Here is an 89,931-nt window from a genome sequence, read left to right on the forward strand (position 1 = left end):
GGCGTTGGAGGAAATAAGAGAGCGTCTGGAATGGGCTGCCGTTTACTTGGCGAAAAATGCCCGTCGAACCAAGCAGCGAAAATCGATACAGAACAGGACCTTAGAAGGAATTTCAAATGAAGTGTTTTCTTAAGGTCCTGTACATGACTGACTGCTAATCATGGGTAATCAGGTAATATTTTGCTCGCGTGGTAGCCAATATGAACGAATTTCTGAAAGTGCTGTTGAATATCCGTAGCCTGCGTGCAGCTTGCCGCGATTTGACGCTGGAACAACTGGAAGAAGGCTTGGAAAAGCTCTCCGCCATCGTCGATGAACGTCGGCAAGATGAATCCGCCGAACGCCAGGCCCGTGAAGAGCATCAAAAGAAAATTGCCGAATATGCCGAAATGCTGAAGGCCGCAGGGATCGATCCCGCCGAATTGGTCAACACCGTGGTGCCCGAGAATACCAAGGTCAGCAAACGTGCGCCCCGCCCCGCCAAATATCGTTATCTGGACAATGGCGTGGAAAAAACATGGACCGGTCAGGGCCGCATGCCCTCGGTCATTGCCAAGGCCGTTGCTGAAGGCAAATCCGTGGAAGCCTTTGCCATCTGACAGCAATATCAGGCCCCTTTCCACAGCAATAAAAAACCTCGCAAGGCGAGGTTTTTTATTGCCGCTTCGAGCGTTGGTCAACCTCTGTCAGCCGCCTTGACCCAGAGGATCTCCGGGGTACCCGACGATACCAGCAGGTATCGGGCGATGGTGAAAAACCAGTCGCTCAGCCGGTTGAGGTAGGGCAAAACGGCCGGATTCACCCGCTCTACGCGGCTCAACCCAAGCAGCAGGCGCTCGCAGCGACGGGTCAGGGTACGCACCACATGTGCCTGGGCCGCCGCCCGCGAACCGCTCGGCAAAATAAAATTGCGAAGCACCGGCAACCCGGCACTGTAGGCATCGATCTGTTGCTCGAGCCTGTTTGTCCAAGCCTCGTTCACCTGCCACAGCGTATCCGTTTGTGATTCACTGGAAAATGCCAGCTCCCCGCCCAGATCAAACAGCTCCTGCTGCAACAATATGAGATCGGCCAGGAGAGTCGTCTCCCCGGCGGGTATTTCAGCCATCAACAAGCCTATTTGGGAATTCAGCTCGTCGATGGCGCCATAGGTCTCGACACGTTTATCGTCTTTGGCCAGGGAAGTGCCATCGGCCAGTCGCGTGAGCCCCTTGTCCCCTTGCCTTGTATATATTCTCATTCCGACATCCTGTTAATAATGGGAATAATCATGGACTCGAGTCCATTGAGCTTTATCTCGTAGGCCAGTGCCAGAGATTGGCCCAGGGTACCGGCCGGAAAACCGCTTCGCGCCATCCATACCAGATAGGGCTCGGGAATATCGATGATGCGCCGCCCCTTGTATTTCCCGTAAGGCATCTTGCTGGCCAGCGTCAGCAAGATGCGCTCATCGCTGAGTCCATCCATATCAATCGATATTCAGGTATTTATGGGTCTGGATGGAGAGTCGCCAGTTACGGGCGATGCAGGTCGCCATGGCCAGCTCCGTGGCCCTGGCTTTCTGGCTGATGGGTTGCAGCGCAATCATCACATCGGGGCGCAGCCGGGCGGTGGCCAGCAGGGCATCCAGCTCCTCGATATGGTGCTCGGTGGCCACCGGGTGCTTGATCTCGTTGGCCCGCTCGAGGGCAGAGACCAGCACCGGCAACCCACCCTTCATGCCGATCTTGGGGGAAACAGTCACCCAGGTCTGCTCATGGGTCAGCACCTCGCTGGTCCCGCTGGTTTCGATCTGCACCTGATAACCCGATGCCACCAGGGCCGAAGAGAGCTCGCGCAAGTCGTAGAGGCAGGGCTCACCACCGGTCAACACCACGTGACGGGCCCGGTAACCGAGCCGGGTAAAGCTGGCCAGGATATCTTCCGTGCTCATCTTGCTCCAGCCGTCGGACTCATTGGAACGATCGAGTACCTCGCCAGGGGCCACCTCACGCTCGGGGTCCACCACCCAGGTGTGGCGGGTATCGCACCAGGGGCAGCCCACCGGGCAGCCTTGCAGGCGAACGAAGATGGCGGGCAGGCCGGTAAATACCCCCTCCCCCTGGATGGTCTGGAAGATCTCGTTGATTGGGTAGTGCATCTTGGTCACGACTGGCTGCAAAAGGGGCGGATTATACCCAAAACCCGGGCTAGGCACAGGCTCAGGATCCGCTTTTCTCGCCCAGTCCGCTCTTCTCGTACAGTCTGGCACGGATGCCGCTCTTGTCAGCCAGATAGTGATCCAGGCCACGGCGACGCAGCTCGCAGGCCGGACAGGCCCCGCAACCATCTCCCTGGACACCGTTGTAGCAGGTGAGCGTCTGGTGACGCACGGTATCGAGGTGACCGTAATGATCCGCCAGCGCCCAGGTTTCGGCCTTGTCGAGCCACATCAGGGGGGTTTCGAAGCGGATGGGGCGATCCAGCCCCAGGGAGACCGCCTGATTGAGCGCCTTGACGAAGTCGTCGCGGCAATCGGGATAACCGGAAAAGTCGGTCTCGCACACCCCGGTGATCACCGCTTCGGCGCCCACCTGATAGGCATAGATGGCCGCCAGGGTCAGGAACAGGATGTTGCGTCCCGGTACGAAGGTGTTGGGCAGGCCGTTCTCCTGAAGCTCGAAGCTCACCGGTATGTCGTCCCGGGTCAGCGCAGAGATGGCCAGCTCTCCGAGCATGGTCACATCCATTACCTTGTGGGCGGCAATCCCGAGCGCCGTCGCCAGATGGCGGGCGGTGTCAATCTCCGCCCGGTGGCGCTGGCCGTAATCGAAGGTGATGGCATGCACTTCGTCATAGCGGGCCTGTGCCTGCACCAGACAGGTGGTGCTGTCCTGCCCGCCACTGAAGACCACGACGGCTTTTTTCATCTTTTTCACTCCTCTGGGCAACTCAACGGCGGCGGCCTTGTGCAAAGTCATGCCACTGCCGGTTCAAATGGGTAAACAGGGTCATCAGCGGGGCGAAGCGCTCAGGCTCTCCTTCCCACCGGGACAACAGATGGTAGCCCGCCTCCAGGGTGGACAATGCCTCCTCAAAGGGCTTCTTGCGAATGGAATATTGCCCGGCAATGGCGCCGAGGGTGATCCGCGGCAACCCGAGCAGTGCAGGCGAGCTGTGCAACATGCGATAGGCTTTGCGCCAGGTGCCATCGAGGAGGATGAAGTGGGCTCGCACGGTGCGTCCACGCCTCAGGAGATGCTCCCTTGCCTCTATCAGGGTCAGGGCCTCCTCACCGGGCCACAGCACGTAGCACTGCACAGCGGGGTCAGCAAGCAAGGCATTGAGCCCTTCGTCGTCGGAAAAGTCCTCCCCCACATGGATGCGCACATCGGTCAGGGACGCCGCCAGCAACGCCGCCGTCCCCTTGGGGTGACCTACTTCGGCAGGGTGTTGCAGGATATGGAGCGCAGCCAGGTTCGGCACCCGCTGAATATAATCGCACAGGCACGCTTTGAGGGCCCGGGTACAGCGTGTACAGTATCGGCTCTCTTTGTCGTTGGGCTGCTTCATGTTGTCAGGAAAATCGGGTCTGCTCTGGGTCATCGCGCTTTCGCTCGTCACTGCCTTGCTCTTTTTCACCGTGCCAAATCATCAGCTCGCCTTCGATCGCGACCTGATCGCCCAGGGCGAAGGGTGGCGCATCATAACAGGCAATCTGGCACACACCAATGGATGGCATCTGCTGCTCAACCTGAGCGGTCTGGCCGTGCTCTACAGCCTGTTTCAGGAGTACCTGACGGGATGGCGCCTGCCCGTGCTGTTGCTGCTGCTGGGAACGGCGGTCGGACTCGGCATCTGGTGGGGCTGCCCGCAAACCCAGTGGTACATGGGACTCTCCGGCCTGCTGCACGGCTTGTTCGTATGGGGTGCCATGCAGGACATCCGCTTTCGCCGTCACTCCGGCTGGCTGATGCTGGCGGGCGTCGCCATCAAGCTCGGTGTGGACTTCTACAGTGCGGGAGAGAGTCCGGTGTCCGCCCTCATCGGCGCCAGGGTACACATCGAGTCACACTTCATCGGCGCTCTCGCCGGCCTGCTCCTCGGCCTCTTCCCCATTCGTCTGGACGCCCAGACCGTCCACTCCTGAGCTCCCCATAGGCAAGGCCAGCCCACGGCCAAAATGCAGCAGGCCGGATCTGGGATCCGGCCTGCGCTCATTCGCCCATTACGCAGTTACCGGCAAAGCTCGGCATTGATCGCCCCAAGCACGGCGGCGGGATCCGAGGACTGGGTGATAGGACGCCCGATCACCAGATAATCCGCCCCCGCCTCCACCGCTGCCAGCGGCGTCATGACGCGGCGCTGATCACCGGCAGCCGATCCGCTCGGACGAATGCCCGGCGTCACCAGCTTGAATTCGGCTCCCAGCAGCCCCTTCAGCACACTCGCCTCTTCCGCGGAGCAGACCACACCATCCAGCCCGGCCGTCTTGGCAAGGGTGGCCAGGCGGATCACCTGTTCTGCCGGCGTCACATCCAGACCCAGGGGCGCCATGTCGGACTGCTCCATGCTGGTCAGCACGGTTACCCCGATGAGCAGGGGCGCCTTGTCGCCGTATGGCAGCAACGCCTCTCTGGCGGCACGCATCATGCGTTCGCCACCGCTGGCATGGACATTCACCATCCAGACGCCCAGTTCCGCACTGGCCGCCACCGCCTTGGCGACGGTGTTGGGAATGTCGTGAAATTTCAGATCCAGGAAGACGTCGAACCCCTTGGCCACCAGTTGACGAACGAACTGGGGACCAAACAGGGTAAACATCTCCTTGCCTACTTTGAGGCGGCACTGGGCCGGTGAGATCTGCTCAATGAAGGCAAAGGCGTCGGCTTCGTGCTGATAATCCAGCGCGACCAGTACTTTGGGGTCTTGCATGTCACTTCCTATGGATTGTTATGCCACAGCCAGGCGCAGCAGAGCAGGGGCCCGGTTGCACGCTGGCATCTGAAATTCTTGGGTATCCGTGCTCGCCCGGGCGTGTTGGCCTCGCTGGCGTTTACTCCCCATCCAGCCCTCGGATCGGCTTGATGGTGCCCCACTGCCGGCAGGAAGGGCATTGCCAGAACAGCGAATGGGTGGCAAAGCCGCACTGACGGCACTTGTGGGTCGACTTGATCTTGATCTGCTCACCGACCAGCTGTTGCAGCAGCTCCAGGCTCTCCTTGGCAGGCCCCTCCTCGGCACTGGCCAACTGGAAACCGACCAGCTGATAGAAGCCCTTCATGGAGGGGTGGCGACGCAGTTGGCGCAGCACCAGGGCCCGGGCCTGGCTCAACCCATCGCGGGCCTCCACCAGATTGGCCAGGGCCAGGGTCACGCTGACCCCCGCATGATCCTCTACCGCTTTTTCAAGCAGCGGGATCAGCTCCTGGCTGCGACCAAGCTGGCGATAGCATTCGAGCAGTTTTGGCATGGCTTCGGAGGCAAAGTCGATATCCTGCTCGAACACCCGCAGGAGCTCCTTGGCCGCATCCTCGAACCTGCCCTCCTCCATCGCCAGATCGGCCAGCCGCAAGCTGGCGCGGGCACAGGCCGGGTGCGCACCGAGCGCACGCTTGAGCTTGGCGATGCCCGCAGGCTTGTCGCCATCGCGCAAGGCACTCTCCGCCTGTTCGCAATAGAAGTGGGATATGGGCTCGGCCAGCTTCTTGCCCTGGAATTTCTGCAGACGCACCGCCACGGCGATGGCATTGTCCCAGTCACGCAACTGCTGATGAATGATCAGGAGCTGTGCCAGAGCCGTCTCTTCGAAATCGCTGTCATCACACAGCTCTTTCCAGAGTGCTTCGGCCCGATCGAGCAAGCCGGCAGCCAGAAAGTCACGGGCCAGCTCCTGCAAGGCAAGCTGACGCTGCTCACGGGTCAGCTGACGGGCGACCAGGTTCTGGTGGATCTTGATGGCACGATCGACCTCGCCCCGTTGACGGAACAGGTTGCCGAGGGAGAGGTGGGTTTCGATGGTTTCGCTGTCGACTTCCAGCAGCTGGATAAAGAGATCCACCGCCTTGTCCGACTCGTCAGAGAGCAAATAGTTGAGGCCCGCCACGTACTGGCGGGAAAACTGGTTACTCTGTTGCTGGGTGTCCTGGCGAACACTCCTGCGGCCCATGTACCAGCCATAACCGGCGGCGATGGGCAACAGCAGGAAAAGCAGTTCAAGCATCGAGGGACATTATTCCTTGGTTGTCGACCGGGCAAGCTCCAACTCGCGAGATTGACGACGCATGGTTCGGTTCAGGGTGCGATTTTGCAGCTTGAGACGCAGGAACAGCAGACCAAATACCAGCCAGCCCAGCAGAAAACCGCCGGCGAAGAAGAACCCCAGCAACATGGAGAGCGAGAACTCCCCCTGGGCAATCAGGTAGTTGAACTGCACCAGCTGACCATTTTGAGAACCGATGGCAAGGGTCAGGACAAACACCAGCACCAGTGGAATGAGGGCCAAGATACGCTTCATGGGAGCTCCCTGTCTGTAGCGAATGAGTGGCTGATTATCCTTAAAATCACAGGCAGACTCTAGCGCGAATGGGAAAAGAGTGTGAGAAACCCGACAACGGGCAGACTCCAGGCCATAAAAATGAAAAAGGCATACTCAGGTATGCCGTTTTCTGCATTATTCGATGATGTTGACGCGTTCGCGCAACTCTTTGCCAGGTTTGAAGTGCGGGACATATTTCCCGGTCAGTTCAACCTTGTCCCCGGTCTTGGGGTTGCGACCCACACGGGGCGCACGATAGTGCAGCGAGAAACTGCCAAATCCTCGGATTTCAATCCGGTCGCCGTTTTGCAAGGTCGATGCCATCTGCTCAAGGATCTCCTTGATTGCGGCTTCGACATCCTTGGCCGGCATATGCATGCGGCTGGCTGCCAGTTGTTCGATGAGATCTGATTTGGTCATAAGGTTAAATCTCCTTCCCCGATCACATGCAATAATCATTTTGCCAAGATAAAAAAGGGCGGCGCAATGCCGCCCTTTTCTTGCATCAAGGATTACTCACCCTTGGCGGCTTTGAACGCTTCCATCATGGCATTGCTGAACACAACTTCTTCTTGTTGGTTCAGGCTGTCGATGGCAACACGCTCGTCAGCCTCGTCCTTGGCACGGACAGACAGGCTTACGGTACGGTTCTTGCGATCAACGCCCATGAATTTGGCTTCAACTTCGTCACCAACAGACAGCACCAGAGTGGCGTCTTCTACGCGGTCACGAGCAGCGTCGGAGGCACGCAGGTAGCCTTCTACGCCGTCAGCCAGTTCGATCACGGCACCCTTGGCATCAACCTCGGTAACCTTGCCCTTCACAATAGCACCTTTCTTGTTGTCAGACAGGTACTTATTGAACGGGTCTTCTTCGATCTGCTTGACGCCCAGGGAGATGCGCTCACGCTCCGGGTCCACTTGCAGAACAACGGCTTCGATTTCGTCGCCCTTCTTGAATTCACGCACGGCTTCTTCGCCCTGGTTGTTCCAGGAGATGTCAGACAGGTGAACCAGGCCGTCGATGCCGCCATCCAGACCGATGAAGATACCGAAGTCAGTGATGGACTTGATCTTGCCGGAAACACGGTCGCCCTTGGCGTGAGTTTCGGCAAACAGCTGCCACGGGTTGGATTTGCACTGCTTCAGACCCAGGGAGATACGACGGCGCTCTTCGTCGATGTCCAGAACCATCACGTCAACCACGTCGCCAACGTTGACAACCTTGGACGGGTGGATGTTCTTGTTGGTCCAATCCATCTCGGATACGTGTACCAGGCCTTCCACGCCTTCTTCGATTTCAACGAAGCAGCCGTAGTCGGTCAGGTTGGTCACGCGGCCAGACAGACGGGTGGTTTCCGGGTAACGCTTGGCGATAGCAACCCAGGGATCTTCGCCCAGCTGCTTCAGGCCCAGGGATACACGGGTACGCTCGCGGTCGAACTTCAGAACCTTGACAGCGATCTCGTCGCCAACGTTGACGATTTCGGAAGGATGCTTAACGCGCTTCCACGCCATGTCGGTGATGTGCAGCAGGCCGTCAACACCGCCCAGATCTACGAATGCACCGTAGTCGGTCAGGTTCTTGACGATACCCTTAACTTCTTGACCTTCTTGCAGGTTGGCCAGCAGGCTTTCACGCTCGGAGGTGTTCTCGGTCTCGATCACGGCACGACGGGAAACCACAACGTTGTTGCGCTTCTGGTCCAGCTTGATGACTTTGAACTCGAGTTCTTTGTTTTCCAGGTGAGCGGTGTCACGGATCGGACGCACGTCAACCAGAGAACCCGGCAGGAAGGCACGGATGCCGTTCAGCTCAACGGTGAAACCACCCTTGACCTTGCCGTTGATGATACCGATAACGGTAGCTTGCTCTTCGTAAGCTTTTTCAAGCTGCAGCCAGGCTTCGTGGCGCTTGGCTTTTTCGCGGGACAGCTTGGTTTCGCCGAAACCATCTTCGATAGAGTCCAGAGCCACGTCAACGGAGTCACCTACGTTGATTTCCAGCTCGCCCATGGCGTTCTTGAATTCTTCAGCCGGGATAGCAGACTCGGATTTCAGACCGGCATCAACCAGTACGAAACCGTTCTCGATAGCAACGACAGTGCCCTTGACGATGGAACCTTGACGGGTTTCAACGGCGTTCAGGGACTCTTCAAAGAGTTGAGCAAAAGATTCGATCATTGTTTATGTCACAAATGAAACATCCACTTGCAATCCGGCACAAGCGGGGTTGTTTTAAATTATCTGCGCCATCCTTGGTGCAGACGACTGACATCAGTTTGCGCTGACATCACCAAGTTGTTGCTCTGCATAGGCAAGCACCGTTGCCAGCACTTCATCTATGGTCATGGACGTTGAGTCTACAACAAGAGCATCTTCCGCGGGTTTCAGGGGAGCGACGGCGCGATTTCTGTCGCGATCGTCACGTTCCCGAATCTCGGTTAAAAGACGCTCAAAGTTAACATCAAAGCCCTTATCTTGCAACTGCTTATAGCGGCGCTGGGCCCGCTCCTCGGCGCTCGCGTCGAGGAAAATCTTCACATCCGCCTCGGGGAAAACCACGGTACCCATGTCGCGACCGTCGGCGATGAGACCGGGGGCTTGGCGAAATGCACGCTGACGACGCAGCAGGGCTTCACGTACCCGGGGAAACGCCGCGATTTTGCTGGCCGCGTTGCCCACTTCTTCAGTACGAATGGTGCGGGAAACATCCTCCCCTTCGAGGATCACCTTGACCAGCTCCCCTTCTACCTGGAATTGCACATCCAGATTGGCGGCCAGGGGAACCAATGCGGCTTCGGAATCGAGCTCCACATCGTGATGCAGGGCTGCCAGGGAGAGCACCCGGTAGATGGCACCGGAATCGAGCAGGTGCCAGCCCAGTTTTTCAGCCAGCAACTGGCACAAGGTGCCTTTTCCTGCTCCACTTGGGCCATCAATAGTCATCACGGGGGCCATCTGAGCCATAACGTTTCTCCTGCGCACTCGGCATCTTGACTGGTTGCACACATCCCTGTCGGGATGGGTTAATGGGCGCCGATTATACCCGAATGCGCCGTCGCTGGCAGTTGTCAGGGCACACAATTGCGCAAAAGTCGTCGTGATTGCACCTATTCTGACCAATCGGGTTAACCCACTTCTCACGCAAGGTTTTGTTCTTATGGTTGTTCCGGACAATGCGCGCTAAACTGGCCGCCCTTTTTTAAGCAGCTGTAGTCAGGAGCAACCATATGAGCAGCGTTACCCTCGTGGCCAAATCCAAGTTGCCGACCCCCTGGGGCACTTTCACGCTGGTTGGTTTTCAGGAAACCGGCACGGGCAAGGATCATGCCGCGCTGGTGATGGGCGATATCGCAGACGGCGAACCCGTGCTGGGACGCATTCATTCCGAGTGTCTGACCGGGGATGCCCTGTTCAGTCTGCGTTGTGACTGCGGCTTCCAATTGCAGGCCGCGCTGGAAAACATCGCCAAGGCGGGCCGCGGCGTCCTGCTGTATGTCCGTCAGGAAGGGCGAGGCATCGGCTTGCTCAACAAGATCCGGGCCTATCATCTGCAGGATCAGGGGGCCGATACCGTGGAGGCCAACGTGGCGCTTGGCTTTGCCGCCGACATGCGCGACTACACCATCTGCGCCGACATGCTCAAGGCGCTCGAGGTCAGGTCCCTGCGCCTGATGACCAACAACCCGCGCAAGTTGAAGGCGATGGAATCCTTTGGCATCCCGGTGGCGGAGCGCGTGCCCCTTCAGGAGGGTCGCAATCCCCACAACGAGTTTTATCTCTCCACCAAGGCAAACAAGCTGGATCACCTGTTCAAGAAATAAGGTTGCATCCACCTTGTCAGCATACGCCTCCAGATTGGAGGCGTTTTTATTGGTGATACAACTGAATCATTCAGTATCTGTAGCGCAATGGTGAGAAACATCCCCTTGCGCCAGCAAAAAATCCCGCAACGCTCGGTTCGCCATGGAGAGCGGATCCCCCCGTCGCCAGGCTACGCAGAGATCCAGGAAGATAGGGGGTGAAAAAGGGATGCCGGTGAGGGCCGGCTCCTCTTCCAGCGCCATGCGCAGGAAGGTGGTCACGGCGAATCCCTGACGCACCACCGCCTTGAGTAGCGGGATGAGATTGCTTTCGAACGCGATGTCAGGCTCTACCCCCAGCCCCTGCGCCAACACCTCCATGTGTTCCCTGTGGTAGAAGCCTCGCCGGAACATGGCGAGCTCCTGGCCGAAGAACTGTGGCAGCGAGACCGACTCAGCGCCGCGCAGGGGGTGCTCCTCCCCCACCACCATCAGCATCTCTTCCCGCAGCAGTTGCGCCCCCTCGAGGGCCGGTGGCAGATCGCTGGTAATGAGGATGGCGAGATCCAGACTGCCATCCACCATGCGGCTTAACAGCTCCCGGGTGCCCGCCTCCTCCACCCGGATCTTCAAACCGGGGTAGCGATGCTTGAACGCCATCAGGATTGGCGGGAAGTAATAGGAGCCCATCATGTAGGGGATGCCGATGCGCACCTCCCCCCGCTCCAGCCCCTTGAGTTCGGCCATCTCGGCCTCGGCCTGATGCATCTGGCGCAGCAGCCGTTCGGCATGGCGGCAGAGCACCTCCCCCTCCGGCGTGAGCCGCACGCTGCGATCCTGCCGGTCGAACAGCCGCAGATCGAGCTGCTGCTCCAGCTTGGCGATGGCCATGCTGACGGCAGGCTGGGCCACGTTCAGCCCCTGGGCCGCCCTGGTGAAGGAGCCGGCATCGCGCACCGCCAGCAGGTATCCGAGCTGTTTCAGATCCATATCAATTTCATTTATCAGGGTGATAACTTAAATATATTATATTTATACGTTTCGTCGCACTACCCTGCACAAAAGTCGTCGGGACAACTCCATATGATCGAAGTAGGCAGTCGCGAATGGATACACGCCACCCTGGCCCTCAGCCTGGGCTCCTTACTGGTATTTCTCAATCTCTACCAGACCCATCCCCTGCTGCCGCTCCTGGCAGAGGTTTTCTCGGTCAGCGCCCTGTCCGCCAGCTGGACGCTGGCAGGCTGCACCGCAGGGCTTGCGGGCTCCCTGCTCGTCTGTGCCCGTCTGGCTGATCGGTTCGGACGGCGGCGGATCATGCTGTGGACCCTGGCGGCCGCCATCCTGCTCTCCCTGTGCATCCCCTGGGTCACCCACTTTGATGTGCTGGTGAGCCTGCGCATCCTGCAAGGCGTCCTGCTGGCAGGGCTGCCCGCCACCGCCATTGCCTACATGGGGGAAGAGTTCAGCAAACGTGCCCTCATCGTAGCCGTCGGCGTCTATATCGCCGCCAACTCCCTGGGGGGCATCGCGGGCCGGGTGGTCGGCGGTCTGCTGGCTGGCTGGTTTGGTGACTGGCAGCACACCTTCCTCGGTATCGGGATCATCAGCCTCGCCCTGCTGCCACTGGTCATCTGGCTGCTGCCCGCCCAGCGCTGCTTCGTGGCCGTGGAGGCAGCGCCTGGGCAACTGCACCACGCCATCCAGAGTCACCTTGGCAACCCCTTGCTGGTGGGGGCCTATCTCATCGGCGGCCTCAACTTCATGGTCTTCCTGAACCAGTACAGCTATCTCACCTTCCTGCTGGCCAAGGCCCCCTTCTCCCTGCCGACCCAGTGGCTCGGTATGCTGTTTCTGACCTACCTCACCGGCACCGTCGCCTCTTCACTGAGCGGCCGCGGGGCCCATCGCTGGGGAGCACATCGTCTGCTGCTGGCGGGAATAACCTTGATGGCACTCGGCAGCCTGGCCCTGTTGCAGGGGAGCCTTGTCGCCATCATCGGGGGATTGCTTGTCTCGAGCTTTGGCTTCTTCCTCGCCCACGCCTGTGCCAGCGCCTGGGTCGGCCAGCACGTGGAGCACAACCGGGCGCTCGCCTCATCGCTCTATCTGGTGGGGTATTACCTGGGAGCCAGTCTGGGTGGGCTTTATCTGCACCCCTTCTGGGAGCAAGGGGGGCTCTGGGGTCTGGTGCTCGGCATCGAGCTGGTGTTGATGATCACCGCGGGGTTGAGCCTCTGGCTCGGTCACTTGAAAGGACGTGTGGCGCCAGCTTGTGCGTTGACGCCACAGGGTCAGGCTCCCGTCAACGGGCCCTCCCCTCACAGACCGTCATAATAGTCCGCCGGTACCGGCACCACGGCGCCGGTGCAGAGCTCTTCGTCGATCACCTCATCAAGCGGGCGCAGATGAAACTTGATCTGCCCAGAGGGCAGCATCAATCCTATATCCGGATTGCGTCCGTCATCGATGTTGCCGCTCTTGAAGGGGACATCGGGATGCGTCGCCACCAAGGCCGTGAGCGAGGGCACCACCAGCTCGATATGTTCGAGCCCGGCCTGATGGCTTCTACCCGCCTTGGGGGCGGCCAGTTCGATGCAGGGGACGGTCACCTGCTCCCAGCAGACAGGCTGGTGCAAGCGATAGGTGGCGATGGGACGACCGCCTATCATCCCCTCCACCAGCAAGACTCCGTGGGCGGCCAGCACCGCTTTCAACTCCAGATATTCCGGCAGGGTGGCGGCGCGGTAGCAGAGGTGATCCACCACGGGGGAGTCATTGACTCCCATGACGGCATGCATTTCCGTGAGCAGTTGGCAAACAAATGGGGCCATGGGCCCCAGTGTGGAATCCAGGGGATGTGACATGATCACCATTTCTTCTTCGGTTGGAACAGGACGTCCAGTTCGTCCGTCTCTTTGTCCTTGATGTTTTGCAGCTCCTTCTCGCTGTGCTGCTGCAGGTGTTCTTCCAGCTGGCGCATCCCCTGACGCATGTCCTCTTCCCGCGCCAGCAGGTAGGGATCCTTGTCGGTGACATTGGCCAGCACCCCCAGTCCCTTGGTGTAGAGCTGGCGGCAGGTGCCGTACTGCCCCTGGATCTGAGCATCCATGGCCCGCTTGAGCAGGTTGGCGATGTTGATCTTGAGCTGCATCAGCTCGAGGCGGCGATCCTCCTGGGCAAAGCCCTGAGGATCTATCTTGCCCTTGTTGTGCTCGACCCGCAGCACGGCCCGCATCTTCTTGGCCAGTTGCAGCATCTGGATGGCCTGGCGGTCGGACTCCGGCGTCTTGAAATGTCCCTCGTCCTGGCTGCTGTAGTTCTCCTGCACGTTCTTGATCTGGAGCTGGACATCGGCGATGCGCTGCTTGACCTGTGCATTGGGCATCACCAGCGCGATGGCGCGGTAGGCATCCAGGATCCGGTGTTGCAACAGCAGCACCATGTTTTTGGAAAAGGGCACCAGGTTGACGTTCAGCAACACCTCTTCGGTCTCGTCTGCCACCGCCTTGTGACGGGCAATGGCCTGGCGCTTGTCCGATTCGGCCTTCTGCTTGTATTGCTGCACCACGTTATAGGCGATGACCAGAAACAGGAGTGCGCCGATTGACAGCAATATCAGGGTTAAAATCATAGGGTGTTCACACTCCAGTCCCAATCCAATTGCGAGATCCTACAACAGCTTAGCCTCATAGGGTAGCGCCCAGATCCCGTATTGCCTCACAAGAACGCTCCCAGGCGGTGACCGCATCCGGTGCGTCTTGCTCCATATCGCCCGCCGCCCCCATTACTTGAGGCAAAAACCCTTCGACTGCAGGAATCCCAGCATGAAGGGCCTCGCCTCCTTGCCCAGGATCCCCCTGATCTGCCCGCTCCAGGTCTGATCCTTGTTGTTGCTGCTGCGGGCCTGGTAGTAGTCGTGGATCTGCCCGTCGTACCGGGCAAGCAGGGCGCGGTCCAGGGTGGCAGGATAGCGGTTCTCGTGCACCACCAGCGCCCGGGGCAGCCGCGGTTTTTGCTCCGGCCGCTGGGCGGGATGGCCCAGGCAGAGGCCAAACAGCGGGATCACCTGATGGGGCAGACCCAGCACCTCGCTCACCTCGGCCGGATTGTTGCGAATGCCGCCGATATAGACCCCGCCCAGCCCAAGTGACTGGGCCGCCAGCAAGGCATTTTGCGCCATCAGGGCGCCGTCGATGGCCCCGATCATGAGCTGTTCCACAAAGCCGGTGCGGGCCTCCGGCACTATCTGGCTGTGACGGTGGTAGTCGGCGCAAAACACCAGAAACTCCGCCGCCTCAACCACATAGGCCTGATGACCGGCCAGCTCCGCCAGGGTGGCCCGCAGCCCCTTGTCGGTGACCCGGATGATGCTGTTGGCCTGGAGGAAGCTGGAGCTCGCGGCGCTCTGGGCGGCGCTCAGGATCTGATCCAGCTGCTCTGCGCTGACGGGCTCTGGGGTGAACTGGCGAATGGAGCGATGGGAAAGAATGAGATCGATGGTCGGGTTCATGGTACCTCCGGGATGAAGGTCACATTCTACCCAAAAAAAGCGGGGGGCCCAAGGCCCCCCATCACCCTCAAGGGGCAGGATAGACATAGGGGGCCTGTAGCCCAAGCGGGAACCCCAGCGCCCAGTAGAGCAGCAGGAAGCCCGTCCAGCTCACCAGGAAGGCCAGGGAGTAAGGCAGCATCATGGAGACCAGGGTGCCGATGCCTGTGCTCTTCACATACTGTTGGCAATAGACCACCACCAGGGGGAAGAAGACCATCAGCGGGGTGATGATGTTGGAGGCGGAATCCCCCACCCGATACGCGGCCTGAGTCAGCTCGGGCGAGATGCCCACCGCCATCAGCATGGGCACCAGGATGGGGCTGATGAGGGCCCACTTGGCGGAGGCCGAGCCCACCACCAGGTTGACGGTGGCCGTCAGCAGTATGATGCCGACGATGGTCACCTCTCCCGGCAGCGCCAGGGCGTGAAGCACCTCGGCACCGGAGAGCGCCAGCAGGGTACCGAGGTTGGAATCCCCGAACGCCTTGATGAAGAGGGCGCAGAAGAAGGCCATCACCATGTAGGAGCCCATCTTGTTCATGGTGGCCGACATGGCGTCGATCACATCCTTGCCGCTCTTGAAGCTGCCGGCGACAAAGCCGTAGACGATCCCGGGCAGGATGAAGAGCAGGAAAATGAGGGGCACGATGGACTTCATCACCGGTGCGGCGAAGGTGGTGAGGGAACCGTCCGGTGCCCGCATCGGCGAGTCGCCGGGGGCCAGCGCCAGCCCCAGCAGCACCACGGCCGCCAGCATGGCGAACCCGGCCCAGTTGAAGGCCCGGCTCTCCTGCGCGCTGTAACGACCCATCTCGTCGGCGCTCTCCAGATCCTCGTTGAGGGGCACTTGCTTGAGGCGCGGCTCGACAATCTTCTCGGTGACAAACCAGCCCACGCAGATGATCAGCAAGGAAGAAGCGCCGGTGAAGATGATATTGCACAGGGTGTTGACCATGTAGTCAGGGTCGAATAACTGGGCTGCAGACTGGGTGAACCCCTGAAGCAGCGCATCCCCGCCGGAGGGCAGGAAGTTGGCGGCAAACCCGCCGGAAACCCCGGCAAAGGCCGCGGCAATCCCCGCCAGCGGGTGACGACCCGCCGCATGGAAGATGATGCCGCCAATGGGGATCACCAGCACATAGCCCGCATCGGCGGCGGTATGGCTGACGATGGCCACCAGGATCAGCATGGGGGTCAGAAAGCGCGCCGGCGTCACCTTGAGCAGCTTCTTGAGCCCGGTGTTGATGAAACCGGACTGTTCAGCCACCCCTACCCCCAGCATGGCCACCAGCACGATGCCAAGGGGAGCAAACCCGGTGAACGTGGTGACCATGCTGGCGAGAAAGTCCGCCAGCCCTGCCCCGGTCAACAGGTTGTTGATGACCACGGCCTCTCCGGTGCGGGGATTGACCAGATCGAAGGAGAACTGGGAGCCTATCCAGGAGCCGACCCAGACGATCAGCAAGGCATAGAGGAAGAGCATGGCGGGATCCGGCAGCTTGTTGCCCGCCTTCTCCACCCCGTTCAGAAAGCGGTTCAACCAGCCGTTGGGAGGGGCCGGACGCTTGTTCACTGCAGCTTGACTCATTATGGTGATACTCCATTACCAAGGAATGAGCGCGCATACTAGCGATAACGTCTAATGGATCCCATGATATGAGACAAAAATTCGATTAATTATGTTTAATTTGGCATCTCGCACTTCATAAATGGGAGATGCCGCACATTTATCGACAACTTTCTCAATGGTTTGCGAGGGGATAGCGGCCCAGCCGGCACTGTACTGCGAACCCCGCCGCCGCCACCTCTTCCGGTGTCATGGGACGGCTGAACAGAAATCCCTGGAAGACATGGCAACCCTGGGTCTGCAGGGCCGCGAGCTCGTGCTCCTCCTCCACCCCTTCCGCCAGGATCCCGAGCCCCAGACTGGTGGCCATGGCCACCGTCGCCCGGATCACCGGCAGGTTGAGCCCCACCACGAAGGAGCGGTCCAGCTTGATGGTGTCGATGGGCAACCGGTTGAGGTAGGCCAGGGAGGAGTAGCCCGTCCCGAAGTCGTCGATGGCGATCTTGATCCCCTGCTCGCTCAGGGCGTCGAGGATCTCGATGCACCCCTTCATGTCCAGCATCAGCACCGTCTCGGTCAGCTCCAGGGTCAGCAGTGCCGCCTCCACCGAGAATGCCTCGAGCAGTTGGGCCACCAGCTCCGGCAAACTGGCAGAGAGCTGAAAGCCCGAGAGATTGACCGACACCGGCACCCTCACCCCGTCCTGTCGCTGCCACTCCCCCATCTGGGCCAATGCGGTGGAAAGCACCCAGCTTCCGATTTCCCGGATGAGCCCCATCTCTTCGGCCAGCGGAATGAACTCCGCCGGCGACACATGGCCAAGCACGGGATTGTACCAGCGTACCAAGGCCTCGAAACCGATGACCCGACCTTGCGCCACATCCACCTGGGGCTGATAGCGCAGGCTGAGCTCCCCCCGACCGACGGCCTTGGCCAGAAACTGCTTGAGGGTCAGCTTGCGATGCAGGCTTTGCTGCATGCTGGGGGTGAAGCGCTGCCAGCGAAGCCGCCCCATCTGCTTGGCCTGGTACATGGCCATGTCGGCACGGGTGATGAGATTGTCGCCATCATCCGCGTCGTCCGGGTAGATGGCGATGCCGATGCTGCCGCCGATGGTGACCTCGGGGACACCACTCAGCTGCAGTGGCTTGCTCATCTGGGAGAGCATGAGATCCGCCACCTCCTGGGCCCGATCGCTCGCCTGGTTGAGGGGCACCAGGGCGGTGAACTCATCCCCGCCAAGGCGCGCCAGCTCCACGTCCCGCGGGCAGATCTGCTTGAGCCGTCCGGCGACCCGCTCCAGCAGGCGATCCCCGGCCTTGTGGCCGTAGTTGTCATTGACCAGCTTGAAGTTGTCCAGATCCATGAACACCAGGGCAAAGCGCCCCCCGAGGCCGCAATAGGCTTCCAGGGATTTCATCAGGCCGTAGCGGTTGAGCAGCCCAGTGAGGGAGTCGTGCCAGGCCAGGTGGCGATGCTCCAGCTCTTCGAGCTTGCGATCCGTGATGTCCCGCATGGTCAGCAGGATCCGTGCCCCCTGCTGGATATGGCGAAACTGGTACTGGAACCAGCGCATCCCCTTCTGGGTGCGACACTCCCCTTCAGCCACCACTTCGTCCAGACGGGAGAGGCGACGATAGAAGGCCTCGTCCGCACCGGAGAAGATCTGGGGCAGCGTCAGAATGCCGGTGCCAAAGCACATGTCGAAGTGATGGTTGCCGCTCTCGAGGCGCCCCTCGTTGTCAAAGAGACAGGCCAGGGTGTCGCCAGTGGCGAGGGAGGACTCCTGATAGAGGGTGTCGGCATCGATGACCGCTTCCGCCATCATCATCTGCCGTCCGGCAAGCTGGATCCCGGAAAGACGCAAATAGACCTGCTTCTTGACCCCCTTGGGTGAGAGGGTCCACCACTCGTTGTAACTGCGCTCCTGCTGGAAATCGCCGAGATAGCGCTGCAGCAGCAGATCGATGGCGGCGGCCATGTCGGCGGAGAAATCCCGGGACTTCAGCTCGGCCAGGGAGCTCGCCTCCCAGAGCCCGAGGGCAGCATCGTTGGCCCAGTAAATATGATGACGCTGGATGTCATAGACCCAGACCGGCGTGTGGAGGACATCCATCACGGTGAGCAGGCGTTCGTCTAGCGTATTCATGTTGAGTGATGATTCATGCTGAAAGCTCATGGTCGAACCAGTCGCTTGCGCCCCCTGACAGGAGCATTCGCGCTGGTACAAAATCCGTTCCGGCCCATAATCGGATAACAAACGGATGAAAAAAGGCCGAAATCATATGAAAACGCTACATGTGATCCCCATGGTAAGAAGAAATGGACTCACACTGGTATTGTTGGGCATGGTGATAACCATTGCTATGATTTTTATACTTTTTTTTCTTCGTGAACAACTACTAATCCCCGCCATTTTCCTCCTCCTGGCGGGCCTGATGACAATTCTTGTCGGGGCTTGGAAACTGGGTGAGCCTCATTTTAGTCTCTCTTTGTGTCAGGACTGCCTGCAATACCATCACAAGTACGGCGGCTGGATCCTAAAATGGAGAAATATTCAGCGAATTGACCAACCACGTATCCATTTGGGGTGGGATCTGGTGGAGCTGCCCTACATCGGTTTGAAAATAAAGGATTACGACGCTTTTTTGACGCTGATCACACCCCGGCTCGCCGTCCGTCTGCTCACCGAGCAGCGCGCCGTGCTGATGCAGGCCATGCGAAGCGAGCGCTCCGACTGCCCGACCGGAGGGTGCGGCAGTGGGCTCCTGGGAGAGGGACTGCTGGAGGAGAGCCGCTTCTGCTCACCCGCCGGCCAGCGCTATGAGGGGGTGATCGCCATGCTCGGCAACCGCATGGCACGGCTGCGGGATCTGCTAGGGTACGATCTGCTGGTGCCCGACAACAGCCTGGACAGATCCCCGGAAGATTTCGTCCATCTGCTCCAGCAATACCAGCGCGAGTCGAATCTAATCCAGATCAATTAAACGCCGGATTGCGCTTGCCAAGCCCGGTGACTCTTCATAAGGTCACTGGCTTGTTACAGCCAGAACACCTCCTAAAACCGCTTATGAAGTACATCGAAGAGTTCTATCTGTTCGTCAAGGTGGTGCAAGAGGGCGGTTTCTCCCACGCCGCCGCTGTGCTGGGCATGCCGACAGGCACCATCAGTCGACGTATCTCCCAACTGGAAGAGCAGCTCGGATGCAGCCTGCTGCACAGATCCACCCGCAAGCTGCGTCTCACCGACGAAGGGCTGCGCTATTACGAGCGCCTCTGTACCCCCCTTGCGGAAATAGAGCAGGCCACCGGCGAAATCCGGGGTGAGGAGACGGACATCAGCGGCCTCATCCGCCTGGCGGCCCCCATCGCCCTCTCCAACACCATCCTGGTCGACATGCTGGTGGACTTCGGCCTGCGCTATCCCGGGGTACAGTTCGACATCCGCCAGTCCAACGATCATGCCCTCCAGGCGGATCAGGACAGGGACCTGGTCTTTTTCAACGGCGAGCTTCCCCAGACCCTGCCCAACGCCCTCTGTCTGGGTCACATCCAGTACGGTCTGTTCGCCTCCCCCCTCTATCTGGAGAAGATGGGTGTGCCCTCCCACCCGACCCAGCTGGAAGAGCACGATCTCATCTACTGCTGGCCCCATCAGCACTGGCAACTGAACGGGCGGGACGAACAGACGGTCTGCATCAAGCGCACACCTCGCCTTTGCATCGACCAGACCCAGGCCGCCGTACGAGCAGCCCAGCGCCACCTCGGCATCGTCAACGCCCCGCAGCACTATGTGCACCCCTTCCTGCAAGATGGTCAGCTCGTCCCCGTCCTGCCTGACTGGCAGTCGGGAAAACGTCCCTTCTACATGCTCCATTGTCAGCCCCGGTTCACCCCGTTGCGTGTTAAGATGTTCGCCGATTTCGTCGAGAAGCACTCCGAGCGCTATCGTACCCGCCAGCAGAACGATCAATTTTCACCGGCGCAGCCGCTGCCCGTTGCATCTGACGGCTGATGACCCACACTTAGCGCAATCCTCGTTGCACAGGTCGGCTAACACTATGAATGTATTGATATGTGATGACTCCGGGTTCGCGCGCAAACAGCTGGTGCGCGCCCTGCCCGCCGATTGGGGTGTCACCTTGCACCAGGCCGCGGACGGATTGGAAGGGGTCGAGCAGATCCTGATGGGGCACGGGGACCTGATCTTTCTCGATCTCACCATGCCGGAGATGGACGGTTATGGCGTGCTCGAGACCCTCAAGCGAGAGGGGGTGCGCAGCAAGGTGATCGTGGTCTCCGGCGACATCCAGCCGGAAGCCCATGAGCGTGTCATGGCTCTTGGCGCGCTCGATTTCATCAAGAAACCGGCCTCCCCGGACACCCTCCTTGCCCTGCTCAAGCGCCACGGTCTGTGGCAATCGGCCACCCAGGTGACGGCCATCCAGCCCCAGCCCGTCGCCAGCCACCAGGCTGCCCAGAGCAGCATCCAGTTCACCCCCGAGCTGCGGGATGTCTATCAGGAGCTGGCCAACGTCGCCATGGGCCAGGGGGCGGATCTGCTGGCCCGCCTGCTCGGCGCCTTCGTGCTGCTCCCCATCCCCAACGTCAACGTGCTGGAGGTCTCCGAGCTGCACATGGCGCTTTCGGCCGCCGCCGAGTCGGAGACTCTCTCCGCGGTCTGTCAGGGCTTCATCGGGGCCGGGATCGCCGGGGAGGCCCTGCTGCTGTTCCACGATGCCAGCTTCCAGGACCTGGCCCGCCTGATGAACCATCAGGGGGAGCTGGATCACGGCGCCGAGCTGGAACTGCTGATGGACACCGCCAACGTGCTGATCGGTGCCTTCCTGCGCGGCTACGCCAACCAGCTCGACACCCCTTTTAGCCAGGGTCACCCCGTGGTGCTGGGCCAGCACAGGCCTATTCAGGATCTCATTCGGACCAACCAGAGCCGCTGGCGCCGCACTCTGGCCATCGAGATCAACTATCGGGTGCAGGGCTATGCGGTGCAGTGCGATCTCTTGCTGCTGTTTACCGAAGATTCCATCGCCACCATGAACAACAAGATCATGCACATGCTGTGACCGCACCGCGGCAGCAACCACCAGGAGTGACCATGGACATTCGGGAATTTCATTGGCTGATGAACATCGTCCAGAATCTGGACGTGGGGCTGGTCGTGCTCGACAGGGAGTACCGGATCCAGGTGTGGAACGGCTTCATGGAGAGTCACAGCGGCCGGCTGGCAGGCGAGGTGCGCGATCAAGGGCTGTTCTCGCTCTTCCCCGATGTGGACAAGGCCTGGTTCGAGCGCAAGGCCAACATGGTGTTCAAGCTCAACAACCGTGCCTTCAGCACCTGGGAGCAGCGCCCCTACCTGTTGCGCTTCTCCAACTACCGCCCCATCACGGGATCGGCCCCCTACATGTACCAGAACCTGGCCCTGGTGCCGCTGGCCGACTTCGCCGGAGAGGTCACCCACCTGGCCATCATGATCTATGACGCCACCGACGAGGCCATGCTGATCACCGGCCAGCGCCAGGGATGACCGACCCTGCCATGACAACAAGGGCGCCCGATGGCGCCCTTGTTGTTGCGATGGGGAATGGCGTCAGCCACTCAGGTACTCGGTGAAGGCGTCGATCACCTCGTCGATGTCATCGTCGGTGATCTGCAGGTGGGTCACCAGCCTGAGCTCCCCGTAGCCGGAGAAGAGAATACCGCGCTCCTTCATGAAACCCAGCAAGGTGGCGGGATCTCCCTGGGTCAGGCGCAGGAATACCATGTTGGTCTGCACCTCCCCCAAGTTGAGTGCGATGCCTGGCAAGGCGGCCAGCCCCTCTGCCAGACGCCTAGCGCGGCGATGATCATCCGCCAGCCGGGCAACGTGCTGATCCAGCGCGAACAGGGCGGCCTGGGCCAGGATCCCTCCCTGGCGCATGCCGCCCCCCAGCATCTTGCGCAGCCGTCTGGCGCGGGCGATGAACGCAGCCGATCCCACCAGCAGGGAACCCACCGGTGCTCCCAGTCCCTTGGAGAGGCAGACGGAGATGCTGTCAAAAGGCGCCGCGATGGCGGCCACCGGTTCCCCGCTCGCCACCACCGCATTGAAGAGGCGAGCCCCGTCCAGGTGCAGCTTCAGCCCCTTCTCGTCGACGAATTCGCGCATGGCGCGCAGGTAGGTCAATGGCAGCACCTTGCCGTTATGGGTATTTTCCAGGCAGACGAGGCGCGTCTGGACGAAATGGGGATCATCGGGAGCGATGGCCCCCCGCACATCCTCGATGGCCAGGGTGCCGTCCGCCTGCATGGGGACGGATTGCAGGGCCACCGAGCCCAGCACGGCAGAGCCCTGGGCCTCGTAGCGATAGATGTGGGAGGCCGCCCCCAGCACGGCCCCTTCCCCACGCTGACAGTGACTCATCATGGCCAGCAGGTTGGACATGGTGCCGGAGGGCACGAACAGGGCCGCCTCCTTGCCAAGCAGTTCGGCGCCGCGGCGCTCCAGCGCATTGATGCTGGGATCTTCCCCATAGACATCGTCTCCCACCTCGGCATGCAGCATGCTCTGGCGCATGGCTTCCGTGGGTTGGGTCACGGTATCACTTCGTAAATCGATATAGCGCATGTCATCCTCCTGATGCAGGACGATGACATTAACCAGCCGACACCCGGCTGGCAAGAAACGGCAAGCGGGAATGTGAGCCCGGCGGCTCACCAGGGCAGCGACTGACCCTGCAGATCCACGAAACGGCCCGAGTGCGCCGGCGTCAGTGTGGCCATCAGATCCAGCAGGCGGACGGCGACCTCGGCGGGGTCCTGCAGCAAAGCGGGATCCGTCTCCTGAAGAAAAGGTTGCTGCATGGGGGTATTCATGAGGCCGGGATGCACGGTGATGACACCGGCGCCGGGAAAACGTCCTGCCCACTCACCCGCCAGGATCCGGGATCCCATGTTGAGGGCGGCCTTGCTCATGCGGTAGCTGTAGTGGCACATGGCCTCCTGGCCCCCCTCCTCCAGGCTTCCCGCCCGATCCGAGAGAGTGCAGAGCCAGAGCGTGCTCTGGGACATCATGCGCCGGCTGAGGTTGGCACCAAGGGCTAGGTGGGGCCAGGCATTGGCCAGCAGACTCTCTTCGAGCCATTGGGGGGTCACCTCCTCCACCCGCCGCTCCGGCATGTGGGCAAGATCATGGAGCAGGCCTATGGTGTTGATCACCACCGTCGGTAGGGTGGTGCTGTCATAGAGGGTAAAGAGGGCCTCAAAGGAGAGCGAGTCCACCTCCTGCAGCGGAAAGTAGCAGGCGGGATCCAGCCCCCTGGGCAGTTGCCTGCCCGCCAGCAACCACTCTTCGCCCCGTCTGGCCAGCTCCCGTGCCAGCGCACTGCCCAACCCGCCACTGCCCAGGATCAGATAGCTCATCTGCGTGTCCTTGGATTTGATCACTGCTTAGAGGGTATCAGAAGAATGGCGGACTGCCGGGGGCACCCGTCAGGCTCAGGCCTCGGCCAGATGGCGCCCAAACTCCCGCGCTCGGGCCAGGTCCAGAAAACCGTCCGCCTGCTTGTGGCTGCGCAGGAACTGGTAATAGGCGAGCAGGGTCACCAGTTGCTCCTCGTCCGGCATGGGCTTTCCCGGACGGATCTCCTGCACCAGCGCCCCCGCCGCCGCCAGCGCGTCCCTGTCCACCACCTCGGCCTGACGATAGAGATACCCGCAACCGGTGGCGAGCCACTCCAGCGAGCAGTTGGCCCCCATGGCAATCTGGTTCGCCTTGCCAAGGCCGGGCTCGGCCCCTTTCAGATATTTGCGGATCAAGGCTTCACTCAACCCCACCTTGCGGGCAAAAGCGCTCACGCTCCCCTCCCCGATCAGGCTTTGCAGCCTGGCGGCAAATCCTTCCATCACCCCTTCTCCTCTCACTGACACCGGGATCTTGACCCGTCGGAGTCAGAACCATAGTTCGAATTCGCGAAGGGGGCATTATTGCCTTGTCCGCCGGAAGAGACCAAGATGCTGGCACATGATTTTGCCCCTTTCTTTTCGCATTTTTATCTCCAGAGGAGTCACCATGTCCGTATCCCGTCTGGCCCTGCATGAGCAAGGCCCCACCTTCTCCCGCCTCATCATGGGCTACTGGCGCCTGATGGAGTGGCAGCTTTCCCCCGCCGCCCTGCTGGACCTGATGAAATATCACCTTGATCTCGGGGTCACCACCATCGATCACGCCGACATCTACGGTGGCTACCAGTGCGAGGAGGCCTTCGGCCATGCCCTGCGCCTGGAGCCCTCCCTGCGCGATCGCATGGAGATCGTCAGCAAGTGCGGCATCGCCCTCACCGCCAATCCGGCCCACGCCCTGAATCACTACAACACCGGCAAGGGACACATCGTCGCCAGTGCCGAAGCCTCCTTGCAAAAGCTCGGCACCGATCATCTGGATCTGTTGCTGATCCATCGCCCCGACCCCCTGATGAACGCCGACGAGGTGGCCGACGCCTTCATCACCCTCAAGCAGGCAGGCAAGATAAAGCACGCCGGGGTCTCCAACTTCACGCCCCACCAGTTCGCCCTGCTGCAATCCCGCCTGCCCTTCCCCCTGGTCACCAACCAGCTGGAGATCTCCCCGCTCCATCAGGAGGGGACGCTGGATGGTGCCCTGGATCAATGCCAGCAACTGCGCATCAAGCCCATGGCCTGGTCCTGCCTTGGCGGCGGGCGGCTGTTCCATGCCCCCGACTATGCCCCGCTGCGGGCGGAACTCGAGCAGATCCGCCAGGAGGTGGGCGCCGACTGTCTGGAGCAGGTGGTCTACGCCTGGGTGATGATGCTGCCGAGTCAGCCGCTGCCCCTCATCGGCTCCGGCAAACGGGAGCGGATCGCCGCCGCCGTGGCAGCCGAGTCCATTGAGCTCACTCGCCAGCAGTGGTTCCGCATCCGCAAGGCCGCTCTGGGTTATGACGTTCCCTGAGTCTGCACCAGACCCTGAAAACAAAAACGGCATGGAGGATTCCATGCCGTTTTCCGTTATCGAGACGATTCAACGATGGCGCTGGGGGCGACCACGGGGTGCATCCGTCTTCGGTTTGGCCTGATTGACCGTGATGGTGCGGCCGCCGACCTCGGTGCCGTGCAACTCGGCGATGGCCTTCTCGGCCTCACCATTGACCGGCATTTCAATGAAACCAAACCCCTTGGACTGACCGGTATCGCGGTCGATGATGATATCGACCTTGTCTACCTGCCCAAATTGGCTGAACACGGTTGTCAGTTCGTCGGCCGTCATCCGGTACGACAGATTACCTACGTAAATCTTCATGCCATCCACTCTCGATTCAAGGTGCCTTATCTATGCATCCACCGACCTGGGAGTAAGGGCACAACCCCCCTGCCGGACCAGCCACGGCATCATGCCATGGCACTTCCAGCTTCGTATCCCAAGTCCTTGATCTCTTGGGTTATCAGAGCAGGAAAGATCAAATCGAATCAGAGGCAGTATCTGAGCATTGGGATGAATTGTCGAGAAAATAGTCAGAGTGGGTGCAGTTCGGCCAGCAATGTGCCGAGGGCACGACGCCCATGCCAGGCACGTTTGAACCCGAATCGATAGACCCCGGGGGCCACTTCGTGAGTCCCTTCCCGGGACAACCCGAGCAGGCTGGTGGCCGTCGCCAGGGTCACCTCATCCAGCCCGAGATCCAGGCTGAAATCGAGCCACTGGCCATCGTGTCCCACCTTGCGATCCCGCTCCATGCCCACCAGCACGGCCCTGGGCAGCGCCAACGCCCGGTCTTCGCCACCATTGAGCAGATAGAGATGGCGTTCATCCCAGGCAAGCTCCGCCAGACGCCAGCGCTGCCAGTTGCGCGGCAACACCATCATCACCAGCACGATACCGCCAAAGACCACCCCGACCCAGGGCAGCAGGCCCATGTCGGGATATCCCAGCCAGAGGGCGGCCACCACAGTGGCGAGACTCGCCAGCAACAGGCAGATCATCACCCCGTAAAACCGCCGGGCCGGGGGCATCAGCCAGCGCACGTTCTCTTGCGCTGCCAGCTCACTGACTCTCATCTTCTCTTCTCCTTCTGTGATGCGAACGGCCTTGCCGTCGCTGCGTTGCCGCGCATTGTGCGCGAGCGACGCGCCGCGATGCAACCGCCACCGCGACACGGATGACGGCCAGCCGCCACTCTTGGTATGCTTGGGGCTGTCTGAGCCCGCACTGGGCGCCATCCCGGGAGTCCCATGTTCGCCACCGCCCTGCTCTTGTCCGCGAGCACACTCTATGCCGAGGCCATCGGCGGCTACTCCGCCGGCTGCCTGAAAAATGCCGTGGCCCTGCCCCTCGAAGGTCCTGGTTATCAGGTGATCCGCACCAAACGGCTGCGCTATTACGGTCACCCCGACCTCATCCATTACCTGCAGCATCTGGCCAACCAGACCAGACTGGCCGGCATGCCGGATCTCTATATCGCAGACCTCGCCATGATGCACGGGGGACCCTTTACCTCAGGTCATCGCAGCCACCAAACCGGCCTGGATGCCGACATATGGTTCAGGATGGCTGACAGGCCCATCAGCCGCTGGGAGCAGGATGCCCCCAGGGAGTGGGCGCTGATCGACGAACCCAGCTACCGGATACTGCCCGGCCGATTCGGCCCCAGGCAACTCAATCTGCTGCGCCTTGCGGCTGATCGCCCCGAGGTGGCGCGCATCTTCGTCAACCCCGTCATCAAGGCCGAGGTGTGCAAACAGGCACCCGGTGAAGCCTGGGTCGGCAAGCTGCGCCCCTGGGTCGGCCACTTCAGCCACTTTCACGTGCGCCTGCGCTGCCCGGCAAACAGTCCGGACTGCCAGCCCCAGGCTCCCATTCCCCCTGGCAATGGCTGTGGGGAGGAGCTGGCCTCCTGGCTCAAGGACAAACCCCAGCTGCCCAAGGTGTCGATGAGCTACCGCGCCCCCCTGTTACCCAGGCGTTGTGAGGGCTGACCACAAGCTGTTATGGTGAACCTATTTCCGAGAGAAATATCAATGGAGAACAACAAGATGGCCACTTCACTCTGGCAGCGTGGTACCCGTGCCCTGCTGACCCTGACCCTGCTGCTGGGCTTGACCGGCTGCGGCATGAACACCATTCCGACCCTGGATGAGCAGGTCAAGGCGAGCTGGGGACAGGTCGAGAACCAGTACCAGCGCAGGGCCGATCTCATTCCCAACCTGGTGGCCACCGTCAAGGGGTACGCCAGCCACGAGCAGGAGACGCTCAAGGCGGTCACCGATGCCCGTGCCCGAGTCGGCAGCGTGCAGGTAAGTGACCCCTCCCAGCTCAAGGCGTTCGAGGCGGCGCAGGAGCAGCTCTCCAGCGCCCTCTCCCGGCTGATGGTGGTAGTCGAGCGCTACCCGGATCTGAAGGCCGATCAGCAGTTCCTGACCCTGCAGGCCCAGCTGGAAGGCACCGAGAATCGCATCGCGGTGGCCAGACGGGATTACATCGAAGCAGTACGCCAGTTCAATACCGAGATCCGTACCTTCCCCGGGGTCATCTGGTCCAAGCTGCTCTACTCCGATCTGGAAGCCAAACCCACCTTCAGCGCCAAACCCGGTGCCGATGAGGCGCCCAAGGTCAGCTTCCAATGAACGTGATGAGACGCTGGCTGGCGCTCTGTCTGCTGCTCTGTGCCACGGCGCTGCATGCCGCCCCCGATTTCCCGGCCCTGACAGGGCGAGTGGTGGACGAGGCCAATCTGATGTCCCGCAAGCAGGCTCACCAGCTCGCACAGCAACTGGCCGTCTTCGAGAAGCGCAGCGGCGTCCAGCTGGTGGTGGTCTCCATCGACACGCTGGCGGGGGATACCATCGAAGAGTACGGCTACCAGCTCGGTCGCCACTGGGGCATCGGCCAAAAAGGCAAGAACAACGGCGTTCTGCTGATCATCGCCCAGGACGAGCGCAAGGTGCGCATCGAGGTGGGTTATGGCCTGGAAGGTGCCCTGCCCGACGCCATCGCCGCCAATATCATCCAGACCCGGATCCTGCCCGCCTTCAAGCGCGGTGACATGGTGGCCGGCATCCTCGCCGGCAGCCAGGGCATCATGCAGGCCCTGGCCGGGGAGTATCAGCCCGTGGACAACACCAGCAAGGCCGACAAGCAGGGCGGTCCCTGGCTCTTCATCCTGGTGGTGATTGCGATGATCGTGCTGCACAACCTGCGCGGCGGCGGCGGTGGGCCGGGAGGACGTCGCCAGGCCGCCTACATGGCCGGTGGATTCGGTGCCGGCTCCTTTGGCGGCCGCACTGGCGGTGGTGGTGGCGGTTTCAGTGGTGGCGGCGGCAGCTTTGGCGGCGGCGGTGCATCTGGCGGTTGGTAATCAGGGAAAAAGAGACAACAAGATGATTTCGAAACAGTTTTTCCACACCTTGCAGGCCAGGGTTCGACAGGCCGAGCAGGCCACGGATGCCGAACTGGTCACCGTGCTGGCCCCGGCCAGCGATGGCTATCGCTATATCCCGACCCTGTGGGCCGCCCTGCTGGCCATGCTCACCCCCCTGCTGGTCTTCCAGCTCGGCTTCTGGCTTGGCTGGTACGAGATCCTGCTGGTGCAGTGGTCGGTCTGGTTGCTGCTGAGCCTGCTGTTCCACTGGACGCCCATCAAGATGCGACTCATTCCCAACAAGGTACGCCGTCACCGGGCCGCCCTGATGGCCCGCCTGCAGTTTGTCGAGCAGGGACTTCACCGCACCCGGGACCGGCTCGGGGTGCTCATCTTCGTCTCGGTAGCGGAGCACTATGTGGAGATCCTGGTAGACGACGGGATCGCCCAGCACATCGACAACACCCAGTGGCAGCAGATCATCGACGACTTCGTGGTTCGGGTACGCAACAAGGAGGTCGAGCAGGGGTTCCTGGAGTGCGTGGAGCGCACCAGCGCCATTCTGACCGACGCCTTCCCCGCCACCCGGGATCAGAACGAGTTGCCTGACAGCCTGATCATTCTCGACAAGCCTTGAACGGGCTTAAAAAATCGGCATTCTGTTCAAGGGATAGGCACTCGATAAAGATTATGAAAAATAAGGGGAAAAGTGGTTGACCCAGGCAGCCCTTTCCCCTAAATTACGCTCCGTTCCAGCGCAACGGCGCAGAGTGCACGTGTTGGCTGAACACGTTAAATCACAGACCAGAATTTGGTGAGGTATCCGAGAGGCTGCCCACCGACGAAGTCGGCAAGATGCACGCGCAGCGTGCTCCGAAAGCCACTTCAAGCAGTAAAAATTTGGTGAGGTGTCCGAGTGGCTGAAGGAGCACGCCTGGAAAGTGTGTATACGGCAACGTATCGAGGGTTCGAATCCCTCCCTCACCGCCAAATTGTAAAAACCGACCTCAGGGTCGGTTTTTTGCATCTGGTGACATGGCAACATCCGATGCCGATGGAGAGAAGGTGAGAAGCCTCGTCGGGTTCGAGCAGAGCAGCTTGCTGCGATGAACGGCCGCAGGTCGCACCGAAGGGGTGAATCATCCCTCCCTCACCGCCAGATAAAGTAAAAGGCCCCGTCGCAAGACGGGGCCTTTTACTTTATCTGGCGGTGGGCGGCTCGGTTCGACCCCTGTTGACAGGCGGGCAGGATAGCCCGACTGGACGGCCAGGGGCGAGCGCCAGGGATGACGCGAGTCAATCCCGACCCAGCGTACAGCTTGAAGAACTGACCTCAGGATCGGTTTTTGCTTCAAGGTGTCTGCCAACCCCCTGGCAGGAGAAACCCGTCATCGGCGGGGCCAGAAAAAACGGTTTGCCGCGATACCTGGCCGAGTGCCGCCCAGCCAATCCCATCCCTTCCGCCTCTCTGATCTCTGCCGACAGGGGAGATGCCCCGAGGGCAGCCAGCCCTTTCTCGTTGACAGCTTATCACGCCAAGCAAAGAGAAAATGACGATATAAATAACCAACATACTCTCACGAATAGCACAGTATATTGTGATATCACCTGGATAACTGCCTCGTCCTGCCATACCAGCGCCGTCAACCTGCTCTGCTGACCAGGCGGCACAGGCCGATGCCACCGGACACTACCGGGTCTGCGCAACCTCTCGGATATTGCTCACCGATTGGATATCGTTTTGAAAAACTGATAGTTAAATGGCTACACTAGCCTCACACATCGCATAGGGATATGGACAAATGAGTCTTATTGGCTTGCTGCTGGCCCTGGCAGCCATTCTGGGTGGCAACATGATAGAAGGGGGGCACCCCAGCGCCCTGCTCGATCTGCCCGCCTTTCTCATCGTGATCGGCGGTACCGTCGGTGCCGCACTGACCCAGTTTCCCTTCTCCGTGGTTGGTAAAACCCTCAAGCGCTTCAAGTGGCTCATCACTCCCCTGCGCCTCGACATGCTGGAGCAGGCCCAACTGCTTGAAACCCTGGCGGGCAATGCACGGCGCAGCGGCATGCTGGCACTGGAGGGCATGATCGACGACATCAAGGATCCCTTCCTGCAAAAAGGGGTACAGATGATGGTCGATGGCTACGAGAAGACCAAAATCCACGAGGTACTGGAAAACGAGATCGAGTTCGAGCAGGAAGATATCGAACAGACCGTCAAATTCTACGAGGCCATGGGGGGCTACTGCCCGACCATGGGGATCGTCGGGGCCGTATTTGGCCTCATTCACGCCATGGGCCTGCTGGATGCCCCCGACAAGCTGGGGGGCGCCATCGCGGTGGCCTTTATCGCCACCATCTACGGGGTGTCGGCCGCCAACCTCATCTTCCTGCCCTTCGGCAACCGCTACAAGTCGTTTGCCCACCAGATCCGCCACTACAAGGAGATGACCCTCACCGGCATCCTCTGCATCGTGGACGGCGAGTCACAGCAACGGCTGCAAGTGACCCTTGAGCCTTACCTCGGAGGCCACAGTGGCGAAAAAGAAAAAGGCTGAGGCGCCGGAGAACCACGAACGCTGGCTGGTCTCCTACGCCGACTTCATGACACTGCTGTTCGCCCTGTTCGTGGTGCTCTACTCCTTCGCCATGGCCAAGCAGTCGGAGACTCGCGTGCTCATTCAGGGCTTTATCGAATCTCTTGGCAAGATAGGGCTGGTTTCCCTTCCCGCCGGCTCCCCCGTGATGCAGGGGGGCACAGGCATACTGGAACCCGAGTCCAAGACCACCCCCAATACCTCCCAGAAAGAGCAGGTGCTGGATACCCAGACGCCCGCAGCAGCGGCCGACCCTTTCAACGAGACCATCGGCTCCTCGGAGAAACCTGCGGCCACGGAGTCCTGGCCCCACAAGACCAAGGAGCAGGATTGGGTCACGGTCACCAAGCAGAAGCTGGATCAGCAGCTCAAGAGCCAAATCGAGTCCAAAGAGATCGAGGTGGAGCAGCTTGGCAGCCAACTGGTCATCCGCATCGGCGAAAAGACCTTGTTTCCGGCCGACTCCGCCTTCTTGCAGCCCCAGTTCATTCCGCTGGTCAACAAGGTCTCGGACGTGCTGGCGGACATCCCCGGCATGGTGGTGGTCACCGGTCACACCGACAACTCCCAGGCGCCGGTGGAGCTCTATCGCAACAACTGGGAGCTGTCGGTGCTGCGGGCGGCCACCATCACCCACACCCTGCTGACCAACCCCAAGCTGGATTCACGACGGCTGATCGCCCAAGGGGTGGCGGATACCCAACCCCGTTATCCAAACGATACCCCGGCTCACCGCCAAGCCAACCGCCGGGTGGAGATCGTGCTCTCCCAGGGCAAGGCGGCAGAGCAGAGCCTCCCCGTTCTCCAACCCTGAAACAGACCCCGCCATGCGGGGTCTTTTGTTTCCTGCCATCCCCCTGATTTTCAAACTATCCGGTTTTTTTCTGCTACATAAAAACGATTGAAAACAATTCTCAAACGAGAAAGTTGACCCCGCTAGCAAAACACGATTTTCATCCCGTTGATTAATAATTAATCCTTTGAAATGACATGTAAATCAGTACGAAAGTGGCATACTACGTAACATCATTGTTAAGTCACATGATTAATTTGGTTAGGGAAAAACCTATATGTTTGCTGATATTGCCGTCCAGCACTGGGCTTTTGCTGTCTATGTCATTGGCGCCATCTGTATCTGCTTGACCATGATAGGCCTGGCGGCCTTGCTGGGGGGACGCGCCTATGGCCGTGCCAAGAACAAACCCTTCGAATCCGGTGTGGATTCCGTCGGCAACGCCCGCCTGCGCTTCTCCGCCAAGTTCTACCTAGTCGCCATGTTCTTCGTCATCTTCGATGTCGAAGCCCTCTATCTCTTTGCCTGGTCCGTCTCCGTTCGGGAGAGCGGCTGGGTCGGCTTCATCGAAGCCACCATCTTCATCACCCTGCTGCTGGTAGGCCTCCTCTACCTGTGGCGCATTGGTGCCCTCGACTGGGCCCCGAAAAAGCGTGTCCTGACTGACAAGAAACCAGACTGAACTACCGATTATCTCTTTGAGGTTGCACCATGAAGTACACCCTGACCCGGATTGACCCGGATGCGCCCGTTGAGCGCTACCCCCAGGAACAGCGCCAGACCGTCGATGATCCACTGGCGCAGCAAGCGACCCGCGGCATCATGATCGGGCGCCTCGAAGAGGTGCTGCAAGACACCGTCAACTGGGGCCGCAAGAACTCCCTCTGGCCCTACAACTTCGGCATCTCCTGCTGCTACGTGGAGATGTGTACCGCCTTCACCTCTCCCCACGACGTGGCTCGCTTCGGCGCTGAGGTCATACGAGCCTCCCCCCGTCAGGCCGACTTCATGGTGATTGCCGGCACCCCTTTCATCAAGATGGCCCCTGTCATCCAGCGGCTCTATGAGCAGTTGCTCGAACCCAAGTGGGTCATCTCCATGGGGGCCTGCGCCAACTCCGGCGGCATGTATGACATCTACTCCGTGGTACAGGGGGTGGACAAGTTCCTGCCGGTCGATGTCTACATTCCGGGCTGCCCGCCCCGCCCCGAGGCCTTCCTGCAAGCCCTGATGCTGCTGCAGGAATCCATCGGCAAGGAACGCCGCCCCCTCTCCTGGGTGGTGGGGGATCAGGGGATCTACCGTCCCCAGATGCAATCCGAGAAGGAACGCAAGCGCGGCGAGCGGATCAACGTGACCAACCTGCGCACGCCGGATGAGATCTGATCATGAAACTGACTCGAGAATTCCCAAGCAATTACACCATGGCCCAGTGGCAAACCGCCGATCACGCCGATGCCCAGGTGGTCGGCGAGCTGTTCGCCCACTTCGGTGCCGAGCGCTTCACCGTGCAGAGCACCCGTACCGGCGTGCCGGTCATCTGGCTCTCCCGGGATCTGCTGCTGGACGTGATGGGCTTCTTGCAAAAGCTGCCCTCCCCCTTCGTGATGCTGTTCGATCTCAGCGCCACCGACGAACGGATGCGCAGCCATCGCCACGGCCTGCCGGAGAGCGACTTTACCGTCTTCTATCACCTCATCTCCATCGACCGTAACGCCGACGTGATGCTGAAGGTGGCGCTCAAGGAGAGCGATCTCCATCTGCCCACCGTCAGCCGCCACTTCCCCAACGCCAACTGGTACGAGCGGGAAGTGTGGGATCTGATGGGGATCACCTTCGATGGCCACCCCCATCTGACCCGCATCATGATGCCCAAGAGCTGGCAAGGGCACCCCTTGCGCAAGGACTACCCGGCGCGCGCCACCGAGTTTGATCCCTTCATGCTCGATGCGGTCAAGCAGGATCAGGAGCAGGACAACCTGCTGTTCAAGCCGGAAGAGTGGGGCATGGCCCGCGGCAACGAGAACGAGGACTACATGTTCCTGAACCTCGGGCCGAACCACCCCTCCGCCCACGGCGCCTTCCGCCTGGTGCTGCAACTCGACGGAGAAGAGATCCGCGACTGCGTGCCCGACATCGGCTATCACCACCGCGGCGCCGAGAAGATGGGCGAGCGCCAGTCCTGGCACAGCTACATCCCCTACACCGACCGGGTCGAATACCTGGGCGGCGTGATGAACAACCTGCCCTATGTGCTGGCGGTCGAGAAGCTGGCCGGCATCAAGGTGCCGGCGCGGGTCGACATGATCCGGGTGATGATGGCGGAACTGTTCCGCATCCAGAGCCACCTGCTGTTCCTTGGCACCTACATTCAGGACGTGGGGGCCATGACCCCGGTCTTCTTCACCTTCACGGACCGCCAGAAGATCTACACCATCATCGAGGCCATCACCGGAGCCCGCATGCACCCGGCCTGGTTCCGCATCGGCGGCGTGGCCCACGATCTGCCTGCCGGCTGGACCCGCCTCATCCAGGACAATCTGTTGAGCTGGCTGCCCAAGCGGTTGATGGAGTATGAAAAGGCGGCCATGCGCAACAGCATACTGCGGGGCCGCACCATAGGCGTCGCCGCCTACAACACGGCCCAGGCCCTGGCCTGGGGCACCACGGGGGGCGGTCTGCGGGCCACGGGGCTCAACTTTGACGTGCGCAAATGGCGCCCCTATTCCGGTTACGATCAGTTCGAGTTCGAGGTGCCGGTGGGTAGCAACGGGGACGCCTACGACCGCGCCACCGTGCGCATCGAGGAGATCCGCCAGAGCCTGTCCATTATCGAGCAGTGCATGAAAAACATGCCTGAGGGCCCCTTCAAGGCGGATCACCCGCTCACCACGCCACCGCCCAAAGAGCGCACCCTGCAGGACATCGAAACCCTGATCACCCACTTCCTGCAAGTCTCCTGGGGGCCTGTCATGCCGGCCGCCGAGTCCTTCCAGATGATAGAGGCGACCAAGGGGGTCAACAGCTATTACCTGACCAGCGACGGCTCCACCATGAGCTACCGGACCCGGATCCGCACCCCGAGCTTTGCTCACCTGCAGCAGATCCCCTCGGTGATCCGCGGCCAGATGGTGTCGGATCTTATCGTCTACCTGGGCAGTATCGATTTCGTTATGTCAGATGTGGATCGTTGAGTCCTCTCGCCCCGGCAGCCGGGGCGAAGGGCAAGACGCGCAGTAAAGGGACAAGCCACAAAAGGTCAAGTCATGAGCCAATGTCAGTGTCACAATAACCAGACCCCACAAGGGCAAGGGGCATGCAGCAGCCAGCAGGGAGATTTCGTCCTGAGCCAGGCTGAGCGCGATGCCATCGAACACGAGAAACACCACTACGAAGATCCCCGTGCAGCCAGCATCGAAGCGCTCAAGATAGTGCAACAGGCCCGTGGCTGGGTGCCTGACGGCGCCATTCACGCCATCGGCGCCGAGCTCGGCATCCCCGCCAGCGACGTGGAAGGGGTCGCCACCTTCTACAGCCAGATCTTCCGCCAGCCGGTGGGTCGTCACATCATCCGCGTCTGCGACAGCATGGTCTGCTACATCAACGGCCACGAGCAGTTGCTTGCCGGTCTGAAAGAGGTCGTCAATCTGGCCCCCGGTCAGACTTCCCCGGATGGCCGCTTCACCCTGTTGCCCGTCTGCTGCCTCGGCAACTGCGACAAGGGGCCGGCCATCATGATCGATGACGATACCTATGGCGGACTCGATGCCGTCAGCCTGCTGAAAACCCTGGAGGCTTACCCATGAGCATTCAGCCAGGCAAGACGCTTGCCTCCCTCGGCACCGCCAACCGCATCCCCCGCACCGCCGAGACTCACCCTCTCACCTGGCGCCTGCGGGACGACGGCCAGCCGGTGTGGCTCGAGGAGTATCAGGCAAAACAGGGCTATGAGGCCGCCCGCAAGGCCCTTGGCCAGATGAGCCCGGATGACATCGTCAGCACCGTCAAGGATGCCGGCCTCAAGGGACGCGGCGGCGCCGGTTTCTCCACCGGCGTGAAGTGGGGCCTGATGCCCAAAGACGAGAGCATGAACATCCGTTACCTGCTCTGCAACGCCGACGAGATGGAACCCAATACCTACAAAGACCGCATGCTGATGGAGCAGCTGCCCCACCTGCTGATCGAGGGGATGATCATCAGTGCCCGGGCTCTCAAGGCCTATCGCGGCTACATCTTCCTGCGCGGCGAGTACGTGGATGCCGCCATCCACCTGCGCCGCGCCGTGGAAGAGGCCAAGGCCGCGGGGTTCCTTGGCAAGAACATCCTGGGCTCGGGCTTTGACTTCGAGCTGTTCGTCCACACCGGCGCAGGTCGCTACATCTGCGGCGAAGAGACGGCCCTCATCAACTCCCTGGAAGGACGGCGCGCCAACCCGCGGGCCAAACCCCCCTTCCCCGCCGTCTCCGGCGTCTGGGGCAAGCCGACCTGCGTCAACAACGTCGAAACCCTGTGCAACGTCCCCGCCATCATCGGCAACGGTGTGGCCTGGTATCAGGGGCTGGCACTGCCGGGTTCGGAAGATCACGGCACCAAGCTGATGGGCTTTTCCGGCAAGGTCAACAATCCCGGCCTGTGGGAGCTGCCCTTTGGCATCACCGCCCGCGAGCTGTTCGAGGAGTACGCAGGCGGCATGAAGCCCGGCTATCGCCTGAAAACCTGGCAACCGGGCGGCGCCGGCACCGGCTTCCTGCTGCCCGAGCACCTGGATGCCCAGATGTATGCAGGCGGCATCGGCAAGGTGGGCACCCGCATGGGTACGGGCCTTGCCATGGCGGTGGATGACAGCATCAACATGGTCTCCCTGCTGCGCAACATGGAGGAGTTCTTTGCCCGCGAATCCTGCGGCTGGTGCACCCCCTGCCGCGACGGCCTGCCCTGGAGCGTCAAGATCCTGCGGGCGCTGGAGCGGGGCGAGGGCCAACCCGAGGATCTCGCGACCCTGGAACAGCTCGTCAGTTTCCTGGGCCCGGGCAAGACCTTCTGTGCCCATGCCCCCGGCGCCGTCGAGCCCCTTGGCAGTGCGATGAAGTATTTCCGGTCCGAGTTCGAGGCCGGGGTCAAGGCCCCCCATGACAATCACAAGCTGTTCAAGGGTATCCAGCCCAACCTGCTGGGCGAGCGCTGGTAAGCGCCAGGACGCATCGGGCAATAGCCGATTTCATAAAACAGGTTTCAGGGAAGTTGTATGGCAACCATTCATGTAGACGGTAAAGAGTACGAGGTAGACGGGGCAGACAACCTGCTGCAAGCCTGTCTGTCGCTGGGTCTGGACGTCCCCTATTTTTGCTGGCACCCGGCGCTCGGTAGCGTCGGTGCCTGCCGCCAGTGCGCGGTCAAACAGTATCAGAATGCCGACGACAAGCGCGGCCGCCTGGTCATGTCCTGCATGACCCCTTCCACCGATGGCACCTATATCTCCATCGAGGATGAAGAGGCGAAGGAGTTTCGCAAGACGGTGGTGGAGTGGCAGATGACCAACCATCCCCACGACTGCCCGGTGTGTGAAGAGGGTGGCGCCTGCCACCTGCAGGACATGACGGTGATGACGGGCCACAACAGCCGCCGCTACCGTTTCACCAAGCGCACCCACCAGAATCAGGATCTGGGCCCCTTCATCAACCACGAGATGAACCGCTGCATCGCCTGCTACCGCTGCGTGCGCTATTACAAGGATTACGCCGGTGGCGAGGATCTCGGGGTCTATGGCGCCCATGACAACGTCTACTTCGGCCGGGTCGAGGATGGCACTCTGGAGAGCGAATTCTCCGGCAACCTGGTGGAGGTCTGTCCCACCGGCGTCTTCACCGACAAGACCCACTCCGAGCGTTACAACCGCAAGTGGGACATGCAGTTCGCCCCCAGCATCTGCCAGGGGTGCTCGGTCGGCTGCAACATCAGCCCGGGTGAGCGCTACGGCGAGCTGCGCCGCATCGAGAACCGTTTCCACGGTGCCCTGAACCACTATTTCCTCTGCGATCGCGGCCGCTTCGGCTACGGTCACGTCAATCTGACCGACCGCCCGCGCCAGCCCCTGCTGCAGGATGGCAGTGACAAGCTGGCCATCACGGTGGATGGTGCCCTGAACCGGGCTGCGGATGCGCTGCGCACCGCCAGCGGCGTCATCGGCATCGGCTCACCCCGCGCCTCCTTGGAGAGCAATTTCGCCCTGCGCGAACTGGTGGGGGCCGCCAACTTCTACTCCGGGGTCGAGCAGAGCGAATGGAAATGCCTACAGAAGATGCTGGACATTCTGGAGCACGGCGGCGTGCGCACTCCCAGCCTGCGCGACATGGAAGAGGCCGACGCCGTGCTGGTGCTCGGGGAAGATGTCACCCAGACCGCCGCCCGCATCGCCCTGGCCCTGCGCCAGGCAGTGAAAGGCAAGGGGCGCGAAATTGCCCGCAAGCTGAAGGTGGATCTCTGGCAGGTCGCTGCCGTACAGACCCTGGCCCAGAACCAGCGCTACCCCTTGCTCATCACCAGTCTGGATGCCACCCGCCTGGATGACGTGGCGAGCAGCACCCTGCACGCCCCCCACGCGGATCAGGCGCGCCTCGGGTTTGCCATCGCCCACCTGCTGGACGCCAGTGCACCGGCGCCAACGGATCTCTCCCCCGAACAGCAGGCCCTCGCCGCCCAATGGGCCGACCTGCTTGGCAACGCCAAAAAGCCCCTCATTATCGCAGGCAATGGAGCCCGCAACGAGGCGCTGATCGAAGCGGCCAGCAACATCGCCCGTGCCCTCAAGGGCCGTGGCCAGGCCGCGGAGCTTGCCCTCGTGGCTCAGGAAGCCAACAGCCTGGGGCTGGCCATGCTGGCCCGGCATGCCGCCCCGCTGGAGGCAGCCCTCGAGCGCATGGAAGGGGAAGAGAGACTTGCCCTGGTCGTTCTTGAGAACGACCTCTACCGCCGAGCCCCCCGCAGCCGGGTGGACACCGCCCTGGATCGCCTGCAACACCTGCTGGTCATCGACCATCAGGAGACGGCCACCGCGAAGAAGGCGGGTCTGGTGCTGCCTGCCGCCAGTTTTGCCGAAGGCGATGGCACCCTGGTCAACATGGAAGGCCGCGCCCAGCGCTTCTTCCAGGTCTATGCTCCCGCCTTCTACAACGCCGATATCCAGGTGCGCGAGAGCTGGCGCTGGCTGGATGCCCTGCAAGGGAGCCAGCAACCGCGTTCGGTTCGCTGGAACACCTTCGACGATGTGAGTCGCGATTGCGCCGCCAGCGCCCCGCTGCTCACCACCATGGGTGAAGCTGCACCCAACGCCGGCCTGCGCATTCGCGGCATGAAGCTCGCCCGGGAGCCGCACCGCTACAGTGGTCGCACCTCCATGCTGGCAAACCAGAACGTGAGCGAGCCCAGAGTCGCCCAGGATCCCGATTCGCCGTTCGCCTTCTCCATGGAAGGCTACGCTGGTTCCCGCCAGCCCCTCTCCCAGGTACCGTTTGCCTGGGCGCCGGGCTGGAACTCCCCCTCCGCCTGGAACAAGTTCCAGGACGAGGTGGGCGGCAACCTGCGTGCCGGGGATCCCGGTCGCCGCCTGCTGGAGCCGGGCGAAGGCAACCTGGGCTGGTTTGGCACCATCCCGGCCCCCTTCCAGCCCGCCGCATCCTTGCAGGTGGTGAGCTATGACCAGCTGTTCGGTGGCGAGGAGCTCTCCGCCAGAAGCCCGGTCATCCAGGCTCGCATGGGGGAACCCACCCTGGTACTGAACCCGGCGGATGCCGCCCGCCTGGCACTGTCCCCTGACGCACTGGTGGCCTTCTCCTGGGGTGGCAACCACTGGCGCCTGCGTCTGCGCCTGAGCGATGCGCTGGCTCCGGGCCTGGCAGGGCTGCCACTCGGGGTGAACGGTCTGCCGACCGCCCTGCACCACGCCCTGATCGATAACCTGCAGGAGGTCATCGCATGAGCGACTCTCTGATGGATCTGCTGATCGAGGTCGGCAAGGCCCTGGTCGTGCTCGTGGGGATCGTGGGGGCTGGCGCCTTCATGAGCTTCATCGAGCGCCGCCTGCTGGCACTGTGGCAGGACCGTTACGGCCCCAACCGGGTTGGTCCCTTCGGCCTGCTGCAACTGGCGGCCGACATGGTCAAGATGTTCTTCAAGGAGGACTGGATCCCGCCCTTTGCGGATCGCCGGATCTTCGTGCTGGCCCCCATCATCGCCTTCACCGCCTTCATCCTGGCGTTTGCGGTGGTGCCCATCACCCCCACCTGGGGCGTGGCGGATCTCAACGTGGGGCTGCTCTATATCCTGGCGATCGCCGGGCTGGCGGTCTATGCCGTGCTCTTCGCAGGCTGGTCGAGCAACAACAAGTACTCCCTGCTCGGCAGCCTGCGCGCCTCGGCCCAGACCCTCTCCTACGAGGTGTTCCTTGGCCTCTCGCTCATGGGCATCGTCATCCAGACCGGCAGCTTCAACCTGCGTGACATCGTCGAGGCCCAGGCCGGCATGTGGAACGTGATCCCCCAGATCCTGGGCTTCGTCACCTTCCTGTTTGCCGGGGTCGCCGTCACCCACCGCCACCCGTTTGACCAGCCGGAGGCCGAGCAGGAGCTCGCCGACGGCTATCACATCGAGTACGCGGGCATGAAGTGGGGTCTCTTCTTCGTGGGGGAGTACATCGGCATCGTGCTGATCTCCTCCCTCATCGTGACCCTCTTCTTCGGTGGCTGGCACGGCCCCTGGCTGCCGCCCTTCATCTGGTTCGCCCTGAAGACCGCCTGTTTCATGGTGTTCTTCATCCTGCTGCGGGCCTCCCTGCCCCGCCCGCGCTTCGACCAGGTGATGTCCTTTGGCTGGAAAGTGTGCCTGCCCCTGACCCTGCTCAACATGCTGGTCACCGCTGCCGTGGTGCTGATGAATGCGTGAGCAAAACGAGATGGACATGACGATGATTCGGCCGTCTGCGGCAAGGAAACGCCCAGACGCCAGTGCTGATAAATGTGCAGTGAGGCACCTATGAAAATTACGAGCATTATCAAGGGTGTTGGCACCCAGTTGCGCAGTCTTGGGATGGTCTTCTCCCATGCCTGGCGCCCCCGTGAAACCCTGAGCTACCCGGAGCAGCCGGTCTACGCCGCCCCCCGTTTTCGCGGTCGCATCGTACTGACCCGGGATCCTGACGGCGACGAACGCTGCGTGGCGTGCAACCTGTGTGCTGTTGCCTGCCCGGTCGGTTGCATCTCCTTGCAGAAGTCGGAGCGGGAAGATGGCCGCTGGTACCCGGAGTTCTTTCGCATCAACTTCTCCCGCTGCATCTTCTGCGGCCTGTGCGAGGAGGCCTGCCCCACCACCGCCATCCAGCTGACGCCGGATTTCGAGATGGGGGAGTATCGTCGCCAGGATCTGGTGTACGAGAAAGAAGATCTGCTGATAAGCGGCCCCGGCAAATACCCGGACTACAACTTCTACCGCATGAGCGGGATGGCCATCGACGGCAAACCCAAAGGGGATGCCGAGAACGAAGCCAAGCCCATCGATGTCAAGAGCCTGCTGCCCTAGGAGTCAATCATGGAACTGGCATTCTATGCCGCGGCCCTGGTCGCCGTTTACAGCACGCTGCGGGTGATCAGCACCAGCAACCCCATGCATGCGCTGCTCAATCTCATCATCTCCCTCATCGCCGTGGCCATGATCTTCTTCTGCCTGGGCGCCGCCTTTGCGGGGGCCCTGCAGGTGATCGTCTACGCCGGCGCCATCATGGTGCTGTTCGTGTTCGTGGTGATGATGCTGAACCTGGGGAGCGCCCAGGATCAGGAGAAGAAGTGGCTCACCCCCATGACCTGGGGTGGCCCGGCCCTGCTCTCCCTCATTTTGCTGGGCTTTCTGGCCCACGGCATTCTCGGCGTGACCGGCGGTGAACTGGGTCTGACCGAGGTCAGCGCCAAGGAAGTCGGTATCGCCCTGTTCGGCCCCTATGTGCTGGCGGTGGAGCTCGCCTCCATCCTGCTGCTGGCGGGTCTGGTCACCGCCTATCACCTGGGCCGCGAGGACAAGAGTGGGGAAGTGCTCTCCGTGCCTCGCACCACACAGGAAGGAGGTCAGCAATGAGCGACATCCCCGTGGTGATGCATGGCTCGCTGCCGGCAGCCCGCCCCCTTTCCATCCAGCAAGCACAAGGAGCATGGCGATGAGTGGAATTCCCATGGAGCACGGCCTCCTACTGGCGGCCATTTTGTTTGCCATCGGCCTGTGCGGCCTGCTGATACGCCGCAACCTGTTGTTTATCCTCATGAGTATCGAAATCATGATGAACGCATCCGCCCTGGCGTTCGTGGTGGCGGGTAGCCGCTGGGCCCAGGCCGACGGCCAGATCATGTACATACTGGTGATTTCTCTGGCGGCAGCGGAGGCCAGTATCGGCCTCGCCCTGTTACTGCTGCTCTATCGTCGTTACCACACCCTGAACGTGGACACTGTGAGCGAGATGCGCGGATGAGCCTCCTATATCTGACTTTCCTGTTCCCGCTGCTGGGATGGCTGCTGCTGGCCTTCTCCCTCGGCCGCCTCGGCGAGCGCACCTCGGCGCTCATCGGTGTCGGCAGCATCGGTCTCTCGGCCCTCACTACCCTGTGGGTCGGCATCGATTTCCTCAATACCATGCCGGAAGGCGGCGTCTATACACAGACCCTATGGCAGTGGATGACGGTGGGCGAGTTCCAGCCCGCCTTCCGTCTCTCCCTGGACGGGCTGTCACTGACCATGCTGGGGGTCGTGACCGGGGTGGGCTTCTTCATCCACCTGTTCGCCTCCTGGTACATGCGCGGGGAAGAGGGGTATTCACGCTTCTTCACCTACACCAACCTCTTCATCGCCAGCATGCTGTTCCTGGTGCTGGCCGATGACCTGCTGTTCGTCTATCTGGGCTGGGAAGGAGTGGGGCTGTGCAGCTACCTGCTGATCGGCTTCTACTACAAGGATCGCAACAACGCCGCCGCCGCCCTCAAGGCGTTCGTGGTGACCCGGGTCGGCGACGTCTTCCTCGCCATCGGGCTCTTCGTGCTCTATCGCGAGCTCGGCACCCTCAACATTCACGAGCTGCTGGTGCGCGCCCCCGCGATGTTCGCAGAAGGCTCCCCTGCCCTGTCGTTCGCCTGCCTGATGCTGCTCGGCGGCGCGGTCGGCAAATCCGCCCAGCTGCCCCTGCAGACCTGGCTGGCAGACGCCATGGCGGGCCCGACCCCGGTCTCGGCGCTGATCCACGCGGCCACCATGGTGACTGCTGGTGTCTATCTCATCGCCCGCACCCACGGCCTCTTCCTGCTGGCACCGGAGATCCTCCATCTGGTGGCGCTGGTTGGTGCCATTACCCTGGTACTGGCGGGCTTCGCCGCCCTGGTACAGACCGACATCAAGCGGATCCTGGCCTACTCCACCATGAGCCAGATTGGCTACATGTTCCTGGCCCTCGGCGTTGGTGCCTGGGAAGGGGCCATCTTCCACCTGATGACCCACGCCTTCTTCAAGGCGCTGCTGTTCCTCTCCGCCGGGGCCGTCATAATCGCGACCCACCACGAGCAGAACATCTTCAAGATGGGAGGCCTGCGCAAATCGCTGCCGCTGGTCTACGCCTGCTTCCTGGTGGGGGGCTCGGCCCTGGCCGCGCTGCCACTGGTGACCGCCGGTTTCTACAGTAAAGACGCCATCCTCTGGCAGGTGCAGGCCAGTGGCCAGAGCGCCCTGCTGTGGGCCGGTCTGGGTGGTGCCTTCCTCACCTCCCTCTACACCTTCCGCCTCATCTTCATCGCCTTCCACGGCAAGGAGCAGACCCAGGCTCACGCCGGACAGGGCCTTGCCCACCATTTGCCACTGCTGGTGCTGCTGGTGCTCTCCACCGGAGTCGGCGCCCTCATCGTGCCACCGCTGGCAGGAGTGCTGCCGGCCGGCCCGGGAGATCACATCGAAGAGGGACGCCATGGCCTCGAGATCCTCTCAGGCGTCATCGCCGTGGCAGGCATTGCGCTGGCCGCCTTCCTCTTCCTCGGCGAACGTCGCCTGGCGAAGGGGATCGCCGAGAGTGCACCGGGGCGGGCTCTGTCCACCCTCTGGTTCAATGCCTGGGGCTTTGACTGGCTTTATGACCTGATTTGGGTCAAGCCCTACCTGCTGGCGACTCGCCTGCTCGGCAAGGATCCGCTGGACAGGATGATGAACCTGCCCGCCGTGCTGGCCCAGGGGGGGCATCAGCTGCTGGCCTGGACCGTCTCCGGCAAGTTGCGCTGGTACGCAGCCTCCATGGGGATGGGCGCCGCCCTGATCCTGGCCCTGCTGCTGCTCGGCTGATCCATGAGCCCAATATTGTGTGGCAGGCTCAGCGCCTGCCCGACTAGAACCTAGATGAGAGCTGATATCGTGACCTTACTCTGGATCTTGCTAATTCCCTTCATCGGCGGCTTGCTCTGCTGGCAGATGGAGCGGCTCGACGGACAGTTTGTCCGCTGGGTGGCCCTCGCCTCCATGAGCGCCTGTCTGGTGCTCTCCAGCGCCATCTGGCTCGGTGGTGACTTCACCCTCGCCAACCCCGGCCTCCCCGTCTGGGCAGCCGAGTGGCAACAACCCTGGATCCCCCGCTTCGGCATCTCCCTGCACCTCGCCGTGGACGGGCTGTCGCTCCTGATGGTGATCCTCACCAGCTTCATCGGCGTGCTGGCCATCCTCTGTTCCTGGAAGGAGATCGTCCAGCGCATCGGCTTCTTCCACCTCAACCTGCTGTGGATCCTGGGGGGCGTGCTCGGCGTCTTCATGGCGGTGGATCTGTTCCTCTTCTTCTTCTTCTGGGAGATGATGCTGGTGCCGATGTACTTCCTGATCGCGCTCTGGGGCCACTCGGTCACCGATGGCAAGTCGCGCATCAACGCCGCCACCAAGTTCTTCATCTACACCCAGGCGAGCGGCCTCATCATGCTGGTGGCCATCCTGGGCCTGGTACTGACCCACCACGCCGCCACCGGTGTCTTCACCTTCAACTATCAGGAACTGCTCAACACCCCCATGAGCAGCACGGTACAGTGGCTGCTGATGCTGGGCTTCTTCATCGCCTTCGCGGTCAAGATGCCCCTGGTGCCGCTCCATGGCTGGCTCCCTGATGCCCACAGCCAGGCGCCCACCGCAGGCTCCGTGGATCTCGCGGGCATCTTGCTGAAAACCGCGGCCTACGGCCTGCTGCGCTTTACCCTGCCGCTCTTCCCCGAGGCGTCCGCCGAGTTTGCTCCCTACGCCATGGTGCTCGGCCTCATCGGCATCGTCTATGGCGCCCTGCTGGCCTTTGCCCAGACCGACATCAAACGGCTGGTTGCCTACACCAGCATCTCCCACATGGGCTTCGTGATGATCGCCATCTACTCGGGCAGCGAGCTCGCCCTGCAAGGGGCAGTGGTACAGATGATTGCCCACGGGCTCTCGGCCGCCGGCCTCTTCATTCTGTGCGGTCAGCTCTACGAGCGTCTGCACACCCGGGATCTGCGCCAGATGGGTGGTCTCTGGGGACGGCTGCGCTACCTGCCCGGCGTGATGCTGTTCTTCTCCGTCGCATCCCTCGGGATGCCGGGGACCGGCAACTTCGTCGGCGAGTTCCTGATCCTCATCGGCAGCTTCCAGGTGGCCCCCGTCATCACCGTCATCGCCACCTTCGGGCTGGTGCTGGCCTCGGTCTACTCCCTCATCATGCTGCAGCGGGCCTGCTTCGGGACGCCCCGGGAGGAGAGCATGCTCAAGGGGCTGGATACCCGGGAACTGACCATGATGCTGACCATCGCCGGCCTCTTGGTGCTGCTCGGTCTTTATCCCCAGCCGGTGCTCGACACCGCCAGCAGCAGCCTCCTGAGCGTGCTGCACTGGTACGCGCTGCCGGGCACGGGGGCGCTGCAATGATGCTTTCTCTTTCGCCTTCCTTGTCCATGTCGGGAGCACTGTCATGACGTTTACTGTTTCTCAACTGCTGGCCCTGCTGCCCCTGTTGCTGACCACGGGGGCCATGGTGGCCCTGATGCTGGCCATCGCCTGGAAGCGCTGTGACGACACCGCCTTCGTGGTCACCATCATCGGCCTAAACCTCGCGCTCTTCTCCCTGCCCATCGTGATGGCCCAGGGGGATCAGGGGGTCACTCCCCTGCTGCAAGTGGACGCTTACGCGGTCTTCTACATGGGGCTGGTGCTCATCGGGGCCCTGGCCACCTGCACCTTCGGTCGCACCTGGCTCAAGGGCTATCCGGACAACCGGGAAGAGTTCTACCTGCTGCTGCTCATCGCCACCGCCGGTGGTCTGGTGCTGGCAGCCTCCCGTCACCTCGCCTCGCTCTTCATCGGGATCGAGATGCTGACCCTGCCCATGTTCGGTCTGGTGGGGTATGCCTATCGCGAGCGGCACTCGCTGGAAGCCAGCATCAAGTACATGGTGCTCTCCGCCAGTGCCACCGCCTTCCTGCTGTTTGGCATGGCACTGCTCTACGCCCAGGCCGGAAGCCTGAGCTTCAGCGATCTCGGTGTGACCCTGGCCCAGAGCCCGGCTCACCATCCGCTGCTGATGGGGGGCTTTGGCCTGATGCTGGTCGGCTTTGCGTTCAAGTTGTCCCTCGCCCCCTTCCACCTCTGGACCCCGGACGTCTATGAAGGGGCGCCGGCACCGGTGGCCACCTTCCTCGCCACAGTGAGCAAGATAGCCGTGTTCTGCGTGCTGCTGCGCTTCTACCTGGCGGTACCCGCCACCTCGGATCCCATGATCCACTGGCTGCTGGCGGCCATGGCGGTCGTCTCCATCGTGGTCGGCAACCTCCTGGCGCTGATCCAGACCAACATCAAGCGGATGATGGGTTACTCCTCCATCTCCCACTTCGGCTATCTGCTGGCGGTGGTGGTGGCAAGCCGCCTCGGCGAGATGCCGGTGGAAGCGGCGGGTGTCTACCTGCTGATGTACCTGTTCACCAGCCTGGGTGCCTTCGGCGTCATCAGCATGATGTCCAGCCCCTATCGCGGCAAGGATGCGGACTCCCTGCACAGTTATCGCGGTCTGTTCTGGAAGCGCCCCTATCTGACGGCGGTGATGACGGTAATGATGCTCTCCCTCGCGGGTATCCCCATGACGCTGGGCTTCATCGGCAAGTTCTACCTCATCGGCGTCACCGTCGATGCCAAGCTGTGGTGGCTCTCCGGCGCCATCGTGCTCGGCAGTGCCCTGGGGCTCTACTACTACCTGCGGGTCATGGTCACCCTCTACCTGCGTGAACCCGGCATGCAACTGCGCGATGCCAGGGCCGACTGGGCCTTCTCCTCCGGGGGCCTGGTGGTGCTGCTCTCCGCCATTCTGGTGGTATTGCTCGGCATCTACCCCCAGCCCGTCATCAGTCTGGTGCAGGGCTTCCAGCACGTGGTGCTGCGCTAGCTTCAGGTTCACAGTCCACAGTTCACACAGCAAAACCGGCCTCCGTGGCCGGTTTTTTATGTCCGCCAAGGCTCGGTCCGGCTTGCCCGTCTGGCAGGCGATACCAGATCGGCCCCCTCAATCCATGACATATCCTCCAGCAAGCAGCTGGCGGAGCAGTGGGCTGAAGACGGCCTCGCCCCCATCGTGATCGTCTCCTCCTGCCCTCCCCATTCTCAGACACATGCCCATAAAAAAACCGGCCACTGGGGCCGGTTTTTAGTTTCTTGCTGGCGCTTAACCCAGGCGAACCCGAGCATTGCGGAACATGCGCATCCAGGCGCCATCCTCTCCCCAGTTGTCCGGGTGCCAGGAGTTGGCCACGGTGCGGAATACCCGCTCCGGGTGCGGCATCATGATGGTGGCGCGGCCGTCCGCACTGGTCACCGCGGTGATACCGTCAGGGGAGCCGTTGGGGTTGGCCGGGTATTGCACGGTGACGTTGCCGCGGTTGTCCACGAAACGCAGCCCCACCAGACCGCTCTGTTGCAGCGCAGCCAGGTGAGCAGCATCGCGCACTTCCACGCGCCCTTCCCCGTGGGAGACGGCAATCGGCATCACGGAGCCAGCCATCCCGGCGAAGAAGGCGGACGGGGAGTCCTGCACTTCCACCAGGCTGAAGCGCGCCTCGAAGCGCTCGGAGCGGTTGCGCACGAAGCGCGGCCAGAGATCGGCCCCCGGGATGAGGTCGCGCAGGTTGGACATCATCTGGCAACCGTTGCACACCCCCAGGGAGAGGGTATCGCCGCGCTCGAAGAAGCGCTGGAACTGCTCACGGGCGTTGTCGTTGAACAGGATGGACTTGGCCCAGCCTTCCCCCGCCCCCAGCACGTCGCCGTAGGAGAAGCCGCCACAGGCCACCAGGGTCTGGAAATCTTCCAGCTTGATGCGCCCCTCGAGGATGTCGCTCATGTGCACGTCGACAGCGGTAAAGCCGGCGCGGTCAAAGGCGGCCGCCATCTCCACGTGGGAGTTGACCCCCTGCTCGCGCAGCACCGCCAGACGGGGAGAAACCCCGCGAGCGATATAGGGCGCGGCCACGTCGTCGGACGGGTTGTAGGTGAGCCTGGCCTGCAAACCCGGATCGGTGGCGTCCTGGCGGGCGGCATGCTCCTGATCGGCGCACTCCGGGTTGTCGCGCAGGCGCTGCATCTGCCAGCTGGTCTCGCCCCAGATGGTGCGAAGGGCGGTGCGGCTGGCGCGATACACTTCGCTGCCGGCACGCTGGAACAGGATGAGGTCGTCTTCGCGCACCGTGCCCAGCACATGGGAGCAGGCTGCCAGACCGTGACCGGCCAGCAGGGTCAGCACCGCTTCCTTGTCTTCGCGACGAACCTGGATGACGGCACCCAGCTCCTCGTTGAACAGGGCCGGCAGCAGGTCGCCACCCACGCGATCGAGCTGGATGTCGAGGCCGCAGTGACCGGCAAACGCCATCTCGGTCAGGGTGACGAAGAGGCCGCCGTCGGAGCGGTCGTGGTAGGCAATCAGCTTGCGATCCGCCACCAGCGCCTGGATGGCGTTGAAGAAGCCCTTGAGCTGGACCGGGTTGTCCAGATCTGGGGCACTTTGCCCAAGCTGGCGGTAAACCTGGGCCAGGGCCGAGGCGCCGAGGCGCTGCTTGCCGTTGCCAAGGTCGATGAGGATAAGGTCGGTCTCACCGAGATCGGTGCGCAGTTGCGGGGTCACGGTATTGCGCACGTCCTCGACCCGGGCAAACGCCGAGATGAGCAGGGAGAGCGGCGAGGTGACGCTGCGCTCTTCCCCGTCCTGCTGCCAGCGGGTCTTCATGGACATGGAGTCCTTGCCCACCGGGATGGTTATGCCAAGGGCCGGGCAGAGCTCTTCGCCCACCGCTTTCACGGCTTCGTAGAGACCCGCATCTTCCCCCGGGTGGCCGGCTGCGGACATCCAGTTGGCGGAGAGCTTGACCCGCTTGAGGGAGCCGATATTGGCCGGTGCCAGGTTGGTCAAGGCCTCGGCCACCGCCATGCGGGCGGAGGCGGCATGAGAGAGCAGCGCCACCGGGGTGCGCTCGCCCATGGACATGGCTTCACCGTGGTAGCTGTCGTAGGTCGCGGCGGTGACGGCGCAGTCAGCCACCGGGATCTGCCAGGGGCCGACCATCTGGTCGCGGTTGACGAGGCCCGTTACGGTGCGATCGCCGATGGTGATGAGGAAGGACTTCTCCGCCACGGTCGGCAGGCGCAGCACGCGCTCGGCGGCGTCGCTGAGGGTGATGCCGTCCAGTTGCAGCGCCTTGCCCTGGGCGGGCAGGCTCTGCACGTCGCGGTGCATCTTGGGCGCCTTGCCAAGCAGCACGTCCAGCGGCAGATCGATGGGCTGGTTGTCGAAGTGCGCATCGGACAGGGTCAGGTGCTTCTCTTCGGTGGCGGTGCCGATGACGGCATAGGGGGCGCGTTCGCGCTCGCACAAAGCCTTGAACAGAGGCAGCTTGTCCTGGGCCACGGCCAGCACATAGCGCTCCTGGGATTCGTTGCACCAGACTTCCAGCGGGCTCATGCCCGGTTCGTCGTTCGGAATGGCACGCAAGTCGAAGCGACCACCGCGATCCCCGTCGCTCACCAGCTCCGGCATGGCGTTGGAGAGACCACCGGCGCCCACGTCGTGGATGAAGACAATCGGGTTGTCGTCCCCCAGTTGCCAGCAGCGGTCGATCACTTCCTGGCAGCGACGCTCCATCTCGGGGTTGTCACGCTGCACGGAGGCGAAGTCGAGATCTTCGGCAGACTGACCGGAAGCCATGGAGGAGGCTGCGCCGCCACCCAGGCCGATGTTCATGGCCGGACCACCCAGCACGATGAGGGCAGCCCCCACCGGGATCTCCCCTTTCTGGACGTGCTCGCTGCGGATGTTGCCGATGCCACCCGCCAGCATGATGGGCTTGTGGTAGCCGCGCACCTCGACGCCGTTGTGGCTCGGCACCTGCTCTTCGAAGGTACGGAAGTAACCCAGGATGGCTGGGCGACCGAATTCGTTGTTGAAGGCGGCGCCGCCAAGGGGGCCTTCCTGCATGATGTCAAAGGCACTGACGATGCGGCTCGGCTTGCCGAAGTCCTGCTCCCAGGGCTGCTCGAAACCGGGGATGCGCAGGTTGGAGACGGAGAAGCCCACCAGGCCCGCCTTGGGCTTGGCGCCACGCCCTGTCGCACCCTCGTCGCGGATTTCGCCGCCGGAGCCGGTGGCGGCACCCGGGAAGGGAGAGATGGCGGTCGGGTGGTTGTGGGTTTCCACCTTCATCAGGATGTCGACGCGCTCCTGGTGATACTGGTACTCACCGTTGGCGGGGCTCGGGAAGAAGCGGCCACCCTGGCTGCCTTCCATCACCGCGGCGTTGTCTTTGTAGGCAGACAGGACATGGTCCGGCGTCTGCTCGAAGGTGTTCTTGATCATCTTGAACAGCGACTTGGGCTGCTGCTCGCCGTCGATGGTCCAGTCGGCGTTGAAGATCTTGTGGCGGCAGTGCTCGGAGTTCGCCTGGGCAAACATGTAGAGCTCGATGTCGTTGGGATTGCGACCCAGCCGGGTGAAGTTGGTCACCAGGTAATCTATTTCGTCATCGGCCAGGGCCAGACCCAGGGTCACGTTGGCCTCTTCCAGGGCGGCGCGACCACCACCCAGCACATCTACCTGGGTAAAGGGGCGCGGCTCATGGTGAGCAAACAGGGCGGCAGCCTCGTTCATCTCGGCAAAGACTACTTCCATCATGCGATCGTGCAGCAGGGCCGCGATCTCGCTACGCTGGGCCACGCTCAGCTCACCCTTGGCCTGCACGTAATAGGCAATGCCGCGCTCCAGCCGCTTGACCTGTTTCAGGCCGCAGTTGTGGGCGATGTCGGTTGCTTTGGAAGACCAGGGGGAGATAGTGCCGGGGCGGGGGGTAACGAGGAACAGCTGACCGCTGGGGGTGTGTTCCGGGATGGTCGGGCCGTAGCGCAGAAGCTGGCCCAAGGTCGCTCGCTCGGGGGGCGACAGCGGGCTCGTCAGCTCGGCAAAATGCACGTATTCCGCATAGACGCTTGCTATCTCTACTCCTCTCTGTGCGCAGCTCTGCAGCAGCTTGTGGACACGAAACTCAGACAGTGCTGGGGCACCACGCAAGATTTCCATATACCTTTCTCACCAAGTTTTAGAGTGTGGGGGGATTTGAGACGCGCGTATTATAGGGATCAGGCCCATCCTGAACAAACGTTTTTCTCATCTCGCGCGGTGTGACTCCCTTCATACTCTCTGGTATAAAGGTGCCTCTTTTTTGACAAATGCCGTTTTTTTCAACAAGGGTACTCACCTACTTGCGCTGCATTTTTCGACTGTTCATCGGGATGATGTTGACGCTGGCCCTGGCCGGTTGCGACTTCTACCACCCCTCCAGCCAACTGGAGCAGATCCGCCAGCGAGGCGAGATCCGGGTTGGCACCCTCTATGGCCCCACTTCCTATTACCAGCGTGACGACACCGCACTGGGGTTCGACTACGAGCTGGCGCAGCTTTACGCCGACTGGCTGGGGGTCAAGCTGACCATAGTACCGGCCTACAGCACCGCCGAGCTGGTCGAGCAACTGCAAAAGGGCAAGCTGGATCTCGCCGCCGCCGCCATCGTCGTGACCCCGGAGCGGCGCAAGCTGTTCCGCTTCGGCCCCGGCTTCTACCAGGTCTCCCCCAAGCTGGTCTATCGCAACGGTTCCTCCAGGCCCAAGAACCTCGGTGACATCAAGGGCAGCATAGTGGTGCCGGCGGGCTCCACCGGCGAGGACCTGATGAAGGAGCTGGCCAAGCAGTACCCCAACCTGAAGTGGAGCACCAATCGGGATGCGGACGTGGAAGAGCTGCTCAAGCAGGTGGCCGACGGCAAGGTGGACTACACGGTGGTGCAGGACACCATACTGGCCCGTACCCAGCGCTACTACCCCGAACTCACCGAGGGCTTGACCCTCGCCAGCAAGCAGACCGTGGCCTGGGCCATGACCAAGCTGCCCGACGACAGCCTCTACGCCAGCATCATCGACTTCTTCGGTCAGCGCTTCATGGATGGCGCCATCGCCAAGCTCGACGAGAAGTACTTCGGCCACGTGCAGAACTTCGACTTCGTCGACACCCGTACCTTCCTGCAACGGGCCAAGAGCCTGCTGCCCAAGTACCAGGCTCTGTTCCAGACCCACGCCAAGGATATCGACTGGCGGCTGCTGGCCGCCATCAGCTATCAGGAATCCCACTGGGATCCCCAGGCACGCTCCTACACCGGGGTGCGTGGCATGATGATGCTCACCGGTCCGACCGCCAAGGCGATGGGGGTAAACGATCGCACCCACCCGGAAGAGAGCATCAAGGGGGGCGCCCGCTACCTGCAGGAGATGATGGCGAAGGTGCCCGACTCGGTCCCGGCGGACGAGAAAGTGTGGTTTGCCCTCACCGCCTACAACATCGGCTACGGCCACATGATGGATGCCCGCCGCCTGACCAAGGAGCTGGGCAAGAACCCGGACGCCTGGAGCGACGTGAAAGAGGTGCTGCCCCTGTTGCAGCAGTCACGCTGGCATCGCAAGGTGCGCTATGGCTATGCCCGTGGCGGCGAGGCGCGCAACTATGTCAACAACGTGCGCCAGTACTACCAGAGCCTGCTCTGGCTCGACAACGAACAGCAGAAGGCCCATCGTCGCGAGGAGCTGGACGAGGACGACAGCAGCGAGCCGGACGTGCCGGCACAGCGTCCGGCCATCATCGCCGAAGTGGTCAAACAGATCATCACCCCCTAGCCTCGCCGGGGGTGTGTTTTCCTGCCCTGTTCTCTGTTACCATCCTTGGGTATACGAGGGGCGCTGGAGCGAACTTATTGTAATGTATTCATTGCGTTGCAGTTCCTGCCAAGGGCCCTTTCGGCCCCACGCAAGACCAGGGAGGAGAACAGGATGCGAGCACGCAGAAGAGCCATATTGGCCCGAAAAACCAAATGTGCCTGGAGCCCGAGACGCAAGCTCAAGCTGGCCGACATGAAACGCAAGATCTGGCACAGAAACCGCTCCTTCACGCTGCTGATAGCGGAGCACACAGTATAAACCCGGCATCAGCCGGGTTTTTTTATGCCTTGTCAGGCTGCGCTTCAAACAGAACGGTGCGCTTGGAGACCAGGGTGTTGCAGTGGTTGCAAAAATAATCCACCGCGCCGCAAGCCCGAAGCCGCTCCAGCTCCTGCCCGCAGGCAGGACACAGGGCCCGGATGCGATAACGGGCCTGACACTGGCCACACGTCGTCTCGCGGCTGCGGCTGTCCAGTTCGCCCTGACAGGCAGGGCAGGTCAGCGTGTTCATTCTCTTCTCGACTCCTCTTTACGTCACTGTGCACCGGCGTCACTCGCAGCCCCTCTCCCGGTTTGTCTGCCCTGAGGAGGGCCACCAAGAAAAACGGCTGCCGGTAAGGGCAGCCGCAGGGCTTTATTTCTTCGCTTTGGCCTTGAGCAGGCGCTTGCGCTGGCGTTCCTGGCTCAGGGTCAGGGTGTTCTTCTTGCCCTCGAACGGGTTGACCGACTCCTGGAACTCCACACGGATCGGCGTCCCCATGATCTTCAACGACTTGCGGAAGTAGTTGATGAGGTAGCGCTTGTAGGAGTCAGGCAGGTCGTTCAACTGGTTGCCGTGGATCACGATGCGCGGCGGGTTGTAGCCACCGGCGTGGGCATACTTCAGCTTGACCCGGCGACCGTTCACCATGGGCGGCTGGTGATCTTCCTGGGCCATCTGCATGATGCGGGTCAGCATGGCGGTGCTGGTGCGGCGAGTCGCGGACTCGTAAGCCTCGTTGATGGATTCGAACAGGTGACCGACGCCACTACCGTGCAAGGCGGAGATGAAGTGCACCCGGGCGAAGTCGATGAAGCCCAGACGTCTGTCCAGCTCGTTCTTGACGTCCTCTTTCACCTTCTGATCCAGGCCGTCCCACTTGTTGACCACCAGTACCACGGAGCGGCCGCTGTTGAGCACGAAGCCGAGGATGCTCAAGTCCTGATCCGTGATGGTCTCCCGGGCGTCAATGACCAGCAGGCAGACGTTGGCATCTTCAATCGCCTTGAGCGTCTTGATGACGGAGAACTTCTCCACCGTCTCGTGCACCTTGCCACGGCGACGCACGCCGGCGGTGTCGATGACCACGTATTTCTGATCGTCGCGCTCCATGGGGATGTAGACGGAGTCGCGGGTGGTCCCCGGCATGTCGTAGACGATGACCCGATCTTCACCCAGCATGCGGTTGGTCAGGGTCGACTTGCCGACGTTGGGACGACCGACGATAGCAAATTTGATGGGCAGGTCGGCGAACGGCGTCTCCTTGGTATCTTCCCGGGTGTCGAGCTCACCGGCAGCCACCATGCGCAGCAGGGCCTCTTCGTCGAACTCCTCCAGCTCCTCTTCCTCTTGTGCCTCGGTGGCAGAGCCGACCAGGGTCTCGAGGTGGGGGGCCAGGGCCAGCTCCAGCAGGCTCAGTACGCCACGGCCGTGGGCGGCCGCCATCTGGTAGACCTCGCCCAGGGCCAGACCGTAGAACTCGGACACCGCGGAGTCACCGTCGATGCCGTCGGTCTTGTTGGCCACCAGAAACACCTTCTTGTGGGTCTTGCGCAGGTGCTCGGCGATGGCCTGATCCGCCGCGGTGAGACCGGCACGGGCATCCACCATGAAGAGCACCACATCGGCCTCTTCGATGGCCAGCAGGGACTGCTCGGCCATCTTCAGCTCGATCCCCTCCTCGGTGCCATCGATACCGCCGGTATCGACCACGATAAATTCCAGCTCGCCCAGCTTCGCCTGGCCATATTTGCGGTCCCGGGTCAAGCCGGGGAAGTCGGCAACCAGGGCATCCCGGGTACGGGTCAGGCGGTTAAACAGGGTGGATTTCCCCACGTTGGGGCGGCCCACCAGGGCAACTACAGGAGTCATAAAAGCCTCATTCTCAAGACGACAAAGGCTCCGGGTCCGAAGACCAGGAGCCGGATATTCACATTATCGGACGATCAAGGACGCTTGAGGGCGTACAACTTGCCGTCACGGCTCTGCACATACAGGGTGTCACCCTCCACCAGCGGAGCGGCATAGAGACCACTGCTGTCGAGCTGCTGCATGGCCTTGATGGTCCCGTCGGTACGGTCCAGCCAATACAGGTAACCTTCCACATCGCCGACCACCACATAGTCACCCAGGATGACGGGGGCGGTCACGGTGCGGTTTTCCAGCTGGGTGTTGGACCACAGCTCGAGACCGTTGCGACGATCGACCGCAAACAGATGGCTGCGGCTGTCGGTCAGCACGATGGCATTGCCGGTCACCGCCATGTCGCGATAACCGGAATACTTGCGCTTCCACACTTCGTCGCCGCTCATCAGCTTGCGCGCCATCAACTGGCCGTTGTAGGCGATGGCGTAGAGCTCATCACCGGCAATCAGCGGGCTGGCATCGACGTCCACCATCCGATCCAGTTCGGTGGCGCCGCGCGGGTCAGCCACCTTGGATTGACGCACAGGCTGGCCGTTGCTCAGCAGGGCGATGCCCACCTTGCCATCGGCGCGGCCATAGATGACGGCACCGTTGGTGATGATGGGGGCGCCGGCACTGCGCAGGGTCAGGGGCGGCTGCTCTTCGGACAGGGTCCACTGCAGCTTGCCTTCGTCGGTATCGAGCGCCACCAGGCGACCGGAGGTGGTCAGCACCACCACGCGGCCATCCTCGACGGCGGGGCTCGCCACCACTTCCCCAGGAACCGTGGTCTGCCACAGCACTTCGCCGTTGGCCTCGTTCAGGGCGTAGACCACCCCGTTTTCGGACCCGAGGAACAGCTTGCCGTAGCGAGAGACCAGACCACCGGAGAGACGGGCACTGCGCTTGTCGGCGTTGATGGGCAGATCTGCCAGATCCACGCTCCACAGCTCCTTGCCGCTCTCGCGCTCGAAGGCGGTCACATCGCCATCGCGGGCCGCTGCATAGATGCGGTCCTCTTCCACCACCGGCTTGAGCTGGGAGTAGAAGTCGCCGATGCCATCCCCGACCGAGGAGGACCATGCGGTATCGGCAGTGAACGCGGACTCGACCTTGGGCAGGGGTGCCATGGGGTTGAGATCTTCTTCCGAACTGAACAGGGAGCAGCCCTGCAAGGCGAAGGAGACAGCCACCCCCAGCGCCATTCGCTTGTACAGATTACGCATCCGGAGCCTCGCCCGCAGTGACGGCTGGCAGCGCCAGATCATCCATCTTCAGCTTGAGTTCGGCGCTGCTCTGCAGGCCGCCGGCATCCGCCGCCGCCTGATAGGCATCGCGCGCTTCTTCGGCCTTGCCCTGCTTTTGCAGGATGTCGCCGCGCACTTCCGCCACCTGGGCCTTGAAGGCGTCGTTGTTGATCTTGCCAAGCTGGGCCAGGGCCTCGTCAGCCTTGCCCTGATCGCTCAGGACCCGTGCCAGACGCAGGGCGGCGATGGGCTTGATGCTGTCATCGCCACTGGCGGCCACCTGGGTCAGCTGCTCGGCAGCCAGATCCAGCTTGCCCGCCTTGACGGCAGCCGCGGCCAGTTGCAGGGCGGCCAGCTCGGCATAGGCGTCACCCTTGTGAGCGGTAATGAAGCTCTTTGCCTGCTCCAGGGCGGCGTCGTCCCCCTTGGCGAGCTGGGCGGTCATCTCGTTGTAAGCCTGGGAGGCGGCTTCCTGGTTGTTCTGCTGCATCTCGTTGTAGTAGCGCCAGCCAAAGAGGCCGACCAGACCGATCACGGTCCCGGCGATCACCGAGGTGCCGTTCTCTTTCCACCAGTTCTTGATGACCTCAACCTGTTGTTCTTCAGTGGTATACACTTCCACAGCTTACTCTCCTTTCGCTGCCAGCAGGGCGATGGCGGCATCGACCGAGACGGTCTGTTGCTCGGCCTGGCCACGCAGATATTTGATGGTGATCTCCCCGCTTTGCACCTCGGTCTCCCCAAGGATCAGGGCAATGGCCGCGCCGCTCTTGTCGGCACGCTTGAGTTGTTTCTTGAAGTTGCCGCCGCCGCAGTGGCTCATGAGGCGCAAGTCCGGCAGGGCATCGCGCAGGCGCTCGGCCAGGGCAAAGCCAGCCTGCTCGGTCCCCTCACCCACCATGCAGAGATAGACATCCACCGCGGGGCGGATGTCAGCATTGAGTTCGAGGGTTTCAAGCATCAGCACCAGACGCTCCATCCCCATGGCAAAGCCCACCGCCGGGGTCGGCTGGCCACCGAGCTGCTCCACCAGGCCGTCGTAGCGACCACCGGCACAGACGGTGCCCTGGGCCCCCAGGCTGTTGGTCACCCACTCGAACACGGTCAGGTTGTAGTAGTCGAGGCCACGCACCAGACGCTCGTTCACCTCGAACTGGATGCCGGCCGCCGTGAGCAGGCGCTTGAGCCCTTCGAAGTGAGCCAGGCTCTCTTCGCCCAGGTGATCGAACAGACGGGGGGCACCTGCCAGGATGGCCTGTACTTTCTCGTCTTTGGAGTCGAGCACCCGCAGGGGGTTGCTGTACATGCGGCGCTGGCTCTCTTCGTCCAGCTCGCTCTTGTACTGTTCCAGATAGGCGACCAGGGCATCGCGATAGGCGGCACGTTCGTTGCTCTGGCCGAGGGTGTTGAGTTGCAGAGTCACGTGATCGCTGATGCCGAACAGACGCCACAGGCGGTGAGTCAGCATGATGAGCTCGGCATCGATGTCCGGCCCGTTGATGCCGAACAGCTCGACCCCGAACTGGTGGAACTGGCGATAGCGACCTTTCTGGGGACGCTCGTGACGGAACATGGGGCCCATGTACCACATCCGACGTTCCTGGTTGTAAAGCAGACCGTGCTCGATGCCGGCACGCACGCAACTGGCGGTCCCTTCCGGACGCAGGCTCAGGCTGTCGCCGTTGCGGTCTTCAAAGGTGTACATCTCTTTTTCGACCACGTCGGTCACTTCACCGATGGCACGCTTGAACAGATGGGTCTGCTCGACGATGGGCATGCGCACTTCGCTGTAGCCATAGCTGGCCACGACCTGGCGCAGGATCTGTTCTACTTTCTGCCATACCGGGCTCTGCTCCGGCAGGCAATCATTCATACCGCGAATAGCTTGGATCTGTTTTGCCACGTTGATACTCGAGAAAAAGAGGTAAAATTTGGCCGCATTATAGGGATTTTCGACCCCGAGGTAAAATCGGGTGCCCGGATGCGGGATGTAAAATCAACAACCTAAAGCCGGGGCCACCCCAGGTGGCCCCGTCATGGTTCAACCTTTGTCCACCTGGATCTGGTTGGCCGGATCCAGCATGGCAGCCCGGGCACGGATGCGACGCTCCAGGGTCGGGATCAAATCCTTGTTGTCGAGCCGGTCGACCCGCTGGCCCCCCTCGTAGAAGGCACTCTTGTTGGCGGCGCCCGCAAGGCCCAGATCGGAAACCAGCGCCTCCCCCGGACCGTTCACCACACAGCCGATGATGGAGACATCCATCGGGGTGATGATGTCTTCGAGCCGCTCTTCCAGGGCGTTGACCGTGCCGATGACGTCGAACTCCTGACGGGAGCAGGAGGGACAAGCGATGAAGTTGATGCCGCGGGAACGGATGCGCAGGGATTTGAGGATGTCAAAGCCCACCTTCACCTCTTCCACCGGATCGGCGGCCAGGGAGATGCGCAGGGTGTCGCCAATCCCTTCGCTCAGCAACATGCCAAGGCCAATGGCGGACTTGACCGCGCCGGCGCGAAAACCGCCCGCTTCCGTGATGCCCAGATGCAGGGGTTGATCGATCTGCTTGGCCAGCAGGCGATAGGCACCGACCGCCAGGAAGACATCGGACGCCTTGACGCTCACCTTGAAGTTCTCAAAGTTGAGGCGATCCAGGTAATCCACGTGGCGCATGGCGGACTCCAGCAGCGCCTCCGGGGTCGGCTCGCCGTATTTCTCCTGGAGATCACGCTCAAGGGAGCCGCCGTTGACGCCGATGCGGATCGGAATGTTGTAATGGCGGGCACAGTCAACCACGGCGCGCACTCGTTCTTCGTTGCCGATGTTGCCCGGGTTGATGCGCAGGCAGTCGGCCCCGTATTCGGCCACTTTGAGGGCGATGCGGTAGTCGAAGTGGATGTCGGCCACGATGGGGATGCGGGTCTGCTGCTTGATGAGCTTGAACGCTTCCGCCGCCTCCATGGTGGGGACGGAGACCCGGACGATGTCGGCGCCGACCCGCTCGATCCGCTGGATCTGCTCGACGGTAGCGGCCACGTCCGTGGTCTTGGTGTTGGTCATGGTCTGTACCGTGATGGGGGCATCGCCCCCAACCGGCACGTTGCCGACCATGATCTGTCTGGATTTGCGACGAACGATGGGTGATTCGTGTGCGGGCTTTTCGTGAACAGACATGGCGGACTGATTACTCCTGCGGCAGTGAGAAGCGGGCAGTCCGGCCGTTGTTGTAACGGCTCATGTCGAAGGACTTGCCCTGATATTCGAGATTGACCGCCATGGGCGCGCCAATGATGAATCTGAGTGGCTCGGGTCCTTCCAGTACCAGTTCGTCGTTCGCCTTCTTCAGACCGCTGAACAGGGTCTTGCCGTTGGCATCCTTGACGTCCAGCCAGCAATCGGCGGTGAAGCTCATCTTGAGCTGGGGCGCCTTGGCGGGCTCGGTGGTCGTGCTCTCGGCCGTCGAGACCGCACCGGAAACATCCGTCGGGACGGCTGCGCTGGCATCCGTAGCGACCACAGGCAGGGTCGCGGTGGCACCGCTCACCACGACCTGGGTGGACACGGCATCGGACGCTGCGGGCAGCACGGGCTCGGCGACCTCCACGGCGGGGGCAACATTCGCTTCCGGCGTATTGACGGTCGCGCTCATCTCGGTCGCCGCCAGGGCGTCGTCACCGGCGGAGCGGCGCGCCGTGCTCTGCCACCACCAGGCGACGGAGAGCCCGATCAGCACCAGGATCACCAGCCAGGTCACCACCTTGAGCCGGCTGTCATTGGCCTGCTGGCGGGAGCGACGGGAGAAGCTCTGCATGTCGATATTGTCGGGGGGAGTCAGTCCCAGCTTTTCGTAGGCGGCGAGGATGGTCTCCTCGGGGATGCCCACGAGCTTGGCATAGGCCCGCAGATAGCCACGAATGAAGGTATGGGACGTGTGCTTGTCATAGGTATCCGCTTCGATGGCGGCGATCAGGGTCAGACGAAGGTGAATGCGGGACGCAACCTGTTCCCGGGTCCAGCCGAGCTGTTCACGGGCGTTGCGCAGCAGCTGGCCTGGGCCCGCTGCCTGGGAGTCGTCTTGGAAATCGTGTGGCTGTTCAGTAGTCATTGGCTAAGTAACGCTTGGCTTGTTGCGAAGTGGGATATTGCCTTACCAGCTCAGTCCCGAATTGGTGAAGTAATGCCGGTTTGTCCATGGCCTGGGCCAGCTGCAGCCGGAGCCAGAGGCTCTCCTCGTTCTCCTCTGCCACGTCGGCAAAGCGCACGAGGTAAGACTGGACATCAGGAAGCTTGCCATCTTTCATGGAAAGCTCGGCCATGTCCAGCAATAACCTAGGATTGCGGGGATTATACCCCAAGGCCAGACGATAATACTCGCCGGCCTTGTCATTTCTGTGATTTTGCATCGAGCAGAGCGCCGCATTCTCGTAGGTATCGGCGATCTTCACGTAATCGGGCTGGCTGACGGCCTGCAAGAACGCCTTTTCCGCTTCGTCGAAGCGGCCACGGTTGCAGAGGAAGGCGCCATAGTTGTTCATCGCGTCAGCATTGGACGGATCCATGGCCAGCGCTTTCTTGTAGCTCGCCTCGGCGGCCTTGAAATCCGACACCTGCTGGTAGAAATAGGCAAAACCGATGTAGACCTGAGGATTGTTGGGATCGTACTGAAGGGCGCGGTCGAGGTTGAATTTGGCCTGCTCGGCATTGCCCTGGCGCAGATACTGGATACCCAGATCGAGACGAGTCTGGGCGGCGGCCTTGAGGTCGGGACCCACTTCACGCTGGGTCGAATTCTGGCCAGCGTAAGTGGTCTCTGTGACACAGCCTGGCAGCGCACAGAGCGCTGCCACTACGATCAATGTACGGATATCCATTTCCTGTCTATACAATGGCTTAGAAGTTAAACCATTTTGACGGAAATCCCATCCTGTTGCATCCGATTTTTCATGGTGCGCTTGGTGCGGTCGATCACCTCCCCCACCAGCTGCCCACAGGCGGCGTCGATGTCGTCACCACGGGTCTTGCGCACGATGACGGTCAGGCCGTATTCCATCAGCACCTTGGAGAAACGGTCGATACGGCTGTTGCTCGGCTTGCCAAACGGGTTGCCCGGGAAGGGGTTGAACGGGATCAGGTTGATCTTGCAAGGGGTTTCCTTGAGGACCTTGGCCAGCTCATGGGCATGCTGCATGTCGTCGTTGATGTGGTCGAGCAGCACATACTCCACGGTCACCCGGCCGCCGTTGGCGTTGGACTTGGCCAGATAGCGGCGTACCCCGGCAAGGAAGGCTTCGATGTTGTACTTGTCGTTGATCGGCATGATCTCGGAGCGAAGCGCATCGTTCGGCGCATGCAGGGAGATGGCCAGGGCAACGTCGATCTGGTCCCCCAGCATGTCCAGCGCCGGCACCACACCGGAGGTGGAGAGAGTGACGCGGCGCTTGGAGATGCTGAAGCCGAAGTCATCCATCATCAGCTTCATGGCCGGTACCACGTTGGCGAGGTTGAGCAGCGGCTCACCCATGCCCATCATCACCACGTTGGTGATGGGGCGCTTGCCACCCACCACTTTGGCGGCACGCCACACCTGGCCGATGATCTCGGAGACTTTCAGGTTGCGGTTGAACCCTTGCTGGGCGGTGGAGCAGAAGGTGCACGCCAGGGCGCAGCCCACCTGGGAGGAGACGCACAGGGTAGCGCGGTCCGCTTCCGGAATGTAGACGGTCTCCACCTCCTGATCGCCCACCTGCAGCGCCCATTTGATGGTGCCATCGGCGGAGCGCTGTTCACGGCTGATCTCGGGGGCTCGGATCTCGGCAATGGCCTTGAGCCGCTCGCGCAGCGCCTTGTTGACGTTGCTCATCTGATCGAAATCATCACAACCGAAGTGATAGATCCACTTCATTATCTGGTCTGCCCGGAACGGCTTCTCGCCCAACTCGACGAAGAAGGCACGCATGGCATCCCGGTCGAGATCCAGCAGGTTGGTTTTTGTTTCGCTCATCAGGGGCCTCAGCTCACACACTTCATAAATTATCGGCTGACCTACGTCAGGGGGCGGCATTGTACAAATAATGGGTCTGGCTTTCCACCTGGAGAATAAGTGGATATTGGCAGGATGACCAAAAAACAAAAGGGAGCCGAAGCTCCCTTGGTCACCAGCAGACAACATCAGCCGCGCGGGCAGATCTCGTCGTCGGAGAAGAAGTAGGCGATTTCACGGGCGGCAGAGGCCGGGGCATCGGAGCCGTGGACGGCGTTGCGATCGATGCTCTCGGCGTAGCAGGCGCGCAGGGTGCCGGCCAGCGCCTCTTTCGGGTTGGTGGCGCCCATGATTTCACGGTGACGGCGGATGGCGTCTTCACCTTCCAGCACCTGTACCATGACGGGGCCAGAGGTCATGAAGCCGACCAGACCATCATAAAACGGCTTGCCCTGGTGCTCGGCGTAGAAACCGGCGGCCTGTTCGCTGGTCAGGTGCAGCATCTTGGCGGCAACCACTTTCAGACCGGCGCTTTCGAAGCGGCTGTAAATGGCACCAATCAGGTTCTTGCTGACCGCATCCGGCTTGACGATGGAGAAGGTACGTTCGATAGCCATTGAGTTCTTTCCTTAACTACAGAGTTTTATTGTAGGAATCCATGTTCGGCGGCGATTATACGTAAACAAAAAACGAAATAACACACAAAAAATCAACTTTTTGTTAAACAAAAGAATCCTTGAAACAACATGGTGACTCATCTTGTGCCAGGGCAGAGAGAAAAAATGTGCGCTTGCGCACGATCGGCATGCTAATGCCTCAAAACCGTATCAATTGCTCAGCAAAGCAGCACTGGAAAGGGCACCCTGAGGTGCCCTTGTGATGCCGTTCACTGACTCAGCGCGTCTCCGCCAGCAGGGTATGGGCGATGGTGCGCATCCCCAGGGTATTGGCCCCGGGCGCCCACAGACTATCGCCGTTTTCGCTGAAGCAGGCGGCGAGATCGACATGCAGCCACCCTCTTCCCTCATCAGGGACAAAGCGGGAGAGGAAGCCCGCCGCGTTGGAGGCGCCCCCCGGTCCGCCGCCCGGCACGGGGCGGCTGTTGGCGGTGTCGGCATAGTGGGACGGGCACTGCTGGCGATGCCAGGGCTCCAGCGGCAGCGGCCATGCTGGCTCCTGTTCCGCATCCGAATAGGCCATGGCGCGGCTCACCAGCCCCTTGTCCAGTCCAAACAGGGCGTTGTAACGCCCTCCCAGCGCCATCACGGCCGCCCCGGTGAGGGTGGCGGCGTCGATGATGAGCGGCGCACCAGACTCGCCGGCCAGTTGCAAGCCGTCGGCCAGGATCAGACGCCCTTCGGCGTCGGTGTTGACCACCTCCACCGTGGTGCCGTTCTTGTAGGTGAGGATGTCACCCAGCTTGTAGGCATGGCCGGATACCAGGTTCTCGGCGCAGCAGAGGATGAGCTTCACCCGCTTGTCGAGGCCACGCAGAATGGCCAGCGCCAGCGCGCCGGTGACGATGGCGGCACCGCCCATGTCGTGTTTCATGGTCAGCATGCCCTGGGAGGTTTTCATGGAGTAGCCGCCGGAATCGAAGGTGATCCCCTTGCCCACCAGGGCGGCCGCTACCGGCGCCTTGGGATCCTTGCCCGGATTGAAATCCAGCTCCAGCATCACGGGCTCGCGGTCACTGCCACGACCCACTTGATAGAGACCGACCCAGCCCGCCTGTTGCAGCGCCTCTCCCTTGAGGATGCGATGGCTGATCCGGTCCGGTGCCAGCTCGGTGAGGAAGGCGGCGGCTTCGACCGCCAGCTCCAGCGGCCCCAGCTGCTCCGGGGTGGCGTTGGTCATCTCCCGCACCCAGCGCCCGCACAGCCAGCGCGCCTCCAGCTCCTCCCTGTCCTCCTCGGACGAAGTGGCCCACTGCAACCCCACTTCCGCCTTGGGCGTCTGCAGCCCCTGGGCAAAGGCCCACTGCTGCTCCCGCTCCCAGTGGCCAGCCAGGACAACCTGCTGGATCCCTTGGCTACACAGGCGCCGCGCCGCCTGCTGGATATCCAGCAAGGGAGTGGCGCTCACCAGATGGATCACCATGCCGTCGGCACGGTGGGAGAGCAGTGCCCCCTCCCCCCACTCGGCCGGTGCAAACTCTCGGCTCAACCAGACGTTCATGCGCACACCTCCTGCAGCCAGCGGGCAATCGTGCGAAGACCATGACCCTTGGCCCCGGTCGCCCAGAGCTCATTGCCCGACTTCTGATAGGAAGCGGCCAGGTCCAGGTGCACCCAGCCCTTGCCTTCGTCACGGACGAAGCGCGACAGGAACGCCGCTGCCGTGGTGGCGCCGGCAGTACCTTCTGCGGACGCCACATTACCCAGCTCGGCAAAGGCCGAGGTGAGCTGGCCTGCGTGCCAGGGTTCGAGCGGCAGCGGCCAGGCCTTCTCGTTTTCAGCGTTGGCGGCAGCCAGCGCGCGCACCTGCTCCGCCTCATCGAGGGCAAACACGGCATTGTAGTCGCGGCCCAGCGCGGTCTTGGCGGCGCCGGTCAGGGTAGCAGCGTCGAGGATGTAGGCAGCCCCGCTTTCGCTGGCGGCCAGCAGGCCGTCTGCCAGCACCAGGCGACCTTCCGCGTCGGTATTCTGGATCTCGACCGAGATGCCGTTGCGATAAGTGAGGATGTCGCCGAGCTTGAAGGCGTGGCCGGAGACCAGGTTCTCGGCGCAGCAGAGGATGAGCTTGACCCGCTTGTTCAGGCCACGGCTGATGGCCAGCGCCAGGGCGCCGGTCACCATGGCGGCGCCGCCCATGTCGGACTTCATCGGCAGCATGTTGTCGGAGGACTTCATGGAGTAGCCGCCGGAATCAAAAGTGATCCCCTTGCCCACCAGCGCCGCGACCACGGGGGCGTTGGCATCCCCGGTCGGGTTGTAGTCGAGCTCCAGCAGCACCGGCTCGCGCTCGCTGCCACGGCCCACCGACCAGATCCCGATATGACCCGATTCACGCAAGGCTTCGCCAGCGGTGATGCGGGCGGTCACCTTGTCACCGCCAAGGCTGCGAATGAGCAGCAGAGCGGACTCCGCCAGGCTCATGGGGTAGATGGCTTCCGGGCAGCCGTTGGTCACCTCGCGCACCCAGTGGGTCGCTTTGAGCAGGGCGGCGAGTTCGGCCGCTTCCTGCGCGCTCTGTTCACCAAAATCGAGCTCGCGAACCCCCTTGGCGGCATAGAAGCCCTGGGCAAAGGCGTAACGACGCTCCCCATTCCACCCCTCGCCCACCAGCTTGATGCGCTTGATGCCGCTCGACTCGAGGCGTCTGGCAGCGCGCTGGATGGCGCGCAGCGCCTCCTTCTCCTGGCCAGCGGCCAGATGGAGATGGGCCTCGTCCCCGTTGAAACTGAGCAGGGCACCCTCGCCCCACTGGGCGGCGGCAGCCTGGGACGACAACCTTACGTTCATCATGTCAGCCATGTTCTCTTGCTTCCTTTTTATTGGCACTTTCATCAACGAATAGGGAAATCACGGGCACAAAAAAGGCCGCTCCCTCAAGGGTCACGGCCTTCACCATATCATTACTGCACCATGAGATGCTGCACGCGCAATTCACTCATGTGTAATTAAGGGGTCATCAGTGGCGCTCAGACGCCAGATTCAGGGTGTACTTGGGCAGTTCCACCACCAGATCCTCGTCCGCCAGTCTGGCCTGGCAGCTGAGACGGGATTCCGGCTCCAGCCCCCACGCCTTGTCCAGCATGTCGTCTTCCAGCTCGTCGCTCGGCTCGAGGGAGTCGAACCCTTCCCGCACCACGCAGTGGCAGGTGGTGCAGGCACAGGACTTCTCGCAGGCGTGCTCGATCTCGATGCCATTGCGCAGCGCGATATCCAGAATGGTTTCACCGGTCGCACCTTCGAGGGCCGCGCCGTCCGGACAGAGCTCGGGATGGGGCAGAATAATCAGTTTTGGCATATCACACCTTGTTGACGTTTTGTCCGGTCAGCACCTTGCGGATGGAGGCATCCATCCGGCGGGCTGCAAATTCGCCACTGGCAGCGTCCGCCGCCTCGATGGCCTCTTTGATCTGGTTGGTGGTGCCCGTGCTGCGCATGGTCAGCAGATGGGCGATGGCGGCATCCAGCTCGGCCCGCTCGGCGGGGCTCAATAAAGCCTCGCCATCGGCGGCCAGGGCGGCGTTGAGGCTCTCGACCACCCGGTCGGCCTCGACCTGCTGCTCCGCCAGCATGCGGGCGTCCATGTCCTGCTGGGCATTGGCGATGGAGGCGCTCAGCATGTTGAGGATGTCATCCTCACCCAGTCCATAGGAGGGCTTGACCTGGATCTCGGCCTGCACGCCGGAGGATTTCTCCATGGCGCTGACCGACAGCAGACCGTCCGCATCCACCTGGAAGGTAACGCGAATGTGGGCCGCCCCCGCCGCCATGGGCGGAATGCCGGTCAGGGTGAAGCGGGCCAGGGAGCGGCAATCGGCCACCAGCTCGCGCTCTCCCTGCACCACGTGGATGGCCATTGCGGTCTGGCCATCCTTGAAGGTGGTGAACTCCTGGGCGCGGGCCACCGGAATGGTGGTATTGCGCGGGATCACCTTCTCGGCGAGGCCGCCCATGGTCTCAAGACCGAGGGAAAGCGGGATGACGTCCAGCAGCAGCATCTCGGCGTCGGGCTTGTTGCCCACCAGGATGTCGGCCTGGATGGCGGCACCGATGGCCACCACCTTGTCAGGGTCAATGCTGGTCAAGGGGGTGCGGCCGAAGAACTCGCCCACCCGCTCGCGCACCAGCGGCACCCGGGTCGAGCCACCGACCATCACCACTTCCAGTACCTCTTCCTGCTCGAGACCCGCATCGCGCAGGGCGCGCCGACAGGCCTGCAGGGTGCGCTTGACCAGGGGCTGGATCAGCTCGTCAAACTGGCTGCGGGTGACGGTACCCTGCCAGCCGGCAAAGGTGCAGGAAACGGCATCGGCATCGGTGAGGCCGTGCTTGATGCTGGCCGCCGCATCCAGCAACTCGCGCTGGGTACGGGCATCGAGCTGACCGGACAACCCGGCTTGCTCTTTGAGCCAGTCCGCCAGCAGATGGTCAAAATCGTCACCACCGAGTGCCGAGTCGCCACCGGTGGCCATCACCTCAAACACCCCGCGATGCAGGCGCAGGATGGAGATATCGAAGGTTCCGCCACCCAGGTCATAGACGGCGATCACCCCTTCCTGACCCGAGTCGAGGCCATAGGCGATGGCCGCCGCCGTGGGTTCGTTGAGCAACCGCAGCACATGCAGACCGGCCAGTCTGGCCGCGTCCTTGGTGCCCTGACGCTGGGCATCGTCAAAATAGGCGGGCACCGTGATGACCACGCCGTCGAGGTCTCCCCCGAGGGACGCGGCACCGCGCTCGGCCAGTTTTTTCAGGATCTCGGCCGAGACCTGCACCGGGTTGACCAGCCCCTGGCGGGTCTGCAACTGGGGCATGCCCGTCTCGGTAGCCACGAACTCGTAAGGCTGCTGACGGGTATCGATATCGGCCAGCGCCTTGCCCATCATCCGCTTGACCGAGACGATGGTGTTGTGGGGATCGAGGGCCGCCTCACGCTTGGCATCGAAGCCAATCCGGATGGTATCGGCCTGGTAATGGACCACGGAAGGCAGCAGATCACGCCCCTGCTCGTCACAGAGGGTGTCGGCCTGGCCGCTGCGCACGGCGGCGACCAGGGAGTTGGTGGTGCCAAGATCGATGCCGACGGCACGTTTATGCTGGTGAGGCGCGGCGCTCTGGCCTGGCTCGGCAATTTGCAGTAATGCCATGGGTAATCACAATTCCTGCGTTAGAGGGTCAAGACTCGAACAGCGAGTCTTCGAATCGTTCCAGCTCCTCGAGGAGCTTGTCGACAAATTTGAGCTTGCGAACGCAATCCGCCGCCTGCAGATCCTCACCCCTGGTGAGAGAGTCGGTCAGCCGTTGCATCAACGCCTGGTGATCATGCCTGATCTCCTGGCGAAAATCCTTGATGGCGCCCTCAGGGTCGGCGTCGCCCTTGAGATCAGCCAGCCGCTCTCGCCACTCCAGCTGTTGCATCAGAAAGGCAGGATCTTGCAGTGTCTGCTGCTCGCCGCGAATATCTGTGCCCCGCAAGGAGAGCAGGTACTCGGCTCGGCGCAAGGGGGCCTTGAGGGTGGTAAACGCATCGTTGATCTGGGCAGCACGCTGCACGGCAGCAAGCTGCTCCCGCTCGGGGGCAGTCGCAAAACGATCGGGATGGAACTGGGTCTGCAGCTGACGATAGGTGTCAGCCAGTTGGCGAGTATCGAGCTCGAAGCCCTCAGCCAGCCCGAACAGCTCGAAATGATTCATCCTTCGTCCTCAGACAATAGCGCTGGGAGTGCAACCACACTCGTCTTGAACTTGAAAGCAGTGGCATGGACTGGCGTCCACACCACTGTGTTGATGAGCAAGGTGTTGATCACAAGAGACTCGCCGCAACAGGGCTCACCCTTGGGGCTGCGAGGCCTTGCAAACATGGGCGATCGGTCAATCGAACCACTTACACGCTGAAGCTTTCGCCACAACCACATTCGCCCTTGGCATTCGGGTTGTTGAACTGGAAGCCCTCGTTGAGGCCTTCCTTCACGAAGTCCAGCTCGGTGCCATCCAGGTGGATCAGGCTCTTGGCATCCACGATGATCTTGACGCCTTTCTGCTCGAACACCTGATCCTCGGCAGCCAGCTCATCCACGAACTCGAGCACATAGGCAAGGCCAGAACAGCCGGTCGTCTTGACGCCGAGGCGCAGGCCAATGCCCTTGCCCCGGTTGTTCATGAAGGAGGAAACCCGCGCCGCTGCGGCATCTGTCATGGTTATGGCCATACTGCTCTCCAGACCTTAAAGACCTTTCTTCTGCTTGTAATCGGCGATGGCGGCCTTGATGGCATCCTCCGCCAGAATGGAGCAGTGGATCTTCACCGGCGGCAGCGCCAGCTCTTCGGCGATGTCGGTGTTCTTGATACCGGCCGCTTCGTCCAGGGTCTTGCCCTTGACCCATTCGGTCACCAGGGAGCTGGAGGCGATGGCGGAACCACAGCCGTAGGTCTTGAACTTGGCATCTTCGATGATGCCATCGTCGCTGATCTTCAGTTGCAGCTTCATGACGTCACCACAGGCCGGTGCACCGACCATGCCGGTGGCGACGCTGGGATCGTTCTTGTCAAAACCACCGACGTTGCGGGGATTCTCGTAGTGGTCGATTACTTTTTCACTGTAAGCCATATCTAACTCCTGCTAATTCCGTTGTTCACCAGATCCTTGCCATGCTGGCAAGGATCAGTGATGTGCCCATTCGACCGTGTTCAGATCGACGCCATCCTTGAACATCTCCCACAGGGGGGACATCTCGCGCAGACGACCGATGGAGTCGCAGATGAGCTTGATTGCGTAGTCGATCTCTTCTTCGGTGGTGAAGCGACCGATGCTGAAACGGATGGAGCTGTGTGCCAGCTCGTCGTTCAGACCCAGGGCGCGCAGCACGTAGGAAGGCTCCAGGCTGGCCGAGGTACAGGCAGAACCGGAAGAGACCGCCAGATCCTTCAGTGCCATGATAAGGGATTCCCCTTCCACATAGGCGAAGCTGACGTTCAGGTTACCCGGTACACGCTGATCCAGATCCCCGTTGATATAGACTTCTTCGATGTTCTTGATGCCATCCCACAGACGCTGGCGCAGGGCCATGATGTGCTGGCTCTCGCTCGCCATCTCTTCCTTGGCGATGCGGAAGGCTTCCCCCATGCCGACGATCTGGTGGGTTGCCAGGGTACCGGAGCGCATGCCGCGCTCGTGGCCACCGCCGTGCATCTGGGCTTCCAGACGAACACGGGGCTTGCGGCGCACATACAGGGCGCCAATGCCTTTCGGGCCGTATACCTTGTGGGCGGACATGGAGAGCAGATCAACCTTGAGTGCTTCCACGTCGACCGGGATCTTGCCCACGCTCTGGACGGCGTCCACGTGCAGCAGGATCTTGCGGGAACGGCACAGCTCGCCGATGGCAGCGATGTCTTGCACCACCCCGATCTCGTTATTGGCGTGCATGATGCTGACCAGGATGGTGTCATCACGCAGGGCGCCTTCGATCTGCTCAAGAGTGAACAGGCCGTTGGGCATGGGCTCGAGGTAGGTCACCTCATAGCCTTCACGCTCCAGTTGGCGGCAGGTATCCAGCACAGCTTTGTGCTCGGTCTTGGAGGTGACGATGTGCTTGCCCTTGCCGGCGTAGAAATGGGCGATGCCCTTGATGGCCAGGTTGTTGGACTCGGTCGCACCGGAGGTAAAGACGATCTCGCGCGGGTCCGCGCCGATCAGCTCTGCCACTTGATTACGGGCCAGATCCACCGCCTCTTCGGCCTGCCAGCCGAAACGGTGGGAACGGGAGGCTGGGTTGCCGAACAGGCCGTCCATGGTGAGGCACTGCATCATTTTTTCTGCGACACGCGGGTCCACCGGACAGGTTGCCGAATAATCAAGGTAAATAGGCAGTTTCATCTTTTTCTCCGTTACGACGGGGTCACACAGCGACTCGTCGTGGAAAGCACGTTTATAGTTGGACTTTCAAGCTCACATCACCGCGTTCGGCCCGATCAACCAGGGACAACACGGTCTTCATTTGTTCATCTTGCTTGCCGGCGATACGGCGCACATCGGCCTGACCAACCAGCTCGGCCAGGGTGATATCCCCCAAGAAGCTGGAGATGCGCTCGCTCAGATCCCGCCACAAAGAGTGGGTCAGGCACTGGGTACCACCGTGGCAGCCCCCTTTGCCGAGGCACTTGGTCGCATCGACCGATTCATCGACCGCGGTGATCACCTGACCGACCGAGATCTCGCCAGGGGCCAGACCGAGGCGATAGCCGCCACCGGGACCACGTACGCTGCTCACCAGACCATGCTTGCGCAGACGGGCAAACAGTTGTTCCAGATAGGACAAGGAGATGCCCTGGCGCTCTGAAATATCAGCCAGGGGCACGGGCCCCTGCTCTGCATGCAACGCCACGTCGAGCATGGCTGTCACCGCGTAACGTCCTTTTGAGGTCAGTCTCATATGCCTTACCGTCTTGCGAAACAATCAATATGTGGCATATGGTCACATACCCGACTAAATCAGTCAAGTATATGCTTGAGTAAATCAGTCGGGATTAATCCTGTGCCCTGGACTTCTGGACAGAGGTGAGAATGCCCCGCAGGATGTTCAACTCCACCGCTTCGGGTCTGGCCCGATTGAACAGACGACGCAGTTTACTCATCACATGGCCTGGATGGTCATCGGCAATGAATCCCGTCTTTTGCAGCGTCTGCTCCAGATGCTGATAAAACCCTTCCAGTTGCTGGGCGCTGGGGTACTCGACCCGCTCATCCTCCGGCTCCTGGTTCTGTACTTCCAGCCAGCGCATCCGCACCTCGTAACAAAGGGTCTGCACTGCCATGGCCAGATTGAGGGAGCTGTATTCTGGATTGGCGGGAATGGCCACATGGAAGTGGCATTTTTGCAGTTCGTCATTGGTGAGGCCGGTGCGTTCACGGCCAAACACCAGCGCGACCGGATGCTCCATGCCCTCGGCAACCAGCTTCTCGCCCGCTTCACGGGGATCCAGCATGGGCCAGCTCAAGGTCCGGGAACGGGCACTGGTGCCGATGACCAGACCACAGTCGGCAATGGCCTCGTCCAGGGTCGGCACGATTCGGGCGCGAGCCAGGATATCGCTGGCCCCCGCCGCCAGGGCGACGGCCTCCTCATCCGGCTGGGCCTGGGGAACGACCAGCACCAGTTGAGTCAGCCCCATGGTCTTCATGGCCCGCGCCGCGGATCCCATGTTGCCGGTGTGAGAGGTATTTACCAACACGATACGAATCTGATCCAACATGCCCAGTCAATCTTCAGTCAAAAATGGCGCGCAATTGTAACATAACCAATCGCTATTTTGGCACCGCTTCCGACCAGGCATTTCTGCACAAACAGACAGATGACGCCTCCCCACCCAGCGTGGTCACGCTGACAGTGGGGTACTGCGGCTCAAGTTCACCTGTTCCGCAGCACTCGGGCAAGAAAACGGCTCAGCTCATTGTCGCTGCAGTGGGCACGTGCGTCTCGCGGGCCCGCTCGATAAAGGTCGCCAGATCCATCAGGGGGTATTTCATCAATCCCAGCCCGTCCAGATCCAGGCTGTCCATCAGATTTTTCACCTCCAGGCCCAACTCTGTATCCCCCTCTATCTTCAGCCGGCGCTGGAAGAAGAGGGAATCCGGGTCTTCACGGCGCCCGGCGATCAGAACAAGATCCTGGCTATTGCCGCTGAAACAGACATCGACGTGCTCACACTCCCTTGCCACCACCAATTTGCCCTCCTGCTCGCTGATATACCAGCATAGCCCCAGATCGCTGACTTCCACTTTCAGCCACTTGCCCGCAAGAAACGCAAATTCCCCCTCTTCGATGGCCTCCCGGAACACCCTGCCCAGCAGGGCCTCCATCAGGTTTTGTTGCAAAGGGAAGGGCACCAGCTTGAGGGGGTGGCGCAAGAGACGGGGTGCCTGTTCGACCAGGCGACGTTGCAGATGTTGAAACACGATAAACTCCCAGTTTTTTGCGCATTCAAGCACAGCCCCTTCGGCAAGATCCTGTTGAAAATCAAACTTGTGCCCACTTACCTCAAGAAGGGTAAAGCCACCTAAAGCTGCCTCAGGTCAAAAAGCGGGGGCGCAAGCATGCATACAATCGGGCCACTTTGCATTTTTGCCCTCTCGGAGCGTACCCGATGGAATTACTCTGCCCGGCAGGCAGCCTGCCGGCACTGAAGACAGCCGTGGATAACGGGGCCGATGCGGTCTACATCGGCTTCAAGGATGACACCAACGCCCGCCATTTCGCCGGGCTCAACTTCACCGACAGCAAGCTGGAAAGAGCGGTTGACTATGTCCACCAGCATGGCCGCAAGCTGCACATCGCCATCAATACCTTTGCCCACCCGGGCTCCGATGCCCGTTGGAAGCAGGCCGTGGACAAAGGGGTGGCGCTCGGTGCTGATGCCCTGATCATCGCCGATCTCGCCGTGCTCGATTATGCCAGCCGTCGTCATCCCGACATGGAGCTGCATGTCTCGGTCCAGGCCAGCGCCACCAACGCCGCCGCCATCCGCTTCTACCAACAGCACTTCAATGTCGGCCGGGTGGTGCTGCCGCGGGTGCTCTCCATGCATCAGGTCAGGCAGCTTGCCCGCGAGACCGACGTCGGCCTCGAGGTGTTCGCCTTCGGCAGCCTCTGCATCATGGCGGAAGGGCGCTGCTACCTCTCCTCCTACATGACAGGCGAGAGCCCCAACACCGTCGGCGCCTGCTCACCGGCCAAGTTTGTGCGCTGGGAAGAGACCCCGAGCGGCCTAGAATCCCGACTCAACGAGGTGCTGATCGATCGTTACGGCCCGGGGGAAAACGCCGGCTACCCGACCCTGTGCAAGGGGCGCTTCGAGGTGGATGGCCAGACCTATCACGCGCTGGAGGAGCCCACCAGCCTCAACACCCTCGGCCTCCTGCCCGAGCTGTTCCAGACCGGCATCCAGTCAGTCAAGATCGAGGGGCGCCAGCGCAGCCCCGCCTATGTGGAGCAGGTGACACGGGTCTGGCGCGCCGCCATCGACGCCTATCAAGCCAACCCAGAGGCCTATCAGGTCAAGGCTGAGTGGGATGCCCAGCTCGCCCGCGTCTCCGAGGGGAGCCAGACCACCCTCGGTGCCTATCATCGCCAGTGGCAATAAGGAGCCCTGTTCATGAAATTCTCTCTCGGCCCCCTGCTCTTCTACTGGCCCAAGGCCGACACCCAGGCCTTCTATCAGGCGGCCGCCGCCAGCCAGGCCGACATCGTCTATCTGGGGGAAACCGTCTGCAGCAAGCGGCGCGAACTGAAAGTAGATGACTGGATTGCCCTCGCCCGTCAGGTGGCGGGCTCCGGCAAGCAGGCGGTGCTCTCCACGCTGGCGCTGATCTCAGCCCCCTCCGAGCTCAAGGAGGTCAAGCGGCTGGTCGACAACGGCGAGCTGATGATCGAGGCCAACGATCTGGGGGCGGTCCAGCTCGCCAGTGAAGCCGGGCTGCCGTTCGTCTGCGGCCCCGCCATCAACGCCTACAACGCCGACGTGCTGCGCATGCTGCTTAAACAGGGTATGCAGCGCTGGGTGATGCCGGTGGAGCTGTCACGGGACTGGCTGATGCAGCTCAATCAGGATCTGGGCAGGGAGCGCCAGCAGTTCGAGGTGGAGGTGTTCGCCTATGGTCATCTGCCGCTCGCCTACTCGGCACGCTGCTTCACCGCCCGCTCCCTTGACCGGCCCAAGGACAACTGCGAACTGGCCTGCATCGACTACCCCACCGGGCGACTTGCCAGCAGTCGCGAAGGGCAGAAGGTGTTCAACCTCAACGGCATCCAGACCCAGTCCGGTTACTGCTACAACCTGGGTAACGAGCTCAAGGGGATGGAGGGCCTGGTGGATGTGGTGCGCCTCTCGCCCGAAGGCATGGAGACCCTGACGATGCTGGAGCGCTTCAAGGCCAACGAACAGGGGATGGCCCCCCTGCCCCTGCTGCAGGAGCGGGACTGCAACGGTTACTGGCGCCAGATCCCCGGCATGAGCCTGGTGGAGTAGCGGCACACCCCGTGTCACCAGACAGCAAAAAGGCCTCGTCAAGAGGCCTTTTTCATGGGGTTCAAACCCGTTTAGTCACGCTTTGCCGCTCTTGCCCTGGGCTCCAGGTGGCTGGGGCTTGCGCGCCATCAGTTCCAGCTCCAGCAAGGCATAGCGATGCTCGATGAAGTCATAGACGTTGTTGGCCAGCGCCAGCTTGAAGTAGCTGATGGCTTCCTTGCGGTTACCCTTGGCCAGCTCGAACTTGCCGAGGTAGAAGTAGGTCTCGCACAGGCGCTCGGCGAGCTCCCTGTTGTCCTTGACCCCTTTCACCACGTTGCTCATCAACTGGGTGGCATTGATGTCGCCCGTATAGAGGCGCACCAGATCCCAGTTCCAGGCGTCGTCGTCATACTTGTTGAGCCGCTCGCGCATCCGGCTCATGGCCGCCGGTCCGTTGAGCTTCTGCTCGGCCAGATAGAGCCAGATCACCCGATAAGGGTCTTCCGGTTGCGCCTCGTAGAAGCGCTTCATATCCGCCGCGGCAAGCTCGGGGCGATTGCCGTAATAGAGCGCGATTCCCCGGTTGAGATAGGCGTAGTCGTAATCCGGGGCGAGCTCCAGGGCGGAGTCGAACGCCTCATAGGCCTCGTCGTAGTTCTGCTGTTGAACCAGATAGACACCGATGAAGTTGTAGGCCTCGGCAAAATCCGGCTTCTCCCGCAGGGCGCGGTTGAAGTCGAGTCGCGCCAGGGAACGCAAGCCCACCCGGTCAAACACCACGGCACGCTCATAGAAGAGTTCTGCCCGCTGTTCGGTCGTCAATTCCATTTCACTGAGCATCTGCCCGAGTCGCGCCAACGCCAACTCGCTCTGGTAGGAGACCTGCAGGGGGGTCGCCAATACCAGTGAAGCGGGTTGCGGCTTGGGAACTTGAGGCGCTTTTACCTGACTGCTACTGCTGCAACCCCACAAGGGGAGCAACAACAGGATACCCGTGAGGTATCCAATCCCTATCCTGACGTTCAATGAACACTCCGACGCTTACGCTTGACCCCGCATATGGTAAAGATCACGGGGCCGTTTGTCATGTGGCGCAGCCCCTCTCCCTCAAATAAATCAGGATTCGACAGGGTATCCGGCATCGCTCCAGCCGCGAAAGCCTCCATCGACGCTGACGACCCGGGAATAACCCATCTTCTGCAGGTTATCCGCCACCAGGATGGAGCGAAATCCCCCACCACAATAGAGGTAGAGTTCGGTGTCGGGATCCGGATACCGGGTCTCGATGTCACGCTCTATCACCCCGCGCCCGAGATAGGTGGCCCCCGGCAGATGGCCCCTGGCCCACTCGCTCTCTTCGCGCACGTCGATCAGATGAAATGCTCGGCCCTCATCCTGCCAGCGCTTGATCTGATGCACATCGGTTTCCTGCACCTGCGGGCGGATGGCCTCTACCAGGGCCAGAAAACGGGGATTGTGTTGCATGGGCTTGCTCCTTGCTTTGGGTAATGGATGCTGGGTTGTGGGGAGCATCATGACTCACCCCGGCCACAAGAGAAAGGGCGCCTTGCGGCGCCCTTGTCTGTTACGGCAGGATCTCTTGCTGATCCGCGCCCTCTTTTTCCACCTGGGTCGGCAGCATGTGCTCCCGCTTGATCCCGAGGAACATGGCTGAGGCGCTCGCCACATAGATGGAGGAGTAGGTCCCGAAGGCCACCCCGATCACCATGGCGATGGAGAAACCGTGGATCAGAGGTCCGCCTTTGAGCAGCAGTGCCACCACCACCACGAAGGTCAACCCCGAGGTGATGATGGTCCGGCTCAGGGTCTCGGTCATGGAGAGATCCATGATCTCCGCGGTGTCCCCACGGCGTACCTTGCGGAAATTCTCCCGCACCCGGTCGAACACAACGATGGTGTCGTTCAGGGAGTACCCCACCAGCGTCATCAGCGCCGCCAGCACGGTCAGGTCGAACTCGTACTGGAAGTAGGCGAAGATGCCGAGGGTGATGATCACGTCGTGAGCCAGGGAGAGGATGCCCCCCGTGGCCAGACGCCACTCGAAGCGCACCGCCACGTAGATCAGGATACAGATGATGGAGGCCAGCATGGCCAGGGCACCGTCGGTGGCCAGCTCGTCACCCACGGAGGGACCGACGAACTCGACACGCTTGAGCACGGCGCTCTCGTCGACCAGCTTGGCGGCCGCCAGGACCTCGTTGCCCTGCTGCTCGACCTTGACGCCCTCTTGGGGTGCCATACGCACCAGCACATCACGGCTGGAGCCGAAGAACTGCAGGGTCGCCCCGTCAATCTTCTGCTGATCCAGCGCCTCGTGCATCTTGTCCAGGCTCACCGACTGCTGGAACCCCACCTCGATGGTGGTACCGCCGGTGAAGTCCAGCCCCCAGTTCAGGCCACGATCGTACAGAACGTAGAGGGCGAGCACCGTCACCAGAGCAGAGAGGACCATACCCAGCTTGGCGAAACGCATGAAGGGGATGGGCTTTTCAAAATGTAGAATTTGAAACATGTCTCTTCCTTAGATCGGCAGCTTGTCGATGCGCCGTCCACCCCAGGCCAGGTTGATGATGGCGCGGGATACCGTGATGGCAGTGAACATGGACGCCGTCAGGCCGATCCCGAGGGTCAGGGCGAAGCCCTTGATGGCACCGGTACCGATACCGAACAGGATCACGCAGGTGATGAGCGAGGTGATGTTGGAGTCTGCGATGGTGGAGAAGGCGCGATCAAAGCCCATGTGAATGGCTTGCTGCACCCCACGACCATTGCGGATCTCTTCACGAATACGCTCGTAGATCAGCACGTTCGCATCCACCGCCATCCCCAGCGTCAACACGATACCGGCGATGCCCGGCAGGGTCATGGTGGCCCCCGGGATCATCGACATGATACCGACGATGAGCACCAGGTTCATGGTCAGCGCCAGATTGGCCACCCAGCCGAAGGCACGGTAGTAGATCCCCATGAAGAGCACGATCACCAGCATGGCCCAGCCGATGGCTTCCATCCCGCTGTCGATGTTCTGCTGACCCAGGCTCGGGCCTATGGTGCGCTCTTCGACGATCTGGATGGGGGCAATCAGGGCACCGGCACGCAGCAGCAGCGCCAGGTTGTGGGCTTCGTTGGCGTTGTCGATCCCGGTGATGCGGAACTGGCTACCCAGGCGAGACTGGATGGTGGCGACGTTGATCACCTCCTCCTGCTTGCGGAACTTGCGCTTGCCGTCCGGACCAGGCTGACCCACCGGCTTGTACTCGATGAAGACGGTCGCCATGCCCTTGCCGACGTTGTCCTTGGTAAAGTTGGCCATCTTGTTGCCACCCTGACCATCGAGCTTGATGTTGACCTGAGGACGGCTGTATTCATCGAAACCGGACTGGGCACCCACGATGTGGTCACCAGTCAGGATCACGCGCTTTTGCAGTACCACGGGACGACCGTTGCGATCGTTGTAGACCTTGGAGCTCGGCGGCACGCGGCCTGCGGCAGCGGCCTGGATATCGGCAGCCTCATCGACCATGTGGAACTCCAGGGTCGCGGTGGCACCCAGGATCTCCTTGGCACGGGCGGTGTCCTGGATCCCCGGCAGCTCGACGATGATACGCTCACCGCCCTGCTGCTGGACCAGCGGCTCGGCCACACCCAGTTCGTTCACCCGGTTGCGGATGATGGTGATGTTCTGCTCGAGGGCATACTTCTTCACCTCTTTGACCTTGGCTTCGCTCAGACTGGCCAGCAGGATGAAGTCATCCCCTTTCTGGTCGGTGGTGAAGACAAGATCCGCATTCTGGCGACGCAGGAAGGAGAGTGCCTTGGCCTGATCGGCCTCGTCACGGAAGACCACCTGCACCTGATCCCCGACCCGGCGTACACCGGAGTAGCGGATCTTCTGGGTGCGCAGCTCGGCGCGGAAATCCTGCACCATCTGTTCCTGCTGCTTGGCCAGCGCTTCGGCCATGTCCACTTCCATCAGGAAGTGCACACCGCCCCGCAGGTCAAGGCCGAGCTTCAGGGGCGCCGCGCCGATGGCCTCGAGCCAGGCGGGGGTGGAGGGTGCCAGGTTGAGGGCGGTGATGAAGTTGTCGCCCAGCTTGTTGGCCACTATGTCGCGCGCCTTGAGCTGGTCTTCGGTGTTGTTGAAACGGATCAGGATGAAGCCGTGCTCGAACGCCGCATGCTTGACCGGGATCTTCGCCTCGTCGAGGGTTTCCTTCACCTGATCGAGGGTTTCTAGTTTGACTTCGGCACCACGGCTGGCAGAGACCTGCAAGGCCGGGTCTTCGCCGTAAAGATTGGGGGCTGCATATAGAAAACCGATGGCGATCACGACGATCACCATCAGGTATTTCCACAGCGGATAGCGATTTAACACGCTGTGCTCCTCGGGAGATTAGAGGGACTGGATAGAACCCTTGGGCAGAACGGCAGAGACGAAGTCACGCTTGATGGTGACCTGGGTCTGATCGTTCAGGGCCAGCACAATGTAGTCGCTGTCGGCGGAAACCTTGGCGATCTTGCCGACCAGGCCACCGGAAGTGAGCACTTCGTCGCCCTTGGAGAGGGAGCTCATCAGATTGCGATGCTCCTTGGCACGCTTGGCCTGGGGACGGTAGATCATGAAGTAGAAGATGAGACCGAACACGGCCAGCATGATGATCATTTCCATGCCACCACCCTGTGCTGCCGGAGCCGCGCCTTCTGCATACGCCTTGGAGATAATGCTCATTTAACAACCTCTTATTGATGTAGATTTGAATACTAACTTATATGTCGTTGTTATTTCACGTCATTTTCAGCCAGTGGAGGCACAGGCTTCCCTTGCCGACGGTAAAACTCAGTTACAAAGTCGTCTAATTTACCCTGCTCGATCGCGTCCCGCAAACCCTGCATCACGCGCTGGTAATAACGCAGGTTGTGGATGGTATTCAGACGGGCACCGAGGATCTCGTTGCACTTGTCCAGATGGTACAGATAGCTGCGGGTGTAGTTCTTGCAGGTGTAGCAATCGCAGTCCGCATCCAGGGTGCTGGTGTCTTCCCGGTACTTGGCGTTGCGGATCTTGACCACCCCATCGGTGGTAAAGAGATGACCGTTGCGGGCGTTGCGGGTCGGCATCACGCAGTCGAACATGTCGATACCGCGGCGCACCCCTTCCACCAGATCCTCCGGCTTGCCCACCCCCATCAGGTAGCGCGGCTTGTCGGCCGGAATTTTCGGGCAGACATGGTCAAGGATGCGATGCATGTCCTCTTTGGGCTCACCCACGGCGAGACCGCCGACCGCGTAACCGTCGAAGCCGATCTCAAGGAGACCGTCCAGCGACACATCCCGCAGCGGTTCGTAGACAGAACCCTGGATGATGCCGAACAGGGCGTTCTTGTTGCCGAGCGCATCGAACTTGTCACGGGAGCGCTTGGCCCAGCGCAGGGACATCTCCATGGACTTGCGTGCTTCCTCGTAAGTGGCCGGGTACGGGGTGCACTCGTCGAAGATCATCACGATGTCGGAACCCAGATCGTACTGGATCTCCATGGACTTCTCGGGATCGAGGAAAATCTTCTCGCCGTTGATGGGATGACGGAAGTGCACCCCCTCCTCGGTGATCTTGCGGATGTGCCCCAGACTGAACACCTGGAAACCACCGGAGTCGGTCAGGATCGGCCCCTGCCAGTTCATGAAGTCGTGCAGATCGCCGTGGGCGCGCATCACTTCCTGACCCGGGCGCAGCCAGAGGTGGAAGGTGTTGCCAAGCAGGATCTGGGCTCCGGTCTCACGCACCTCTTCCGGTGTCATCCCCTTGACGGTGCCGTAGGTGCCGACCGGCATGAAGGCCGGGGTCTGGACCACGCCACGCTCGAACACCAGTTGACCGCGACGGGCACGCCCATCGGTGGTTTTCAATTCAAATTTCATTGCTACCTCTATTCAGTCAGAGAAACAGTCTGACAACAAAGGGCCCGAGGGGCCCGGTAATATGAAGCCGGCCGGCATACTGACAAGCAGAGCCTGAACGACTTCTGAAGGGCAAGGCTTAACCCTGCACCCGGCGACGGGTGACGAACATGGCGTCCCCGTAGCTGAAGAAACGGTACTGTCCCGCCACGGCGGCCTGATAGGCGGCCATCACGTTGTCATAGCCGGCAAAGGCGCTGACCAGCATGATCAGGGTGGATTCGGGCAGGTGGAAGTTGGTGATCATGGCATCGACCACCTGGAACTCGTAACCGGGGAAGATGAAGATGTCGGTGTCATTGAAGAAGGGCGCCAGCGGCTTGCCCTGGGCCAGGGTCGCCTTGGCTGCGCTCTCGAGGGATCGTACCGACGTGGTGCCCACCGCAACCACCCGACCGCCGCGGGCGCGGGTCGCCGCGATGGCATCCACCACCTCCTGGGGCACTTCGGCGTATTCCGAGTGCATGTGGTGATCTTCAATCTTGTCGACGCGCACCGGCTGGAAGGTGCCCGCCCCCACGTGCAGGGTCACGAAGGCCATCTCCACGCCCTTGGCACGGATCTGCTCGAGCAGCGGCTCGTCGAAGTGCAGACCGGCGGTCGGCGCCGCCACGGCACCCGGCTTCTGGTTGTAGACGGTCTGGTAGCGCTCCTTGTCGGCATCCTCGTCGGGGCGGTCGATATAGGGAGGCAACGGCATGTGGCCGATGGCATCCAGAATGGTCAGCACAGGGCGCGGGTCGAGGAAGTGGATCTCGAACAGAGCGTCGTGGCGGGCACGCATCTCGGCCTCGACGGGCACGCCGTCGGCACCGCCATCCAGAAGGAGACGGGTACCTGGCTTGGGGGACTTGGACGAGCGGACGTGCGCCAGCACGCTGTGCTCGTCCAGAATGCGCTCCACCAGCACCTCCAGCTTGCCGCCGCTGGCCTTCTGGCCAAACATGCGGGCCGGAATGACCCGGGTATTGTTGAACACCAGCAGATCGCCGGGGTTGAGCTGGTCAAGCACATCGACAAAATGACCGTGGCGCAGGGCGCCGGTTTGACCATCGAGCTGCAGCAGGCGGCTGGCGGTACGCTCCGCCATGGGGTAGCGGGCAATCAGCTCGTCTGGCAGATCAAAATGAAAATCGGATACTTGCATCTTTCACCTCGGGGGAATCGGCGGCTAGTCTAGTTATCCCCCTCTTCCAAGGCAACCCAAAAGACTAAAAACCCAAGGAAGACAAGGGATAGCGGGCCATTTTGTGAGGTTGGGCCCGTTAAAAAACCTTTAAGGTTTTGTATTGACCCCGATCATGTTCTGGCGACGGGGGCTGGGCTAGGGTGGAAGCAGACACACAAGGAGGCCCACCATGATGACCCTCTCCGAGATCATGACTGAACACCCCTTTACCCTGGGTCCGGAAAACAGCGTCAAGCAGGCGATGGAGCTGATGCAGCAGGAGCGGATCCGTCACGTTCCCATCGTCGATGAACACCAGCATCTGCTCGGTCTGGTCACCCTCTCGGACATCCTGGCCACCCGTGAATCCAAGCTGCTGCTGATCAACCCCGAGCGGGAGGCGGAGTTCACCGACAGCGTCCAGCTCGACGAGATCATGACCCGTCAGGTGGCGAGCGTGGATCCCCACGCCGGCATCAAGGAGGCGGCCCTGTATCTGCAGCGCCACAAATATGGCTGTCTGCCGGTACTCAAGGGGCGCAAGCTGGTTGGCATCGTCACCGAGTCGGACTTCATCGCCGTGGCCATCAATCTGCTGGAGCTGATGGAGGAGCAGGAGCCCCCAACCGACTTTTGATCTTAAAATTATGTAATAAAATTACAATAAAAGCGTTTTCAGTCTAAAAAAACGGCTATTCAAGTGAAACACTTTCAATTTGACTGTAAAATTACACCACAAAACTTGCGTTGTGACATTCATCACACTATGATGCCCACCATGCAATGGTTGCCGAAGAGGAGATGAGGATTGTGCACCCGCCATCTTCTCTTCATATGTCTGCAAGTTTGCACACCCCGTAGTTAGTCTTTGCTGTAAAGCATATTTATCGCCATTCCTTGTTTGATGACCCGGCCCTGTCTGTGCGACGGCGCCGGGATTTTTTTATCCCTCTTTTTTCTACTGCGCCGCCTCGTCTGCCCCCTTCTCTGCTCACGCAATGAAAACAAATCCGGCCCAGCCCTTGAAAATGTGACATGCAGGACAGAAATTGAACTTCGACAATGAGTTATCTCCGAAGGCCTGAGATATTCATGTTAGGTACAGTTGTGATGGTCTATCTAATAAATAGATTTATGTGATTCAAAATTGTGGCTTTGACCGATTAGAAAAAGTCACTATGATGACTCCATCGAAAGTTAAGCGCCTCGTCTGGCACGACTCTTCAACACCAGACAGGCATATGTACATCACCAAGGAGCAAATACATGTCTACCTACATCAACACTGAAATCAAGCCGTTCAACGCCACCGCCTACCACAATGGCAAATTCGTTCAGGTGTCTGACGCTGACCTGAAAGGCAAGTGGTCCGTGGTGTTCTTCTACCCGGCTGATTTCACCTTCGTCTGCCCGACCGAGCTGGGCGACCTGGCCGACAACTACGCCGAATTCCAGAAGCTGGGCGTCGAGATCTACGCCGTCTCCACCGACACCCACTTCACCCACAAGGCCTGGCACGACACTTCTGACACCATCCAGAAGATCCAGTACCCGATGATCGGCGACCCCACCGGTACCATCACCCGCAACTTCGGCGTGATGATCGAAGAAGCTGGCCTGGCTGACCGCGGTACCTTCGTCATCGACCCGCAAGGCGTCATCCAGATCGTTGAAATCAACGCTGGCGGCATCGGCCGTGACGCACTGGAACTGCTGCGCAAGGTCAAGGCTGCCCAGTACGTTGCTTCCCACCCGGGTGAAGTGTGCCCGGCCAAGTGGAAAGAAGGCGACGCCACCCTGGCCCCGTCCCTGGATCTGGTAGGCAAAATCTAAGCCTCCCCGCTCTGAAGACCGGCCCGTTCAAGGGCCGGTCTTGTTTACGGCCCTCAGAAAATGCGCCGGTCTGCTGTGTGGACCTCTGTTTTCTGTATCCGGTCATCGTGCCGACCCGCATTCAGCAAGAAGGAATTCGACCATGTTAGATACCAACCTCAAACAACAACTCAACGGTTACTTGCAGTACATCGTCAATCCCATCGAGATCAGCGTGTCCGGCAATGACAGCGACAAATCCGCCGAACTCCTGGCATTGGCCAGCGAGATCGCCGAGATGTCCCCCAAAATTTCCCTGACCGATGGCACCAATGCCCGCAAGCCTTCCATGAGCATCGCGCCCCAGGGCCAGGCCCCGCGCGTGCACTTTGCCGGCATTCCCATGGGTCATGAATTCACCTCGCTGGTGCTCGCCCTGCTGCAAAGCGGCGGTCACCCCTCCAAGGCCGATCCGGCCGTGCTGGAGCAGGTGAAGAACCTCAAGGGCGAGTTCCACTTCGAGACCTATATTTCCCTCTCCTGCCACAACTGTCCGGACGTGGTACAGGCCCTGAACCTGATGTCCACCCTGAACCCCGGCATCACCCACACCATGATCGACGGTGCCCTGTTCCAGGATGAGGTGAACGAGCGTCAAATCATGGCGGTCCCGAACGTCTACCTGAACGGTCAGCCGTTCAGCCAGGGCCGCATCTCGCTGGAAGAGATCGTCGCCAAACTCGACACCGGTGCTGCCGAGCGCAAGGCGCAAGAGCTGAGCGAAAAAGCGCCTTATGACGTGCTGGTGGTGGGCGGTGGCCCGGCCGGTGCCGCCGCGGCCATCTATGCCGCCCGCAAAGGCATTCGCACCGCCATTGTCGCCGAACGTTTCGGTGGCCAGGTGATGGACACCGTCGGCATCGAGAACTTCATCTCCGTGCCCTACACCGAGGGCCCCAAGCTGGCCGCCAGCCTGGAGCAGCACGTCAAGCAGTACGGCGTGGAAGTGATCACCGAGCAGCGCGCCGCCGCCATCAGCAAGGATGGTTACGTCAACGTGGACCTCGCCTCCGGTGCCACCTTGAAGAGCCGCGCCGTGATCCTGGCGACCGGTGCCCGCTGGCGCGACCTGAACGTGCCGGGTGAACTCGAGTACCGTACCAAGGGTGTGGCCTACTGCCCCCACTGTGACGGCCCCTTCTTCAAGGGCAAGCGGGTTGCGGTGATCGGTGGCGGCAACTCCGGCATCGAGGCGGCCATCGATCTGGCCGGTATCGTCGAGCACGTCACCGTGGTGGAGTTCGCCGATACCCTGCGTGCCGACGACGTGTTGCAGAAGAAGGCCCGTTCCATGGGCAATATCGACATCATCATGAGCGCCCGCACCACCGAAGTCATCGGCGACGGCAGCAAGGTGGTGGGCATGGACTACGAAGATCGCACCACCGGCGAGATCAAGCATCTGGCGGTGGCCGGCATCTTCGTCCAGATAGGCCTGGTGCCGAACACCGAGTTCCTCAAGGGGAGCGAAGTGGCCCTGACCCGCTTTGGCGAAATCGAGATCGACACCAAGGGTGCCACCTCCCTGCCCGGCGTCTATGCCGCAGGGGATGCCACCACGGTACCGTTCAAGCAGATCATCATCTCCATGGGGGCAGGTGCCACCGCCGCCCTGGGTGCGTTTGATTACCTCATTCGCAACCCGGCGCCGGAAGCACAAGCTACCCAGGCCGATGCCGTGACCGCCTGATAACCGCCCAACAAAAAACCGACTCCCTGGAGTCGGTTTTTTTATCCCTGTCGTTGGGTCGGCAGCCTTCAACGTCCTTGCGGCGCGTCCCTCTCCTGCCCCTCTTCACTCACCGCTCTCTCTTCTGCGTCAGGCGCGGCATAGCTCGCCGGCACTGTCTCCCCTTCCAGATCTGTTCTTGGCTCCAGCTCCGCCGTCATGGGGGTGTTGGGGGGCACCGGCATGAAGACCTGATGCTCCGTCAACGGAATGGGGGCTCGCTTACGCCTGCGCCAGCCGAGATAGGCCGACAGCAGCAGACCGCACAGGGCAAAGTAGACGAACAGCCCCTGTGGTCCGAACGTCGCCATGGTAAAGGGGGCCAGCAGCGGACCCGTCATGGCTCCCAGGCTGTAGGCAAGCAGCAGCCCCTGGTTTGCCCCCAGCACCTGATCCGGGCGCAGTTCATCGCAAGCATGGCTGAGGCTCAAGGGATAGATGGAGAACGCCATGCCCCCCAGCAGGAAGACAAGAGTCCCCTCGATTGGCTCGCGCCAGGGCTCCGGCAGCAGCACCATCAGCAACGCGATCAGGGTCAGCAGGGCGCAGAGCAGCAGGATCACCAACCGTCTGTCGTAACGATCAGATGCACGCCCGATGGGATATTGCAGACACATCCCCCCCAGGATCACCAGCGCCATCATGTCCGCCACCTGGGAGAGGGAGGCGCCGCTGTCGGTGAAATAGAGCGGCAACAGCCCATAGATGGCCCCGAGGATGAGGCCCGAGGTAAAGCTGCTGCCCATCCCCGCCGGAGTGAGGCGCACCAGCTCCAGCACTCCCACCGGCTGGGGTGCCACAATGGCCGGCGTCGCCACTCGGGAGAGCGCCAGAGGCACCACGGAGAGAGTCGCCGCCATGGCGCACAGGGCGAACGGCGTCAGCACCATGGGGTCCACCTGCTTGAGCAGCAGCTGGCCCAGGGCAAGTGAACCGTACAGCAGGATCATGTAGAGGGACATCAACCGCCCCCGGTTCGCCGGGGTGCTTGAGACCAGCATCCAGGACTCCAGCACCACGAACAGGCCGCCGGTGGCAAACCCCCCGATCAGCCGCAGCGCCGCCCAGGTGACAGGCTCCACCACCATGCCGTGCAGCAGAAACAGAAAACAGAGCAGGGAGGCGTAAGCCGCATAGGCCCGGATATGACCCACCCGGATGATGAGGCGGGCATTGATGAAAGTCCCCAGCACCAGACCGCCGAAATAGGCAGCCGACACCAGACCGATGGCCTGGGCGGACACCTGCTCGGCGGAGAGACGCACCGTCAGCAGGGTATTGAACAGACCGTGACCCAGAATGAAGATCACCAGACTGGTCAGGGGGGACAGCAACCTTGTCAGTGCCATGGAGCCTCCTCGCAACAAAAGGGTCATGGTAGCCCCTGCCTCCCGCCCCCTTCAACCCGAATGCCCTCCCCCTGCGGGCTATGCTTGACGGGAACCCCACATGGAGATCCGAAAGATGAGACTCATGCTGTTGTTGTCCGCCCTGCTCTTTTGCGGCAGCGCCCTCGCCTTCCACTGCCCCATGGACATGAAGAAGATAGACGACGCCCTGGCCGCAGGCCCCGCCCTCAGTGCCGAGCAACTGGCCGAGGTGAAGCAGTTGAGGGCGGACGGAGAGACCCTGCACAACGCGGGCAAGCATCAGGAATCGGTCGATACCCTGGCCAAGGCCATGGCCATTCTCGGCATCGATCAGGGCTGATACCGCCCCTTCGCCGCGCAACGGTCTCATTCGCATCGCCCGGATACAGACCGCCAAAATGAAACAAGGCCCTCGCCATCACTGGCGGGGGCCTTTTCACTGCGGATGTCAGCGCTGAACGGGGCTACACCCGGCCACTGTAGACCAGGGTGCAATAGTTGAAGGCTATCTTGCCGTCAACGGCATGGCGAGCAAACTCGCGGCGAACGAGCGCCGTCATCTGATCGTGGGCCGGCGTGCCCGCCACAGGCGCATAGGAGGAGGAGTTGAGCCGTCCAAGCACCCCGTCAAGATCGAATAGCTGGCTGTTCTCGAAGCGATCGAGCCGGTACTCCCCGGTGAAGAAGGCGCGAAAATCCGCCTCACCGAGGTTGCGATGATTGACCTCCTCGTAATCCCCCGAGTAGGCGTGCAGCCCCTCTTCATAGGCCTTGAGAAACGGGGTGTTCGTCAGCCTGTCATTCCAGATGAGGGCGACCTGGCCACCGGGCTTGAGCAGCCGCTGGCACTCCTGCCGAAAAGCCGCGCGATCGAACCAGTGAAACGCCTGGGCGACCGTGACCAGATCCATCGCCCCCGTGGGCAGGCCCGTGGCTTCCGCACTGCCGTGCAGCCAGCCGATGTTCCCCACCTGGGCGAGCAGCCGTTTGGCGGCTGCCCGCATATCGTCGTTGGGCTCCACCGCCCAGACCCGCGCGACCCGGGGGGCCAGCAGGGCGGTCAGGATGCCGGTGCCGGCGCCGATGTCGGCCACCTGGGACTCGGGCCCCATGGCCAGCTCCCTTGCCAGAAAATCCAGCATGGCGGCGGGATAACCGGGTCGATATTTCACATAGGCCTCGACCCGGGTCGAGAATCGCTGGGTACTGTCCATGGCAGACTCCTCTCTTGCTGCGGCCTTCATGCCGGCTCCCGGCCTGGTGACCAGGATCCCCATGCCACTACACTTGACCCCATCATGCAAGCCCCAAGCGGGTGGCAAACGGCGTACAGGCTGGCTTGTCACCCAGCGAAGCAGCAGGCGCTGCGGGCGGCAGGATACCCATCGGGGCGCCCGCTCACGGGCGTCGAAGGACAAACAACAGGATGGAGCTGCGACACAATGAGACCAGTCAAGAACAGGATTTGCCTCTGGTATGACGGAGATGCCGAGGAGGCGGCACGGTTTTACGCCAGCCTCTTCCCCGACTCCGCAGTCGGTGCCGTACACCGGGCCCCGGCCGACTATCCCGCTGGCAAGGAAGGAGACGTGCTGACGGTCGAGTTCAGGGTTATGGGGATCCCCTGCCTCGGCCTCAACGGCGGGCCCGGGGTCAACCACAACTGGGCGTTCTCGTTTCAGGTGGCTACCCAGGACCAGGCCGAGACGGATCGCTACTGGCACGCCATCATCGACCATGGCGGTCAGGCGAGCGAGTGCGGCTGGTGTCAGGACAAGTGGGGCATCTCCTGGCAGATCACCCCTCAGGTCCTCACCGAGGCGATCACCGATCCCGACCCCGAGGCTGCGAGGCGCGCCTTCGAGGCCATGATGCAGATGGACAAGATTGACATTGCCACCATCGAGGCGGCGCGCCGGGGCGAGTAGCCCGTTCGCGCGGGCGCCACACACAACAAGGCCACCCCTGGGGTGGCCTTGTGCGTATTGGCTGTCAGTCCTACAGCGCCTGATCATGACCATTTAAGTTGGAAACTAGCTGATCAATCGATTCAGTAACTTAGCGACCCCACAAGTGACATTTAAGTTGGAAACATGTACAGGATCTTTAGCTACAACCAATTGAAATAGATAGAAAAAAGGCTTCGTTTGTGATCTGATTTAATCGCAAAAAAAAACCGACACGCCCGAAGCCATGACTATTATCAATGCAACCCAGTACCTCAAGCAACTTCTTA

The 89,931-nt window shown here is 61.5% G+C and carries 89 protein-coding genes and 1 tRNA gene; 37 read left to right on the forward strand and 53 right to left on the reverse strand.

Features of this window, described 5'->3' with window-relative positions; translation table 11 throughout:
• Positions 1-200: 200 nt before the first annotated feature.
• Positions 201-599, forward strand: coding sequence for an H-NS family nucleoid-associated regulatory protein (locus J9892_RS07935; RefSeq protein ID WP_041215041.1), 399 nt, complete (start codon positions 201-203; stop codon positions 597-599).
• A gap of 77 nt (positions 600-676) precedes the next feature.
• On the opposite strand, the gene J9892_RS07940 is transcribed toward J9892_RS07935, so the two are convergent.
• The 5 genes from J9892_RS07940 to J9892_RS07960 all read right to left on the reverse strand — a co-directional run bounded on the left by J9892_RS07940 (position 677) and on the right by J9892_RS07960 (position 3,585).
• On the reverse strand, positions 677-1,240 hold the full coding sequence (locus tag J9892_RS07940; protein WP_041211547.1) for a cob(I)yrinic acid a,c-diamide adenosyltransferase: 564 nt from the start codon (positions 1,238-1,240) through the stop codon (positions 677-679).
• On the reverse strand, positions 1,237-1,467 hold the full coding sequence (locus J9892_RS07945) for a DUF3820 family protein (protein ID WP_039038687.1): 231 nt from the start codon (positions 1,465-1,467) through the stop codon (positions 1,237-1,239). Before J9892_RS07945 ends, J9892_RS07940 begins: the two co-directional genes overlap by 4 nt.
• A 1-nt stretch (position 1,468) precedes the next feature.
• The gene (gene queE, locus J9892_RS07950) at positions 1,469-2,140 is read right to left on the reverse strand and encodes a 7-carboxy-7-deazaguanine synthase QueE (protein ID WP_010674994.1); all 672 of its coding nucleotides are present in this window, start codon (positions 2,138-2,140) and stop codon (positions 1,469-1,471) included.
• A gap of 61 nt (positions 2,141-2,201) precedes the next feature.
• Entirely contained in the window at positions 2,202-2,909 is a 708-nt protein-coding gene (queC, locus tag J9892_RS07955; RefSeq protein WP_103858891.1) for a 7-cyano-7-deazaguanine synthase QueC, read from the reverse strand.
• Between the two features lie 22 nt (positions 2,910-2,931).
• A complete protein-coding gene (locus J9892_RS07960; RefSeq protein WP_210538188.1) occupies positions 2,932-3,585 on the reverse strand; it encodes a tRNA-uridine aminocarboxypropyltransferase in 654 nt (217 codons plus the stop codon).
• Here J9892_RS07960 and rrtA point away from each other — a divergent pair.
• Positions 3,551-4,129, forward strand: a complete 579-nt coding sequence (rrtA, locus tag J9892_RS07965; RefSeq protein WP_225159972.1) for a rhombosortase — start codon at positions 3,551-3,553, stop codon at positions 4,127-4,129. The two genes, J9892_RS07960 and rrtA, sit on opposite strands and share 35 nt — an antisense overlap.
• A gap of 86 nt (positions 4,130-4,215) precedes the next feature.
• Here the strand turns inward: rrtA and pyrF are convergent, their stop codons facing one another.
• From pyrF to cmk, 6 genes are all read right to left on the reverse strand, one after another.
• Positions 4,216-4,914, reverse strand: a complete 699-nt coding sequence (gene pyrF, locus J9892_RS07970) for an orotidine-5'-phosphate decarboxylase (RefSeq protein WP_069785130.1) — start codon at positions 4,912-4,914, stop codon at positions 4,216-4,218.
• A gap of 121 nt (positions 4,915-5,035) precedes the next feature.
• A complete protein-coding gene (lapB, locus tag J9892_RS07975) occupies positions 5,036-6,202 on the reverse strand; it encodes a lipopolysaccharide assembly protein LapB (protein WP_010674999.1) in 1,167 nt (388 codons plus the stop codon).
• A gap of 9 nt (positions 6,203-6,211) precedes the next feature.
• Positions 6,212-6,496: a lipopolysaccharide assembly protein LapA domain-containing protein gene (locus J9892_RS07980; RefSeq protein WP_010675000.1), complete on the reverse strand. Its 285-nt coding sequence runs from the start codon at positions 6,494-6,496 to the stop codon at positions 6,212-6,214.
• 156 nt (positions 6,497-6,652) lie between these two features.
• On the reverse strand, positions 6,653-6,937 hold the full coding sequence (gene ihfB, locus J9892_RS07985; RefSeq protein ID WP_005299934.1) for an integration host factor subunit beta: 285 nt from the start codon (positions 6,935-6,937) through the stop codon (positions 6,653-6,655).
• 92 nt (positions 6,938-7,029) lie between these two features.
• Positions 7,030-8,700: a 30S ribosomal protein S1 gene (gene rpsA, locus J9892_RS07990; protein ID WP_010675001.1), complete on the reverse strand. Its 1,671-nt coding sequence runs from the start codon at positions 8,698-8,700 to the stop codon at positions 7,030-7,032.
• A gap of 93 nt (positions 8,701-8,793) precedes the next feature.
• Positions 8,794-9,486, reverse strand: a complete 693-nt coding sequence (gene cmk / locus J9892_RS07995; protein ID WP_041215039.1) for a (d)CMP kinase — start codon at positions 9,484-9,486, stop codon at positions 8,794-8,796.
• Positions 9,487-9,749: 263 nt separating this feature from the next.
• Here cmk and ribA point away from each other — a divergent pair, with 263 nt between their 5' ends.
• Positions 9,750-10,343: a GTP cyclohydrolase II gene (ribA, locus tag J9892_RS08000; protein WP_039038692.1), complete on the forward strand. Its 594-nt coding sequence runs from the start codon at positions 9,750-9,752 to the stop codon at positions 10,341-10,343.
• 66 nt (positions 10,344-10,409) lie between these two features.
• Here the strand turns inward: ribA and J9892_RS08005 are convergent, their stop codons facing one another.
• A complete protein-coding gene (locus J9892_RS08005) occupies positions 10,410-11,312 on the reverse strand; it encodes a LysR family transcriptional regulator (RefSeq protein ID WP_161653122.1) in 903 nt (300 codons plus the stop codon).
• Positions 11,313-11,405: 93 nt separating this feature from the next.
• Here J9892_RS08005 and J9892_RS08010 point away from each other — a divergent pair, with 93 nt between their 5' ends.
• Positions 11,406-12,659 carry an MFS transporter gene (locus J9892_RS08010; protein WP_210538189.1) on the forward strand — a complete coding sequence of 418 codons (1,254 nt, stop codon included), beginning with the start codon at positions 11,406-11,408 and terminating at the stop codon, positions 12,657-12,659.
• On the opposite strand, the gene J9892_RS08015 is transcribed toward J9892_RS08010, so the two are convergent.
• From J9892_RS08015 to J9892_RS08035, 5 genes are all read right to left on the reverse strand, one after another.
• A complete protein-coding gene (locus tag J9892_RS08015; protein WP_210538190.1) occupies positions 12,644-13,198 on the reverse strand; it encodes a VOC family protein in 555 nt (184 codons plus the stop codon). The two genes, J9892_RS08010 and J9892_RS08015, sit on opposite strands and share 16 nt — an antisense overlap.
• On the reverse strand, positions 13,192-13,956 hold the full coding sequence (locus J9892_RS08020) for a DNA repair protein (RefSeq protein ID WP_210538191.1): 765 nt from the start codon (positions 13,954-13,956) through the stop codon (positions 13,192-13,194). The genes J9892_RS08015 and J9892_RS08020 overlap by 7 nt, the downstream gene beginning before the upstream one ends.
• Before the next feature lie 153 nt (positions 13,957-14,109).
• The gene (nfsA, locus tag J9892_RS08025; protein WP_010675008.1) at positions 14,110-14,835 is read right to left on the reverse strand and encodes an oxygen-insensitive NADPH nitroreductase; all 726 of its coding nucleotides are present in this window, start codon (positions 14,833-14,835) and stop codon (positions 14,110-14,112) included.
• Positions 14,836-14,902: 67 nt separating this feature from the next.
• Positions 14,903-16,465 carry an AbgT family transporter gene (locus J9892_RS08030; RefSeq protein WP_210538192.1) on the reverse strand — a complete coding sequence of 521 codons (1,563 nt, stop codon included), beginning with the start codon at positions 16,463-16,465 and terminating at the stop codon, positions 14,903-14,905.
• A 154-nt stretch (positions 16,466-16,619) separates the two neighbouring features.
• Positions 16,620-18,560 carry an EAL domain-containing protein gene (locus tag J9892_RS08035; protein WP_039038812.1) on the reverse strand — a complete coding sequence of 647 codons (1,941 nt, stop codon included), beginning with the start codon at positions 18,558-18,560 and terminating at the stop codon, positions 16,620-16,622.
• 322 nt (positions 18,561-18,882) lie between these two features.
• Here J9892_RS08035 and J9892_RS08040 point away from each other — a divergent pair, with 322 nt between their 5' ends.
• From J9892_RS08040 to J9892_RS08055, 4 genes are all read left to right on the forward strand, one after another.
• Positions 18,883-19,431, forward strand: a complete 549-nt coding sequence (locus J9892_RS08040) for a DUF2982 domain-containing protein (RefSeq protein WP_234888573.1) — start codon at positions 18,883-18,885, stop codon at positions 19,429-19,431.
• Between the two features lie 83 nt (positions 19,432-19,514).
• The gene (locus J9892_RS08045) at positions 19,515-20,459 is read left to right on the forward strand and encodes a LysR family transcriptional regulator (RefSeq protein ID WP_210538193.1); all 945 of its coding nucleotides are present in this window, start codon (positions 19,515-19,517) and stop codon (positions 20,457-20,459) included.
• A gap of 46 nt (positions 20,460-20,505) precedes the next feature.
• Complete coding sequence (locus J9892_RS08050; protein ID WP_041211557.1) at positions 20,506-21,528, forward strand: response regulator; 1,023 nt, start codon at positions 20,506-20,508, stop codon at positions 21,526-21,528.
• Positions 21,529-21,560: 32 nt separating this feature from the next.
• Complete coding sequence (locus J9892_RS08055; RefSeq protein WP_210538194.1) at positions 21,561-21,992, forward strand: PAS domain-containing protein; 432 nt, start codon at positions 21,561-21,563, stop codon at positions 21,990-21,992.
• A 63-nt stretch (positions 21,993-22,055) separates the two neighbouring features.
• Here the strand turns inward: J9892_RS08055 and ltaE are convergent, their stop codons facing one another.
• From ltaE to J9892_RS08070, 3 genes are all read right to left on the reverse strand, one after another.
• Complete coding sequence (gene ltaE, locus J9892_RS08060; RefSeq protein WP_042016636.1) at positions 22,056-23,072, reverse strand: low-specificity L-threonine aldolase; 1,017 nt, start codon at positions 23,070-23,072, stop codon at positions 22,056-22,058.
• Between the two features lie 86 nt (positions 23,073-23,158).
• Entirely contained in the window at positions 23,159-23,866 is a 708-nt protein-coding gene (locus J9892_RS08065) for a short-chain dehydrogenase (RefSeq protein ID WP_171865347.1), read from the reverse strand.
• Positions 23,867-23,941: 75 nt separating this feature from the next.
• Positions 23,942-24,349, reverse strand: coding sequence for an XRE family transcriptional regulator (locus J9892_RS08070; protein WP_210538195.1), 408 nt, complete (start codon positions 24,347-24,349; stop codon positions 23,942-23,944).
• Positions 24,350-24,515: 166 nt separating this feature from the next.
• Between J9892_RS08070 and J9892_RS08075 the strand changes: the two genes are divergently transcribed.
• Positions 24,516-25,415 (forward strand): aldo/keto reductase family oxidoreductase, encoded by a 900-nt coding sequence (locus J9892_RS08075; RefSeq protein WP_103243005.1) that lies wholly within the window; start codon positions 24,516-24,518, stop codon positions 25,413-25,415.
• A 69-nt stretch (positions 25,416-25,484) separates the two neighbouring features.
• On the opposite strand, the gene J9892_RS08080 is transcribed toward J9892_RS08075, so the two are convergent.
• Entirely contained in the window at positions 25,485-25,763 is a 279-nt protein-coding gene (locus J9892_RS08080) for an RNA-binding protein (RefSeq protein ID WP_029314670.1), read from the reverse strand.
• A 212-nt stretch (positions 25,764-25,975) separates the two neighbouring features.
• The gene (locus J9892_RS08085; protein WP_039038705.1) at positions 25,976-26,518 is read right to left on the reverse strand and encodes a hypothetical protein; all 543 of its coding nucleotides are present in this window, start codon (positions 26,516-26,518) and stop codon (positions 25,976-25,978) included.
• 174 nt (positions 26,519-26,692) lie between these two features.
• Here J9892_RS08085 and mepA point away from each other — a divergent pair, with 174 nt between their 5' ends.
• The 20 genes from mepA (at position 26,693) to nuoN (ending at position 47,656) form a co-directional block, all read left to right on the forward strand.
• Complete coding sequence (gene mepA / locus J9892_RS08090) at positions 26,693-27,436, forward strand: penicillin-insensitive murein endopeptidase (protein ID WP_128296954.1); 744 nt, start codon at positions 26,693-26,695, stop codon at positions 27,434-27,436.
• Between the two features lie 42 nt (positions 27,437-27,478).
• Positions 27,479-28,084: a LemA family protein gene (locus J9892_RS08095; protein WP_010675022.1), complete on the forward strand. Its 606-nt coding sequence runs from the start codon at positions 27,479-27,481 to the stop codon at positions 28,082-28,084.
• Positions 28,081-28,815, forward strand: a complete 735-nt coding sequence (locus tag J9892_RS08100; protein WP_200163639.1) for a TPM domain-containing protein — start codon at positions 28,081-28,083, stop codon at positions 28,813-28,815. Before J9892_RS08095 ends, J9892_RS08100 begins: the two co-directional genes overlap by 4 nt.
• Before the next feature lie 22 nt (positions 28,816-28,837).
• Complete coding sequence (locus J9892_RS08105; protein ID WP_010675024.1) at positions 28,838-29,455, forward strand: TPM domain-containing protein; 618 nt, start codon at positions 28,838-28,840, stop codon at positions 29,453-29,455.
• A 265-nt stretch (positions 29,456-29,720) separates the two neighbouring features.
• A tRNA-Ser gene (locus J9892_RS08110) sits at positions 29,721-29,808 on the forward strand.
• 812 nt (positions 29,809-30,620) lie between these two features.
• On the forward strand, positions 30,621-31,379 hold the full coding sequence (locus J9892_RS08115; RefSeq protein WP_039038709.1) for a flagellar motor protein: 759 nt from the start codon (positions 30,621-30,623) through the stop codon (positions 31,377-31,379).
• Positions 31,357-32,232 carry a flagellar motor protein MotB gene (locus J9892_RS08120; RefSeq protein ID WP_113978780.1) on the forward strand — a complete coding sequence of 292 codons (876 nt, stop codon included), beginning with the start codon at positions 31,357-31,359 and terminating at the stop codon, positions 32,230-32,232. The genes J9892_RS08115 and J9892_RS08120 overlap by 23 nt, the downstream gene beginning before the upstream one ends.
• A gap of 256 nt (positions 32,233-32,488) precedes the next feature.
• Positions 32,489-32,893: an NADH-quinone oxidoreductase subunit A gene (locus tag J9892_RS08125; RefSeq protein ID WP_039038710.1), complete on the forward strand. Its 405-nt coding sequence runs from the start codon at positions 32,489-32,491 to the stop codon at positions 32,891-32,893.
• Between the two features lie 29 nt (positions 32,894-32,922).
• Positions 32,923-33,597, forward strand: coding sequence for an NADH-quinone oxidoreductase subunit B (locus J9892_RS08130; protein WP_010675028.1), 675 nt, complete (start codon positions 32,923-32,925; stop codon positions 33,595-33,597).
• A 38-nt stretch (positions 33,598-33,635) separates the two neighbouring features.
• On the forward strand, positions 33,636-35,405 hold the full coding sequence (nuoC, locus tag J9892_RS08135; protein ID WP_197713285.1) for an NADH-quinone oxidoreductase subunit C/D: 1,770 nt from the start codon (positions 33,636-33,638) through the stop codon (positions 35,403-35,405).
• Between the two features lie 72 nt (positions 35,406-35,477).
• Positions 35,478-36,017 (forward strand): NADH-quinone oxidoreductase subunit NuoE, encoded by a 540-nt coding sequence (gene nuoE, locus J9892_RS08140; RefSeq protein WP_010675030.1) that lies wholly within the window; start codon positions 35,478-35,480, stop codon positions 36,015-36,017.
• Positions 36,014-37,399: an NADH-quinone oxidoreductase subunit NuoF gene (gene nuoF / locus J9892_RS08145; RefSeq protein ID WP_113977587.1), complete on the forward strand. Its 1,386-nt coding sequence runs from the start codon at positions 36,014-36,016 to the stop codon at positions 37,397-37,399. Before nuoE ends, nuoF begins: the two co-directional genes overlap by 4 nt.
• A gap of 57 nt (positions 37,400-37,456) precedes the next feature.
• Positions 37,457-40,186, forward strand: coding sequence for an NADH-quinone oxidoreductase subunit NuoG (gene nuoG, locus J9892_RS08150; protein WP_171865348.1), 2,730 nt, complete (start codon positions 37,457-37,459; stop codon positions 40,184-40,186).
• Complete coding sequence (gene nuoH / locus J9892_RS08155; protein WP_010675033.1) at positions 40,183-41,148, forward strand: NADH-quinone oxidoreductase subunit NuoH; 966 nt, start codon at positions 40,183-40,185, stop codon at positions 41,146-41,148. Before nuoG ends, nuoH begins: the two co-directional genes overlap by 4 nt.
• A 90-nt stretch (positions 41,149-41,238) precedes the next feature.
• Positions 41,239-41,781 carry an NADH-quinone oxidoreductase subunit NuoI gene (gene nuoI / locus J9892_RS08160; RefSeq protein WP_010675034.1) on the forward strand — a complete coding sequence of 181 codons (543 nt, stop codon included), beginning with the start codon at positions 41,239-41,241 and terminating at the stop codon, positions 41,779-41,781.
• Between the two features lie 9 nt (positions 41,782-41,790).
• Positions 41,791-42,330: an NADH-quinone oxidoreductase subunit J gene (gene nuoJ, locus J9892_RS08165; protein ID WP_010675035.1), complete on the forward strand. Its 540-nt coding sequence runs from the start codon at positions 41,791-41,793 to the stop codon at positions 42,328-42,330.
• Between the two features lie 79 nt (positions 42,331-42,409).
• Positions 42,410-42,718, forward strand: a complete 309-nt coding sequence (nuoK, locus tag J9892_RS08170) for an NADH-quinone oxidoreductase subunit NuoK (RefSeq protein ID WP_010675036.1) — start codon at positions 42,410-42,412, stop codon at positions 42,716-42,718.
• Entirely contained in the window at positions 42,715-44,562 is a 1,848-nt protein-coding gene (nuoL, locus tag J9892_RS08175; RefSeq protein WP_113977583.1) for an NADH-quinone oxidoreductase subunit L, read from the forward strand. The genes nuoK and nuoL overlap by 4 nt, the downstream gene beginning before the upstream one ends.
• 69 nt (positions 44,563-44,631) lie before the next feature.
• Positions 44,632-46,149, forward strand: a complete 1,518-nt coding sequence (gene nuoM, locus J9892_RS08180; RefSeq protein ID WP_113977594.1) for an NADH-quinone oxidoreductase subunit M — start codon at positions 44,632-44,634, stop codon at positions 46,147-46,149.
• A 43-nt stretch (positions 46,150-46,192) separates the two neighbouring features.
• Positions 46,193-47,656: an NADH-quinone oxidoreductase subunit NuoN gene (nuoN, locus tag J9892_RS08185; RefSeq protein ID WP_113977582.1), complete on the forward strand. Its 1,464-nt coding sequence runs from the start codon at positions 46,193-46,195 to the stop codon at positions 47,654-47,656.
• Positions 47,657-47,932: 276 nt separating this feature from the next.
• Here the strand turns inward: nuoN and purL are convergent, their stop codons facing one another.
• Complete coding sequence (gene purL / locus J9892_RS08190; RefSeq protein WP_113977580.1) at positions 47,933-51,826, reverse strand: phosphoribosylformylglycinamidine synthase; 3,894 nt, start codon at positions 51,824-51,826, stop codon at positions 47,933-47,935.
• 149 nt (positions 51,827-51,975) lie between these two features.
• On the opposite strand from purL, the gene mltF reads away from it, so the two are divergent.
• A complete protein-coding gene (mltF, locus tag J9892_RS08195) occupies positions 51,976-53,469 on the forward strand; it encodes a membrane-bound lytic murein transglycosylase MltF (protein WP_113977578.1) in 1,494 nt (497 codons plus the stop codon).
• Positions 53,470-53,791: 322 nt separating this feature from the next.
• On the opposite strand, the gene J9892_RS08200 is transcribed toward mltF, so the two are convergent.
• The 21 genes from J9892_RS08200 to J9892_RS08300 form a co-directional block, all read right to left on the reverse strand.
• Positions 53,792-54,022 (reverse strand): zinc ribbon domain-containing protein, encoded by a 231-nt coding sequence (locus J9892_RS08200; RefSeq protein WP_039038718.1) that lies wholly within the window; start codon positions 54,020-54,022, stop codon positions 53,792-53,794.
• Between the two features lie 123 nt (positions 54,023-54,145).
• Positions 54,146-55,642 carry a ribosome biogenesis GTPase Der gene (gene der / locus J9892_RS08205; RefSeq protein ID WP_010675045.1) on the reverse strand — a complete coding sequence of 499 codons (1,497 nt, stop codon included), beginning with the start codon at positions 55,640-55,642 and terminating at the stop codon, positions 54,146-54,148.
• 74 nt (positions 55,643-55,716) lie between these two features.
• On the reverse strand, positions 55,717-56,901 hold the full coding sequence (gene bamB, locus J9892_RS08210; protein WP_029314685.1) for an outer membrane protein assembly factor BamB: 1,185 nt from the start codon (positions 56,899-56,901) through the stop codon (positions 55,717-55,719).
• A complete protein-coding gene (locus J9892_RS08215; RefSeq protein ID WP_010675047.1) occupies positions 56,894-57,544 on the reverse strand; it encodes a tetratricopeptide repeat protein in 651 nt (216 codons plus the stop codon). The genes bamB and J9892_RS08215 overlap by 8 nt, the downstream gene beginning before the upstream one ends.
• 3 nt (positions 57,545-57,547) lie before the next feature.
• Entirely contained in the window at positions 57,548-58,825 is a 1,278-nt protein-coding gene (hisS, locus tag J9892_RS08220; RefSeq protein WP_010675048.1) for a histidine--tRNA ligase, read from the reverse strand.
• Between the two features lie 138 nt (positions 58,826-58,963).
• Positions 58,964-60,094 (reverse strand): flavodoxin-dependent (E)-4-hydroxy-3-methylbut-2-enyl-diphosphate synthase, encoded by a 1,131-nt coding sequence (gene ispG, locus J9892_RS08225; RefSeq protein WP_119197617.1) that lies wholly within the window; start codon positions 60,092-60,094, stop codon positions 58,964-58,966.
• 10 nt (positions 60,095-60,104) lie between these two features.
• Entirely contained in the window at positions 60,105-61,025 is a 921-nt protein-coding gene (locus J9892_RS08230) for a RodZ domain-containing protein (RefSeq protein WP_041213013.1), read from the reverse strand.
• Positions 61,015-61,806, reverse strand: coding sequence for a PilW family type IVa pilus biogenesis/stability lipoprotein TapF (gene tapF / locus J9892_RS08235; RefSeq protein WP_119197616.1), 792 nt, complete (start codon positions 61,804-61,806; stop codon positions 61,015-61,017). The genes J9892_RS08230 and tapF overlap by 11 nt, the downstream gene beginning before the upstream one ends.
• 11 nt (positions 61,807-61,817) lie before the next feature.
• Positions 61,818-62,921 carry a bifunctional tRNA (adenosine(37)-C2)-methyltransferase TrmG/ribosomal RNA large subunit methyltransferase RlmN gene (locus J9892_RS08240; protein WP_010675052.1) on the reverse strand — a complete coding sequence of 368 codons (1,104 nt, stop codon included), beginning with the start codon at positions 62,919-62,921 and terminating at the stop codon, positions 61,818-61,820.
• A 167-nt stretch (positions 62,922-63,088) separates the two neighbouring features.
• The gene (gene ndk / locus J9892_RS08245) at positions 63,089-63,517 is read right to left on the reverse strand and encodes a nucleoside-diphosphate kinase (protein ID WP_010675053.1); all 429 of its coding nucleotides are present in this window, start codon (positions 63,515-63,517) and stop codon (positions 63,089-63,091) included.
• Positions 63,518-63,794: 277 nt separating this feature from the next.
• Positions 63,795-65,078: an aminopeptidase PepB gene (gene pepB / locus J9892_RS08250; RefSeq protein WP_041213015.1), complete on the reverse strand. Its 1,284-nt coding sequence runs from the start codon at positions 65,076-65,078 to the stop codon at positions 63,795-63,797.
• Positions 65,075-66,376: an aminopeptidase PepB gene (pepB, locus tag J9892_RS08255; protein ID WP_198497798.1), complete on the reverse strand. Its 1,302-nt coding sequence runs from the start codon at positions 66,374-66,376 to the stop codon at positions 65,075-65,077. The genes pepB (J9892_RS08250) and pepB (J9892_RS08255) overlap by 4 nt, the downstream gene beginning before the upstream one ends.
• A gap of 157 nt (positions 66,377-66,533) precedes the next feature.
• Positions 66,534-66,872, reverse strand: coding sequence for an ISC system 2Fe-2S type ferredoxin (gene fdx / locus J9892_RS08260; protein ID WP_005299781.1), 339 nt, complete (start codon positions 66,870-66,872; stop codon positions 66,534-66,536).
• Between the two features lies 1 nt (position 66,873).
• Complete coding sequence (hscA, locus tag J9892_RS08265; protein WP_128342275.1) at positions 66,874-68,721, reverse strand: Fe-S protein assembly chaperone HscA; 1,848 nt, start codon at positions 68,719-68,721, stop codon at positions 66,874-66,876.
• A 28-nt stretch (positions 68,722-68,749) separates the two neighbouring features.
• Positions 68,750-69,268, reverse strand: coding sequence for a co-chaperone HscB (hscB, locus tag J9892_RS08270; RefSeq protein ID WP_010675057.1), 519 nt, complete (start codon positions 69,266-69,268; stop codon positions 68,750-68,752).
• 190 nt (positions 69,269-69,458) lie between these two features.
• Positions 69,459-69,782, reverse strand: coding sequence for an iron-sulfur cluster assembly protein IscA (iscA, locus tag J9892_RS08275; RefSeq protein ID WP_039038730.1), 324 nt, complete (start codon positions 69,780-69,782; stop codon positions 69,459-69,461).
• 15 nt (positions 69,783-69,797) lie between these two features.
• Complete coding sequence (iscU, locus tag J9892_RS08280; RefSeq protein ID WP_010675059.1) at positions 69,798-70,181, reverse strand: Fe-S cluster assembly scaffold IscU; 384 nt, start codon at positions 70,179-70,181, stop codon at positions 69,798-69,800.
• Between the two features lie 54 nt (positions 70,182-70,235).
• Positions 70,236-71,450, reverse strand: a complete 1,215-nt coding sequence (locus J9892_RS08285; protein WP_010675060.1) for an IscS subfamily cysteine desulfurase — start codon at positions 71,448-71,450, stop codon at positions 70,236-70,238.
• 52 nt (positions 71,451-71,502) lie between these two features.
• Positions 71,503-72,006 (reverse strand): Fe-S cluster assembly transcriptional regulator IscR, encoded by a 504-nt coding sequence (iscR, locus tag J9892_RS08290; protein WP_025327241.1) that lies wholly within the window; start codon positions 72,004-72,006, stop codon positions 71,503-71,505.
• 94 nt (positions 72,007-72,100) lie between these two features.
• On the reverse strand, positions 72,101-72,826 hold the full coding sequence (gene trmJ, locus J9892_RS08295; protein WP_210538196.1) for a tRNA (cytosine(32)/uridine(32)-2'-O)-methyltransferase TrmJ: 726 nt from the start codon (positions 72,824-72,826) through the stop codon (positions 72,101-72,103).
• Between the two features lie 190 nt (positions 72,827-73,016).
• Entirely contained in the window at positions 73,017-73,529 is a 513-nt protein-coding gene (locus J9892_RS08300; RefSeq protein ID WP_210538197.1) for an SCP2 sterol-binding domain-containing protein, read from the reverse strand.
• Positions 73,530-73,717: 188 nt separating this feature from the next.
• On the opposite strand from J9892_RS08300, the gene J9892_RS08305 reads away from it, so the two are divergent.
• A complete protein-coding gene (locus tag J9892_RS08305) occupies positions 73,718-74,713 on the forward strand; it encodes a peptidase U32 family protein (protein ID WP_010675064.1) in 996 nt (331 codons plus the stop codon).
• Positions 74,714-74,725: 12 nt separating this feature from the next.
• On the forward strand, positions 74,726-75,598 hold the full coding sequence (locus J9892_RS08310) for a U32 family peptidase (protein ID WP_210538198.1): 873 nt from the start codon (positions 74,726-74,728) through the stop codon (positions 75,596-75,598).
• 75 nt (positions 75,599-75,673) lie between these two features.
• Here J9892_RS08310 and nlpI read toward each other — a convergent pair whose 3' ends face one another.
• The 7 genes from nlpI to queA form a co-directional block, all read right to left on the reverse strand.
• Positions 75,674-76,606 carry a lipoprotein NlpI gene (gene nlpI / locus J9892_RS08315; RefSeq protein ID WP_280520777.1) on the reverse strand — a complete coding sequence of 311 codons (933 nt, stop codon included), beginning with the start codon at positions 76,604-76,606 and terminating at the stop codon, positions 75,674-75,676.
• A gap of 90 nt (positions 76,607-76,696) precedes the next feature.
• Positions 76,697-77,065, reverse strand: a complete 369-nt coding sequence (locus tag J9892_RS08320) for a rhodanese-like domain-containing protein (RefSeq protein ID WP_039038735.1) — start codon at positions 77,063-77,065, stop codon at positions 76,697-76,699.
• A 100-nt stretch (positions 77,066-77,165) separates the two neighbouring features.
• Entirely contained in the window at positions 77,166-78,113 is a 948-nt protein-coding gene (gene secF, locus J9892_RS08325; RefSeq protein WP_010675068.1) for a protein translocase subunit SecF, read from the reverse strand.
• A 9-nt stretch (positions 78,114-78,122) separates the two neighbouring features.
• On the reverse strand, positions 78,123-79,976 hold the full coding sequence (gene secD / locus J9892_RS08330; protein WP_041213022.1) for a protein translocase subunit SecD: 1,854 nt from the start codon (positions 79,974-79,976) through the stop codon (positions 78,123-78,125).
• A gap of 18 nt (positions 79,977-79,994) precedes the next feature.
• Positions 79,995-80,330 carry a preprotein translocase subunit YajC gene (yajC, locus tag J9892_RS08335; RefSeq protein WP_010675070.1) on the reverse strand — a complete coding sequence of 112 codons (336 nt, stop codon included), beginning with the start codon at positions 80,328-80,330 and terminating at the stop codon, positions 79,995-79,997.
• Between the two features lie 50 nt (positions 80,331-80,380).
• Positions 80,381-81,517, reverse strand: a complete 1,137-nt coding sequence (gene tgt, locus J9892_RS08340) for a tRNA guanosine(34) transglycosylase Tgt (RefSeq protein ID WP_010675071.1) — start codon at positions 81,515-81,517, stop codon at positions 80,381-80,383.
• 118 nt (positions 81,518-81,635) lie between these two features.
• On the reverse strand, positions 81,636-82,703 hold the full coding sequence (gene queA / locus J9892_RS08345) for a tRNA preQ1(34) S-adenosylmethionine ribosyltransferase-isomerase QueA (RefSeq protein ID WP_010675072.1): 1,068 nt from the start codon (positions 82,701-82,703) through the stop codon (positions 81,636-81,638).
• A gap of 211 nt (positions 82,704-82,914) precedes the next feature.
• Here queA and J9892_RS08350 point away from each other — a divergent pair, with 211 nt between their 5' ends.
• The 3 genes from J9892_RS08350 to ahpF all read left to right on the forward strand — a co-directional run bounded on the left by J9892_RS08350 (position 82,915) and on the right by ahpF (position 86,286).
• Positions 82,915-83,361 (forward strand): CBS domain-containing protein, encoded by a 447-nt coding sequence (locus J9892_RS08350; RefSeq protein ID WP_010675073.1) that lies wholly within the window; start codon positions 82,915-82,917, stop codon positions 83,359-83,361.
• Positions 83,362-83,990: 629 nt separating this feature from the next.
• Entirely contained in the window at positions 83,991-84,557 is a 567-nt protein-coding gene (gene ahpC, locus J9892_RS08355; RefSeq protein ID WP_010675074.1) for an alkyl hydroperoxide reductase subunit C, read from the forward strand.
• Between the two features lie 142 nt (positions 84,558-84,699).
• Positions 84,700-86,286 carry an alkyl hydroperoxide reductase subunit F gene (ahpF, locus tag J9892_RS08360; protein ID WP_039038739.1) on the forward strand — a complete coding sequence of 529 codons (1,587 nt, stop codon included), beginning with the start codon at positions 84,700-84,702 and terminating at the stop codon, positions 86,284-86,286.
• A gap of 68 nt (positions 86,287-86,354) precedes the next feature.
• Here ahpF and J9892_RS08365 read toward each other — a convergent pair whose 3' ends face one another.
• Positions 86,355-87,674: an MFS transporter gene (locus J9892_RS08365; protein WP_210538199.1), complete on the reverse strand. Its 1,320-nt coding sequence runs from the start codon at positions 87,672-87,674 to the stop codon at positions 86,355-86,357.
• A 115-nt stretch (positions 87,675-87,789) separates the two neighbouring features.
• On the opposite strand from J9892_RS08365, the gene J9892_RS08370 reads away from it, so the two are divergent.
• Positions 87,790-88,035: a hypothetical protein gene (locus J9892_RS08370; protein WP_039038816.1), complete on the forward strand. Its 246-nt coding sequence runs from the start codon at positions 87,790-87,792 to the stop codon at positions 88,033-88,035.
• 124 nt (positions 88,036-88,159) lie between these two features.
• Here the strand turns inward: J9892_RS08370 and J9892_RS08375 are convergent, their stop codons facing one another.
• Positions 88,160-88,909: a class I SAM-dependent methyltransferase gene (locus tag J9892_RS08375; protein WP_042863985.1), complete on the reverse strand. Its 750-nt coding sequence runs from the start codon at positions 88,907-88,909 to the stop codon at positions 88,160-88,162.
• A 228-nt stretch (positions 88,910-89,137) separates the two neighbouring features.
• Here J9892_RS08375 and J9892_RS08380 point away from each other — a divergent pair, with 228 nt between their 5' ends.
• Positions 89,138-89,623, forward strand: coding sequence for a VOC family protein (locus J9892_RS08380; RefSeq protein ID WP_210538200.1), 486 nt, complete (start codon positions 89,138-89,140; stop codon positions 89,621-89,623).
• The last annotated feature ends 308 nt before the right edge of the window (positions 89,624-89,931 follow it).

The sequence above is a fragment of the Aeromonas sp. Prich7-2 genome, from assembly GCF_017939255.1.
Classification (GTDB): Bacteria; Pseudomonadota; Gammaproteobacteria; order Enterobacterales; family Aeromonadaceae; genus Aeromonas; species Aeromonas caviae.

What these genes read in the sequence shown, in the direction of transcription:
- J9892_RS08125 (WP_039038710.1), top strand. Translation starts at nt 32,489, where the DNA reads ATGTTTGCTGATATTGCCGTCCAGCACTGGGCTTTTGCTGTCTATGTC.
- J9892_RS08310 (WP_210538198.1), top strand. Translation starts at nt 74,726, where the DNA reads ATGAAATTCTCTCTCGGCCCCCTGCTCTTCTACTGGCCCAAGGCCGAC.
- J9892_RS08005 (WP_161653122.1), bottom strand. Translation starts at nt 11,312, where the DNA reads ATGGATCTGAAACAGCTCGGATACCTGCTGGCGGTGCGCGATGCCGGC.
- ahpC (WP_010675074.1), top strand. Translation starts at nt 83,991, where the DNA reads ATGTCTACCTACATCAACACTGAAATCAAGCCGTTCAACGCCACCGCC.
- tgt (WP_010675071.1), bottom strand. Translation starts at nt 81,517, where the DNA reads ATGAAATTTGAATTGAAAACCACCGATGGGCGTGCCCGTCGCGGTCAA.
- J9892_RS08040 (WP_234888573.1), top strand. Translation starts at nt 18,883, where the DNA reads ATGACAATTCTTGTCGGGGCTTGGAAACTGGGTGAGCCTCATTTTAGT.
- mltF (WP_113977578.1), top strand. Translation starts at nt 51,976, where the DNA reads ATGCCGTTTTTTTCAACAAGGGTACTCACCTACTTGCGCTGCATTTTT.
- J9892_RS08085 (WP_039038705.1), bottom strand. Translation starts at nt 26,518, where the DNA reads ATGAGAGTCAGTGAGCTGGCAGCGCAAGAGAACGTGCGCTGGCTGATG.
- nuoG (WP_171865348.1), top strand. Translation starts at nt 37,457, where the DNA reads ATGGCAACCATTCATGTAGACGGTAAAGAGTACGAGGTAGACGGGGCA.
- ispG (WP_119197617.1), bottom strand. Translation starts at nt 60,094, where the DNA reads ATGTCTGTTCACGAAAAGCCCGCACACGAATCACCCATCGTTCGTCGC.
- iscU (WP_010675059.1), bottom strand. Translation starts at nt 70,181, where the DNA reads ATGGCTTACAGTGAAAAAGTAATCGACCACTACGAGAATCCCCGCAAC.
- secF (WP_010675068.1), bottom strand. Translation starts at nt 78,113, where the DNA reads ATGTTTCAAATTCTACATTTTGAAAAGCCCATCCCCTTCATGCGTTTC.
- J9892_RS08015 (WP_210538190.1), bottom strand. Translation starts at nt 13,198, where the DNA reads ATGGTGATCATGTCACATCCCCTGGATTCCACACTGGGGCCCATGGCC.
- J9892_RS07960 (WP_210538188.1), bottom strand. Translation starts at nt 3,585, where the DNA reads ATGACCCAGAGCAGACCCGATTTTCCTGACAACATGAAGCAGCCCAAC.
- queC (WP_103858891.1), bottom strand. Translation starts at nt 2,909, where the DNA reads ATGAAAAAAGCCGTCGTGGTCTTCAGTGGCGGGCAGGACAGCACCACC.
- iscA (WP_039038730.1), bottom strand. Translation starts at nt 69,782, where the DNA reads ATGGCCATAACCATGACAGATGCCGCAGCGGCGCGGGTTTCCTCCTTC.
- cmk (WP_041215039.1), bottom strand. Translation starts at nt 9,486, where the DNA reads ATGGCTCAGATGGCCCCCGTGATGACTATTGATGGCCCAAGTGGAGCA.
- J9892_RS08105 (WP_010675024.1), top strand. Translation starts at nt 28,838, where the DNA reads ATGATTTCGAAACAGTTTTTCCACACCTTGCAGGCCAGGGTTCGACAG.
- nuoN (WP_113977582.1), top strand. Translation starts at nt 46,193, where the DNA reads ATGACGTTTACTGTTTCTCAACTGCTGGCCCTGCTGCCCCTGTTGCTG.
- nuoL (WP_113977583.1), top strand. Translation starts at nt 42,715, where the DNA reads ATGAGCCTCCTATATCTGACTTTCCTGTTCCCGCTGCTGGGATGGCTG.
- J9892_RS08115 (WP_039038709.1), top strand. Translation starts at nt 30,621, where the DNA reads ATGAGTCTTATTGGCTTGCTGCTGGCCCTGGCAGCCATTCTGGGTGGC.
- ndk (WP_010675053.1), bottom strand. Translation starts at nt 63,517, where the DNA reads ATGGCTATCGAACGTACCTTCTCCATCGTCAAGCCGGATGCGGTCAGC.
- J9892_RS08230 (WP_041213013.1), bottom strand. Translation starts at nt 61,025, where the DNA reads ATGACTACTGAACAGCCACACGATTTCCAAGACGACTCCCAGGCAGCG.
- J9892_RS08020 (WP_210538191.1), bottom strand. Translation starts at nt 13,956, where the DNA reads ATGATTTTAACCCTGATATTGCTGTCAATCGGCGCACTCCTGTTTCTG.
- J9892_RS07980 (WP_010675000.1), bottom strand. Translation starts at nt 6,496, where the DNA reads ATGAAGCGTATCTTGGCCCTCATTCCACTGGTGCTGGTGTTTGTCCTG.
- nuoK (WP_010675036.1), top strand. Translation starts at nt 42,410, where the DNA reads ATGAGTGGAATTCCCATGGAGCACGGCCTCCTACTGGCGGCCATTTTG.
- nuoE (WP_010675030.1), top strand. Translation starts at nt 35,478, where the DNA reads ATGAGCCAATGTCAGTGTCACAATAACCAGACCCCACAAGGGCAAGGG.
- J9892_RS08050 (WP_041211557.1), top strand. Translation starts at nt 20,506, where the DNA reads ATGAATGTATTGATATGTGATGACTCCGGGTTCGCGCGCAAACAGCTG.
- nuoH (WP_010675033.1), top strand. Translation starts at nt 40,183, where the DNA reads ATGAGCGACTCTCTGATGGATCTGCTGATCGAGGTCGGCAAGGCCCTG.
- ribA (WP_039038692.1), top strand. Translation starts at nt 9,750, where the DNA reads ATGAGCAGCGTTACCCTCGTGGCCAAATCCAAGTTGCCGACCCCCTGG.
- J9892_RS08100 (WP_200163639.1), top strand. Translation starts at nt 28,081, where the DNA reads ATGAACGTGATGAGACGCTGGCTGGCGCTCTGTCTGCTGCTCTGTGCC.
- ltaE (WP_042016636.1), bottom strand. Translation starts at nt 23,072, where the DNA reads ATGCGCTATATCGATTTACGAAGTGATACCGTGACCCAACCCACGGAA.
- nuoJ (WP_010675035.1), top strand. Translation starts at nt 41,791, where the DNA reads ATGGAACTGGCATTCTATGCCGCGGCCCTGGTCGCCGTTTACAGCACG.
- nuoC (WP_197713285.1), top strand. Translation starts at nt 33,636, where the DNA reads ATGGCCCAGTGGCAAACCGCCGATCACGCCGATGCCCAGGTGGTCGGC.
- J9892_RS08080 (WP_029314670.1), bottom strand. Translation starts at nt 25,763, where the DNA reads ATGAAGATTTACGTAGGTAATCTGTCGTACCGGATGACGGCCGACGAA.
- queE (WP_010674994.1), bottom strand. Translation starts at nt 2,140, where the DNA reads ATGCACTACCCAATCAACGAGATCTTCCAGACCATCCAGGGGGAGGGG.
- queA (WP_010675072.1), bottom strand. Translation starts at nt 82,703, where the DNA reads ATGCAAGTATCCGATTTTCATTTTGATCTGCCAGACGAGCTGATTGCC.
- yajC (WP_010675070.1), bottom strand. Translation starts at nt 80,330, where the DNA reads ATGAGCATTATCTCCAAGGCGTATGCAGAAGGCGCGGCTCCGGCAGCA.
- J9892_RS07940 (WP_041211547.1), bottom strand. Translation starts at nt 1,240, where the DNA reads ATGAGAATATATACAAGGCAAGGGGACAAGGGGCTCACGCGACTGGCC.
- J9892_RS08305 (WP_010675064.1), top strand. Translation starts at nt 73,718, where the DNA reads ATGGAATTACTCTGCCCGGCAGGCAGCCTGCCGGCACTGAAGACAGCC.
- lapB (WP_010674999.1), bottom strand. Translation starts at nt 6,202, where the DNA reads ATGCTTGAACTGCTTTTCCTGCTGTTGCCCATCGCCGCCGGTTATGGC.
- J9892_RS08075 (WP_103243005.1), top strand. Translation starts at nt 24,516, where the DNA reads ATGTCCGTATCCCGTCTGGCCCTGCATGAGCAAGGCCCCACCTTCTCC.
- nuoF (WP_113977587.1), top strand. Translation starts at nt 36,014, where the DNA reads ATGAGCATTCAGCCAGGCAAGACGCTTGCCTCCCTCGGCACCGCCAAC.
- ahpF (WP_039038739.1), top strand. Translation starts at nt 84,700, where the DNA reads ATGTTAGATACCAACCTCAAACAACAACTCAACGGTTACTTGCAGTAC.
- J9892_RS08070 (WP_210538195.1), bottom strand. Translation starts at nt 24,349, where the DNA reads ATGGAAGGATTTGCCGCCAGGCTGCAAAGCCTGATCGGGGAGGGGAGC.
- J9892_RS08320 (WP_039038735.1), bottom strand. Translation starts at nt 77,065, where the DNA reads ATGCAACACAATCCCCGTTTTCTGGCCCTGGTAGAGGCCATCCGCCCG.
- J9892_RS08030 (WP_210538192.1), bottom strand. Translation starts at nt 16,465, where the DNA reads ATGAGTCAAGCTGCAGTGAACAAGCGTCCGGCCCCTCCCAACGGCTGG.
- ihfB (WP_005299934.1), bottom strand. Translation starts at nt 6,937, where the DNA reads ATGACCAAATCAGATCTCATCGAACAACTGGCAGCCAGCCGCATGCAT.
- J9892_RS08045 (WP_210538193.1), top strand. Translation starts at nt 19,515, where the DNA reads ATGAAGTACATCGAAGAGTTCTATCTGTTCGTCAAGGTGGTGCAAGAG.
- der (WP_010675045.1), bottom strand. Translation starts at nt 55,642, where the DNA reads ATGACTCCTGTAGTTGCCCTGGTGGGCCGCCCCAACGTGGGGAAATCC.
- J9892_RS08240 (WP_010675052.1), bottom strand. Translation starts at nt 62,921, where the DNA reads ATGAGCGAAACAAAAACCAACCTGCTGGATCTCGACCGGGATGCCATG.
- J9892_RS08130 (WP_010675028.1), top strand. Translation starts at nt 32,923, where the DNA reads ATGAAGTACACCCTGACCCGGATTGACCCGGATGCGCCCGTTGAGCGC.
- fdx (WP_005299781.1), bottom strand. Translation starts at nt 66,872, where the DNA reads ATGCCAAAACTGATTATTCTGCCCCATCCCGAGCTCTGTCCGGACGGC.
- J9892_RS07945 (WP_039038687.1), bottom strand. Translation starts at nt 1,467, where the DNA reads ATGGATGGACTCAGCGATGAGCGCATCTTGCTGACGCTGGCCAGCAAG.
- J9892_RS08380 (WP_210538200.1), top strand. Translation starts at nt 89,138, where the DNA reads ATGAGACCAGTCAAGAACAGGATTTGCCTCTGGTATGACGGAGATGCC.
- J9892_RS07935 (WP_041215041.1), top strand. Translation starts at nt 201, where the DNA reads ATGAACGAATTTCTGAAAGTGCTGTTGAATATCCGTAGCCTGCGTGCA.
- hscB (WP_010675057.1), bottom strand. Translation starts at nt 69,268, where the DNA reads ATGAATCATTTCGAGCTGTTCGGGCTGGCTGAGGGCTTCGAGCTCGAT.
- pepB (WP_041213015.1), bottom strand. Translation starts at nt 65,078, where the DNA reads ATGAACGTCTGGTTGAGCCGAGAGTTTGCACCGGCCGAGTGGGGGGAG.
- hscA (WP_128342275.1), bottom strand. Translation starts at nt 68,721, where the DNA reads ATGGCATTACTGCAAATTGCCGAGCCAGGCCAGAGCGCCGCGCCTCAC.
- nuoI (WP_010675034.1), top strand. Translation starts at nt 41,239, where the DNA reads ATGAAAATTACGAGCATTATCAAGGGTGTTGGCACCCAGTTGCGCAGT.
- J9892_RS08350 (WP_010675073.1), top strand. Translation starts at nt 82,915, where the DNA reads ATGATGACCCTCTCCGAGATCATGACTGAACACCCCTTTACCCTGGGT.
- trmJ (WP_210538196.1), bottom strand. Translation starts at nt 72,826, where the DNA reads ATGTTGGATCAGATTCGTATCGTGTTGGTAAATACCTCTCACACCGGC.
- J9892_RS08375 (WP_042863985.1), bottom strand. Translation starts at nt 88,909, where the DNA reads ATGGACAGTACCCAGCGATTCTCGACCCGGGTCGAGGCCTATGTGAAA.
- J9892_RS08010 (WP_210538189.1), top strand. Translation starts at nt 11,406, where the DNA reads ATGATCGAAGTAGGCAGTCGCGAATGGATACACGCCACCCTGGCCCTC.
- J9892_RS08200 (WP_039038718.1), bottom strand. Translation starts at nt 54,022, where the DNA reads ATGAACACGCTGACCTGCCCTGCCTGTCAGGGCGAACTGGACAGCCGC.
- nfsA (WP_010675008.1), bottom strand. Translation starts at nt 14,835, where the DNA reads ATGAACCCGACCATCGATCTCATTCTTTCCCATCGCTCCATTCGCCAG.
- J9892_RS08035 (WP_039038812.1), bottom strand. Translation starts at nt 18,560, where the DNA reads ATGGATGTCCTCCACACGCCGGTCTGGGTCTATGACATCCAGCGTCAT.
- purL (WP_113977580.1), bottom strand. Translation starts at nt 51,826, where the DNA reads ATGGAAATCTTGCGTGGTGCCCCAGCACTGTCTGAGTTTCGTGTCCAC.
- pyrF (WP_069785130.1), bottom strand. Translation starts at nt 4,914, where the DNA reads ATGCAAGACCCCAAAGTACTGGTCGCGCTGGATTATCAGCACGAAGCC.
- rpsA (WP_010675001.1), bottom strand. Translation starts at nt 8,700, where the DNA reads ATGATCGAATCTTTTGCTCAACTCTTTGAAGAGTCCCTGAACGCCGTT.
- iscR (WP_025327241.1), bottom strand. Translation starts at nt 72,006, where the DNA reads ATGAGACTGACCTCAAAAGGACGTTACGCGGTGACAGCCATGCTCGAC.
- J9892_RS08365 (WP_210538199.1), bottom strand. Translation starts at nt 87,674, where the DNA reads ATGGCACTGACAAGGTTGCTGTCCCCCCTGACCAGTCTGGTGATCTTC.
- rrtA (WP_225159972.1), top strand. Translation starts at nt 3,551, where the DNA reads ATGTTGTCAGGAAAATCGGGTCTGCTCTGGGTCATCGCGCTTTCGCTC.
- bamB (WP_029314685.1), bottom strand. Translation starts at nt 56,901, where the DNA reads ATGCGTAATCTGTACAAGCGAATGGCGCTGGGGGTGGCTGTCTCCTTC.
- J9892_RS08055 (WP_210538194.1), top strand. Translation starts at nt 21,561, where the DNA reads ATGGACATTCGGGAATTTCATTGGCTGATGAACATCGTCCAGAATCTG.
- mepA (WP_128296954.1), top strand. Translation starts at nt 26,693, where the DNA reads ATGTTCGCCACCGCCCTGCTCTTGTCCGCGAGCACACTCTATGCCGAG.
- J9892_RS08370 (WP_039038816.1), top strand. Translation starts at nt 87,790, where the DNA reads ATGAGACTCATGCTGTTGTTGTCCGCCCTGCTCTTTTGCGGCAGCGCC.
- pepB (WP_198497798.1), bottom strand. Translation starts at nt 66,376, where the DNA reads ATGGCTGACATGATGAACGTAAGGTTGTCGTCCCAGGCTGCCGCCGCC.
- J9892_RS08285 (WP_010675060.1), bottom strand. Translation starts at nt 71,450, where the DNA reads ATGAAACTGCCTATTTACCTTGATTATTCGGCAACCTGTCCGGTGGAC.
- J9892_RS08065 (WP_171865347.1), bottom strand. Translation starts at nt 23,866, where the DNA reads ATGAGCTATCTGATCCTGGGCAGTGGCGGGTTGGGCAGTGCGCTGGCA.
- J9892_RS08095 (WP_010675022.1), top strand. Translation starts at nt 27,479, where the DNA reads ATGGAGAACAACAAGATGGCCACTTCACTCTGGCAGCGTGGTACCCGT.